The following is a 114,134-nucleotide window of genomic DNA, read 5'->3' on the forward strand; positions in this document are numbered from 1 at the left end:
TCGTCGCCGCATTTGAGATCTTCGGCGGCCCAGCTCGAAAATGCGCCGCCATCGACCTTCTTGACGGCGATACGGATCTCGCCGTCGTCAGGGCCGGAACAGATCGAATAGGAGCGGCGCACCTCTTCGCCGTCGAGCGTGGCGCGCAGCGTCAGATACTGGCCGGGCGTGAAGGCGTAATCGCCGGCGAGTTCGTTGGGGATGGCAAAGGTCATCGAGACGGCGTCCGTGGCCTCGCGGCGGAGGTCCCTGACGGCGAGGCGATGGAAGCGCGGTGCGGCTGCGGACATGGTCAATGGCACTTGAAATAGTCGAAGGGTTCGCGGCAGGCCTTACAGCGCCAGAGCGCCTTGCAGGAGGTCGAGCCGAATTCGGACAGCAGCTCGGTCTTGTCCGAGCCGCATTGCGGGCACGCCACCGTCTGCGCGCCGAACAGCGCGCGGCGCGAGCTCGCGGCTTGCGGCGGCGCGATGCCGTAGGCGCACAGCTTCTTGCGTCCGTCCTCGGTCAACCAGTCCGTGGTCCAGGCCGGCGACAGCACGGTCCGTACCCTTGCATGTCGAAAACCGGCGCGCTCCAGCGCAACCTCGATTTCGAGCGCGATCATGTTCATGGCCGGGCAACCCGAATAGGTCGGTGTGATCGCGACCTCGACATGATCGCCGTCGAGAACGACGTCGCGCAGCACGCCGAGATCGGCAATGCTCAGCACCGGAATTTCCGGATCGACCACGCTTGCGGCGGCGTCCCAGGCGCGCTGGCGCAGCGGAGCGTCGTCATCGGTCACCGTCACCATTTCAGCCCCGGAAAAGTCCGCTGCATCGATTGCAGCTCCGACAGGAGGTGGCCGAGATGCTCGCTGTGACGACCGGCGCGGCCGCCCTGCTGCATCCACTCGTTCTGCGGCAGCGCGAGCGTTGCTTCACGCGTGACATCGGTGAGCGTCGCCAGCCAGCGCCCACGCAAGCTTGCGGGATCGACGGCAATGCCGGCATGGATCAGCGCGCGTTCGCCGTCGTCGACGGCAAACATCTCGCCGGTAAAGGCCCAGAGATTTTCTATCGCAGCCTGCGCCCGGCGATGACTCTCCTCGGTGCCGTCGCCCAGCCGGATGATCCATTCCGAGGCATGACGCAGATGGTAGGCGCTCTCCTTCTCCGATTTCGCAGCAATCGCCGCCAGCGTCGCATCGCGCGAATTCATCATCGCGCGCCAGTAGATATCGGCGAAGGCGGAATAGAAGAATTGCCGCACCAGGGTCTGGGCAAAGTCGCCGTTGGGCTGCTCGACCAGCAGCAGGTTGCGGTACTGGCGCACGTCGCGCAAATAGGCCAGCTTGTCCTCGTCGTTGTCCCTGCCTTCGACCTTGGCGGCAAAGGTATAGAGCTCCCGCGCCTGGCCGATCAGATCGAGAGCGATGTTGGACAGCGCCATGTCCTCTTCCAGCATCGGCGCGTGTCCGCACCATTCCGACAGCCTGTGACCGAGGATCAGCGCATCGTCGGCGCGGCGCAGCGCGTAGATCACCAGCGGGGTTTCGGAGACCTGGATGTTGGCGACCACCATCACATGTGCCCCACTTCTTCCGGCACTTCGTAGAACGTCGGATGCCGGTAGATCTTGGATTCTGCCGGCTCGAACATCATGCCCTTCTCGGCGGGATCGCTCGCGGTGATCGCGCTGGAGGGCACGACCCAGATCGACAGGCCCTCGCCGCGCCGGGTGTAGATGTCGCGGGCGGCCTGCAGCGCCATGGTCGCATCGCTCGCATGCAGCGAACCAACATGCTTGTGCGCGAGCCCGTTACGGCTGCGAATGAAGACTTCCCACAGCGGCGTGTTCGGCGTGGCCATATCAGTCTCCTATTCGGCAGCCTGGGCGGTCTGACGCTGAGCGCGCTTGGCTGCATAGCTAGCTGCCGCCTCGCGCACCCAGGCGCCCTCCTCGTGCGCCTTGCGGCGCGCGGCCATCCGGTCGCGATTGCACGGGCCGTTGCCGGCCAGCACCTGCTTGAATTCGGTCCAGTCGATCTCGCTGTAGCGCCAGTGGCCGTCGGCGTCCTGAATCATGCCGGGATCGGGAATGGTGAGGCCGAGATATTGCGCCTGCGGCACGGTGGCATCGACGAATTTCTGGCGCAGCTCGTCATTGGAGAAGCGCTTGATCTTCCACTTCGTGGAGGTGTCGCTGTGCTGGCTCGTCGCGTCCGGCGGGCCGAACATCATCAGCACCGGCCACCACCAGCGGTTCAGCGCGTCCTGCGCCATCGCCTTCTGCTCCTCCGAGCCGCGGCACAGCGTCACCATGATCTCGTAACCCTGGCGCTGGTGGAAGGACTCCTCCTTGCAGACGCGGATCATCGCGCGCGCATAAGGCCCGTAGGAGCAGCGGCACAGCGGGATCTGGTTCATGATCGCAGCGCCGTCGACCAGCCAGCCGATCGTGCCGATGTCCGCCCAGGTCAGCGTCGGATAGTTGAAGATCGATGAATATTTGGCCTTGCCGGCGAGCATGGCGTCGACCAGCTCCTCGCGCGAGGAGCCGAGCGTCTCGGCGGCGGCATAGAGATAGAGCCCGTGGCCGCATTCATCCTGCACCTTGGCGAGCAGCGCGGCCTTGCGGCGCAAGGTCGGGGCGCGCGTGATCCAGTTGCCTTCTGGTAGCATGCCGACGATTTCAGAATGGGCGTGCTGGGAGATCTGGCGGGTCAGCGTCTTGCGATAGGCCGCGGGCATCCAGTCGTTCGGCTCGATGCGCTCCTCGGCATCGATGCGGGCCTGGAATTGCGCAGCCTTGCCTGCATCCTCGAGATCGCGATCAGCGGTCTCGGCCGTGTTCAGCGCCTGGGTGTACATGCGCGTCCTCCCGTTTATTAGGAGGGAATATATGACATAACTTAGGCCATGCAAGATATTTCTGTAACATAATAGTCAGGCGCCGAACCTCCGTTCCAGCAGCTTTCGCGCCGCCGGCAACCGCCCTTTTTCGTTGGTTCCATGGCTGTCGAGCCATTGTTCGGACGGGGCGAGCAGCGCGCGGTAGATCGCGCCGCAGAGTTCGCGGGCGGCCCTGCCCGGCCAATCCGGCGGCAGCAGGGTCTCAGGCAGCAACGGATCGCGCAGCACGACGCGGCGGTAATGGTGGATCAAGAGGATCCGCGCGGTGAAGGCGTCGGCCTCGGACAGATCCGTGCCGCGCGCGATCGCGGCGCGCAGCGGCTCGAACGTCTTCATGAATTTCAGATAGGCATCGGCGGTCCGATCGAGCGGCCAGCTCGCGCTGAGCAGACGGCGGCCGCTGTCGTCTTCCGCCGAGACTTCGAGGCGGATCGCGCCCGCGGCCTCATCCGGCACCGGAACGCCCGATGGCGCGACCCATACGCCCGGCAGCGGGCTGCCGAAGCCGGCATTGCGCAGCGCTTCGCGCGATGCGTCGCGATCCTCGCCATTGCCGATCAGCAGCAGCTCGAAACGTCCGGTCCAGTCGGACGGCGGCGGATCGTAGATGTGGCGCGTCGCGGCCTCGAACGTCTGGCGGCCCTTGTCGGCCAGGCGATAGAAACTGTTGCGGCCGACCTTCTCGCGCGTCAGCCAGCCGTCGGCAGCAAGCCGAGACATTGCGGTGCGCACCACGCCGCTGTCGATATCCAGGCTTTCGAAGAATTCCAGCAGGGTGCCGAGCCACACCGAGCCGCCGCGCGGCACGATGGCATCACCAAACACTGTGATGACGATGGAGCCGGTGCGCGAGGGCTCGCGCTTGAGCTGGTCGATGATACGAGAGAGCGGATGCGCCATGCGGCAGCCTTAGCGCGTTTGGTGCAGGCGCGACAGTGGAGCGGGACGACGGGTCTTCTCCTTCTCCCCGCTATCGCATCTCTGATGCAATCCGACCTCGCCCAGCTTGCAGGGAGAGGTGAAGAGGAGCGCTACCGATGCGGATCGGGATACACCACGCTGCGCCAGCCGCTGCGATCGAACGGGCGCCACTGGCCTTCCTTCTGCGCGAGGCGATCGGCTACGGCATAGACGGCGGCCGGATGATGGCCCATGCCGCAATGGCTGCTCTCGACCTCGATGCTCTCGGTCTGTGCGCCCGTCTTCTCCATGCAGCCTTGCCAGGCGCAGACGCCGTCGGTACGGCTGAAGATGGCGGTGGTCGGCACCGGCGGCGGAGCGGCAAGCTCGCCGCCGAAACGCGGATCAACCTCGTCGGCCTTGCGGCCGCTCGCCCATTCATAGACGCGCCAGGCGTTGGTCGAGCGTGGATCGCCGGCAAAGGGGCTACCAAGCGTGATCACTTGGCGCACGCTGTCCGGCACCATCTTGGCAAGCTGGCGCGCATAGATGCCACCGAGGCTCCAACCGACCAAGCTGATCTTGCGGCCGTGGGTGTCGTTGAGCTCTCGGATCTGACCGAGCATCGCATCCTGCACGCCGGGCCGCAGGCCGTAGTTGCGGCCTTGGCGCCAACCAGCCACTGCATAGCCCTTGCTGCTCAGAAACGTGCGCAGCGCGCCAGTGGAGGTGTCGGAGGCCACGAGGCCCGGCAGCACCAGCACCGGATGCCCATCGCCGCGCGGCGCAAGGCTCAGCAGCGGCAGCGCGCCGAGGAATGCGCCGAACTCGTGGATCGCGCGTCCTTCCAGAAACATCAAGGTACGGGAAGGCGGACGCAGCGTTTGGGCAGTAGCGGTCATCAATGGTCCCCTGGGAAGAATCGCTGAAAAGGAGGCCGGCGAGGCCGGCAAATGCGTAGACAGATTCCAACTCGCCGGCTTCTGGATCGTTCCGCAGCGCAACATGAATCAGCTAGGCGGCCGATTCCCGACATTCAAGCTGGAGAGACGCGGGGCGACAATAGGTCCGCGCGTTAATGCTAACGGCCGTGACGCAAAAGTCACAACAATCGAAGCAGGGATTCTACGGTGTAGAGCGCGAGCCCGGCGAGCCCGCCGATCAATGAGCCGTTGAAGCGGATGTATTGCAGGTCGCGGCCGATGTTGATCTCGATCAGCGAAATCAGCTGCGTCATATTCCACGCCTTGACCTGATCGGAGATGAAGGTGGAGACGCCGCTCTTCTGGTCCGCGACGAAGCTGCGCAGCACGGTCACGAGACCCTTGTTGATCTCGCCGCGCAACTCGGCATCGCTGGCGAGCGCCTCGCCCGCCGAGACGAACATCCCGGCGAGATGATGTTGCAGCACCTGCGTCTCGCCGCTCGCGCTGCGCTCGATGAAGGAGCGCGTGTTGGCCCAGACGGTGCGGGCAAGGTCAGCAAGCTCCGGCCGCGCCAGAAGATCGCGTTTCAGGCCGTCGATGCGGTCGATATAGGCCTGATCGGTGCCGAGCCTGTCGACGAAGTTCAGCACCATGCGGTCGAACTCGCCGCGGAACGGATGCTTGGGGTCGCTGCGCACTTCGTTGAAGAAGGCGGTGGCGGAGGCCACGATCTTGTTCACCAGAAACTTGTCGGCACGATAGAGCTTGAGCAGGGTCGGCAATTCCGCGCGCACCTTCTCGCGGATCATCGCCATCGTCTCTGTCTGGTTCAAGGTCTCGTGCATCACGCGCAGGAGATCGTCGAACAGGATCTGGTGCCGTCCCTCCGCGACGAAGCCGCGCAGCGTGCCCGCCGCGAGCGGCGCGAGGTCGATCGCCTGGAGCTGCGAGGACATGCGGCGGATGATGAAGGTCATCAAGCCGGAGCTTTCGGTCGCGGACACGGCTTCCGGCAACAGCCGCAGCGCAAAGCGCGCGAGGTCGTCGCTGCGCTTGCGGTCGCGCAACCAGTCGGCGACGAAGGAGCCGAAGTCGATCTCCTTCAGCTTGGCTTCGACGGGACCCGCCTCGAGGAAATGCACCTGGATGAATTCGCCGAGCTTGTCGGCGATGCGGGCCTGGTTGCTCTGGATGATCGCGGTGTGCGGGATCGGCAGGCCGAGCGGCCGCTTAAACAGCGCCACCACGGCATACCAATCGGCGAGCCCGCCGATGGTCGCGGCCTCGGCGAAGGCGGCAATGAAGCCGAACACGGGATGCACGGGCAGCAGCCATTTCGCGACGACGAACAGTGCCAGCGTCGCGGCCAGCACCAAAGTCGCCAGCGCCTTGACGCGGCGCAGCTCGGCCGCGCGTGCGGCATCGCCGGGGGCGTCGAAGGAAAAGGTGACAGACGAGTCCATGACTGCATCACAGTACTCGTCATTGCGAGCGAAGCGAAGCAATCCCGAATCTTTCAGAGGAAAGACTTTGGATTGTTCGTCGCATCAGCGCAAAATTGCTACGCAATTTTGTCGCGAGCTCCTCGCAATGACGGCGGCGCAAAAACAAAGGCCCGCCGAAGCGGGCCTCAAATTCAGTTTGTGCTCAGGCGCCAGATCAGGCGGTCTTGCTGTAGACCTTTGTGAAATTGTCCTGAGCGGACTTCGCACCGTTGGCGGCGAGCTTGCCGAGATAGTCGGCGGTCGCCTTGGCGCGCGAGACGAACACTTCGCCGCGGGAGCGGAGCAGGCTCGACTGGATCTCGACGGCTTCGCTGACCGACTTGGCGGACGCGAGCTTGTCGATGCCCGAGAAGAACGCCTCAGCGTCCTCGTAGATCGCCTGCTGGATGTTGCGGCTGATCTTGCCGGCCTCGGTGATGGACTCAGTCACCGCGTTCTCGACGGCGGCGGTCACGCGCTCGGAGCCAGCGAACACCTCAGCAGCACGGTCCTTGGCAGTGTTGGCAGTCTTCTTGACGAATTCGCGGGCGGCCTCGGGAACTTCCAGGTTCTGGATGTTCTTGAAAGCGTCCTTGAAGCCCTCGAAAGCGGTGTTGGTTTCAGTGGTCATGGGGTTCTCTCCATCCTCAATGGTTTGAGCTATGGGCTCACCCCGTCCGCATTGGCCCGGGGCACGACCTATATGGCACGGCTAATTGTGCATCGCAATATTGATATTGCAGTGCGATATCACGAAATCGTGAACAGCCCTCACGAGAGGCATCGTGATGCTTCCATAGCCATGGGGGCACGTGAATGGGTCCGATCCGGACCCAATGTCGGACGCCGCCTGCTTAGTGCTGCACGGCGCCAGGCAGGCCGTAGGCCTCCATCTGAGCCTGGACCTGCGCGATGTTATGGCCGAGCACGACGATGTCGTGGGTCTTGCCGTCGACGTCCCGGACATGGTCCCGCAGCAGGGCCTCGGCCTTGAAGCCGAGGCTCTCGAACAGGGCGATCGCCGCCTGCTGATCCACCGTCATCTGGACCGAGAGCTTTTCCAGGCCCGCTCCGAGCGCCAGCGCAAAAGTCTCCTGCGACAGCGCTTTGCCCACGCCCTTGCCGCGGACCTCGGGCGAAACCACCATCCGGATCTCACCGACATGAGGCGACCAGGAATGGGGATCGCGCACCAGCGTGCCGCAACCAACGACCCTGCCCTCTCTCACCGCGAGCAGGCTCTGAATAGCTCCGCGCTCGATTTCCTTGACCCAGGCCGACAGCACCTTCGGCTCGCTGATGTTGCGTGGCAGGAACAACAGGTCATGGGTCGGCAGGCCCTTGCCGAAGGCCAGCACCGCGGCCTCGTCCGCGGGCGACATCAGGCGGATCTCGATGGCGCCGGCGTCGGTTTTGACGTGGCGCGGATAGGAACGCTGCTCGCTCATATCGATCTCTTTCCCAGCCAGGAATCCAGTTTCGGCCACAGCCGCTTCACCGCGTTGGCGCCGGCAACGAGCGAAACGTGACCGCCCTTCAGGATCACCTCTTCCTTGTCGGTCGAGCCGACCTTTGGGATCAGGAGCTTGGCCGCCTCATAGGGCACGATGTGATCGTGCTCGGCGACGGCATGCAGGATCGGCACCGTGATGTTCTCGAGCTTGGCCGCACGGCCGCCGACCGACATAGTGCCGTCGAACAGCTTGTTGTCCCACATCAGGTCCTTGGTGATGGTGCGGAAATATTCGCCGGCGAGCGGTAGCGTGTCGGTCGCCCAGCGGTCGAACATGCGGTACGACTTCACGAACTCGTCGTTCCAGATGTTCTCCCAGAGCTGGATCTGGCTCACCGTACGCGAGGCCGGCCGCAGCATCTCGAATGAGGACAGGATCATCTCCGGCGGCACGTTGCCGACGCTGTCGACGAGGTGGTCGACGTCGAAATAGCGGCGGTCGGAGAAGTTCGAGAACAGCTTCATCTCCCGGAAGTCGATCGGCGTGGTGAAGCAGATCAGGTTCTTCATCGGCCCGTCCTTGTGGATCGAGCCGTAGAGCAGCGACAGCACGCCGCCAAAGCAATAGCCGATGACGGAGACGTCCTGCTCGCCGGAATCGGCTTGCACGCGGCGGACGCAGTCCGGAATGAAGTCGAGGACATAGTCCTCCATGCGCAGGCTCTTCTCCTCTGGCCTCGGCGCGCTCCAGTCCAGCATGTAGACGTCGTAGCCGCGTTTCAGCAGGAACTCGATGAAGCTCTGGCCGGGCACGAGGTCGAGGATGTAGCCGCGATTGGTGGTTGCCATTACGATCAGCACCGGCACGCGGTAGATCTCGTCCGACATCGGCCGGTAGTGATAGAGGCTCATGGTCCCGCGCGTGTGCAGCACGTCCTTTGGCGTCGAGCCGAGCGAGGGGCCCGAGGTCGAGAAATATTCGACGCCCTTGATGCTGCGCTGAATCGCGCGCTGCACCTCGGACTGGATGCGCTCCGGGATCGAGGCAAGATCAAGTCCCGCCGGCGCGTTCATTTTTGGTCTCCGCCTTCGGACGGCGGACGCTTGGTTCGCGGTGGCCGCGGCGCGGCGCCGGGTTGCGGCGCGCCCGAAGTGGCCGACATCTGGCTCAGCATCGACTTGATCTCGCCGAGCTGGCCTTCGATCGACTGGAGCCGTTCCGCGATGCCGGTCATCTGCTCGCGGGTCGGCAGGTTCATCGAGATCAGGTACCTCTCCATGAGATCGCCGAATTGCTTCTGAGCACCTGCAGCAACGCCGCCGGCGCGGTTCATGGCCTGCGAGAATTCGGGCGTCTCCATCGCCTTGGTCGCGAAGGAGTTGAAACCCTTCTCCATTTCGCCAACCATCTTCTGCCACAAGGCGACCGGATCGGTGATCTTGTCGGTCATCGGCGTCCTCCCAATGCGGAGGGCTTTGCACCCTTCTTGTCCCGCCATACCACACCGTTGCGCGGTGCCGGTCAACCGGCAAGCAACCGGCGCAACCTCGGAGACGCGGCTTCTTCGTGGAGCGAAACCGTGCGATACAGCATCGTCAGCAGGAGGGACCCGTGACCGTCCATCAGCCGCCCCAGACCGTCCGCGCCAACGGCATCGACATCTGCTACGAGATCTTCGGCAACGACAATGCCGAGCCGCTGCTGCTGATCATGGGTCTCGGTGCGCAGATGATCCATTGGGACGATGCGTTCTGCGAACAGCTCGCCGCGCGCGGCTTCCGCGTGATCCGTTTCGACAACCGTGACATCGGCAAGTCGAGCCATCTCACCGGCGGCAAGCGGCTGACGCCGTTCGAGCTGCTGAAGTTGCGCTTGTTGCGGATCCCGGTGGCCGCGACCTACAAGCTGATCGACATGGCCAAGGACACGGTCGGGCTGATGGATGCGCTCGGCATCAAGTCGGCGCATCTCGTCGGAGCGTCCATGGGCGGCATGATCGCGCAGGAGGTGACGCTGTCGTTTCCGCACCGCGTGCGCTCGCTGACCTCGATCATGTCGACGACGGGCAATCCGCGCGTGCCGCCCCCGACCCGCGAGGCCGCCGCGGTGCTGATGGCGCCGCCGCCGCGCAGCAAGGAGGAGTTCATCGACCGCTACGGCCAGACCTGGAAGGTGCTGCGCGCCGGGCATTTCCCGGAAGAGGAAGCGCTCGACCCTGGCCGCGCCGAGCGCGTGTTTGCACGCGGGCTCAATCCGGCCGGCGTCGGTCGCCAGCTCCGCGCCGTGCTTGCCTCCGGCAGCCGCAAGGAGCGGCTGCACGCCGTGAAGGCTCCGACGCTCGTGATCCACGGCACCGTCGATCCGTTGGTCCGCCCCGAAGGCGGCAAGGACACGGCCGCGTCGATCCCGAACGCAAAGCTGCTGATGATCGAGGGCATGGGCCACGCGCTGCCCATGCGCTTCTGGCCGGAGATCATCGACGCGATCGACAAGCACGCGCATGGCGCGGCGGCGGAGGCGGCCTAGCCCTTCCGCGCGATCCAGATCACGTGGCGCGCGCCGCCGCCTCTGCCGGTGGCGCGAACGTTGACTTCGTTGACGTTGAAGCCGGCGCGCTTGAGGCGCCCCGTGAATGCCGCATTGGGTCCAGACGACCAGACGGCCAGCACGCCTCCCGGCCGCAGCGCCGTCCTCGCCGACGAGAGCCCGCTCGCATCGTAGAGCGCGTCATTGCCCTTCCGGGTCAGCCCCTCCGGCCCGTTGTCGACGTCGAGCAGGATGGCGTCGAAGGCCGAACGCTTCGCCCGGATGATTTCACCGACATCGATCTCGCGAATGCTCACCCTGGCATCATCGAGGCTGGCGCCGAAGACCTCCGCCATCGGGCCTCGCGCCCAGGCGACCACCGACGGCACCAACTCGGAGACCACGATCTTCGCCTGGGCTCCGAGCACGGCCAGCGCCGCGCGTAGCGTAAAACCCATGCCGAGACCGCCGATGAGAACGACGGGCTTTGCGACTTTCGCGATCTGCTTCGCGGCAAGGGTTGCCAGCGCCGCTTCCGACCCCGACAGGCGGCTGTTCATCAGCTCGTTGGTGCCGAGCTTGATGGAGAACTCCTTGCCCCGGCGCATCAGGCGGAGCTCCTCGTCGGAACCGGGGATTTTGGCGGTGTCAATCTTTTCCCAGGGAATCATGGGAATGCTTTAGCACGAACAGGATCGTAGGGTGGTTAGCCGAAGGCGTAACCCACCCCACGATCTGCGGCTACGCTCCCGCCCAGACGTCCAGCACATAGCGGTTGTTCGCGCCCATCTCCTCGATCCAGCGCGCGCCTGCCGCGGCATCACTGCCGCTCTTCTCGCAGTGGATCGCGACGAGCGCCGCCTTCACGTCGGGCTCCATCTTGCCGCCATCGCCGCACACATAGACGATCGCGCCCCGCTCGATCAGCGGCCAGACCTTGTCCTTCTGCGCCGCGAGCACGTGCTGCACATAGGTCTTCGGCCCGTCCGCGCGCGAGAACGCCGTGAACAGCTCGGTGATGCCGCTCGCCGCCAGCGCCTTCAGCTCCTCCGCGTAAAGAAAATCCTGGTCGGGATGGCGGCAGCCGAAGAACAACATGGCCGGGCCGAGCGCGGCCCCTTTCGCCTTGCGCGCGGCGCGCTCCTGGAGGAAGCCGCGGAACGGCGCAAGTCCCGTGCCCGGACCGATCATGATAACAGGCACGGAAGGATCGTCCGGCAGGCAGAAGCCCGCCTTGGTCTCGCGCACGGTGGCATAGATCGTATCGCCCGCCCGCCGATTGGCGAGATAGTTCGAGCAGATGCCCTTGTAGGTGCCGCGGCCGGAGGCAGCCGGACCTTCGACCACGCCGACCGTGACGCTGCAACGCGCCGGGTCGACCGACGGCGAGGACGAGATCGAGTAATAGCGCGGCGCCAGCAGCGACAGCATTTCGAGATAGACGTGGAAAGGTAGTTCGCAAGCCGGATATTCGAGCAGCAGGTCGAACACCGATTTGCGCTTGGCGAGGATCTCACCGCGATAGCGCTCGAGCGGTTCCGCCTCCTCGCCGACGAAGGCCAGCAGCTTCGGCTTGGTGACGGGGCAGCGGGTGTGCTCGGCCATGATCTGGATCTGCTTGCGCGTCGCGAGCTGCTGCAGCTCGACGAACTCGCTGAGCAGACGGCCGACCGACACGGCCGCGCCGACCGGCAATTGCGCGCGCCGGCCTTCGGCCACCTGAAGCCTGATCTGATCGGCCGGCAAAAAGCCGAAGCGGCGGGCAACTGAATCAACCAGCGTAGGATCGTTGCGCGGAACGACGCTGAGGTGATCGCCGACGCGGTAGCTGAGGTTGGCCGGTAGCTGCACCTCGATGTGGCGCGTCGAGCGCTCGGAAGCATTCGCGCCGGACTTGTTCTGGAGCTCGTCATTGACCAGCACCTTCATCGCCACTGCGCCGCCCTGGGCGACGATGGTGTTGACAGCGGTCACCGCGACCGGCTCGATTGCATAGAGCGGATCGTCCTCGGCGGTGCGGGTGAAATTCCAGTCGATACCGAACTCCTTGGTCGCGACTTGCGCGGCGGCGGGGAACCATTTCTGGAACTGGCCGTCGAGATCGCTGCGGGCATCGCCCTCGCCGCGCGGATAGACCGCGCGCGCACCATGCTTCGACAATTGCTCGTCGATGAAGCGCGGCACCGATTGATAGGTCGCGGCCCAGTCGCTGTTGCCGCAGCCGAACACGGCGTAGCGCACACCGGCGAAGACATCCTTCGGCAGATCCTCACCGAGCCATTTGACGAACTGCGTCGCATTGTCCGGCGGCGCGCCGTTATAGGAGGCGCAGATGATCAGCACCCCGCCCTCCTGCGGCAGCTTGCCGACATAGTCGTCGAGCGGGCCGAGATGCACGGCAAAACCGTTGATCTCGGCAAGATCGGCCATGCGCGTTGCGAGCTCCTCGGCGGTACCGAGATTGGAGCCGTAGAGCACCAGCATCGGCGTGTTGTGGCCGGGCCGCGTGGTGGGCGGACGCTGCGCCTTTGGCGCCGAGGACGCAGCCGCAGCGGGCCCGCCATAAGCGCCGCGCTCGCGATCGGCGCGCGGCCGCACCTTGATCTTGAAGCCTTCCGGCTTGATGGTCAGCGTCTCCTTCAGGTGCATCTGGTAGCGCTGGTGGTCGATCAGCTTGAAGCGCTGCAGGATCATGCCGAGCGCGAGCGCTGCCTCGTGCATGGCGAAGCCGCGGCCGATGCAGGCGCGCTGGCCGTTGCCGAACGGCTTCCAGGCATTGATCGGCCGTTTTGCCTCCGCCTCGCGGCTGAAATTCTCGGGGTCGAACGTGTCGGGATTGGGACCCCACACGCTGGGATCACGATGCAGCGCCGTCACCAGGATGGTGACGAACGTTCCCTTCCTGAGCTTGTACTTGCTGCCGCCGATGGTCTCGTCGTTCAGCGGCGAGATGCCGTAGGCCGGCGCCGGCGGCCACAGCCGCAGCGACTCCTTCAGGATCTGCGTGATGTAGGTGAGCTGCGTCACCTGCTGATAGGTCGGCTTGGCGTTGACGTCGGGGCCGAAGACGCGGTCGACCTCGTCATAGGCCTTCTTGAGAATCTCCGGATGCTTGAGCAGCGCATAGAGCGTGTAGGACAACAGGCCGCTGGTCGTCTCGTGCCCCGCGATCAGGAAGGTGTTGATCTGGTAGCGGATATTGACGTCGTCGAGCTGCTCGCCGGTGGCACGGTCGACGCCGGTCATCATCGCGGCCAGCATGTCCTTCTTGTCGTCGATGCCTTCAGCGCTCTTGCGGCGTTCGGCGATGATCTCGTCGACCATCTTGTTCATGAAAGCGACGTCTTGGGCCAGCGTCTTGCGGCGCTTCTGCATCCAGAGCTGCTCGAACGGCAGGCCGCGCGTCATCATGATGGTTTCGAGCGATCGTACCAGTGACTCGACGAAAGGATGGTAGTCGCGCCGGTAGAACGAGTTGAAGCGGTACTCGAAGCCGCACAGGCCGATCGTATCCAGCGTCAGCGCGGTCATGTCGTGGACGACGTCGATCTCGTCATCGGCGTTGAGCCGCTCCCATTTCTGGACGAGCTGCTCGGCGATGTCGACCATGCTCGGGTGATAGGACTGCATGGCGCGATTGCCGAAGGGCTGCAGCAGGATGTTGTGCGCCTTGCTCCAGTTCGGCTCACGGGTGTCGGCCGTGAACAGGCCGTCGCCGCCGACCGCACGCACGCGCCGCAGCGCGCCGCGCACCGTCTTGTCGAACCGCTTCTCGTCGGAGAGCTCGTCGACGAGATCGTGACCGGAGACGACGACGATCGGCGAGCCCATCATGTCAAGCCAGAAGATCGGACCGAGCTCCTTGGCAAGCCGCGTCAGGTGCTGCACGGGAGCGGCCGCGTCCAGCGACAGCATATTGCCGACCACTGGCTTGGTCGGCGGCCGCGGAATCGGGTCCAGACGGTTCTTGGATGACATCGAAATGTAGTCCCCCTGCCTCAATGTCGTCGTTGCGAGCGAAGCGAAGCAATCCAGAAATGTATCCGTGGAGGCAGTCTGGATTGCTTCGTCGCTTCGCTCCTCGCAATGACGCGTTCCCAATGAGGAGCGCTAGCCAAACCGCCTTCTCCGCCATTCGATCAGCTTGGCGCTGACCTCCTCCGGCTTCTCCTGTTGCGTCCAATGGCCGCTGTCCTTCACCAGATACTTCTCGAGGTCATCGATCAGTTTCTCCATGCCGTCGGCCGCCGAGGGCGGCAGCACGGCATCATTCTCCGCCATGATCATCAACGAGGGCACGTGGATGTGGTGGTCCAGCCCCTCGGCGCGCTCCCAGTTGCGGGTGAAGTTGCGGTACCAGTTGATGCCGCCGGTGAAGCCGGTCTTCGTGAAGGTGTCGACGAACACCTTCTTCTCATCAGCCGACAGGATCGGCGTGCGCGGATCGACCTTGGCGTCGTACGCCGCAATCATCTGCGGGAAAGCCAGGTTGGTCTTCGACGAGGCGCCGACACCCGCGATCGGCGGCTCGTCCGGTTTCGCCGCCGGCTTTGCCAGCGGCTTGCGCATGAAGGCGTCGAAGGTCTGCTCGACGCGGCTGCCGAAGATCTTGTCCGGCTCGCGCGCGGGATCCTGGAACTGGACGATGTACATCTGGTCGCCGTAACGCTGGCGAAACAGCGCGATCGGGTCGATCGGCATGCGGTCCCAATGCGGGGTGTTGACGCCGACGACTCCGGCGACGCGCGTGGGATGCCGCAGCGGCATCTGCCAGACGACGAAGCCGCCCCAGTCGTGGCCGACGAAGATCGCCTTGTCGATCCCGAGATGATCGAGCAGACCGACGAGATCGCCGGTCAGGTGCTCCATGTCATAGGCTTCGACCGGCTCGGGCCGGTCGGTCGCGCCGTAGCCACGCTGGTCGGGCGCGACCACGCGGATGCCGGCCTCGCTTAGTGCCTTGATCTGGTGACGCCAGGAGAATGCGAGCTCCGGCCAGCCGTGGCACAGCACGACCGGCGGTTTGTCATCGGCCGGGCCCGCCTCGTAGAAGCCCATGCGGATTCCGTTCGTCGTCGCGAACTTGAGCGGCGGCATTTCAATCATTGCAAATTCCTTACTCCGCAGCGCCCTTGATATCGGTGGCCGGCGGCGTGTAGGCCGCCTCCAGCGCGGCGAACTCCTCGGGCAGCATGTCGCACATCACCTGCACATGCGGGATGATGTTGGCACCGACGATAAAGCCGAAATCGAGCTGGTCGCGATAGCTCTGCACGGTGATGTTGAGTGCCTGGCCGTGGGTCGAGATAGACACCGGGAAGATGTGCAAGAGCTCGGCACCGGCGGCATAAAGCGTCTGTCGCGGCCCGGGCACGTTGGACACGGTGATGTTGGCCGCGGGCGGCAGCACGTCGGAGAGGTTCGAGCGGCTGTAGAGCAGCGCCAGGATCTGCACCATGATCGGCGCGCCCAGCATCGAGATGTTGGAGACCTGCGGCATCAAGGCCCGCAAGGGATGCGACATCTCCTTGGACTTGGTCGATTGCGCGATGATCGCCTCCAGCCGCGCCTTGGGATCCTCGATGTTGGTGGCGATCGAGCAGATCATGCCGAACACCTGGTTGTTGGTCTCGGTGTTGCCCTCCTCCCGCAGCGAGATCGGCACCGCTGCGGTCAGGGATTTCGCCGGCAGCGTGCCATATCGCAGAAGATAGCGGCGGACGACGCCGGAGGCGAGCGCCAGCACCACGTCGTTGAGCTTGCCGCCGGCCTGCTTGGCCAGCGCCTTGGCCCGCGACAGCGGGATCGACACGCCGGCAAAGCTCCGCTCCGAGGAGATGGTCTTGTTGAGCATGGTCGGTGGCGACACCATGCTGGCGAGGCTCTCGCGCGATTTGGGATCGGCGACCTTGCCGAGCACGTCGGACACGCTCTTCAGCACGGTCGGGATGTTGCCGGCGAAGCGTACAGCGCTCTCGATCTGGTACATCGCGTTGTCGAACAGGATCGACCCGATGTCGCTCTTGCCGGTGCGCGGCAGCTGCAGGTTCTTCGCCGCTTGCGAAGCCTCCAGCGGCTGGCTGAACAGCTGCTGATAGGAATCCAGCAGGTTCGCCGCGATGTCGCGCGGCTCCTGCCCGGGCTTACTGCCCGCCGTCGGCGGATCGACCTTCCGCGGGATCGGCGAGATGTCGTAGATCATGTTGGTCAGCGCCGCCCCGGCGCCGCCATCGATCGCGGCATGGTGCATCTTGGAATAGAGCCCGACCTCGTTGTCCTTCATGCCCTCGAACACGTAGAACTCCCAGAGCGGGCGGGCGCGGTTGAGCAGCTTGGCATGCATCCAGCCGACGATGCGCTCGAGCGTGGCGCGGTCGCGCGGCTGCGGCAGGCTTGCCCGGAAGATATGGCGGTCGATGTCGAACTGGTCGTCCTCGACCCAGGAGGGATGATCGATGTCGAGCGGCGCCTTCTCCAGCCGCGCCTTGAGAATCGGCGCGATGTGCAGGCGCGAGACGATCATTGCCTTGAAGTCTTCGAAGAAATCGCCCTTGTAGTCGTCAGGCAGGCGGAAGATCGCCATGCTGCCGACATGCATCGGCATCTCCGGTGTTTCCAGATAGAGAAACGACGCGTCAAGCGACGACAGCTTCTTACCGTCAGCCATGGTTCCCTCCGAGTATTCGACGGGCGCCTTGGCGGCGCTTCTCGTCAGGCCGATACTGCCCGGTCCAGCGGGGCATATGCAATGGCAAACGGCCCCGCCCGGTCAAATGGCCGGAAGTCTCCCTCCGGTTGCGCCAGGCGGTCCGCCACGGCCCACAACACCGCCGGGTTCACGCCGAGCCCGATATGGCTCGCCAGATGCACCTCGATGTTCTCGGCACGGTCGGAGGGGCGCAGCAGACAGGTCCGCCAGTTCACGACGCCGTCAGCCCGCGAATAGATCGACGTTGTCGGCACCGGCAGATCGCCCGCAATCGCCTCGCGCGCTTCGGCAAAGTCCTCCACCTTCTCGCCTGATAGCGTCTCGTAAAGCCGCGTCGCGTTGGTCGCCCGCACGTCGTTAGCGAAAGGGCTGCCGAGCGTGACGACGTAGCGGACCTTGTCCGGCGCCCAAAGCGCGAGATCGCGGGCATAGACGCCGCCGAGACTCCACCCGACCAGGCTGACCTTGCGTCCCGTGGCGGCATGGATTTCGGCCAAGCGCATGCGCAGCGAATCCCGCATGCGCCCGAGCCCGCCGAGATTGCGGCCCATTCGCAAGGCATGCGCCGCATAACCGAGCTCGCTGAGATAGCGTCGTATCGGCACCATCGAAAGGTCGCTGGCGAGAAAGCCCGGCAGCGCCAGCACCGGATGGCCGTCGCCCCGCGGCGCCCGCATCAGGAGCGGCGACAGCAAGAGGCTCGCATTCAACTCGAATAGCCCACGGGCTTCGGCGAGCAGCAGGCCGAGACCCGGCGGACGAAGCCGGCCTTCTTGCAGCGCCCCGTCCGGCCCGGGCGACACTATTTTTTCTTGTCGCCGCTGCGCGTGCCGCCGAGGCCGGCCATCGCGACGAACATGTCCTGAAACCGCTCGGCGATCTTGGGATCGAAGGTGAACCAGCTCTGGATCAGCGATTCCGGCGAGACCTTCTCGATGTTGCTGAGCACCTGCTGCTGTAGCTTGTCCATCACCGCCGTCTGCATCGGCCCCACATCGGGCAGACCGAAGAACTGGCGGGCCTCAAGGGGGGTGCAGTCGATTTCGATGTTAACCTTCATGTCCCCTCCAGATGAGATTCGAGCGGCCCGTCGGAGTATCACCGCGAGAAGGTCTGCAAGGCAAGCGACCTGAGGGGAAGCCGCCGGGACCAGCTTCCCCAATCGACGGGTATGGTCAATCAAATTGTCGGCCCGCGCCCCGCAGAAGCTCGCCGGCCTGCCGGGGATTGCCGGGCAGCATTGCTGCACAGCGGCGCAACTTGGCGCGTTCCTTGCTGGAATGACGCTTGCACGGGTCGAGAACTCTGGGCAACATGGATCAGTCAGCCTCGCCGAACAATCAAAAATCACCGGCGCGGAAGTGTCGAGAGGGTCAAGAATGTCAGTCGGTCAAAGTCTGTTTGCGGCGACACTCGCCGGTACGCTCGCGTTGGCGGTCTCGCCAGCATCGAGCCAGACGCTACGTTATGCCAACCAGGGTGACCTGAAGTCGCTCGATCCCTATACCCTGAACGAGAGCACCACCCACGCTCATCTCGGCCACGTCTATCAGGGCCTCACGGCGCGCGACAAGGACCTCAAGATCATTCCGGCGCTGGCGGAAAGCTGGGAAACCCCAGAGCCGACGCGCTGGCGCTTCCATTTGCGCAAGGGCGTGAAATTCCACAACGGCAACCCCTTCACCGCCGACGACGTGGTGTTCTCGGCCGATCGCGTCCGCAAGAAGGGGTCGAACATGCAGACTCGCCTTGCGCCGGACGTCAAGGTGGTCAAGGTCGATGACTATACCGTCGACTTCGTCCTGCCCTCGCCAAATCCCATTCTGCATAACGCGTGGGATGTCTGGTACATCATGAACAAGAAATGGGCCGAGGAGAACAACGTCGTCGATCCGACGCCGGTGGCGGCGACCACGCCGAGCTATGCCTCACTGAACGAGAACGGCACCGGTCCCTTCATCATTGAAAGCCATCAGCCCGGCGTGAAGACGGTGTTCAAGGCCAATCCCAATTACTGGGGCAAGGTCGAGGGCAATCTCAAGGAGATCATCTTCACCCCGATCGCTTCCGACGCCACCCGCGTCGCCGCCCTGCTCTCGGGCGAAGTCGACGTCATCGAGCCGGTTCCGATCCAGGACATCTCCCGCGTCGATTCCAGCCCGAACGCCCAGGTGCTGAAGGGACCGGAGCTGCGTACCATCTTCCTCGGCTTTGACCAGATGCGTGACGAGCTGCTCTACTCCAACATCAAGGGCAAGAACCCGTTCAAGGACGTCCGCGTCCGCGAGGCCTTCTACAAGGCGATCGATATCGAGCTGATCAAGACGCGCGTGATGCGCGGGCTGTCGACGCCGTCGGCGCTGATGATCGCACCGGAACTGTTCGTGCTGTCCAAGGAGTTCACGCGGCCGAAATTCGATCCCGACGGCGCTAAGAAGCTCCTGACCGAAGCCGGTTACCCCGATGGCTTCGAGGTCACCATGGACTGCCCGAACGACCGCTACGTCAACGATGCCGCGATCTGCCAGGCCGTGGTCGGCATGCTCGCCCGCATCGGCGTCAAGATCAATCTTCTGGCGCAGCCGAAGGCGCAGTACTTCGCCAAGGTGTTGAAGCAGGGCGGCTACCAGACTTCGTTCTACCTGCTGGGCTGGACCCCGAGCACGATGGACTCCCACAACGTGCTCTATGACATCATGGGCTGCCGCGACGATGCGAAATCCTCGCGCGGCGAGGCCAATCTCGGCGGCTATTGCAACAAGGAGTTCGACGCCATCACCGACAAGGTGCTGGTCGAAGCCGACACCGCCAAGCGCAACCAGCTGATCAAACAGGCCTACGAAATCAGCATAAAGGACTGGGCCTACATTCCGCTGCACCAGCAGGCGCTGGCCTGGGGCGTATCGAAGAAGGTTAATCTGCCGCAGCGGGCCGACAATCTCGTCATGTTCCACTGGGCAACCAAGAAGGAATAGGATCGACTGAACGCGAGGTCCCGGCGGCATCCGCCTCCGGGACCTTTCCTTTTCCGGCCGACAAGGACGTCGACCGTACGCTCACCCAAGGACAGTGGAAGGCATGCTCGCTTTCACGCTTCGCCGCGCCGTTCAGGCCATCGGCGTCATGTTCGCCGTCGGCATCATCGCGTTCTCGATGTTCCGCTTCGCCGGCGACCCCGTCAACCAGATCGTCTCGATCGACACCTCGGCCGCCGAACGCGCGATCGTGCGCAAGTCGCTCGGCCTCGATGACCCCGTGCCGGTGCAGTTCGTGCGCTATTTCGCCGATGCGGCGCAGTTCAAGTTCGGCGTCTCCTACCAGTTCCGCCAGCCGGTCGCGACGCTGTTGATGGAGCGCATGCCCGCGACGCTGGAACTTGCGATCTGTGCGACCGTGTTTGCAATGGTGTTCGGCATCCTGATGGGCGTCTATTCGGCGCTCAAGCGCGATACCGCGCTGGCCAAACTATTCCAGGCGGTCTCGCTGATCGGCATCTCGCTGCCGACCTTCCTGATCGGCATTCTCCTGATCTACCTGTTCGCAGTGACATTGGGCTGGTTGCCCTCGTTCGGCCGCGGTGAGGTGGTCAAGCTCGGCTGGTGGACGACGGGCCTGCTCACGGTGTCGGGACTGAAGGCGCTGATCATGCCTTCGATCACGCTCGGTCTGTTCCAAATGACCCTGATCATGCGGCTGGTGCGCGCGGAGATGCTGGAAGTGTTGCGGACCGACTATATCCGCTTCGCCCGCGCGAGGGGGCTAACCACGCGTGCGATCCATTTCGGCCACGCGCTGAAAAACACGCTGATTCCGGTGATCACCGTGGCAGGGCTTCAGTTTGGCTCGGTTATTGCATTTTCGATCATCACCGAAACCGTGTTCCAATGGCCGGGCATGGGGCTTCTGTTCGTCCAGGCCGTGCAAAACGTCGACATTCCGATCATGGCCGCCTACCTGCTGATGGTTTCACTGATCTTCGTCACCATCAATCTGGTGGTCGACATTCTCTACACGGTGGTCGATCCGCGCCTGCGCTCGACCGTCGGTCGCGCCGCATAGGGCAGCCCGCATGTCCGACGCAGTCGTCTCTAATTCCGACAAGCAGAGCGCGCAGCCGGTGCAGGCCGCCCATGGCTGGTTCAGCCGCATGCTCGACAGCGACTTGTTCTATTCGTTCCGCCGTTCCAAGCTCACCATGGTGGCTGCGGCCATCACGGTCCTGTTCTTCCTGCTTGCGATCTTTGCATCCGTGCTCGCGGTGCAGAACCCGTTCGATCCGGCACAGCTGCAATTGATGAATTCGCGGATTTCACCGCTGTGGACTGCGGACGGCCAGAGCCCGTTCCTGCTCGGCACCGACGAGCAAGGCCGCGACGTGTTCTCCGCCATTCTCTACGGCATGCGCATCTCGCTCGCCGTGGGCGTCGCCGGCGTGATCTTCGCCGGCGCGCTCGGCATCGCCCTCGGCCTGATCGCCGGCTATTTCGGCGGGGCAGTCGACGGGGTGATCATGCGGATCGCCGACGTGCAGCTGACCTTCCCTGCGATCCTGATCGCGCTGCTGGTCAACGGCATCGCGAAGTCGATCCTCGGCAACCGACTGGACGCCACCAGCATGCTGGTGGTGCTGGTGATCTCGATCGGCCTGAGCTTCTGGGTCGGCTATGCCCGGACGGTGCGCAGCTCCGTGATGGTCGAGAAGAACAAGGACTACGTCGCCGCCGCACAGCTGATCGGCCTGCCGGCGCCGAAGATCATGCTGCGGCACGTTCTGCCGAACACGATGGGCCCGATTCTGGTCATCGCCACCATCAACCTCGCGCTCGCCATCATCACCGAGGCGACGCTGTCCTTCCTCGGCGTCGGTCTGCCCGACACCATGCCATCGCTCGGCACGCTGATCCGCATCGGCAACAATTATCTGTTCGCCGGCGAATGGTGGATCGTTGCCTTCCCGGGGCTCGCGCTCGCGGCGCTGATCCTGTCGATCAATCTGCTCGGCGACTGGCTGCGCGACGCGCTCAATCCGAAGCTTCGATGAATACGCCTCGTCCATGACCGAACCCGTCCTTTCCGTGCGCGATCTTCACGTGGAGTTTGCCTCCCGCCGCGGCACGCTGCGCGCCATCGACGGCGTCTCCTTCGACATCGCCAAGGGCGAGGTGCTCGGCGTCGTCGGCGAGTCCGGAGCCGGCAAGTCCGTCACCGGCCTCGCGGTGATCGGCCTGATCGATCCGCCCGGCCGTATTGCCGGCGGCGAGATTCGTCTCGCGGGCCTGCGCATCGACAATCTGCCGCCGGAGGAGATGCGCCGCATCAGGGGCAAGCGCATCGGCATGATCTTCCAGGATCCGCTGACATCGCTGAATCCGCTCTACAAGGTCGGCGACCAGATCGTGGAGACGATCCGCACCCACCTCAATCTGTCCGAGTCGGCCGCCCGCCGCCGCGCCATCGATCTGCTCGCCGAAGTCGGCATTCCCGCGCCGGAAAAGCGCATCGACGGCTATCCCCACGAGTTTTCCGGTGGCATGCGCCAGCGCGTCGTGATCGCGCTCGCAATCTGTGCCGAGCCCGAGCTGATCATCGCGGACGAGCCGACCACCGCGCTCGACGTCTCCGTGCAGGCGCAGATCATCTCGTTGATCAAGCGCCTCGGCCGCGACCACGGCACCGCGGTGATGCTGGTGACGCACGACATGGGCGTGATCGCGGAAACCTCCGACCGCGTCGCGGTGATGTATGCCGGCCGCGTCGCCGAGATCGGCCCGGTGCAGGACGTCGTGAAGAATCCGCTGCATCCTTATGCCAAGGGCCTGATGGGCGCGATCCCGACGCTTGCGGGCGAGGACAAGCGCCTGGTGCAGATCCCGGGCTCGATGCCGCGCCTGTCGGCGATCCCGCGCGGCTGCTCGTTCAATCCGCGCTGCGCCTTCGCCTTCGATCGTTGCCGTGTCGATCGGCCGGAGCCGCTGCCGCGCGGCGCGCAATCGGTGGCCTGCCACCTCTATGACGACGTGCCGGCGGAGAGCGTGGCATGAGTGCTCCCTTCGTCCAGGCCACAAACCTGCGCCGCGTCTTCGACGTCTCGAAACCCTGGCTCAACCGCGTGCTTGAAGGCGGACATCTCGAATATCTCAAGGCAGTCGATCACGTTACCTTCGACATCAGGAAGGGCGAGACGTTTGCCCTGGTCGGCGAGTCCGGCTCCGGCAAGACCACGGTGGCACGCATGGTCGTCGGCCTGCTGCCGCCAAGCGCCGGCGACGTGCTGATCGACGGCGTCTCCATGACCGACCCGCGGCAGGCGCCAGCGCGGCGGAAGCTGCGCCGGCGCATCCAGATGATCTTCCAGGATCCCTATGCGAGCCTGAACCCGCGCTTCCGGGTCGATGCCATCATCTCCGAGCCGATCCGTGCCTTCGACCTGATCCAGGGCGAGCGCGACATCCAGGCTCGCGTCGGCGAGCTGCTCAGCCTCGTCGGCCTGCATCCGGACGACCGGCTGAAATATCCGCACGAATTCTCCGGCGGCCAACGCCAACGCATCGCGATCGCGCGCGCGCTCGCGTCCGACGCCGAATTCATCGTCTGCGACGAGCCGACCTCGGCGCTCGACGTCTCCGTGCAGGCGCAGATCCTGAACCTGATGCGCGACCTCCAGGACAAGTTCGGCCTGACCTACATGTTCATCAGCCACAACCTCGCCGTGGTGCGCCACATGGCGAGCCGCGTCGGCGTGATGTATCTCGGCCGTATCGTCGAGATTGCGGACGGACGCGAGCTGTTCGCCAATCCGCGCATGCCTTACACCAAGATGCTGCTGGGCGCCGTGCCTGATCTTGACATGAGCGGCCGCCAGCGCATTCCGGTCAAGGGCGAGATTCCGAACCCGATCAATCCGCCCTCCGGCTGCGCCTTCAATCCGCGCTGTCCGCTGGCGTTCGATCTCTGCCGCAAGGAAACCCCGGAACTAATCGACGGCGTCGCCTGCCATGCGGTCAACACCGCGCCGGTCCCGGCGTGACGCGCGCGTGCCATGCAGCCTGCGCATTTGGAAGCGGGGTGGCCCTGTGATCAATTGCGCGCGCCGGAAATAAGGTGGTGAAGTCCCATGGGCAGTAATATCAATCCCGATCCGTTCACGACGAGGCCCGAGATCGAGGGCACGTTCGGGGTCGTCGCCTCGACGCACTGGATTGCGACTGCCGTGGGCATGGCCATCCTGGAAAAGGGCGGCAATGCCTTCGATGCCGGCGTTGCCACCGCCTTCACGCTCCAGGTGGTCGAGCCGCATCTGAACGGTCCCGGCGGCGACGTGCCCATCATCGTGCATGACGTCAAGCGCGGCCGCACCGAGGTAATCTGCGGCCAGGGCCCGGCGCCGGCGCGGGCCACCATCGCGCATTACAGAAGCGAAGGCCTCGACATGGTGCCGGGCACGGGTCTGCTCGCCGCCTGCGTTCCCGGCACCTTCGAATCCTGGATGATGCTGCTGCGCGACTACGGAACGATGCGCGTGCGCGACGTGCTGGAGCCCGCGATCTCCTACGCCCGCGACGGTTATCCCTTGGTCGAGCGCGCCTGCGCCACCATCCAGACCGTCGAGCAATTGTTCCGCAATCACTGGCCGACCTCGGCCGCCGTCTACCTTCCAAACGGCGAAGTGCCGAAGCCGGGCACGCTGTTCACCAACAAGACCCTGGCCGCGACCTATGCCCGGATCCTGAGCGAGGCGGAAAGCGGCGGCGGTGGCCGCGATGCCGAGATCGAGCGCGCCCGCAAAGCCTGGTCGCAAGGTTTCGTCGCGGAGGCGATCGACAAGTTCTGCCGCACCCAGGAGGTGATGGACGTCAGCGGCTCGCCGCATCGCGGCGTGCTCTCCGCAGACGACATGGCGCGCTGGCAGCCGACTGTCGAAGCGCCACTCACCTACGACTATGGCCGCTACACCGTCTGCAAGGCCGGCGTCTGGAGCCAGGGTCCGGTCACCTTGCAGCAGCTCGCGCTGCTGAAGGGCTTTGCACTCGACGGCCTCGATCCGACCGGGCCGGAGTTCATCCATCTCCAGATCGAATGCGCCAAGCTCGCCTTTGCCGACCGTGAAAAATTCTACGGCGATCCTAAATTCAGCGAGATCCCGATCGCGACGCTGCTCTCGGACGCCTATAACGACGAGCGCCGCAAGCTGGTCACCGAGAAGGCTTCGCTCGATCTCCGGCCCGGCGCGGTCGAGGGCTTCGGCGGCGTGGTCAAGCTCCGCCGCGCTGAGGGGCAGCGCGAGGCAGTTGGCGCACTCGGCGCCGGTGAACCAACCGTCGGGCGCTTTGGCGAGGTGCGCGGCGATACGGTGCACTTCGATATCATCGACAAGACTGGCAACATGGTGTCCTCGACGCCTTCAGGGGGCTGGCTGCAATCTTCGCCTGTCATTCCTGAGCTGGGCTTCTGCCTCGGCAGCCGCGCACAAATGTTCGATTTGGAGGAGAACCAACCGGGCTCGCTCGCGCCGGGGAAGCGACCGCGTACGACGCTCTCGCCAACCATGGCGCTGCGTGACGGCGAGCCCTACCTCGCCTGGGGCTCTCCCGGCGGCGACCAGCAGGACCAGTGGATCACGCAATTCTTCCTGCGCCATGTCCATTGCAACCTCAATCTCCAGGAAGCCATCGACGCGCCAGCCTGGCATTCCGAGCATTTCCCGATCTCGTTCTGGCCGCGCACCGCACGTCCCGGCGTGCTCGTGGTCGAGAACCGCGTGCCGAAGGCGACGATCGAGAACCTGCGCGAGCGCGGGCATATAGTCGAGGTCGGCCCCGACTGGTCCGAAGGCCGCCTCACCGCGGCCTCACGCGTAGGTCGCCGCCGCCGTGCCGCCGCCAATCCGCGCGGCATGCAGGGCTACGCGGCGGGGCGCTGAAGGCAGCACATGACCTGGTCGATCATCGCGCGCGACCCTGCCACCAACCAGTTCGGCATCGCGGTTGCGACCCGCTTCTTCGCCGTCGGCGCGCGCGTGCCCTACATCGCCGCCGGCCTCGGCGCGATCGCCACGCAGGCCTTCGTCAATCCCTATTACGGCATCGACGGCGTCAAGCTGTTGCGCGAGGGCCTCAACGCGCACGACGTGCTCGCCACGCTGCTGGCGACCGATGCCGGCCGCGAGAGCCGCCAGGTCCATATCATGGATGCCAGCGGCGCAATCGCCGCGTATACCGGGCGCGACTGCGTTGACTGGTGCGGCCACGTCGCGGGCAGCGGCTTCTCGATCGCCGGCAACATGCTCACCGGGGCCGACGTGCTCGACGAGACCGCGAAGACATATATCGCAAATGACAGTCTGCCCTTCCCTCGTCGACTAATCGCGGCGATGCGCGCCGGCGAAGCCGCCGGCGGCGACAAGCGCGGCAAGCAATCGGCCGCGCTCGTGATCCACGGCGAGGAGGAATGGCCGGCCCTCGACATTCGCGCCGACGACCATCCCGATCCGCTCGGTGAGCTCGAACGGCTCGAGCGCGTCAGCCACGAGCTCTGGGTGCATTTCCGCGCCTCCATGCCGACGCGGCAGAACCCGGCCGGCAACACCGATCGCAGCGTCATCGACGCCAGCATCGAAGCGGCGCGCGCGAGACGATCATGAGCGCCAGCCCCCTCATCGAGATCAAGGATCTACGTATCCGCTTTCATGGCGACGACGGCCGTATCACCCACGCGGTCGACAGCGTCGATCTCAGCGTCGCCAATGGCGCGACGCTCGGTCTCGTCGGGGAATCCGGCTGTGGCAAGAGCGTGACGTCGCTGGCGATCATGGGCCTGCTGCCGAAGCAGAGCGCGGAAATAAGTGGCGCGATCCGCTTCGACGGTTTCGACCTGCTGACCACGCCGGACCAGACGTTGCACGATCTGCGCGGCAACCGGCTGGCGATGATCTTCCAGGAGCCGATGACCTCGCTCAATCCGAGCTTTACGATCGGCGACCAGATCGTCGAGACGATCCTGCGTCACCGCGGCGGCTCGCGGAAGAGCGCGCGCGAGCGCGCGATCGAGCTGTTGCGCCGCGTCCATATCCCTTCGCCCGAGCGTCGGATCGACGACTATCCGCACAAGCTCTCCGGCGGCATGCGCCAGCGCGTCATGATCGCGATGGCACTCGCCTGCGACCCGCGGCTGCTGATCGCGGACGAGCCGACCACCGCACTCGACGTCACCCTGCAGGCGCAGATCCTGGAGCTGATGCGCGAGCTGAAGGCCGCGAGTGGCGCCGCGATCATCCTGATCACCCACGATCTCGGCGTCGTCGCCGAGGTCTGCGACGAGGTCGCGGTGATGTATGCCGGCGAGATCGTCGAGCGGGCGCCGGTCGACGAGTTGTTCTCCGCGCCGCAGCATCCCTACACGGTCGGCCTGCTCGGCTCGATCCCGCGGCTCGACCAGCGCGCCGAGCAGCTTGCGACGATCGAAGGCATGGTGCCGAACATGGCACAGCCGCCCGCCGGCTGCCGCTTCGCCGCGCGTTGCCCCTTCGTGCTCGACGCCTGCACCAAGGTGCCGCCGCCGCTGGTCGAAGTCAGCGACGGCCACCTCTCGCGCTGCATCCGCGCGCCGCTCGAATTGCTGGTATCGTGATGGCGCTCCTCGAAGTCGAAGGCCTGGTCAAGCATTTCGTCGCTCAGCGCTCGCTGCTCGGCCGCGCGCTGGCGCACGTCAAGGCGGTCGATGGCGTGTCCTTCTCGCTGGAGGCCGGCAAGACGCTGGCCCTGGTCGGCGAATCCGGCTGCGGCAAGTCCACCGTCAGCCGCCTGGTGCTGCGGCTGATCGAGCCGGATGCCGGCACGATCCGCTTCGACGGCCGCGACCTGCTCGCGCTCGACGCCGGGACCTTGCGCGCCTTCCGCCGCGAGGCGCAAATCATCTTCCAGGATCCCTACGCCTCGCTCAATCCGCGCATGACGGTCGGCCAGATCCTGACCGAGCCGCTGGCGCTGCACGATCTGGTGCCGCCGGTGCGGCGGGCCGAGCGCGTTGCCGAACTGCTGCGGCTGGTCGGGCTGGAGCCGCGCCTCGCCCGGCGCTATCCGCATGAATTCTCCGGCGGCCAGCGCCAACGCATCGCGATCGCCCGCGCGCTCGCGGTCGAGCCGAAGCTCATCATCTGCGATGAGCCGGTCTCGGCGCTCGACGTCTCGATCCGCTCGCAGATCCTCAATCTGCTGCGCGAGCTCCAGGACCGGCTCGGCCTCGCCTACATTTTCGTCTCGCACGACCTTGCCGTGGTCAAGCACATCGCAGACCACGTCGCGGTGATGAATCTTGGCCAGATCGTCGAGACCGCGGAAGCCGACGCGCTGTTCGCCGCGCCGCGCCACCCCTACAGCCGCGCACTGCTGTCGGCGATCCCGCTGCCGCAGCCGAAGGCGAAACGAACGACGGTGCTGCTGGAGGGCGAAATCCCGAGCGCGCTCAATCCGCCCGCCGGCTGCCGCTTTCACACCCGCTGCCCTTTCGTGATCGAGCGCTGCCGCAGCGAGGCACCTGCGCTTCTGGCCGACCGCACGGGCCACGCCACCGCCTGTCACCGCACCGCGGAGCTGCCGTCCGCCGACGCCATTCTACCCACCGCCGGCGGGTTTTCGCCGGCGCTTGCAAAACTGGTCGCGGCCTTCAGCCAAAAGACGGAAGGCAGCAGCCCCGCCGGGGTTGGTATACAGTGCGCCGCGTCCGCAACGAAATAGCCGAAGCAATGGGGATTGACCGATGAAGATGTTTCGCCTGGCCGCAACAGCCGCCGCTGTGCTGGTGTTGATCGGGGCCGCGCAGGCCCAGACCACGTTGCGCATCGGCCTCGCCGAGGACCCCGATATCCTCGACCCCACGATGGCGCGCACCTATGTCGGCCGCATCGTGTTCTCCTCCTTCTGCGACAAGCTGTTCGACATCGACGAGAAGCTCAACATCGTGCCGCAGCTGGCGCTCTCGAGCGAAACCGCCGACGACGGCAAGGCGCTGGTCATCAAGCTGCGGCCCGGCGTGAAATTCCACGACGGCGAGCCGTTCGATGCCGAGGCCGCGAAATTCTCGCTGGAACGGCATCTGACGTTCCCCGGCTCGTTCCGTAAGCCGGAGCTCGCCTCGGTCGATCACGTCGAAATCGTCGATCCCCTCACGATCAAGCTGGTGTTGAAGTCGCCGTTCTCGCCCCTGCTCGCTCAGCTCACCGACCGCGCCGGCATGATGATGTCGCCGAAGGCGGCCAAGGAGGCCGGCGACAAGTTCGGCCTCCGCCCGGTCTGCGCCGGCCCTTACAAGTTCGTCGAGCGCGTACAGCAGGACCGCATCGTGTTCGAGAAATTCGCCGACTACTGGAACAAGGACAACGTCTTCATCGACAAGATCGTGTTCCAGCCGATCGTCGATGCCACCGTGCGGCTCGCAAACCTGAAATCCGGCGGCCTCGATCTGATCGAGCGCGTGCTCGCCACCGATCTCAAGGAGGTGCGCGCCGACTCGCGGCTGAAGGTCGCGACCGCCATCGAACTCGGCTATCAGGGCATCACGCTCAACATCGGCAAGGACAAGGCCAAGGGCCCGCTCAGCCAATCGGCCAAGGTGCGGCAGGCGCTCGATCTTGCCATCGACCGCGAGGCGATCAATCAGGTCGTGTTCAACGGCGAGTTTCAGGTCGGCAATCAATGGGTCAATCCTAATCATCCCTATTATCAGAAATCGCTTCCGATCCGTCCCCGCAACGTCGAGAAGGCCAAGGCGCTGCTGAAGGAGGCCGGCGTGACTCCGCCGATCAACGTCGACTTCCTGGTGCCCAAGGGCGCGGAAACCGAAACACCGGCGCAGGTGATCCAGTCGATGGCAGCGGAAGCCGGATTCGACATGAAGATACGCCTCACCGAATTCGCAACCGGGTTGAAGCAGGCGGAGACGGGCGACTATCAGGCCTACATGCTCGCCTGGAGCGGCCGCGTCGATCCCGACGGCAACACTTTCGTGTTCCTGCACAACGGCGCACCCCAGAACTATGGTGGGTGGAACAATCCACAGGCCGACAAGGCGCTGGAGGAGGCGCGGCTGGTCACCGATCCCGCCAAGCGCAAGGCGAGCTACGAGGTGCTGGCCAAGCTGGTCCAGGAGGAAGAGCCGCTGCTCTACCTCTATCACCGCCGCATCATCATCGCGCACACGACCAAGCTCGAAGGCTACAGGCAAATGCCGGACGGCCTCGTGCGCGTTGTCGGCCTCAAGCTGAAGTGACGCTGCGAGGATGCTGAACTTCCTCGCTCGCCGCCTTGTGCAGATCGTGCCGACGCTGTTCTTCGTCTCGGTGCTGATCTTCTCGCTGCAGCAATTGCTGCCGGGTGACCCCGCGCTGGTGATGGCGGGCGAGGAGCGCGATCCCGCCGTGATCGAGCAGATCCGCCGCCAGTACCGGCTCGATCAGCCCGTCCCGGTGCAGTACGCCTACTGGATCAAGGGCGTGCTCTCGGGCGATTTCGGCGAGTCGCTGCGCAACAAGATGCCGGTGCGCGAGCTGATCGCGCAGAAGCTGCCGGTGACGCTGCAGCTCGGCTCGATGGCGATCCTGATTGCGCTGCTGATCGGCATCCCCGCGGGCATCGTCGCGGCCGTGAAGAAAGGTTCGGCCTGGGACTATGGCGCCAATTTCTTTGCGCTGTGGGGCATCTCGACGCCGAACTTCTGGCTCGGGATCATGCTGATCTTCCTGTTCTCGATCGAGCTTGGATGGCTGCCGGCTTCCGGCTACGTGCCGCTCACCGAGAACTGGCGCGCGAGCCTGGCCGTCACCATCATGCCCGCCTTTGTGCTCGGCAATGCGATCGCCGCGATCCTGATGCGGCATACGCGCAGCGCCATGCTTCAAGTGCTGGAAAGCGACTACGTGCGCACCGCGCGCGCCAAAGGACTGTTGGAGCGCACGGTGATCCTCAAGCACGCCATGCGCAATGCGCTGACGCCCGTCATCACGCTCGGCGCGCTCGAGCTCGGCACGCTGCTCTCCGGCGCGGTCCTGACCGAGCAGATCTTCTCCATTCCCGGCTTCGGCAAGCTGATCGTGGATGCCGTGTTCAACCGCGACTATGCCGTGGTTCAGGGCGTCGTCCTGGTCACGGCCACGGTCTACATCACGCTGAATCTGGTGGCCGACATCGCCTACATCCTCGTCAATCCGCGGCTCCGGGGCTGATCCATGACCGACGCCGCGCTGCCGAGCCCTCTCACGCGAGCCGACGAGCTGGATAGCCCGGCCCGCCGCGCGCGTCGGCGGCTGTTCAAGCGCAAGGCAGCGGTGTTCGGGCTCGTCGTGCTCACGATATTCATCGCCCTTGCCGTGCTCGCCCCGCTCATCGTGCCCTATGATCCCATCGCGACGAGCTGGAGCCTGGTGCGCAAACCGCCGACCTCGGCCCACTGGTTCGGCACCGACGAGCTCGGCCGCGACATCCTCAGCCGCGTCGTCTACGGCGCGCGCGCCTCGCTGCTCGCAGGCGTGATCTCGGTCGCGATCGCGCTCGGCATCGGCGTGCCGCTCGGTCTCCTCGCCGGCTACCGCGGCGGCTTCACCGACGCGCTGATCAGCCGCATCACCGATGCGATGCTGGCCTGCCCGTTCCTGATCCTGGCGATCGCGCTCGCCGCGTTCCTCGGCCCGAGCCTCGGCAATGCCATGATTGCGATCGGCATCTCGGCGACGCCGATCTTCATCCGCCTGACCCGCGGCCAGGTGCTCGTCGTCAAAGCCGAAGACTATGTCGAGGCCGCGCGCGCACTCGGCAATCCGCCGTGGCGGATCGCGCTCTTGCACATCCTGCCGAACATCCTCCCCTCGCTTCTGGTGCAGGCGACGCTCTCGATCGCTGCGGCCATCATCGCCGAGGCCGCCCTCTCCTTCCTCGGCCTCGGCCAGCAGCCGCCGGCGCCGTCCTGGGGCAGCATGCTCAACGCGGCACAGCGCTTCCTGACCCAGGCGCCCTGGATGGCAATCTGGCCGGGCCTTGCGATCTTCCTCGTCGTGCTGTCGTTGAACCTGCTCGGCGACGGGCTGCGCGACGCACTCGACCCAAGGCAGCGCTGATTATTCCTCTTGGTGAGGACCTCAAATCACCACTTCCCGCAGCACGCGGCGGCAATCCATCTCGAATTCCAGATCGACCACCGGCGGACGGGCGAAATGCCAGGTCAGCCCGGAGCGGAGCGCGCCGCGGCGGACCAGCTCGTCCACCAGCGCGTGGTGGAAGTCGTGCACGGAATAGGCCTGCACGCCGGTCGTGTCCTTCCAGCCGAAGCCGAAGGCCGCCAGCCGGTTTTCCATCTGCGATGTGGTGGTGAAGCGCACCTTCTCGCGCAGCCCCTCCGGGCTGAGATCGCGGTAGCGCACCGTGCGCTCGACATAGGAGCCGCTGCCCTCGCGCGCCTCGGCGCCGCCGGCGATGACGAAGCTCGGCAAATCTGACCGCGTCGGACGCGTGAAGGAGAACGCATAGAACGACGGTTCGGACGGCGGATCGATCTCGGGGCAGACATTGCTGCGCGCCACCGGATTGGTAGTGCCGTCGAAGATGCCCCATTCGGACAGCGTCTTCACATAGTGCAGGTTGAACGCGCGAAAGCCTTCCTCGCTGAAGGCCGCGGGCGAGCGCAGCTCGCAGGCGCAGAATGCCGTCAGCGGACGCCCCGCCTCCTGGATGAACTTTGCGGCCAGCGCAAACCCTTCCGCGAGCGGCACCAGGCGGTCGAACCGGACCCGCTCGATCTCGTAGCCCTCATCCGCGGCAGCACCGGCGGAATATTGGAACACGGACGGGATGAAACGATAGTTGCCGGCCGAGAATTCGCGCGTCATGACGGACTCCTATTCCAGTTGCATGCGAGTGCCCTTGGCGCCGTTGAGCAGGCGCTTCAGGTGAAATCCGGCCAGCGGATCGTCGGCGTGCATGCCGACCAGCGCGGCGAAGGCCGGCATGGCCGCGGCGTCGCCGGCCTCCATCTTGGCAAAAGCTTCGGCATATTGCGCCGTCGCCGGTGCCTCGAACCTCGCCAGCGGCAGCGGTTCGAACGCACGCAGTGGCTCGCTGCGTCCGCGCAGCATCAGGTCGCCCACGGGACGACCATGAAAGTTCTCGGCCCCCTTCGCAACGCTGGCGCTGACGCAAATGCGCGTTCCCAGGTGCTTGTTCGCCGCCTCCAGCCGGGCCGCCGTGTTGATGGTGTCGCCATAGGCCGTGTAGTCGAAGAAGCGGTTGCCGCCGAAATTTCCGACCAGCGCCGGACCGGCATGAGCACCGATGCGGGTAGCTCCGAAATTCACGCCTCTTGCCTTCCAGCGCGCCGAAAAGTCCTCCGCCCAGGCGTCGAGAGCATGGGCACAGGCGACCGCGCGCGTTGCATAGTCCGGCTGGTCGCCGGGGGCGTTGAACAGCACCTGGATCGCATCGCCGATGATCTTGGCGACCGTCCCCTCATGGGCGAAGACGATCTCGGTCATGCCGCCGACATATTCGTTGAGGAGCTCGCCCAGGGTCTGCGGAGGCGCGGTCTCGACCAGCGAGGTGAAGCCTGTAATATCGGTGAACAGGGTGGCGACATCGCGCCACTGCACCTCAATGCCGTCGCCATCGACGTTCGCGGCCAGCCGCCTTGCAATCTCCGGCGAGAAGAAGCGCGACAGCGAGGCATGGGCGCGCTCGGCTTCCATCTGGCGCCGCCGCACCTCGCGCAGCATCTCCACATGGCGGACGGTCTTCTCGATCGTGGCTTCGAGGTCGGCGAAGTCGATCGGCTTGGTCAGGAAGTCGAACGCACCGCGGTTCATGGCGGTGCGGATGTTGCTCATGTCGCCATAGGCCGAGACGATGATGGTCGACTTCTTCTCCTCGGTCTCCTGGAGCTTCGCGAGCAGCGAGAGGCCGTCCATCCGCGGCATGTTGATATCGGACACCACCATGTCGACGTGTGGATTCTGCTCCAGGGCTTCCAGCGCCTCCAGGCCGTCGCGCGCGAAGATCAGCGCGAGCTGCCCATCGCGGATCTGCCTGCGGAATTTCTGCAGGATCAGCGCCTCGAGGTCAGGCTCGTCGTCGACGAAGAGGATGGTCGCAGTCATGCGGCTTGCTCGAGCCTCGTATCGATCTCCTGCCGCAGCAGCGCAAAGTCGATCGGCTTGGTGAGGAGCCCGACGGCGCCCCGTTCGATCGCCTTGCGGCGCGTCTCCGCATCGCCATAGGCCGTGATCATGATGACGGGAACATCGGGATGCGCGGCACGCACCTTCGGCAGCATGTCGAGCCCGCTCATGCCGGGCATGTTGATGTCCGACAGGATCAGGATCAGCGAGGGATCACGGACTTCGGCGGCGCGCTCGAGCGCCTCGGGGGCCGAGAGGGCAAACTCCATCTGAAACCGGCCGGCGCGCAGGTCGCGCCGGAACCGCTGCCGAAACAGTGCCTCGACGTCGGGCTCGTCATCGACGACCAGGATGTAAACGTTCAAGACTTTCCTCCGGAAGTGTCGCCCGCTGCCATCGTCCGCGGCAGCGTGATGATGAACTCGGTGAATACACCTTGTGTGGTGTCCACGTCGATCGTGCCGCCGTGTTGTTTCACCACGATGTCGTGGCTCATTGAAAGGCCGAGTCCCGTGCCCTCGCCGGCCGGCTTGGTGGTGAAGAAGGGATTGAACATCTTTTCCTTCACCTCGGCTGGAATCCCGGTGCCGTTGTCGCGAATCCGGATCTGGACCCTGTCGCCGAGATTCTTCGTTGCCGCGCGCAAGGTGGGCTCGAATGCATCGCCCTCGCTCTCCTTGCGCTTGGTCGCGGCATAGAAGCCGTTCGAGATCAGGTTCAGCAAGACGCGCGTGATCTCCTGCGGATAGACGTCGATCATGCCGGCAGCCGGGTCGAAATCGCGCTGGAGCGTGACGTTGAAGGCAGGCCTTTCGGCGCGCGCGCCGTGATAGGCGAGATTGAGGCTCTCCTCGACCACCGCATTGATGTCGACGGCGCGATGCTCGCCGGAACCCTGACGCGAATGCAGCAGCATGTTCCTGACGATGGAATCGGCGCGCTTGCCGTGCTGCACCACCTTCTCGAGATTGGCCCTGAGCATGCCGGTCAGCTCATCGACCTCCTCCTTCGTCTTGCCGTCGAGCGCGGCCGATTGCAGGATCTCGTTGAGCTCGTCGATCAGCTCGGTCGAGACCGCGGAGAAGTTGTTGACGAAGTTGAGCGGGTTCTTAATCTCGTGGGCGATGCCGGCGGTGAGCTGGCCGAGGGAAGCGAGCTTCTCGGTCTGAATCAGGCGGTCCTGCGCGGTGCGCAGATTGTCGAGCGATTGCGATAGCTCGGTCGTACGCTCGCGCAATTGCTTCAGCAGGCGCGTATTCTCGATCGCGATGACGGCTTGCTTGGTAAAGTTCTCCACCAGCGCGACTTGTTTGTCCGTGAAGCCGCGAATCTCTTGTCGAAAAATCGTCATCGCGCCGATCAGATCATCCTCTTTCAGCATGGGTACGGAGAGAAGGGTTCGGGCGCCGGCAACGTCGGCCATTCCGACGACAAAGGGAACACCGGCCTTGTACCCAGGACTTTCCCTCAAGTCATTGATCTGCGCGGGCTGATGCGTCGCGATGATTGCAGCCAGCGTCGTTCCTGGATGTGGGAAGATCGGAGTCCGCTTACGGAAGGCGGAGAAATCGGGCGGAATGTTGTAGTCGGTGACGATGTTGAATTTCTGGCCGTCCCACAGATTCATCGTGCCGAAATTCGCACCGCAGACGCGGGTAGCATTCTCCAACATCTTCTGAAACACCGGCTCTAACTCTCCCGGAGAGGAGCTAATGACTTCGAGCACCTCCGACGTCGCCGTTTGTTGCTCGAGCGACTCCCGCAATTCGGCGGTCCGCTTCTCGACCTTGTTCTCGAGGTCCGCATAGGATTCCTGCAGGCGCGCGCCCATGTCGTTGAACTGGTCGGCGAGCCCTTCGAGCTCGTCGCCGGTCTTGATCGAGATGCGCTGGGAGAAATCACCACCGCCCATTCGTTCCGCGCCGCTCCGCAGCGCCTGAATCGGCCCGACCATGCGGCGCGCCAGGAAGATCCCGGCCAGCACCGCGAAGATGGATGCCGCGAGCAGCACGATTGCAAGGCGCTGCAGCGAAGCATAGAGCGCGGCATAGGCTTCCTCGACCGGCAGCTCGACGAACATGGTCCAGCGCAGCGGCTCGATCGGGGCCGATGCGGTCAGCACCTTCTGCCCCTGGATGTTGTGGGCCTCGGAAAGCACGTCAGGCATGGCGCCGCCGGCCTGCACGGCGCGTACCTGCGCAAGGCCGGACATGTCGGTGTTGCGCAGCACGAGACTGATGTCGGGATGCGCGATCAAGCGGCCCTCCGGGCCGACCACGTAGGCGTTGCCGTGCTCGCCGACCTTGATCTGGGACACGACGTCCCAGATCAGCTTGAGATTGACCTCGGCGATGCTGACGCCGGCATCCTTGCGTGCGCCCGCAAGCGCCAGCGTCATGTAGGGCTCGGACTCCCGGCGAAAATAGACCGGCCCGTAATAGACCTTGCGCGCGACCGCCTCGGTGAACTTCGGATCGCTCGACAGGTCGATCCCGCTGTCGAGCGCGTCCATCGCCAGCCGCGAGACCCGCAGCCGCTCCTTGCCGGTCGAATCCACCTGGGCCAGCTCGGTGATCGCAGGGACCTGGCGCAACAGGCGCAGCGCGTCAAACCGGCGCTGCTCGATCGAGCCGCCCGACCAGGGCAGCTGCGTGGTCCAGCCGAGCTGGCTCTCGATCTCCTTGACGAACCGGCCGATCTTGGCAGCGGCCGCCTCGGCCTGCTCGTGCTGGACCCGAATCAGAGAGGCCTTGTGCTCGCGATAGTAGAAGTAGACCTCGAACAGGCCATTGGCGAGCAGCGCAATGGCGACGACCGCCACGAAAAGCGCGACGTATTTGGCGAAGAGCCGGGTCCGGATTCCGCGCCCCGCAGTGTCGCCGGAGGCGACCTCGCCTGGGGCCGCGCTCGGCAATGTCCCGGCTCGAGGTGTATCGGGGTGGAGGGACAGGCTCATTCCACGGAACCTAGCAAGAAGACCGGACCTTGTCTCTCGCAAGCGCGGCAAGGAGCTCGCCCGAGACCCAACGAAAAGGGCGGCAGCGGATCACCGCTGCCGCCCTCTCCGGACTAGCCTGCCAGCGGCCTCAGGTCGGCCGCAGCACCTTTGAATCGAGGTCCAGCTCGTCGATCTGCTTGTTCCGCTCGGAATCGGCCGCCGCGCGATGGTCGGTCGCCAGCACCACATAGACGGCCGGCAGCACGAACAGCGTGAACAGCGTGCCGATCGACATGCCGGCGACGACGACCAGACCGATCGAGAAGCGGCTGGCCGCGCCCGCGCCGGTCGCGGTCAGGAGCGGGATCAGGCCGGTCACCATCGCGGCCGTGGTCATCAGGATCGGCCGCAGGCGGATGCGGGCCGACATCTCGATGGCCGAACGGCGGTCGAGCCGCTCGTTGACCTGGAGCTCGTTGGCGAACTCCACCATCAGGATGCCGTGCTTGGTGATCAGGCCGACCAGGGTGAGCAGACCGACCTGGGTGTAGATGTTAATCGTCGCCATGCCGAAGAAGAGCGGGATCAGCGCACCGACGATCGCCATCGGCACCGAGATCATGATGACCAGCGGGTCGCGCAGGCTTTCGAACTGCGCTGCCAGCACCAGGAAGATGATGATCAGCGCGAAGCCGAAGGTGATGGCAAGCTGATTGCCTTCCTGCACATATTGGCGGCTATCCGCCAGATAATCGTGGCTGAAGCCTGCCGGCAGCTTCTTGGCCTCGCCTTCGAGGAAGTCCACTGCAGCGCCGACCGTCACGCCCGGCATCGGAACGGCCGAGAACGTCGCCGAATTGAGCTGGTTGAAGTGGGTCAGCGAGTTCGGGTCGGTCTTTGTTCTGATCGAAACGACCGTGGACAGCGGAAGCTGCTGGCCGGTGTTGGTCGTAACATAGAAGCCGGCGAGCGATTCAGGTGACAGCCGCTTGGCGCGAGGGACCTGTGGGATCACCTGGTAAGACCGGCCCTCGAGGTTGAACCGATTAATGTAGTTACCGCCAAGCAGCACTGCGAGCGTACCGCCGAGATTCTGCATGTTGACGCCGAGATCCTGGGCCTTGACCCGATCGATTGTCACCTCGACGTTGGGCTGGTTGTAGGCCAGATCGCTGTCGGACACGATGAACATGCCGCTCTTGCGCGCGGCATCCTTCAGCTTCTCCATCTGCTCATAGACGGTCTGGAAGCCGGCGGTGGAGTTGATCACCATCTGGATCGGCAAGCCACCCGGTCCGCCCGGCAGCGGCGGGAGGTTGAATGCGAAGGCCTGCACGCCCTCGATCTTGGAGAGTTCGGCCTGCACCAGCGGCTTCAGCTGGATCGACGAGCGCGTGCGCTCGTCCCACGGCTTGAGCAGCATGCCCGCGATGCCGCCCTGCGGGCCGTTGATGCCGTTCAGCACGAAGCGCAGATCGGTCTCGGGGAACTTGGCGAATTCCTTGTCGAGCTTCTCGCCGTAGAAGTCGAGATAATCGATGTTGGCGTATTTCGGCGCCTTGGTAACCGCAAACACGATGCCCTGGTCCTCCTCGGGCGCCAGCTCCTTGGAGGTGTTCATGTAGAGGAAGCCGACAAGGCCGAGGATCGTGAGCGCGAACAGGCCGGTGACGGCCTTGTAGTCCAGCGAGCGATCGAGCTTGCGGCCGTACCAGCGCGTCATCGCACCGAACACCCGGTTCACGAGCTTGGCGAACCGGCCTTCTTCGGCGTTTTTCAGCAGCACCGAGCACATCATCGGCGACAGCGTCAGCGCGATCACGCCCGACACGATCACCGAGCCCGCAAGCGTGAAGGCGAACTCGCGGAACAACGAGCCGGTGAGGCCGCCGAGGAAGCCGATCGGCGCGTACACGGCCGCGAGCGTGATGGTCATCGAGATGACGGGGCCCACGATCTCGCGCGCGCCCTGCAGCGAGGCCTGGACCGGCGTCTTGCCCTCCTCCAGGTGGCGGTGGATGTTCTCCACCACGACGATGGCGTCGTCGACGACGAGGCCGATCGCCAGCACCATCGCGAGCAGCGTCAGGAGATTGAAACTGAAGCCCAGCGCCAGCATCAAGGTGCAGACGCCGATCATCGACAGCGGAATGGTGACGACTGGAATGATGACCGAACGCAGTGAGGCCAGGAACAGGAAGATCACCACGATCACGATGATCACGGCTTCGCCCAATGTATTCTGCACCTCGTCGATCGAAGATTGGATGAACTTGGTCGAGTCGTAGGCGACCTTCATCTTCATCGAGGGCGGGAGGTTGCGCTCGAGTTCGGGAAACAGCGCGCGCACGCCCTTCACTAGCGTCAGCGGATTACCCTGTGGCGTCGCCTGCACGCCAATGAAGATCGCGCGCTCGCCGCTGAAGGCGACGCTGGCGTCCGTACTTTGGGCGGCAAGCTCGACGGTAGCGATGTCCTCCATCCGCACGAAGCCACCGTCCTTGGCCCTGACGATCATCTTCTTGAACTGATCGACGTTGGTCAGGCCCGTATTGGTCGAGACGTTCGAGACGATCAGATAGCCCTTGGTCTGGCCCGCCGCGGACTGGAAGTTGTTGGCCTGGATCGCCGCCGCAACGTCCGCCGGCGATACGTTGCGGCCCGCCATTTTCACCGGATCGAGCCACAGCCGCATCGCAAAGGTCTGGCCGCCCAGAATGTCGGCCGAGGCCACGCCATCGACGGTCGACAGCACCGGCTGCACCACGCGCGTCAGATAGTCGGAGATCGCCGAGCCGGACAGCTCGTCCGAGGAGAAACCGAGATACATCACGGCCGTGGTCTGGCCCGTGGTCTTGGTGACGATCGGGTCGTTGGATTCCTTCGGGATCAGGTACTTCACCGAATTGGTCTTCGCCAACACCTCGGTGAGCGCCTGGTTCGGATCGAAATTCAGCTTGATGTAGACCTGGATCGTCGAGGTGCCGAGCACCGAGGACGAGGTGATGTAGTCGACGCCCTCGGCGGAGGCGACCGCCTGCTCGATCGGCGTGGTAATGAAGCCCTGGATCAAATCTGCGGACGCGCCGGGATAGACGGTCGTGATGTTGATGACCGTGTTCGACAGCTTCGGATATTGCCGGATCGGCAGCACCATTGCCGCGCGCAGGCCGATCAGCAGGATCAGCAGGCTGACGACGACCGACAGGACCGGTCGTTTGATGAAAATGTCGGTAAAGGCCATCGCGGGCGATCTCGATTCTATGTCTCAAGAGACGTCATCCGGCCGGGCCGGATCACGTGAGTGCATGCGTCAGTAGCGCGGCGGCTGCGCTGGGATCGGTGGGGTCGGGTCGGTCGAGATCGACACCGGCGCGCCCGATTGCAGCTTGAGCTGGCCGAGAGCGACGACCTTGTCGCCTGGCTTCAGGCCCTTTACGATTTCGACCCGACCTTCAACGCGAGTGCCGGTCTGCACGAAGGTGCGCACCGCCGACAGGCTGGTCTTGCCGTCCTCTTCCTTCTTCTCGGTGATCACGAACACCGAGTCGCCGTACAGGGTGTAATCGACCGCCGTTTCAGGCACCGTGATCACGGCCGGCTTTTCCGGCAGCACCACCGTCGTGGTCACGAACATGCCGGGCTTGAGGATCTTCTCCGGATTGGCGATCGTCGCCTGCACGCGGATGTTGCGGGTGTCGGTGGCGATCTGCGGCTCGATCGTGGTGATCTTGCCCTCGAAGGTGCGGCCGGGATAGGCATCGACCTTCAGCCGGACGGTCTGGCCGACCTTGAGGCTGCCGGAATCCTTTTCCGTCACCGTGAAGTTGGCCCACAGCTCCGACAGATCGGTCAGCGAAACGATCGCGGTGCCGGCGGTCAGATACTGACCGACCTCGACCTTGCGCATGCCGAGATCGCCGGCAAACGGCGCACGCACCAGCTTCTGCGAGATCAACGCTTCGGTCTTGGCGATGCCCGCCTGGGCCTGGTCGTAGGCAGCCTGCGCGGTATCGACCGTCGCCTGCGGACCGAACTGGCGCGAGGCCAGCTGCTTGGCGCGATCAAGCGACAGCTGCGCGACGGTCGCCTGCGCCTTGTAATTGGCGAGGTCGCCCTGCTCCGGCGCGTCGAACAGCTGCACCAGCGGCGTGCCGGCCTCGACGCGCGTGCCCGGCTGGAACTTGATCTCGGTGACGCGGCCGTTGACGTCGGCGCTGACGTCGACCTGGTGCACGGCGACGAGGCTGCCGACCGCGGTGAGCAGGTTCGGCACCACCTCGGACTTCGCCTCGGCTGCGCTGACCGGGGTCGGCGGCGGCTTGTTGTTGGCGAAGAACTGCTTGATCATCTGGCCGCGGAAAGAGTTGAACCAGACGAGCCCGCCGACGAGCACGGCCAGAAGCGTGCCGACGATGATGAACCAGCGCACCGGCCGGACGGGACGCTTGGGAGCCTTGTTGTCGATCGGTTGCCCCGAAATCTTGTTTTCGGCCACGATGTTCATGTCATGCACTTTCTGCAATCGCCGCCTGGTTCGCATCCGCGGCCTGATTGCGGCCCAGATGCGAAGCAATTGCGGCGTCGTTAAGTCCGATACCCCTCAGGAGAAACTCACAGAGCTGCCGCTCCAGGTCGGTCGCCCTGCCGTAAGCAAGACAGGGCGTGGCTGGCAGCCTGGTCAGCGCCGCGGTCATCACCGCATGATGCGCGAACCAGAACAGGTTGAGCGGATCGCCAGCGCAGGGCCGCGCGTCACCGCTCGCAACCGCACGCTCGAGCGAGGCGACGAAGACAGCGCCGATCAGCGTCTCGATCTTGGCATACAGCAATCGGGCGAATTCGCCGTCATCCAAATGGCTCGTGGCCATTAGCCGCAGGCGCTGGGCCTCTTCCTGATCGGGACCGTCGGCGATCTGGAGGAAGTGTTCGACCATGCCGCGGATCACCTCGACCAGCGTAGCCGTCGACGGCTCGCGCTCGAGCAGCTCCATCAGAGCGGGATCCGCCTCGCATTCGTCGCTGAGGATCTCGGCGTAGAGCGCCGCCTTGGACGGGAAATGCTTGAACAGCAGCGCTTCAGAAATGGCAGCGGCGGCCGCCACGCTCTTGGTCGTGGTGCCGTTATAGCCGTGTCGGGCAAAGCAGCGCTTTGCGGCGCCGAGGATCAATTGACGCCTCAGGTCGCTCGTCATACGCAATGAGCTCATGCTGGGTGAGTAAGCACTCACCCACGCAGGAGTCAAGCACTATGTTGCATCGCAACCTGCGTGCGACCTAGAATCAATGGAAATTGGTCGAGCCTGCACGGCCCGCGTGCAGGCGTTCGGGGATGGACGGACCGCCTAGATCGGCTGAAAGCCGAGGTCAGCACGGATCCGGTTGACGATGTAGGTCCCGTCCCGCGTCGGCAGAATCCGCTCAAGGCCGGCGCTGTCGATCTTCACATTGGCAAAGCGCGGACCCGCAGAGACGTCGTGGACGGCTTTGGCGAAGGCCTCGACCTCGGCCATGGTCGTGACAGCCCGGCTGTCGTTAATGCCGCAAGCCCTGGCGATGCCGACGAGGTCGGCGGCGGCGGAGGTGTGGCTGGTCTGGCCGCCGGTCTCGCCATAGGCCTCGTTGTCGAGCACTGCGATCGAGAGGTTGGCCGGCTTCTGCAGGCCGATGGTGGCAAGGCTGCCCATGCCCATCAGCATCTCGCCGTCGCCGGTGATGACCAATACCGGCAGCTTCGGCTGCGCCAGCGCCAGACCCAGCCCGATCATCGCGGCGCCGCCCATGCCGCCCCAGAGGTAGAAGTTGCGGGCGTGGTCGCCGGCGGCGCACATGTCGTTGGTGGAAGCGCCAAGGCCGCCGATCGCGACGACATTCTTGCGGTTCGCCAGCAACGTGGACACCACCTGCCGGCGGTCGAGGAGATTGGCCTTGCTCATTTGGTGAAAACCTTGGCGCCGATCAGGCGCTGCGACAGAAGGACGGCGGTTGGCGTCAGCGCGTTGTAGGCCTGCGCCGCGGCCGCTTCCAAGACGGCAGGCACCTCGGCAGCGTGCGAGGCGCGCAGCACCTTGACGCCGGAGAGCTCGAACACGCCTTGCGTGGTCGAGCCCATCGGCACCTGCCACGGATTGAACTCGCCCCACTCGCCGCGCATCGTCACGAGCGTGAGGAACGGAAAGCGCAGGATCGGGATCAGCGACAGCATGTTGATGCAATTGCCGACGCCGCTCGATTGCATCAGCAGCACGCCGCGCTGTCCGCCCGCCCAGGCGCCGGCGAGCAGCGCCACGCCTTCCTCCTCCGTCGTCAGCGCAATGCCGCGCATGGTGGAGGAGGCCAATACGCGCTGGATCAGCTTGGAATGACCGGCGTCCGGAACGTAAGGCACCTGCCGGACGTCAAAGCGCTGGAGGGTCGCGAAAATATCGTCGGGCCAGTTCGGCGCCGTGTCGGCAGCGTCAGCGCGTGCGTGCATTTTCCTGTCCGGTCGGCTAGCAAGGTAGAAAGACTGTAGACGCATGCATGCGCCGACCAGAACAACAAAAACGGCATATCGGCTTTAACCGGCGAGTATAACGGGATGAACGCAGATGCGAAGGCGCTAGCGGCAAGCTTCGATCTCGAGAAGCTGACGCCGGAGTTCTACGACAACCCCTATCCGACCTATCGTGCACTGCGGGAGAACGAGCCGGTCAAGCGCCTGCGGAGCGGCACCGTGTTCCTGACCCGCTACGACGATCTCGTCACCACCTACAAGAACACGAAGTCGTTCAGCTCGGACAAGAAGCGCGAGTTCGCGCCGAAATACGGGGACACCCCGCTCTACGAGCACCACACCACGAGCCTCGTGTTCAACGATCCACCGTCCCATACCCGCGTGCGCCGCCTGATCATGGGCGCGCTGTCGCCGCGCGCGATCGCCAGCATGGAGGGGGACCTGATCAAGCTGGTCGACGGCCTGCTCGATGCCATCGAAACCAAGGGCGCTTGCGAACTGATCGAGGATTTTGCCGCTTCGATTCCCATCGAGGTGATCGGCAATCTGCTCGACGTGCCTCACGAGGAGCGCGGGCCGCTGCGCGACTGGTCGCTGGCGATCCTGGGTGCTCTCGAACCTGTAGTGTCGCCCGAAGTAGCTGCGCGCGGCAACAAGGCGGTGGCGGACTTCCTCGCTTATCTGCAGACGCTGGTGTCGCGGCGGCGCGCGAAGCCGGGCAATCCCGAGCGCGACGTGCTGACGCGTTTGATCCAGGGGGAAGAGAACGGCGAGCGGCTGACCGAGAAGGAGCTGCTGCACAATTGCATCTTCCTGCTCAATGCCGGGCACGAGACCACCACGAACCTGATCGGCCACGGCCTCGTGGCGCTCGACCGCCATCCCGACCAGAAGCAGCGCCTGATCGAGAACCCGGACATGATCAAGACTGCGGTCGAGGAGATGTTGCGCTACGAGAGCTCCAACCAGCTCGGCAACCGCATGACCACCGAGAAGGTCGAGCTCGGCGGCGTCATGCTCGATGCCGGCACGTCGGTGACGCTGTGCATCGGGGCTGCCAATCGCGACCCCGCGCAGTTTCCCGACCCCGAGCGTTTCGACATCGCGCGCGCGCCGAACCGGCACCTCGCCTTCGCCACCGGCGCGCATCAATGCGCAGGCATGGCGCTGGCGCGGCTGGAGGGGGCGATTGCGATCTCGCGCTTCCTGGCGCGCTTTCCGAACTATGCCGTCAGCGGTCAGCCGGTGCGCGGCGGACGGGTGCGGTTCCGCGGCTTTTTGAGCGTGCCCTGCGCGCTTGGCTGAGGGGCGGCAACCAAACTGCGAAAACAACCCCATGCACAGTAGAGCCTGGGTCGCGGAACGGTGCCCTGTGGCCCGGCAGAACCACCTGACATTTCGGGACTATGAGGCCGCGCCGCGCCATCGGCGCATCAAGGCTTCCGAGCTGACAAACCGATACCCACATTCATTTGGGCGCGACCCGCCGGTGCAGTCGATTGACGCCCCCGCGCGCAGCAATGGAGTGACGGCAGATGAGCTCGTCGGTCATTGATTTCATCGCGACAGAAGCGCGCTTCGGGGCCCGAAATTACGAGCCGATCGGGGTCGTGCTGTCGCGCGGCGAAGGTGTCTGGGTCTGGGACACCCAAGGCAACCGCTATCTCGATTGCCTGTCCGCCTATTCGGCGGTCAGCCAGGGCCACTGCCACCCCAAGATCCTGGCGGCGATGGTCGAACAGGCGCACAGGCTGACGCTCACCTCGAGGGCTTTCCACAACGACCAGCTCGCCTTGTTCTACGAGGAGATCGCCGCGCTCACCGGTTCCCACAAAGTGCTGCCGATGAACAGCGGCGCCGAGGCGGTGGAAAGCGCGATCAAGTCGGTCCGCAAATGGGGCTACGAGGTAAAGGGCGTGCCGGACGGCCAAGCCGAGATCATCGTCTGTGCCAACAATTTCCACGGACGCACGCTGGGCGTCGTCGGCTTTTCAACCGACCCCGAGACACGCGGACACTTCGGGCCGTTCGCGCCGGGCTTCAAGATCATCCCGTTCGGCGACGCCGCGGCCCTTGCGGAAGCAATCAACCCAAACACGGTCGCCTTTCTGGTCGAGCCGATCCAGGGCGAAGCCGGTGTCGTCATTCCTCCGGCCGGCTATTTCACTGAGGTCCGGGAGCTCTGCACCGCCAACAACGTGATGCTGGTGCTCGACGAGATCCAGACCGGGCTCGGTCGCACCGGCAAGCTGCTCGCCGAACAGCACGAGGGAATTGAGGCGGACGTGACGCTGCTCGGCAAGGCCCTGTCCGGCGGCTTCTATCCGGTCTCGGCCGTGCTCTCGAACAACGCTGTGCTCGGGACATTGAGGCCCGGGCAGCACGGCTCGACCTTCGGCGGCAACCCGCTTGCCTGCGCCGTGGCCCGCGCGGCGATGCGCGTGCTGGTCGAGGAAGGCATGATCGAGAACGCGGCGAGGCAAGGCGCGCACTTTCTGGAGGGCTTGAAGGACATTCGCGCCAATACGATCCGCGAGGTGCGCGGGCGCGGCCTGATGCTGGCGGTCGAGCTGCATCCCGATGCCGGGCGGGCACGCCGCTACTGCGAGGCGCTCCAGGCCAAGGGCATCCTCGCCAAGGATACCCATGAGCATACGATCCGCATCGCCCCGCCGCTCGTGATCACAAGCGACCAGGTCGACTGGGCGCTGGAGCGGTTCGCCGCGATCCTGACGCAGGATTTCTCTTGAGACTGGCTGCGTCGGAAGATCGCAATGCCGGCCGTGGCCAAGGACGAACGATTCCACGGTCTGTGCGTTGAAAGTCGTGGGCGATTACGAGTTGGGAGCTAGGATCATGCTTCCGCGTGGCGTTTGCCTGACGGCTGTTTTGGTTGGCGTCTCAATGCTGACGACGAGCGCGTCGGCTCAGGGACCTCACGGACACGGACGGGGTGGAGGACCACCAGGACCAGCCGCAGCGCCGCCATCAGCACCACCGGCCATGGCACGCCCGGCAGCACCACCGGCTATGGCTCGTCCAGCCGCACCGCCAGCAGCACCGCCAGCCATGGCACGTCCGGCCGCTCCGCCAGCCATGGCCCGTCCGGCGGCTCCGCCAGCCATGGCGCGTCCCGCCGCGCCGCCAGCCATGCCGCAGCGACCGGCGATGGCGCCACGTCCGGCGCCGCACATCGCCTCACCGCCACCGCGTCCGACCCCACAAATCAGTGCCCCCCGAGCCGCCCCGCAGGTGGCAGCGCCCCGGCGCGAATTCCAGCGCCCGCCGGCAGCGCCGCAACGTCCGGCGATGGCGCCGCGGCCGGCGCCGCAGATCGCCGCCCCTTCGCGCCCAAGTGCACCCCCCGCCGTGAGCGAGCGTTCGGGACCGCCGCGTGAGATGCTTTCGCGCCAATCCGCGGAACGCCAAGACCGCATCGACCGCTTGCAGCAGCGCGTGCAGCAACTGCAATCGCAGAAACCGGAAGGCGCAAGGGCGCAGCAACAGCAGCAACGGTTGCTGCAGTCGCAGAGCCGTCTTCTGGAGCGCGAGCAACGCGTGCAACAGCGTTCGCAGCAGGTGGAGCAACGGCAGCGCGAAATGCTGTCGCGCCAGACAACGGAGCGCCAGGCCCGCATCGAACGCCTGCAGCAGCGGGTGCAGCAATTGCAATCGCAAAAGCCGGAAGGCGTGCAAGCGCTACGCGCACAGCAGCGACTGCTCCAGGCGCAGAATCGCTTGCTCGGCCGTGAGCAGCGCGCGCAGCAAATTGATCTGGCGCGCCAGCAGCGGCTTGGGCTGCAGGCTCCGGCGGAGCGCGCTCCGGCACTTGCAGCCGCTGCGCAGGCCGCCGAGCGCGGACGGTTTGCGGAACGCTTCCGCGAGCAGTCCACTGTGCTGACCCAAGCGGCTCTGGTCACGCGCCAAAGCGGCTGGGCACCCCGGCAGGCCTGGCGTCACCGTCATCCCGCGGTGTTCGTGGCTTGGCTTGGGCCCGTGTTCTGGCCTTACGCCTATTCCGACATCTTCAACTACACATTCTGGTCCTATGGCTACGAGCCCGGATATTGGGCCTACGCCTATGACGACTTCGTCGACACCGTGTTCTGGGGCGGTGACGGCCCTTACTCCGCTTATGCCAGCACCAACCCGTATGACTACCCTCAAGCCGGCGGCGGCTACCGCGCGCGCCAGCGTGCCAGCGTGAGCCCGCAGACGCTTCAGCAATTGTGTGCCACGCCGGACAAGGGCGTGACCGCCTGGCCGCTTGCCGATATCGCACAGGCGGTGCGGCCGACGCCGGAGCAACGCGCATTGTTGGATGAGCTGAAGACGGCAGCGGCCAACGCTGCCGGTGTGTTCAAGGATTCCTGCGCGGAGACTTATGCACTGACTCCCCCTGGCCGCTTGCGCGCGATGATGAACCGCATCAGCGCGACGCTTGAAGCCGTCAAGATCGTTCGACCGGCACTGGAGAATTTCTACAGCTCGCTCAGTGACGAGCAGCAGGCCCGCTTCAACGCGCTTGGCCCCAATGTCGGCGCGCGCTCGCCGCAGCAGCAGGAGGCGAGTAGCGAGGGCTGTGGCGATCCGAAATCCGGGCTGACGCAGTTGCCGATCCAGAGGATCGAGGCTGTGCTCCACCCGGCCGGCAAGCAGAAGGAGGCGCTCGACCGCCTCAGTGAAGCGACGGCGAAGGGCGTTGAAAGCCTACAGGCAGCCTGTCCGAACGATGCGCCGCTGACACCGGTAGGACGGCTGGAGACGATGCAGCATCGGCTCGAGGCCATGTTGACCGCCGCTAAGCTGGTCGAACCCGCTCTGGACGAGTTCTATGCCACGCTGAGCAGCGAGCAGAAGGCGCGCTTCAACAGGCTGCAACAGGTCGCAGGCCAATGAGGGCGTCGCGTTCCCTCGTTGCAATTTGCAGCGGTCGAACGACGTCAGGTGACGTAATCGTTCTCCAACGAAAGCAAGCCCGCGATTGAGGGAGGGATCATGACAGCCTTAGCTTCCTCCATAAAACACGACATTGCTGCGGCGTACGCCGCGTGGGATTCAGCATTCAACAAAGCAGATGCCAGGGCTATCGCGGCGACTTACGTGCCAGACGCCAAATTGTTGCCGCCGACGCATCAAGTGATATCCGGTCCGACAGAGATCGAGAGCTTCTTTGCTGGGCTGTTTTCAAGCGGATTCGCCGATCACAGGTTGGTCGTCATCGACGCCGGCGGAGATGAGAAGATCGTCTACGGCACGGCCCATTGGAGCGCCAACGGTAAGACAGCGGATGGCGCCAGCCAACCTGCAGGCGGGATCGCAACCCACGTGTTTGAGCGTCAGGCAGATGGTTCGCTGAAGCTGAAATTGCATACTTTCAATTGAGCTGACCGTTGCCTGCTGCGGCACGAGGAGGCTTACCGTGGATATCGCGCAATGGCTTCGCGGTCTCGGGCTTGAGCGCTACATAAAGACGTTTTGTGACGCTGAAATAACGTCCGAGGTTTTGCCAGAACTGACCGAAGCCGATCTGCGGGAGCTTGGCTTGCCACTCGGCCCGCGCAAGGCTGTGCTAAGGGCAATCCATGCACTCGCTCCGATCGCTCCCGTGGCTGTCGAGGCCAACGGACCTGCCGACTACGCAAGGCCATCGATCCCTTCGGACGCGGAGCGTCGGCAGCTCACAGTTATGTTCGTCGACCTGGTCGGCTCGACGGCACTTGCTTCAGGGCGCGATCCCGAGGAGCTGCGTGACCTCTTGCAGGCCTACCATAACACCGTGGTGGGCGAGATCGCCCGATTCGAAGGCCACATAGCCAAATTCTTGGGCGATGGCGTTCTCGCTTATTTCGGCTGGCCGCGGGCGCACGAAGACGAGGCGGAGCGCGCCGTTCGCGCTGGGCTTCGAGTGACCAAGGCGGTCGCATCCCTTACCGAACCGGGTGGTGCAGCGCTCGCCGCCCGCGTCGGCATCGCAACCGGTCTGGTCGTGGTCGGCGAGCTGATTGGCGAGGGAGAGGCTCGCGAGCGCGCAGTCATAGGCGAGACACCAAACCTAGCCGCCCGACTGCAGGGTCTGGCCAAGCCAAGTGATGTGGTCATTGCCGAGTCGACCCGCCGCCTACTCGGCGAAGCATTCACGTACCACGACCTCGGCACGGTGCCTCTCAAGGGTTTCCCGGAACTGGTGCAGGCGTGGCTTGTCATTGGTGAAGGCGCAGCAGAGAGCAGGTTCGAGGCCCAGCATGGCATGGCAACGACTGCACTGGTCGGACGGAATGAAGAACTTGCATTGCTCTTGGATCGCTGGGAGCAGGCAAAGGAGCGGGAAGGACAGATCGTCCTGCTCGGCGGCGAAGCCGGCATTGGCAAGTCGCGGCTCGTGCGAGCCTTACGCGACCAGGTCGCACGTGTGCCGCACACGCCGCTGAGCCATTTCTGTTCACCATTTCATACCAACACCGCCTTGTATCCCGTCGTTGGCCTCCTTGAACGGGCAGCGGCAATACGGCGGGAGGACGCTTTCGACGAACAGCTCGATAAACTCGAGGCCATGCTTGCTCTTGGCGCGGACGATGTGCATGAGAGCGCGCCGGTTCTCGCGGATCTCTTGGCAATCCCGACCGGGGAGAGATACCCGCCCCTTGCACTTAGTCCGCACCAGAAGAAGGAGCGAACCTTCCAGGCCCTTCTGGAACAAATACAAGGCTTGGCGGCAAGACACCCAGTGCTTGCCGTTTACGAGGACGTCCATTGGGCAGACCCTACTATGCTCGAATTCCTCGATCGGCTTGTCGACGAGGCGCAGCGACTTCCGATTTTGATGATCGTTACCTTCCGGCCCGAGTTCATTCCGCGCTGGACGGGTCATGGACATGTGACAGCGCTCTTTCTAAGCCGGCTGGGACGTAGGCAAGGGGCGGCAGTCATTGACCGGATCACGGGCGGCAAAATGCTCCCTCAGGAGGTGCTTGAGCAGATTTTGGCCAAGACCGACGGCGTGCCGTTGTTCGTCGAGGAGCTCACCAAGGCCGTCGTCGAATCCGGGCTGCTCAAAGATCAGGGCAGCCGCTATGAGTTGATCGGCCCACTACCGCCGCTGGCAATCCCGACGACGCTCCAGGACTCCTTGATGGCCCGCCTCGATCGATTGGCGCCGGTCAAGGAAGTTGCCCAGATTGCAGCTTGCATCGGACGCGAATTCGGACACGATCTTCTGCGCCTTGTAACGGCACTCGAAGAGCACGCGCTCCAGCATGCTCTCAATGATCTATTGGCCGCGGAACTGATATTCCGTCGTGGCGTACCTCCGAATGTTGCCTACAGCTTCAAACATGCGTTGGTGCAGGACATCGCGCACGAGAGCCTCCTGAAGAGCAAGCGGCAGCAGATCCATGCCCGCATAGCTGCAGCTCTCGAACAACATTACCCTGCCCGTGCGGAGGCGGAGCCGGAGACAATCGCTCTACATCTCACCGAGGGTGGACTGGCAGGAAAGGCGGTGGACTATTGGCTGCGGGCCGGCCGTATTGCGGCCGCGCGTTCCGCCAATCTCGAAGCGATCACTCATCTCACAAGGGGACTGGAGGCACTCAAGTCCAATCCACAAGGGCCGGAGCGCGATCGCCAGGAACTCGCTCTGCAAACAGCAATCGGAGGTCCACTGATCGCCATTCACGGATACACGGCTCCGCAGCTTGGCACAGCCTTCAGCAGGGCTCATGCGCTCTGCTATGAGCTGGACGACACGGTTGCCTTGTTTTCCACCCTTAGCGGCAAATTCATTTTCCACTTTGTGCGTGGCGACTTTGCTGCCATGCAGAGCCTCGTTGCCGAAGCGCAGCGCGCCGCCGAGCGCACCGGGCACACAGCACTGGAATTGGCTACACATCGTCTGGCCGCGCTCACCGCAATGCATGCCGGTGATTTTCTGACCGCACGCTCGGAGCTAGAAGCGATCTTGAGTCGCTATCAGCCAGAGGAGCATCGGCCGCCGCCTGTGCACTACGTACATGACCCGAAGGCCTCAGCGCTACCCTACTTGGCAATTGTGCTTTGGGTTCTTGGTTACCCCGAACAGGCTCAGCGGATTAGCCGTGACGCATCTCAATACGCAATGGAGTTGAATCAGACGAACCTTACCGCGCATGTGCAGGTCTATGGCGAGGCGGCTCTTGCGGAGCTAATTGGGAACGTGGCGGCCGTACATGCGCATGCCGACGCCATCATCCGTCTCGCCGATCAGAACAGCTTAAACTATTGGCGCGTGAGCGGCCTCGTCCTGCGGGGCTGGGCAATGGCGCAAGAGGACAACGTGGAGGCCGGCCTGGCGCTCATGCGCCTCAGTCTGAATGAGCGGAACAGGCTCGGGGCCAGTTGGTATCAGGTTCGGTACTTGTGGATGCTCGCGGCCACCTACCTCAACTTAGGTGACTACGACAACGGCGTCGCTACCCTTGCGGAAGCAAAGGCCCTTGCTGCGCGCAGCGACGAGCATATGTGGGAGGCAGAACTTGCATGCATCGACGGTGAACTGCACCGCTGTCGTGGTGCTCCAGCTGACGAGGTCGAGGGGTTTTTGCAAACTGCGCTCAAGATCGCCCAAAGCCAGAGCGCAAAGTCCTTTGAATTACGTGCCGCAATGAGTTTGGCTCGGCTTTGGCGCGACCAGGGAAGGACGGCCAACGCGCGGTGCCTTCTTGGCTCGGTTTACGGCTGGTTTACGGAAGGTTTCGAAACGCCGGACCTTCGTTCCGCCAAGGCGCTCATGGAGGAGCTTACCCGATCATGATCGCGCGTCTTTTCAAGCTTCAGACGTTGCCTTACAGCGAGCACACCGGTGATACGGCAACCCTCTACTTGCGTTATTGGATCTGAACACGAGCAATTCCGCTGTGGGTCACAAGCAGCGCTGCTCTGGACGATCAGCCCGACCTTCCTTTTATGAGTACACGGCCTTTCTGTCCTCGCGCGGCGGAACTCGTCTTCCGCTCAGCACTTCGCGTCTGTGATCGCTTGAGGCTGCTCTACCTCATTCAAGCCAATGGCGTTGCATTGTTGGAAATGGGAAGATAGCTCGAGGTCAGCCAGATGATCCCAGTATTCTGCCTCTGCGAGCAGCTTCCATTTGTTCATGCTGTTGTACGCGGCCTGTTGACGGCACAGTGAGCTCATCGCACGCAAGCGTCGCACTTTCTCCACTGCGAACCTCCCTCCGCGCCTGCTTGGTCGCAAGCGCATTTGTGTCGGCAGAGCTTCGCAGATCGAATTGACGAGTGATAGTCCGGGATTCGACGGTAAAATCAATGATAGCGCAATCGTCTGACTTTTCATGAGACACTCGAGGCAACTACACCACCGTCCGATGTCGCTGGATGCAGGTCTTCAGCACCTCGTCCATCGGCTTGCCCCACCATTCGTTGGAGAAGATCTCGATCTCGGAATAGCCGGCAAAGCCCTGCGCTTCGACCGCTGCACGCACCGATTTGATGTCGATGACGCCGTCGCCCATCATGCCGCGGTCGTTGAGGATGTCCCTGGTCGGCACCAGCCAGTCGCAGACATGGAACGCCAGCAGGCGGTCCCGGCCGGCGCGTGCGATCTGGTCCATCAGCTCCGGATCCCACCAGATGTGATAGACGTCGAGCGCGACGCCGAGCATGCCGGTGCGGCCGGGGTCGAGCCGGTCGCAGATATCGAGCGCCTGCTTGGTTGTGTTCACGCAGGCGCGGTCGGCCGCATAGGCCGGATGCAACGGCTCGATCGCCAACGGCAGCTTGGCTTGCCTCGCGTAGTCGAGCATGTCGGCGAGCGCTTCCTCGACCTGCCCGCGCGCTGCCACCAGATCCTTCGAAGCCTCACTGCCCGGCCGCGAATATTGCGGCAGGCCGCCGACGACGAGGACGATGCAGGGCGCGCCCAGTGCCTTGGCTTCATCGACACAGCGCCTGTTATCGTCGCGCACTTCGCCCCGGCGCGAGACATCCGAGGTGAACATGCCGCCGCGGCAATAGCCTGAGAGATCAAGGCCAGCCTCGCGCACCGCGCGCGCGACGCGGTCGAGACCGACGTTCGCGACCTGGTCGCGCCAGGGATCGATGGCTCGGATGCCGTGCTTCGCGCAGGCCTCGATGATGGCGACGAGGTCACCCTGCTTGCGGACGGTCGCCGTGTTCAGCGACAGCCAGCGGTGGTCGGACGAAAAATCGCGCATCAGGATTCGATACCGTGGGTGGCGAGCACGGTTTTCATCCGTTGCGTCGCGAGTTCAGGGTTGGCGAGCAGACCGGCTTGGTCGGCCAGACGGAACAGCTCGGCGAGATGCAACGTCGAACGCGTGCTCTGCTGTCCGCCGACCATGGTGAAGTGATCCTGGTGTCCGTTGAGATAGGCCATGAACACGACGCCGGTCTTGTAGAAGCGCGTCGGCGCCTTGAAGATGTGACGCGACAGCGGGACCGTCGGGCCAAGCACGTCGTGGAAGCCGGCTTCGTCGCCTGCCGCCAGCCGCGACAGCGCGTAGGACGCCGCCGGCGCGATAGCATCGAAGATGCCGAGCAGCGCATGCGAGAAGCCCTGCTCGTCGCCGGCGATCAGCTCCGCGTAGTTGAAATCGTCGCCGGTATACATCTTGATGCGGTTGTCGAGGCGGCGACGCATGTCGATCTCGCGCTGCTTGTCGAGCAGCGAGACCTTGACGCCGTCGACCTTGGCGGCGTTGCCGTTGATGATGGCGACCGCAATGTCCATGGCCTTGTCGAGATCCCCGGTGCCCCAATATCCCGCCAGTGCCGGATCGAACATGTCGCCGAGCCAATGGATGATAACGGGCTCACGGACCTGCGAAAGCACGCGGTCATAGACCTTGGCGTAATCGTCGGCATTGCGACCGAGTTTTGCCAGGGCCCGCGAGGCCATTAGGATGATGCGGCCGCCGACCTTCTCCACTGCCGAGATCTGCTCCTCATAGGCGCGGATGACGTCGTCGAGGTTTCTCGCGTCCTCCACTGCGAGATGATCCGTGCCTGCACCGGAGAACACCAGCGCGTTGCGGCGCTTGGCGGCGGCGACCGAGCGCGTGATCAGCTCCAGCGAGGTCGGCCAGTCCAGCCCCATGCCGCGCTGCGCGGTGTCCATGGCTTCGGCAACGCCGAGGCCGAGGTCCCAGACGTGCTCGCGGAAGGCGATGGTCTTGTCCCAGTCGACCGCAACCGACAGCCAGGGATCGTTGTCGGCGAAGGGATCGGCGACCGTGTGCACGGCCGAGAAGGCGATGCGGTTCAGCGGCCCTTCGAGCTTTGCGGGGAACGTGCGCGAGGCCGCGAGCCGATAGGTCTCGATCGAGCGATCGGCTTTGGGCAGCTTCAGCGACAGGGATGACATCGGTTGGACTGGCTTGTTCATTTTGGTCCTCTCTCCGTCATTGCGAGGAGCGAAGCGACGAAGCAATCCAGGGTCTTTCCGCGGAGGCAGTCTGGATTGCTTCGCTTCGCTCGCAATGACGAAATCATGAGCATCGGAATGTCACACCTTGATGGGCGCGACGTCGATCCAGCGCCGCTCCTTCCAGCTCTTCAGCGCGCATTCGGCGAGCTGCACGCCCTTGGCGCCTTCGAGCAGGGTGAACTTGTAAGGAGCGTCCTCGTAGACGTGGCGGATGAACATCTCCCATTGCTCCCTAAAGCCGTTGTCGTAGGTGACGTTGTCGGGCACCCTCTGCCAGTCGCCGTAGAAATCGTGCAGCCGCTTCTCGTCGGGATTCCACACCGGCCGAGGCGTCGCCTGCCGCGCCTGGATCATGCAGTCGGAGAGGCCCGCGACCGCCGAGCCGAGCGTGCCGTCGACCTGGAAGGTGACGAGGTCGTCGCGATAGACGCGCGTCACCCAGGACATGTTGATGTGGGCGATGATGCCGCCTTCGAGCTGGAAGGTGGCGTAGGCGGAATCGTCCGCGGTCGCCTTGTACTTCTGGCCCTGCTCGTCATAGCGCTCGGAAATGTCGGTGTTGCCGATGCAGCTGACGCTCTGGACGTTGCCGAAGAGGTTGTCGAGCACGTAGCGCCAATGGCAGACCATGTCGAGGATGATGCCGCCGCCATCTTCGCTGCGGTAGTTCCAGGACGGCCGCTGCGCTTCCTGCCAGCCGCCTTCGAACACCCAATAGCCGAATTCGCCGCGCACCGAGAGGATGCGGCCGAAGAAGCCGGAATCGCGCAGGAAGGCGATCTTCTTCAACCCCGGCAGGAACAGCTTGTCCTGCACCGTGCCGTGCTTGACGCCCTTGGCATTGGCGAGCTTCACGACCTCGACGGCTTCCTCAAAATTCGTCGCGATCGGCTTCTCGCAATAGACATGCTTGCCCGCGTTGATGGCCTGGGTCAGCAAGCCGGGGCGCGCCTGCGTCGTCGCGGCGTCGAAGAACATGGTGTCGTTCTTGTCGGCGAGCGCGGCATCGAGATCGGTGGTCCAGCGCGTGATGTTGTAGCGCTTGGCCAGCGCCTCGACCTTCTCGGCATTGCGGCCGACCAGGATCGGATCGGGCATGACGCGGTCACCGTTCTTCAGGCGGACGCCGCCCTGGTCGCGAATCGCGACGATCGAGCGGATCAGATGCTGGTTGAGCCCCATGCGGCCGGTGACGCCGTTCATGATGAGGCCGAGGCGTTGGGTGGTCATGCCAATTGCTCCTGAATTGGTGTTGGCTGTTCGAGCGGGCGCAGCGCCGACCAGTCCGGATGGACCGCGGTGGCAAAGCCTGCTGTGTGAAGCGATCCCGTCAGGAGATCGCCGTCGTGAATGGAGAGGCGGATGCCCTGCCCGGCATCGGCATAGAGATCGGGATGTGCGGCCGCGAAGGCCGCAGCTTCGGCGGCCGGCGCCTCGCCAAAGCCGTCGACATAGTGATGGCCGTTGCGCTCGGCATGGGTGATGCCGATGAAGGCGCCGAGCGCGAGGTCCTGCTGCACGGCGAGACCGGCCTGGCAGGTCAGGTCCTCGCCTGTCACGAACAAGGTCTCGCCTTCCACACTCCATTTCGCCGCGCGCGTGGCATTGACGATGGACTTGTAGAGGCCCTTGCAGGATTTCGAGGAGATGCCGCGATAGCCGAGCGCCCGCGCTGCCGGGAACGCATCGTAGGAATCGTCGGCCTCGTCGATGATGAAGCCGCGCGCGGCGAGCGAGCCGAGCGGCGATTGCCGCGTGATGTCGCGCGGCATCGGCTGTTCGACATAGAGCAGGCGCGTGGCGATCGGGCGCAGCGTCGCGTCATGATCGAGCCGGTCCATCAAGGCCTGCAACGCGGCGAGATCCGCATACTGCTCGTTGGCATCGAGCGTCACTCTGTAGTCGCGTCCGAGCGTGTCGAGCTCCTTGCCGATCCGCGCAAGCCGCGCTGCATCGGCAGCCGGATCGACGGACAGCTTGAGCTTGAAATAGCGTGCGCCGGTATTCTCACGCGGATCGGCAACGCCGCCCTCGCCTTCTACGAGGTCATCAAGGCCGACGGTATGCCTGATGGCAACACGCTCCAGCGGCACCCGGCCGGAGAGAAACGTCCTGATGTCCCGCTCGCTCAGGTCAGGACAAAGCCGCGCGTCGATACCAGCGATGTTCGCGGCCATTCCGTCAAAGAAACTGGTCTCAACGGCGCGGAGCAGCGCATCGAGGATGGCCTTGTCGATCTCCGCGGGGCCATAAGCCGCCGCAAGAGCCGGAATATTCTTCTTCGCGCAGGTCGCGACCTGGGCACCGATGCACGAGGCATGCAGATCGAACGCGGTCTGGTATCCGGTCCGCGCCAGATAGAGTCCGCGCGCGATCTCCAGCGAGCGACGCAAGCCGTCGACCGTCTGCGCCGGCGACAATTCCGGCCGCTTGTCGAACCACTTTGGCACCAGCAGCTCGGCGCTGGCACCGATGGCGGTGCCCCGGCCCTCGACCTCGATCTCGGCCCGCACGAACAGCTGCGGCGTCGCGTTGATCGTGATCGCACCGAAGCGGAATGGCCGCGCGAACTGCACGGGACGTTCGAAGAAGGCGATGTCTCGCAGCTTCAGGCGCACCGACATAGTCCTATGAAGGTCGTCATGCCCGGGCTTGTCCCGGGCATCCACGTTCTTTGCCGGGCGGAGCGAGACGTGGATGGCCGGGACAAGCCCGGCCATGACGGCCGAAAGTTCGGAGTTGACGCCATCGCCCTAATCCAGCGCACCTTGCGAGAAGAAATGCTTGCGGATGCGCTGCACGAGCTCGGTGAAAACCGGATCCGCCATCGCGTCGAGCGAGCGCGGGCGCGGCAGCGGCACGTCGTAGATCGCCGCGATCGCGCCGGGGCGCTCGGTCATGACCAGCACGCGGTCGGCGAGGAACACGGCTTCCGGAATCGAATGCGTGATCAGGAGCACGGTCTTCTTCGTCTCGCGCTGGATCCGCATCAATTCGACATTCATGCGCTCGCGCGTCAGCGCGTCGAGCGCGCCGAACGGCTCATCCATCAGCATGATCTTCGGATCATGCACCAGCGCGCGGCAGATCGAGGCGCGCTGCTGCATGCCACCGGAGAGCTGCCAGGGCAGCTTCTTCTCGAAGCCTTCGAGGCCGACCAGCTTCAGCAGCGACTTGGCGCGGTCGAGATATTCCTGGCGCGGCAGGCGCTTCATGTCGATCGGCAGCATCACGTTGGAGAGGATGTTGCGCCAGGGCAAGAGCAGCGCGTTCTGGAACACGATGCCGACATTGCCGTGCGGCGTCGTCACCTTCTGGCCCTCGACCAGGATCTCGCCCGTGGTCGGCGCCAGCAGGCCCGAGATCAATTTGAGCAGCGTGGACTTGCCGCAGCCGCTTGGCCCGACCACGACGAAGAACTCGCCGTCATTGATGTGGAAGTCGAGCGGCCGCAGCGACGGCACGTCGCCGTCGCGCGTCCGGTAGGTCTTCGACACGCCCGACAGCTTGATGCCCGACGCATCGCCGGCAGCCCGGTCGCTCACCAGTCTCAGACGAGCGGCCGGCTGCGCGGTTTCAGTCATGACAGTCGCAGGTTTCACGAGCCGCTCTTCGGCAGGTAATCGCTGGTGTAGAAAGCCTTCGGGTTCTCCTTGGCCTTGGCGTCAAGGCCGCCATATTCGACCAGCAGATTGACGGTCTCGGTCATGTTCTGGTCGGTGACCTGGAACGGCCGCTTGCCCTTGGTCTCCGCGGTCCGGTACAGCGGGATGGTCAGCTCAAAACCCTGCGTCAGCGTGTCGATCTTGCCGCCCTTGGGGTTGGCATCGAGGATCGATTGCGCCGCGGCCTTCGGCTCCTTCTCGGCGGCCTCGACCGCTTTCGTGGTCGCTGACATGAAGCGGCGGACGAGATCGGCATTGACCTTCACATAGTCGGTATTGGCGATGACGCCCGAGGACACCATGTTGATGCCGTAGTCGGCGAACTTGATCGGATAGACATCCTTGCCGGTGGCGTCCTTGATCTTCATCGACTGGTCCATGACGTAGCCGAGCAACAGATCGGCCTGGCCGTTGATGACGGCATTGAGCTTGGTCTGGCCGTCGCCGGCGACGGTCTTGAAGTCGCTCTCCTTCAGGCCGGTCTTCTTCAGGAACAGCGGCCAGATCTGCGTCATGGAGTCCGCCGGCGTGATCGCCACCGTCTTGCCCTTGATGTCTTCCGGTTTCCTGATGTTCTTGTCGGCGAAGCCCATGGCGGACATCGGGCTCGTTTGCAGCAGCACGCCGGTTGCGACCACGGGCGCGCCCTTGATCGCGGCGCGCATCATGGTGGGGACGTCGACATAGCCGAAATCGGCAGTCTTGGCGGCAACCGCCTGCGTGGTCGCAGCGGAGCCGCGGCCTTCCTGGATCTCGAGCTCGATGCCTTCAGCCGCATAGATGCCCTTAGCCTTGCCGTAATAGAACGGCGCGTGCTCGCCATAGACGTACCAGTTCAGCATCAGCACGACCTTGTCGGCGGCCTGCGCCGGCACGGCTGCGAACGCCATCAGTGCTAAGGATGCAGCTCCAATCCACTTCCTCATCGTCACTCTCCCTTGCCGTTGGTTGCGTCGACCGTTGGTGGCCGATCGTTGTTTAGTTACGAGGCGAAAATCACGTCTTCGCGCTGGCTGACATGCCAGGGAATGACCAGCTTCTCGATCCGGTCGACGATCCAGAACAGGACCACGCCGAGCAGCGCCAGGATCACCAGCGCCGCGAACATCGTCGGCAGGTCGAAAGTGCCGATCGAGCGCTGCATCACGTAGCCGATGCCGGAATTGGAGCCGACGAACTCGCCGACCACCGCGCCGACCACGGCGAGCGTCACCGACACTTTGAGGCCGGAGAAGATCGCCGGCAGCGCATGCGGCAGGTTCACCGCGCGAAACACCTGCAGGCGGCTGCCCTGCATGGCACGGGCGAGATCGACCATGTCGGGGTCGACCGACTTGAAGCCTTGCACCGCGGAGACCACCACAGGGAAAAAGCCGAGCAGGAACGCCGAGATCACCTTGGGAATGATGCCGAAACCGAACCAGACCACGAACAGCGGTGCGATCGCGATCTTCGGCACCGATTGCGAGAACACCAGCAGCGGATAGATATAGCTCTCCACCGTCTTCGAGCCCGCGATCAGCATCGCGACGGGAATGCCGAACAGCGCCGACAGCAGGAAGCCGCAGACGGTCGCATAGGTGGTCGGCCAGGACTGGCGCAGCAGCTCCGGCCATTCGGTGCGCAGCACAGCGACGACGTCGAGCGGCGCCGGGATCTGGTACGCGGGGATTCTGAACAGCCGGATCGCGAGATCCCAGGCGACGACGATGAAGACCAGGAACAAGAACGGCCGAACCCAGGCTGCATTCAGCAGCTTGGGAACAGCGTTTTGCGGCTTCGGCTCGGCCAATTTTCACTCCCGGCAGTCTTCTTCGTTATGGGAGAAATTAACCCGTTGGATAAATACTGTCCAGAGCTTTCCCTGTGACGTTTTGCGGCGGCAGCTCCCCGTCATGGCCGGGCTTGTCCCGGGCATCCACGTCTCCCCTACGCGCGGATGCACGTGGATGGCCGGGACAAGCCCGGCCATGACGGATACAGAAAGCTTTGAGAACTACACCGCTTGCACGACCGCGCCGTGCGACTTCGGCATCTTGCCGATCTCGAACAGCGCGGCGGACTTGCCTGTCAATGCCGCCAACACGAGGCCCACCATATGCGCCAACCGCTCCTCCTTGGCCTTCTTGTCCAGGAGATCGCGGCCGAAGATCACGCTGAGCGTTGCCGAATTGGAGAGATAGAAGAAGCTGAGCGCCGCAATGGAGATGTAGAGCTGCACCGGATCGACCGCGACCTGGAAATCGCCGTTCTCGACGCCGCGGCGCACCACGGTGCGGATCATCTCGACGAAGGGCGAGTGCATCGACTTGACCTTGGTCGATTTCTTCAGGTGCTTGGCGCGCGCGAGGTTCTCGGTCTGCAGCAGCGACAGGAATTCCGGGTTGCGCAGGAAGTAGTTCCAGGTGAACTCGATCAGGCGGCGGATCGCCTCGGGCGGATCGAGATGTTCGAGGTCGAGCCCCCGCTCCTCGCTGCGGATCTTGTCATAGGCGCCTTCGAGCACGGCGAGATAGAGCTCGTCCTTGTTGCCGACGTGATAGTACAGCATGCGCTTGTTGGCGCCGGCCTTGGCCGCGATGCGATCGACGCGCGCGCCGGCAAGGCCATGGGCGGAAAACTCCTGCTTGGCGGCTTCGAGAATGCGCAGCCGCATCCCCTCGGGGTCACGCTGCCATTTCAGAGTTCGCTTTGCCTTCGCCAAACCGGGTGCTCGCTGGGTGCCGACAAGACGCGTGTAGCACGCGAGCGTGAGTTTGAGAATGTTCGTCATTCCGGGGCGCGCCTCTTGGCGCGAGCCCGGAATCCATTGGGCGGCAGAGTCAGCCGCGAAATGGATTCCGGGTTCGATGCTACGCATCGCCCCGGAATGACAGAATCACTCCACCGGCTTCGGCGAACGCTCCAGCAGCACGGTCTGGATTCCGCAGGTGCCGTTGCGCACGGTCATGATGCGCGTCCCCGGCTTGCGGCCGGTGCGGACCTCTGAGACGTCGAGTCCGCTCGCGATCAGGCGGGCGCGGGTGGCGTCTATGTCGCCGACCCGCCAGCTCAGGCCCCAGAGCCGGTCATGCGCGGCATCGCCGCCGGCGACCGGGCGGCGCACCACCTCGACGATGAGGTCGCCGCAGCGGAAGAACATCAGCTGGCCCCAGTCCTGGTGCGAACGATCGAGCGCGAGATCGAGGCCCTGCCGGGCGCCGTAGAGCGCGGCGGCGCGCTCGGAATCCTCCGTGGTGACGACGACGTGGTCGAGCCCGTCGATCGGCGCGATGTCGGTCACGGCGGACTTCGGACGCTCGTCGGCCAGCTCCAGGAAGAACATGCGCACGCCGCGCGTCAGCTCCGTCGCGGCACGCGTGCGCTTCCAGTGCAGCACGGCGTCGGTGGCGGCGTCGCTGCTTTCGACCTCGGCGACCGTATCAGGCCTCAGGGCCACCCGCTCCAGCCGGCGGTGCATCTTGCCGATGTCGGCGACACGAAAGCACAGGCTGGCGAGGATGCCTTCCTGGTCGCCGAGCAGTCCGCGCATGCGGTCGGCGGTGACGCTGAAGCCGTGAGGGGCCATCAGCTCGATGGTCATGTTATCGAGGGTGAACAGCACCCGGTCGGCGCCATCGCCCGAGTTCTGCCAGGCCGGCGCGCGGGCGAGCAGCGTCTGATAGGCCGCCTTGGCCGCACCGATATCGCCTACGAGAACGACGATGTGATCGAGGCCGGTGATCATTCTGCACCCTTTTTGTGGACGGGGAACCCCGGGAGCGAAAGACGGCGTTTGTCCGGGCTTGGCATAGGCCAGTGATGGTCGTATTCCCGGACCATGCTGACCTCAAGCGCTTCGGGCGGCAGTTTTGCGAATAATTTCAGCGTCCCTCCGGAGCGGAACCGGTGCTAGAGTAATCTCGCCGGCCGGGACCACAAGCGCATCACGGACAAGCAATGCAGGCTCTCTTCATCGGACAGACCTATATCGACGTCGTCTTCATCACCGACCACATGCCGACCGGCGACGAGAAGCACGTGGCGCGTGACTACGCGGTCTCCTTCGGCGGCAATGCGGTGACGGCGGCGTTCTGCTGCGCCAAGCTCGGCATTGTGCCGGACCTGATCGCGACCGCAGCCAATGACTGGCTGGGGCGCATGTTCCAGGACATGTGCGCGAAGTACGGCATCTCGCTGCATGGGCGCAAGGTCAACCAGTCCTCGCTCTCCTTCATCATGCCCAAGGACGGCAAGCGCGCCATCGTCCGCTGCCGCGACGACGAGCACATCCACCCCTTTCCGATGCTTAATCTCGGCGGCTGCCGCGCGCTGCATGTCGACGGCCACCAGCCGGATGCCGCCATCCACTACGCCAAGGTGTGCCGCGAGGCCGGCATCCTGACCTCGCTCGACGGCGGCGGCCTGCGCACCAACACCCATGAGCTGCTCGAATTCATCGACGTCGCCATCGTCGCCGAGCGCCTGTGCGAGCAGATGGATCTGACGCCGGAGAAGATGCTCGACTATCTCAAGAGCCGCGGCTGCAAGATCGGCGGCGTCACCATGGGCGAGAAGGGCCTGTTCTGGTACGACGAAACCGGCACGGTGCAGGTGATGCCGGCGATGCCGATCCCGCGCGAGCGCGTGATCGACACCAACGGCGCCGGCGACGTCTTCCACGGCGCCTATGTCTATTCCTACCTCGCGCATCCCGGCAAAAGCTGGCGCGAGCATTTCGACTTTGCCCGCGCCGCTTCCACCTTCAAGATCCAGCGCCTCGGCAACGAGGCCGGCTTGCCGACGCTGGTCGATATCGCCAAGGTCAGGCACGAGTTCGAGATCAGGGTCTAGAAAAGATGGGGCGGGTTTACGTCGCCGGCAGCATCAACATGGATGTGGTGGCGACGGCCGATCGCCATCCACGAATCGGCGAGACCGTCGCCGGCCGCCAGGTGCTGTATTTCCCAGGCGGCAAGGGCGCGAACCAGGCTGTCGCGGCGGCACGGCTCGACGCGCCGACCACGCTAATCGGCCGGCTGGGCAGGGATTCGTTCGGCGCGGAGCTGAGGGCGTTCCTCAATGCACAGGGCGTCGATCTCGGCTCGGTGCGCGAGACGCCGGAGGTGCATACCGGCACCGCTATCATTACAGTCGCGGAGGCCGACAACACCATCATCGTTATTCCCGGCAGCAACGCGCTGGTCAGCGCGGAGGATGTGGCGGCCGCGCCGCTGGCAAAGGGTGATGTCGCCGTCAGCCAGTTCGAGATCCCGTTGCCGACCATTGCCGCGTTCTTTGCGCGGGCGCGTGAGGCCGGGGCCACGACCGTGCTGAACCCGGCGCCGGCACAAAAGATCTCGGGCGAGTTGCTGGCGCTCGTGGATATTCTCGTGCTGAACGAGACCGAGCTGGGTTTGCTGGCCGAGACCGAGCTTGCGGACAACGATCCCTATGATCGCATTGCCGATGCAGCGAGGCATATCCAGATGAACCGTGATCAGATCATTTGCGTCACGCTGGGCAAGCGGGGAGTGATTGCGCTGGTGGACGACCGACTTTTGACTATTGAAGGCCGCAATGTAACCCCGGTGGACACGACCGGCGCGGGTGATTGTTTTGTCGGCGCTGTCGCGGCGCTGCTCGCCGATGGTCAGCCGATCGAGAGCGCGCTGGGCTACGCCAATGTCGCCGCATCGGTCAGCGTGCAACGCATGGGTGCAGCACCGTCGATGCCGACGATTGCGGAAGTCTCGGCGGCGCTTCGCGCGGAGCGGCAGGGCTCGAGCTAGGCCAGCGCGCTCTTGAGGTCGAAGCTCTCGTCCGCGGCCTGCTCCGGCGTGATGGAGCGGTCCATAGCCTGCAATCTCCGGCCGAACATGTGATCGCCGGCGCGGTTGATGGATTCGATTCCGAGCAGCTTGTCGCCGTGATAGCAGAACGCCGAGAACGCCTTCCTGGCGGGATCGCCGCGCAGCACGACGCGGTCGTAGCCGGTCGTCAGCCCCGCGATCTGGAGCTTGTCGTCGCCCTGATCGCTCCAGAACCAGGGATGGCTGTCGTACGGTTTCTTATCCCCGGTCAGCTTTGCTGCGAGGCAGCGGGCCTGATCGGTGGCGTTCTGCACCGATTCCAGCCGCAGCGATCCGCCGAAGCGCGGGCTTGCGAACAGCGCGCAATCGCCAATGGCCGAAATGCTGGGATCAGCCGTCGACAGATATTCATCGACGATGATGCCGGCGGCGACCGGCAGCCTTGCCTCGGCCGCGAGTTCGATGTTCGGCAGCACGCCGACGCCGACCACGACGAGGTCGGCCGGCAGATGCCGCCCGTCGCTCAAGGACACGCCGGTGACCTTGCCGGCCTCGGCTTCGATCGAGGTCGCCTGCACACCGAGATGGATACGGATGCCGGCCTCGCGGTGGCGGTCCTGGAAATACTCCGAGACCTCCGCCGTCACCGCCCGCGCCATCACGCGCGGGGCGAGCTCAAGCACGTCGACCTCGAGGCCCTTGATGCGGGCGGTCGCGGCAAATTCGAGGCCGATGAAGCCGGCGCCGATGATCACGGCGCGCGTCTTCGACGGCATGATCGCGCGCAGCGCCTCGCTGTCATCGAGAATGCGCAGATATTTCACGTCGGGCAGATTGGCATTGGGCAGATCGAGCAGGCGATTGCGCGCGCCGGTCGCCAGCACGAGGTGCCAATAGTCCAGCGTCTCGCCGGATGCGAGATGCACCTTACGCGCGGCGCGGTCGATCGAGGCGGCGCGGCCGGCGATCAGCTCGATCCTCTGGTCCTGGTAAAACTTCTCAGGCCTGAACATCAGGCTCTCCGGGCCCGCGGAGCCCTTGATGTAGGCCTTGGACAGCGGCGGCCGCTGATAGGGCAGATGCGGCTCGTCATTGATCAGGCAGATGCGCTCGGCAAAGCCGGCCTGGCGCAGCGATGCCGCGATCTGGTAGCCGCCATGGCCGGCACCGACGATGATCACCGAGCCACTCATCGGACAGCCCATTTCCGGAAGACACGAGCGTGACCCATGCCGCCTCCTCTCTCGCTGATTTTGCTTGCTGGCCTTGCGAGGAGCCGGCGCTCGTGTCCGTCCCTTGGCGAAAGCGGCTCCATTTGAGCCTATCGTTCCGCCCGGCGCAAGAGCGGTGGTTCGGGGATTGTCACCCCTGCCCTTCTGCGATTTAGTTCGAGCCTCGACCTCCCGCCGGAGAATCCAGATGACCGCTCCCGTCTCAAAGCCCGACGATCCCGCCCTGCTCAAGGTCGACGGCCCGATCGCGACCATCACGCTGAACCGCCCTGCCGCATTCAACGCGATCGATCTTGCGATTGCCCAGAAGCTCGAGCAGCTCGCAACCTATATCGAAGGCGCCGACGACATCCGCGTCGTGGTGCTCGAAGGCGAAGGCCGCGCGTTCTGCGCCGGCGGCGATCTGCAGACGATCGGGGCCGCAGCCGAAGCCGGCACGGTGACACCCGTCGTCGGCGAGCTATTGAAGCACTATCACGCCTTCATCGAGATCATCAGGCGCATGCCGAAGATCTCGCTGTCGAGCGTGCACGGCTCGGCCGCCGGCGCCGGCATGGGCCTCGCCTTCGTCACCGATCTCTGCATCGCCGCTGACGATGCCAAGTTCACGCCGGCCTATGCCAAGATCGGGGTGTCGCCGGACGGCGGCTCGACGGTCGGCATCGTCGGCACGGTCGGCTCCCGCCGGGCGCTGCAGATCTTTCTCGCCGAGGATAATTTTACCGCGCAGCAGGCCTATGAATGGGGCTTGGTTGCCAAGACCGTCCCCGCGGCCGAGTTGAAGACCGCGACGCGAAAACTTGCCGAGCGTCTCGCGCAGAACCCGCCGGCTTCAATCGCCGGCACCAAGCAGCTGGTCTATCAAGCGGCGACCACGCCGGTGAAGCAGCAGCTCGATGCCGAGGAGCACAAGATCATCATGGCGATGAACACGGAAGCGTTCCGCACCGCCGTGAAGAAGTTCACGAGCAAGGGGAAGTAGCGAGGCGGTGGCTCAGCCCTTCGCGGGGCCCGTTCTCTGCATGAAGTCGAAATCGCAGCCCTCGTCGGCCTGCAGGATGGTCTCGTTGAACAGCCAGGCGTAGCCGCGCCGCGCCTCTTCCGGCGCGGCTACCGGCTTCAACGCAGCGCGGCGCCGCTCCAGCTCGGCGGCGTCAACCAAGAGCTCGATGCTGCGCTTGGCCACATCGAGGCGGATCATGTCGCCGTTCTCAACCAGCGCCAGCGGCCCGCCGACGGCGGATTCCGGGGTGATGTGCAGCACGATGGTGCCGAACGCGGTGCCGCTCATGCGCGCATCCGAGATGCGCACCATGTCCTTGATGCCGCCGCGCGCGAGCTTCTTCGGGATCGGCAGATAACCGGCTTCCGGCATGCCCGGCGCGCCCTTCGGGCCGGCGTTGCGCAGCACCAGCACGTCGTCGGCGTTGACGTCGAGATCGGGATCGTCGACCCGCAAGGTCATGTCCTCGACGGATTCGAACACGACGGCGCGCCCGGTGTGCTGCAGCAGCTTCGGGCTGGCGGCGGATTGCTTGATGACCGCGCCGCGCGGGGCGAGATTGCCGTGCAGGATGGCGAGGCCGCCCTCCTTCTTGATCGGATTATCACGCGGACGAATCGCATCCTGGCCCGGCACGTCCTCCGCATTCGCCGCGATCTCCCGCAACGTCTGGCCGCTGATGGTCTTGGCATCGAGGTCGACGAGATCACCGAGCTGCGCCAGCAGCTTCGGCACGCCACCAGCGTGGTGGAAGTGCTCCATATAATGCTCGCCGGACGGCTTGAGATCGACCAGCACCGGCACCTCGCGGCCGATCTGGTCGAACGCTGCGAGATCGAGCCGGTGCGGCGAGCGATGCGCCATCGCGGTCAGATGGATCAAGCCGTTGGTCGAGCCGCCGATCGCCTGCAGCACGACTTGCGCGTTCCTAAACGAGGCCGGCGTCAACACGTCGCTCGGCTTCGGCCCCTTGGTCTTGGCCATCTCGGCGGCAACCTTGCCGCTGGCCTCGGCGAGACGGAAGCGCTCGGCATGCGGCGCCGGAATCGTCGCGCTCATCGGCAGCGACAGGCCCATCGCCTCGATCATGCAGGCCATGGTCGAGGCCGTGCCCATCACCATGCAGGTGCCGACCGACGGCGCGAGGCGGCCATTCACCGCCTCGATCTCGGCATCGTCCATGTCGCCGGCGCGATATTTCGCCCAGAGACGGCGGCAATCGGTGCAGGCCCCCAGCACCTCACCCTTGTGATGACCGACCACCATCGGCCCGACGGGGATGACCACCGTCGGCAAATCGGCGCTGATCGCGGCCATCACCTGCGCCGGTAGCGTCTTGTCGCAGCCGCCGATCACGATCACCGCATCCATCGGCTGGGCGCGGATCATCTCCTCGGTGTCCATCGCCATCAGATTGCGCAGGTACATCGAGGTCGGATGCGCAAAGCTCTCCGCGATCGAGATGGTGGGGAACACGAACGGCATCGCGCCCGACAGCATCACGCCGCGCTTGGCGGCTTCGATGATCTGCGGGACGTTGCCGTGGCAGGGATTGTAGTCGCTATAGGTGTTGGTGATGCCGACGATCGGGCGCTCCAGCGCGTCATCGGAATAGCCCATGGCCTTGATGAACGCCTTGCGCAGGAACAGCGAAAAGCCGGCATCGCCATAGCTCGTCAGACCCTTGCGCAAGCCACTCGTCATCAGGGCGCTCCCTTCAGCTTTTGTCGTGGTGGTAAGGCCAACGCCCTGATTGTCAATAACTCGACTTGCAGGCCTGACGCTTGGTTTCTGGCGCTCCTGAGGACCGCACGGCATTGCCGCACGGGACGGCGCCCGACGCGCACGGGATCTCCCGCTTCCAGCCTCTCCGGCGCGGACGTCTCCGGCCCGCCAGCCCACCGCAGCTCCATTGAACGCAACTAAGAATGATTAGCAAATAGTTGCACGCCCGGCCATTCTGTGGAATGTTTGTTGCGAATGACTTGCAATCGCAGGGGCTTCGCGTGAACCAAGCTCCTTGCGTCGATCAGTGTCCTTGGTTCGCGCGGGTTGGTGGATGTCGTGCTGAGAAAGTTGAGCTTGCGGGCCGCAATAACGGCCGCAATTGTCGTCGCCGGTCATCTGGCGAGTTGCGTCTCCGCCTCTGCCGACGACGGTCCACGCGGCCTCGCCTATGCCTGGCCCGGCTCAGCACCGGCCCCCGGCGTCAGCAAGCTGGCGGGAGGTTTGCCGTCGGCTCATTCGGAGATCGACACCGAGCACATCTTCGGTTTCAGCATGGGCTCCGACATCGGCAAGCCCGGCGAAATGGAGATCGAGTTCGAGAATGTCGGCGCATTCGGCAAGCGCTCCGGCACTTACGCAGCCTGGGCCAATCTCAATCAGGTCAAATACACGGTCTCGGACAACTTCCGGATCGCGCCGGGATTCGCGCTGACCGGACATCACATCAATGGCGTTCCGGGACTGGCCGATCATCGCGACCTCGCTTTCGGCGGGGTGGCGCTCGAACTGCGCTACAAGCTGCTCGATCGCGCCGTCGCGCCCTTTGGGCTGACTCTCCATGCGCAGCCCGGCTGGAGCCGGATCGACGACGGCAGCGGCATGCACATCGCGCAATATGGCGCAGAGTTTGCCGCGCTGTTCGATCGCGAGCTGGTCAAGGACAGGCTGTTCGCCGCCTTCAACGTCTGGTACGGGACCGGCGGAACCCGCGAGATCTCGACCAATCTTTGGCGACACGATTCCGAGATGCAGCTCCAGGCCGCGATCTCGTATGCCGTGCATCCCGACCTTCTCTTCGGCCTCGGCGTACGCTACGCGCGGGCCTATGACGGCGGCGGCCTCGACCGCTTTTTGGGAGACGCAGTCTTTGCTGGCCCAACCTTCTCCTACAACATCTCGAAGGAGGTCGGCATCTCCGGCACCTGGCAGATGCAGGTTGCCGGCCAGGCGATCGGCGACGTTCGCAGCCTCAACCTCGATCAGTTCGAGCGGCACCAAGCGCTGTTGCGGCTCAACCTGCATTTCTGATGTGCGGGCCCACAGTTACGTCCGCGGCCTCCGCGGCGCAACGTTTCCGGGCATGTCGGCCAAGCGCGCCCTCAGGCGCGGCCCTGCGAAGTCGAGAAACGCTCGCAGCTTCGCCGGCATGAAGCGGTTGGGCGAGTAGACGAAGCTGACCGGCTGCGGCGGCGGCTGAAAGTCCTGCAGGAGCGCAACGAGCTCTCCAGACCTCAGCGCATCCGACGCCAGATAGGAGAACACGACGGTGATCCCGATGCCTGCGCGCGCGGCATCGATGGCCGATTCCAGATTGCTCGCAATGAAGCGCGACCGCACCGGCACTGCATACTCGGTCTGCCCTCGTTTGAATCTCCACGTGCCCGGCGATTGAAGCGGAGGATAGCTGATGCAGTCGTGGGCGGAGACATCATCGGGAGCCTTCGGCGTTCCCCGCAGCTTCAGATAGGATGGGCTGGCGCAGGCGACGCGGTGAATTTCCCCCACCCGCACGGCGATCAGGCCGCTGTCGGCGAGATCGCCGACACGAAGCGCGACGTCAATGTTCTCGTCCAGAAGGTTGAGCGTCCGGTCCTGCAAGATGAGCTGAACGTCCACTTCCGGAAATGCCGCAAGGAACTCGGCAAGGATCGGCTGCAAGCAGAGCCGACCGAGCGCGACCAGCGTCGTGATGCTGAGATCTCCACGCGGCGTGGTGTATTCGCCGGAGGCAACGCGCTCGGCTTCGGTGAGATCGGCGAGAATTCGCTTGGCCGCGGCGATGTAGGAGCGACCGGCGTCCGTTGGGACGAGCGCGCGGCTCGAGCGATGAAACAGCTTGGTCTGGAGGTGCTCCTCGAGCTCCGAAACCTTCCGGCTCACCGTTGCCAACGGCATTTTCTGACGGCGCGCGGCAGCAGACAGGCTGCCCGCCTCCGCCACCGCCAAGACCACCGACATGCTTTCGAGACGATCCATGGGACACTTCCATATTCTGGAAGGAAAGATCCCGATTTTGCCAGATACCCACCATTTCCGGAAGTGCCTATTCCTCTCCGCACCCAAACCGAAGGAGAGACGAAAATGACCCAGACCAGAACAGGCACTGCCCTCATCACCGGAGCTTCGACCGGAATCGGCGCGATCTACGCCGATCGCCTGGCGAAGCGCGGCCACGACCTCATCCTCGTTGCGCGCAACAGGCAGCGGCTCGCATCGCTCGCGCGCAGGCTCGGCAACGAAACTGGCCGCAAGGTGGAAACGGTGGAAGCCGATCTCACATCCCCTGCCGACCTCCGCCGCGTCGAGCAACTCATCAGAACCAACGGCGACATTTCGGTGCTGGTCAACAACGCCGGCGTCGGCGCCTCGGCCCCGCTGATCGATTCCGACATCGACAAGATGGAGGACATGATCCGTCTCAACGTCGGTGCACTGACGCGCCTGACCTACGCAGCGGTGCCCGGATTCATCGCCCGCGGCCACGGCACGATCATCAACATCGCTTCCATCGTCGCGATCGCGCCGGAGCTGCTCAATGGCGTCTACGGCGGATCGAAAGCTTTCGTGCTCGCATTCACCCAGTCACTCGTTCACGAGCTCGCCGGGAAGGGCATCCGCATTCAGGCCGTGCTGCCGGGCGCCACTGCGACGGAGTTTTGGGACATCGCGGGCACGCCGGTTCACCAGTTGCCGGCAGAGATCGTCATGTCGGCCGGCGACATGGTCGACGCGGCCCTCGCCGGTCTCGACCTCGGCGAAGTCGTGACGATCCCGGCGCTCGCCGACAAGTCGGAGTGGGATCGCCACGAGAGCGCGCGGCTTGCCATGACGAACAAGCTCTCGAGCGCCATTCCCGCCCCTCGCTACAACCTGCACACGCACGTGAGTGCGTGAGCGAACAACCGGCATCAAACGGAGATCACCATGTCACGCATCATCAGCCAATCGTCCACCTTATCGATCGCCCTGCGCCGCACGATCAGTTGGCGCGAACAGTCTGAACGCCTGCTCGCTTACGCCGAACCGATCAGCCGGATCGGTCTCTACGCGTCGCTCGCAATCATCTACGCCTGGTTCGGCGGAATGAAATTCACCGACTACGAAGCGCAGGGGCTGGTGCCCCTGGTCGAGAACAGCCCGCTGCTGCGGTGGTTCTACACGCTGTTCTCGGTGCGCGGCTTCTCGACCTTTCTCGGCTTCGTCGAACTCAGCATCGGGCTCCTGATCGCGCTCCGCCTGTCCAGCCCGATCTACTCCGCGGCCGGCGGCCTGTTGTCGGCCGGGCTGTTCGTCACCACGCTGAGCTTCATGATCTCGACGCCCGGCGTCGTCGTGCCGGAGCTCGGGGTCCCCGCGATCACGGTCGCTCCGGGTCAGTTCCTGCTGAAGGACGTCGGCCTGCTCGCCGCTTCCTTCTGGGTGTTCACGGACTCGCTGAAGGCCGTCATCCGCAGGTGAGAGCTCACACCACAGCGCAACAGACACGCATTTGAAAACAGGAGCCCCGCCATGAAAATACGATTCATCCTCGGCGGGGCTCGCGCTGCTCGCGGTGTTCGCCATCGATAGCAGCGAGAAGGATCCGACCACCGCCATCCAGCAGAATCACCGCCAAGGAGAGAAACATGAGTAAGCGTCTCGACTACAACCAGATCGCGCCGGCAGGCATCAAGGCGCTCGGGGGTGTCTACGGCTACGTCCTGCAGAGCCGGCTTTCCGCCACGCTGATCGAGCTGGTTTATCTGCGGATCTCGCAGATCAACAATTGCGCCTACTGCCTGGACATGCACACCCGCGACCTGCTCAACAAGGGAGAAAAGGTCGAGAAGGTCGCACTGCTGCAGGCATGGCGCGAGGCCGGCAATCTCTTCGGCGAACGCGAAAAGGCTGCCCTGGCCTGGGCGGAGACGGTGACGCGGGTTGCCGAGACCGGCGTGCCCGACGAGGCATACCAGGCCGCACGCGCCGTGTTCGAAGAGCGTGAGCTCGTGGACCTCACGATCGCGATCAGCCTGATGAACGCCTACAACCGCATGGCCATCAGCTTTCGCGCAACACCGGCGGCTGCCGCCGGTTGATGCGCTCACCGACAACATCCTGCACAATCCGAAAGGACATTCACATGACGAAACGTGGAATCGTGGTTGCGGCGGCGCTGATCGCCGCAATTAGCCTGGCTTCACTCTCGGCACGATCCGAAGAGCCACGACTGGGCGACATCAAGCGCACACATCTCATGAAGGAAGCGCTGAGTGCGCCCGGGCGCGAGGTCATCCAGGTTCGCGTCGACTTTCCTCCGGGCGTCGTTGCCGTCAGGCACAGCCACCCGGGCGAAGAACTCGTCTATCTGATCGAAGGCGAGCTGGAATATCGGCTCGACGGGAGGCCGCCCGTCATCCTGAAAGCCGGGGACGTGCTGCTCATTCCTCACGGAGTGCATCACGCCGTGAAGAATGTCGGCAGCGGCAACGCCGCGGAGCTTGCGACCTACATTGTCGAGACCGGCAAGCCGCTGTTGACGCTCGGCCGGTGAACGATCTCTACCGCTTATTCCAGTCGATCACACGATCCGGATCAGCGTCGAACTCCATGCTGCAGAACGTGCCGCCCTGGAAGTAATCGCCGACCGGATCCGGCTTCAGCTTGGCCTGCTCGGCCATGGCGTGCTCACGGAAATCTTCGGCGCGGCCGGTGGGGCGATAGCCGAATTCGTAGGCGCGGTGGTTGTCCCACCAGGCGCGCTCGTTGAAGGAGGCACCGTAGAAGATCTCGAAATGGATGTCGGGATGCTCGAGCCCGATGCGGCAGAGCTGCACGAGATCGTCCGGCTTGAGCCAGATCGAGAGCCGGCGCTTGTCGAGCGGCATGTCGCCGAAATTGCCGATGCGCAGGCAAGTCACCTTCAGCCCATGCTTGTCGGCGTAGAGCGCGCCGACGGCCTCGCCGAACACCTTGCTGATGCCATAGCGGCCGTCGGGGCGCGGGGTGACGTCGGTGCCGATCTTGTGATGGCGCGGGTAGAAGCCGACGGCGTGGTTCGACGAGGCGAACACCACGCGCTTGACGCCCTTGCGGTACGCCGCCTCGAACAGGTTGTAGCCGCCGATGATGTTGGCCTGGAGGATCTGATCCCAGGTGCCTTCGACCGAATAACCGCCGAAATGCAGGATGCCGTCGACGCCCTCGCAGATCGCCTCGCATTGCGCGAGGTCGGCGAGGTCCGCGGCCTTGAATTTTTCATCGGGGCCGAGATCAGCCGGCGGCTTGATATCGGACAGTAGGAGATCCGGGTAGATCGGCGGCAACAGCTTCCGCAGGCTCGTCCCGATCCCGCCCGAAGCTCCCGTCATCAGAATACGCGGCATGTCGTCCCTCGCCGTTGGTGACCGAATTTGCGATCACGTGTCTCTAATGATAGCAGGATTGTCCAGAGGGAACGAAACGAGAGAACCGGCATGAATGAGGCATCGTCCCACACGGAGGAACGGCCTGGTTGGCGGCCGGCGACCTATTATCCCGATCCCGCGATCAAAGCGCTCGATCCCCGCTTCGAAAAATACTGGCTGAAACTGTCGGCGGTGGAGCGGCTGGCGACCGGCCTGCGCTGGGCCGAGGGGCCGGTGTGGTTCGGCGACGGACGTTATCTGCTGTGCAGCGACATCCCGAACCAGCGCATCCTCAAGTGGGAGGAAGAGACCGGTGCGGTCAGCGTGTTCCGCAAGCCCTCGAATTTTGCCAACGGCAACACGCGAGACCGGCAGGGCCGGCTGATCACCTGCGAGCACGGCGGCCGGCGCGTGGTGCGCACCGAGTATGACGGCAGCATCACCGTGCTGATCGATCAATTCAACGGCAAGCGCTTGAACTCGCCGAACGATGTCGTTGTTAAATCGGACGGCTCGATCTGGTTCACCGACCCGACCTTCGGCCTGCTCGGCAATTACGAGGGCTACAAGGCCGAGCCCGAGATCGAGCCCAACGTCTATCGGCTCGATCCCGCGACCGGCAAGGCGACCATCGTCGCCGAAGGCGTGCTTGGACCGAACGGGCTGTGCTTCTCGCCGGACGAGAAGATTCTCTATGTCGTGGAATCGCGTGGGGTGCCGAACCGCAAGATCCTCGCCTATGACGTCTCGCCCGAGGGCAACACGATCGCAAACAAGCGCGTCCATATCGATGCCGGGCCGGGCACGCCCGACGGCATGCGCTGCGACATCGACGGCAATCTCTGGTGCGGCTGGGGCATGGGCGATCCCGAGCTCGATGGCGTCGTGGTGTTCGCGCCCGACGGCGTCATGATCGGCCGCATCGCCCTGCCGGAGCGCTGCGCCAACGTCTGCTTCGGCGGCGTCAAGCGCAACCGCCTGTTCATGGCCGCGAGCCAGTCGATCTACGCGCTGTATGTGAACACGCAGGGCGCGGTGGGGGGATAGACGCGCCGCGAGCACGGTCTCGTAGGGTGGGCAAAGCGAAGCGTGCCCACCATCTCTCGTTCGTCGCGCGATGGTGGGCACGTCGCGCAAAGAGCGCGCCTTTGCCCACCCTCCGAGATCTTTCCTCGGAATGCGAAACTCTCTGGCGTCATTCCGGGGCGCGCCTCTTCGGCGCGAACCACCGGAATCCATTGTGCGACGGAGTTTGTGGAGGAATGGATTCCGGGCTCGTCGCTTCGCGACGCCTCGCAATGACAGGACAGCGATAAAAAACGCCGGAGGGGTTGCCCGCTCCGGCGCTTCGTTTGTTCAGACGGAAGAACTTACGCCGCGTTGAAGCCGGCGACGGCCTTCACTTCGAGGAAGTCCTCGAGGCCGAACTTGCCCCATTCGCGGCCGTTGCCGGACTGCTTGTAGCCGCCGAACGGCGCAGTGCGGTCGTTGGGCACGCCCTGCAGGTTGACGTTGCCGGCGCGGATCTGGCGGCCGACGCGCTTGGCGTCCTCGACCGTCGCACCCGTGACGTAGCCGGCGAGGCCATACGGCGTATCATTGGCGATCTTGACCGCGTCGGCTTCGTCCTTGGCGCCGATGATGGTCAGCACCGGCCCGAAGATCTCCTCGCGCGCGATCGTCATGTCAGGGGTGACGTCGGCGAAGATGGTCGGACGGACATAGAAGCCCTTGTTGACGCCTTCGGGCAGGCCCGGGCCGCCGGCGACGAGCGTTGCGCCCTCGTCGATGCCCTTCTTGATCAGGCCCTGGATCTTGTCCCACTGGCCGCGGTTGACGACCGGGCCGATGGTGGTGCCTTCGGCGCGGGGATCGCCGGCCTTGGTCTTGTCGGCGACGGCCTTCGCGATCGCGGCGACTTCCTTCATCTTGGACAGCGGCACGATCATGCGCGATGGCGCGTTGCAGGACTGGCCGGAATTGTTGAACATGTGCATCACGCCGCCGGTCACCGCCTTCGTGAGGTCGGCGCCTTCGAGGATGACGTTCGGCGACTTGCCGCCGAGCTCCTGGCTGACGCGCTTCACGGTGGGCGCTGCGCGCTTCGCGACGTCGATGCCGGCGCGGGTCGAGCCGGTGAAGGAGATCATGTCGATGTCGGGGTGCTCGCTCATGGCGGCGCCGACCTCGGGGCCGAGGCCGTTGACGAGGTTGAACACGCCCTTGGGCACGCCGGCTTCATGGAGGATTTCCGCGAAGATCAGCGCCGAGGTCGGCGTGAACTCGCTGGGCTTCAGGATCATGGTGCAGCCGGCGGCGAGCGCGGGCGCGACTTTGCAGGCGATCTGGTTCAGCGGCCAGTTCCAGGGCGTGATCATGCCGACCACGCCGATCGGCTCGCGCAGCACCATGGCGGTGCCGACCGGCTCCTCGAAATGATAGTTCTTGAGCACGTCGAGCGTGGTCATGAGATGGCCGAGGCCGGCGCCGGCCTGCAGCTTCTCCGCCATCGGCAGCGGTGCGCCCATCTCGTCGGAGACGGCGGCGCCGATCTCCTTGAGGCGGCCCTTGTAGACCTCGATGACCTTGCTGAGCAGCGCGACGCGCTCTTCGCGGCTGGTCTGGGAGAAGGTCGCGAAGGCGCGCTTGGCGGCGGCAACCGCCTTGTCGACGTCGGCCTTGGAGCCGAGCGCAACCTCGTACATCGCCTCTTCCGTCGCCGGATTGATCACGGCGGTGGACTTCTTGACGGCGGGGTCGACCCAGGCGCCGTCGATGTAGAATTGCATGCGATTGACCATCGTTAACCTCTTCTTGGGGGCTTGGAGGGGGCGTTTCGGCAGGCATCCTTGCACGAAAGCGCCGGCAATTGAACCCGCCATATGCGGGCCAGCGTTGCGGCGAGCGGAGGTTATATGAGCCGATGGCGGGAACGTGGCAAGGTGGCCCCGCATTCATTCCGGGGCGCGGCAAGCCGCGAGCCCGGAATCCATTTCACCACCTGCCCTGGCGCCCGATGGATTCTCGGGTGCGCAAAATTGCGCACCATAGCTCGCGCTCCGCGCGCCCCGGAATGACGACGTAGCTACACCGCCATCTTCCGATGCAGCACCGGCGCGCCGGTGGTGAGGCTTTCGGCCGCATCGATGATGGCGTTGGCGTCGATGCCATAGTGCCGATAAAGGTCCGCGATGCTGCCGGTCTGGCCGAACTGCTCGACGCCGAGCGCCTCGACGCGATGGCCACGGACGCTGCCGAGCCAGCCGAGCGCAGACGGATGGCCGTCAATCACGGTCACGATGCCGCAGTCGCGCGGCAGCGGCGCGAGCAGCTTTTCGATGTGGCCGAGATGCTGCACGCCGCGGCGGTCGCGCCGCAATTTCCGCGCGGCGGTCCACCCCGAATGCAGACGGTCGGCCGAAGTGATCGCGAGCAGGCCGACGTCACGGCGGCTCTCGCCGATGAAGCCGGTCGCCTCGATCGCTTCGGGCGCGACCGCGCCGGTATAGGCGATCACGACCTCGGCATTCGGCCCCGGCTTGCGCAGCCAATAGGCGCCGTCGGTGATGCCCTGTCGCAGCTCCGGTGTCATGATCCGCTGCGCCTGCTCGATGGCGCGTGTGGAGAGGCGCAAATAGACCGAACCGCCCTCGCCCGGCTCGCGCTGCATGTGCTCGAAGCCGAAAGCCATGATCACGGCGAGCTCGTCGACGAAGGCCGGCTCGAACGAGGCGAGGCCGTCCTGCGCCATGCCGATCAAGGGCGTTGCGATCGACTGATGCGCGCCGCCTTCGGGCGCGAGCGTGATGCCGGACGGCGTCGCCGCCACCATGAAGCGCGCGTCCTGGTAGCAGGCGTAGTTCAGCGCATCGAGGCCGCGCTCGATGAAGGGATCGTAGAGCGTGCCGACCGGCAAGAGCCGCTCGCCGTTGATCTGGTGCGACAGGCCGAGCGCCGAGAGCATGATGAACAGGTTCATCTCGGCGATGCCGAGCTCCAGATGCTGGCCCTTTGGCGAAGCGTCCCAATTGTAGGTCGAGGGAATTTTCTCGCTGCGGAACAAGTCCGCCTTCTCGGCCCGCGCGAACAGGCCGCGGCGGTTGACCCAGGGGCCGAGATTGGTGGAGACGGTGACGTCCGGCGAGGTCGTGACGATGCGCCTGGCGAGCTCGCTGTCGCTGCGCGCGATCTCGTTCAGCACGAGGCCAAAGCCCTGCTGGGTCGACATCTGCGGCGACGGCTTGAAGGCGAGCTGTTGCGGCACCTCGACGACGGGCGCCGTGAGCCGGCGGCCATCCTCGTTGAACGGCACCCGCGCGAGGAAGGCCTCGAGTTCGGCCGCATCCTGCGACAGCCCTTCGAACTTGTCCCATTCGTGTCCGGGCCGGATGTTCTGGCTGTCGCGATATTTCTCCATCTGCGCAACCGTCATCAGGCCGGCGTGGTTGTCCTTGTGGCCCTGGAACGGCAGGCCGACGCCCTTGATCGTGTAGGCGATGAAGCAGACGGGGCGGTCGTGGTCGATGGAATCGAACGCCTCCAGCACGCTCGCCATGTCGTGGCCGCCAAGATTCGACATCAGCGCCAGCAGCTCCTCGTCGCTGCGCTTGTCGATCAGCTTTGTAATCGGGCCCTGGTCGCCGATCTCATCATGGAGGTGCTTGCGGAAGGCCGCGCCGCCCTGGAAGCACAGCGCCGCATAAAGCGCGTTCGGGCAATTGTCGATCCACGTCTTCAGCGCCTCGCCGCCGGGCTCGGCGAAGGCCTCGCGCATCAGGCGGCCGTATTTCACGATGACGACGTCCCAGCCGAAATTGCGGAACATGGTCTCGAACTTTTCCCAGAGACCTTCGCGTACGACGGCATCGAGCGACTGCCTGTTGTAGTCGACCACCCACCAGGTGTTGCGCAGGCCGTGCTTCCAGCCCTCTGCGAGCGCCTCGAAGATGTTGCCCTCGTCCATCTCGGCATCGCCGACGAGGGCGATCATCCGCCCCTCGCGGCGGTCCTTCATCCAGCCATGCGCCTTGACGTAGTCCTGCACAAGCGATGAGAACAGCGTCTGCGCGACGCCGAGGCCGACCGAGCCGGTGGAGAAGTCGACGTCGTCGACGTCCTTGGTGCGCGAGGGATAGGACTGCGCGCCCTTGAAGCCGCGAAAATTCTCCAGCTTCTCGCGGCTCTGCCGGCCGAACAAATACTGGATGGCGTGGAACACCGGGCTCGCATGCGGCTTCACCGCGACGCGGTCCTCAGGGCGCAGCACGTGGAAGTACAGCGCCGACATGATGGTGGCGAGCGAGGCGGACGAGGCTTGGTGGCCGCCGACCTTGAGGCCATCCGCATTGGAGCGGATGTGGTTGGCGTGGTGGATGGTCCAGGACGACAGCCACAGCGCCTTGCGGCTGAGGGCGGTCAGGATGTCGAGACGGGCGGGGTCAACGGGCATGGCGATGCTCCGGGAAATATGCACCGATCATACGCCTGCGCGGTGCGTCAAACTTCTCAATTTTTCGCGCCATACCCGCCGATATTGGGATACTTTACCAACGTACCGGACAAAATGCAGGTTTCATCCCAATGCCCGAGCTCGACGCCATCGACCGCAAGATCCTCAGCCACCTTCAGAACGACAGCCGCCTAACCATGCAGGAGCTCGCCGACAAGGTCGGGCTCTCGGTCTCGCCCTGCCATCGCCGCGTCAAGCTCCTGGAGGAGCGCGGCGTCATCTCGCGCTATGTCGCGACCGTCGACCAGAAGGCGCTGGGACTGCATGTCAGCGTGTTCATCTCGATCAAGCTGGCACGGCAGAAGGAGGAGGATCTCAACCGCTTTGCCCGCGCCATCTCGAAATGGGACGAGGTGCTGGAATGCTATCTGATGACCGGGAACCGCGATTATCTGCTCCGCGTCGTCGCCGCCGACCTCGCCTCCTACGAGACGTTCCTGAAGACCAAGCTGACCCGGCTCGACGGTATTGCCTCGATCGAATCGAGCTTTGCGCTGAGCCAAGTGAAATATTCGATCGCGCTGCCGGTGTGACCAAGCGTCCGCCGGATTGCATGTTGTCACATGGGCGCAACAAACCCCGCCGATGGTCGTTGTGCTGGTATCCGAGCCGAGAGAAGAGCCCATGACCGCAGCCGAACGCAAATCCGAGATCTCCAAGCGCGAGCGCATCATCCAGGAAATGGCCGACGATCTCGACGAGGAACTTGAGATGGAGCTGGATGATGCCCGTCTTGACGAGCTCCTCGACGAGACCGGAACGCTGAAACCGACGGTCGATCGCAGGCTCTATTTCCGGGAACTGCTTCGCCTCCAGGGCGAGTTGATCAAGCTCCAGGACTGGGTGCAGAGCGAGAGGAAGAAGGTCGTGGTGCTGTTCGAGGGCCGCGACGCCGCCGGCAAGGGCGGCGTGATCAAGCGCATCACGCAACGGCTCAATCCGCGTATCTGCCGCGTCGCGGCGCTCCCCGCGCCGAACGAGCGCGAGCGCACGCAATGGTATTTCCAGCGCTACGTCGCGCACCTGCCGGCCGGCGGCGAGATCGTGCTGTTCGACCGAAGCTGGTACAACCGCGCCGGCGTCGAGCGCGTGATGGGCTTCTGCTCGGAGGCGGAGTACCAGGAGTTCTTCAAGACCGTGCCGGAATTCGAGCGCATGCTGATCCGATCCGGCATCATCCTGGTCAAGTACTGGTTTTCGATTACCGACGACGAGCAGCAATTCCGCTTCACCATGCGCATCAAGGATCCCCTGAAGCAGTGGAAGCTGAGCCCGATGGACGTCGAGTCGCGCAGTCGCTGGGAGGCGTACACCAAGGCCAAGGAGACGATGCTGGAGCACACGCATCTGCCGGATAGCCCGTGGTGGATCGTCGATGCCGTGGACAAGAAGCGCGCCCGGCTCAACTGCATCGCACACCTATTGACTCAGATCCCGTACCAGGAGGTCGTGCGGGCTCCGGTGACGCTGCCGCCGCGCGTGCGACATCCCGACTATCAGCGAGGCCCGGTCCCGCCGGAGATGTACGTGCCAGCCAAATATTGACACTCCTAACGCCACGGCTGCACGATGATCTTGGTGTGGGCTTCGGGGTTGGCGAGATCGGCGAAGGCCTTGGCGACGCCGTCGAGGCCGACTTCGGCGGTGACCATCGCGGCCGCGTCCACCTGCCCTTCGGCGATCAGGCGCAGCGACGCAGCAAACTCCTCCGGGGTGTAGCCGAGCACGTATTGGACGTTGAGCTCCTTCATGATTCCGAGCATGGGCTCGCTTCTGTCGCTCTCCATGCAGACGCCGACCACGACGATGCGCGCATCGCGCGGGGCACCCTCGAATACCTGCTGCAACAGGCCGGGCACGCCGACGCATTCGAAGATGATCGCGGGCTTCAGCGCGGGCAGCATGGCCTGGAACGGCGGCCGCGCCGCCTTCTCGGCCTCCGACATCTGCGCGTGCTCGGCCCAGGTCGCGTAAGGCTGCGACGTGCGGGGATCGACGACGATGTCGGCACCGAGTTTTGCGGCGAGCGCACGCCGCGCCGGCGAATAGTCGGCCGCGACGATTGGATGCAGCCGTTTGAGCTTCAGCGCGGCGATCACCGCGAGTCCGACCGGGCCGCAGCCGATCACGAGCGGCACCTCGCCGCCACGGATATTGGCTTTGGCGACGGCATGAACGCCGACGGCGAGCGGCTCGGTGAGCGCGGCATGCTCCGGCGCGAGGCCATTGGGCACTTCGAGCAGCAGCGCTTCGCTCAGCAGCATCGCCTCGGCATAGCCGCCGATATTGTCGTTGGAATAGCCGATTCCTTCGATGCCCTGCGGCGTCACCAGCGCGGGAAGCGAGCAGACCTGGGTTCCCGGCTTCAGCTTGCGCGATGTGCCGGGGCCGTAGTCGACGATCTCGCAGCAGAACTCGTGGCCGAACACGACGTCGCGGCTGAGGTCCATCGGCTTGCGCCCGGTCTTCCGCGCCATCTCCACCATGCGGTGGGCGTGCTGGCGCGCGTGCAGGTCGGAGCCGCAGATGCCGCAGGCGAGCGTCTTGACCAGAACCTGACCTGGGCCCGGCGTCGGCTCGGCCATCCGGCCAACGACAATCTCACCGTTCCTGAAGATCGCAGCGCGCATCCGGCTCCTCCCCTTTGGAGCGAGTGATAGCACGAAGCAGGACGCGCAAACTTGCGTCAGGGGTTCGGGGACCGCTCTTCCAGCACCAGCAGCTGGGCGCGGCGCACCCGCTCGCGATGGGCGATATAAAGACCGCTGGCGACGATGAAGGCGGCGCCGACGACCGTCCAGATATCCGGGACCTCGCCGAAGATGAAGAAGCCCAGAATGCTGACCCAGAGCAACTGCGTATAGGAGAACGGCGCCAGCACTGAGGCATCGCCGTAGCGATAGGCCAGCACGATGATCCATTGGCCCACGGTCGAGGCAACGCCGATCACGATGCCCAGCCCGATCGCGGTCCAGCTCGGCGTGACCCACACGAACGGCACCATGACGCTGAGGATCGCAACGCCGGTCAGCGCGGAATAGGCCATGGTGGTGAGCACCGCTTCGCGACCGCTCATCATCCGCGTCAGGATCAGCGCGGCGGCCCAGCAGAACGCCGAGATGATCGGGAAGAATGCGGCGGCGTGGAACGCGCTCGTGCCCGGCCTCAGGATGATCAGAACGCCCGTCAAGCCGATCGCGGTCGCGATCCAGCGGCGCATGCCGACCTTCTCGCTCAGGAAGATGATCGACAGCGCGGTGACGAATAGGGGCGAGACGAAGCCGGTGGCGGAGGCTTCGGCGATGGGCAGAAATGCAAGGCCGGTGATGAAGAACAGCGACGAGCCGAGCAGTGCGGCGCCGCGCATCAATTGCAGACCGAGCCGCTCGGTGCGCATCGCATGCAGTGGCGAGCCCGGCAGCATCACGGGCGTGAATAGCAGCGCGAACGTGACGAAGCGGATCCAGGTGATCTCGATCGAAGGCAGGCTGGTCGACAGATATTTCGCGGTGACGTCGGAACATCCGAGGAAGATCGTCGAGAGCAACACCAGCGCAATGCCCTTGAAGGGATGATCGACGCGCGCAGGCGCGCGGCGAGCCTGCTGCTTCTTCTCCGGAACGGGCATGGGAATACTGTCGAGCCTTGCGGCTGCGGCGGGCGGCGGTGTCACGGCTGGAACCCGGGCAAAATGCGAATCGAGAACAGCCGTAAAAAACGACATCTGCTCCGCATTCACAACTTCCGAAAACAGGATGCCGATATGCGCGAGCCGCCGCGCGCGTCAACGCTCCGTTAATATTGCCCGTTGTGCACTACAGCATGGGCAGGCCGCGCGGCTTCGGCCCGCGCGGAAACACCGCGTCGAGCGCCGCAATCTCGTCCTTCGCCAGCACGAGGTCGCCTGCTGCCGCATTCTCGCCGGCATGTTCCGCAGACGAGGCCTTCGGAATGGCGAACACCGTAGTCGCACGGGTGAGGAAGCTCAGCGCGACCTGACGCGGCGCCGCACGATGCGCTTCCGCGATGCGCGCCAGCACGGCACCGCCCTTGCTGCTGCTTGCGGGGAAATCGTCGTGGCCGAACGGCGAGTAGGCCACGACGGCAACATGGTGCCGCTCGCACCACGGGATCACCGCATGCTCGATCGCGCGTTCTTTCAGGTGATAGAGCACCTGGTTGCAGGCGATCCGGCCCTCGCCTGAGATTTCGAGAATCTCGTCGAGATCGTCGGCATCGAAATTGGAGACGCCCCAGGACTTGATCTTGCCTGATTGCACCAGCTCCTCGAACGCAGCGACGGTGTCCTCCAGCGGATAGGAGCCGCGCCAGTGCAACAGATAACAATCGAGCCGGTCGGTCTTCAGCCGCTTCAGCGAGCGCTCGCAGGCGGTGATGGTGCCGCGGCGCGAGGCGTTGGTGGGCAGCACTTTCGAGACGAGGAACACTTCATCGCGCCGACCTGCGATCGCATCCGCAATGACGAGCTCGGCATCGCCATACATCTCGGCGGTGTCGATGTGGGTCATGCCGAGATCGAGCCCGCGCTGCAGCGCCGCGATCGCGCGCTTGCGGTCGCCGTGGTCGAGATACCAGGTGCCCTGCCCGATGACGGAGACGTTGGCGCCGGTCTTGCCGAAGGGATTTGTTTTCATGTTCGCTCCGATCTCCGCTGTTCCCTCTCCCTCTCCCCGTTCTTACGGGGAGAGGGTCGGGGTGAGGGGCTGCTTCCGCAAACTCGATAGCATAGGGACTCGCGGAGGCCCCCCTCACCCGCCGCGCTTTGCGCGTCGGCCTCTCCCCGCAAGCGGGGAGAGGCGAAGAGTCGCCGTCCAGCTCGCGATTTTCGCGCACTAGAGACCGCTGATATCCGCCACTAGCACACTGCCGGTCGCGGACTCCGTGATATAGAGCCGATCCTTGCTTTCGCCACCGATCGCGACATTGGTGCAGTTCGGTCCCGCGCACGATTTGATCCGCGCGATCAATTCGCCGTTCGGCGCGAACACGAAGACGTGGCCGAGCGAGGGGTGGCCGACGAACAGGCGGCCCTTGGCATCCATGGTCAAACCGTCAGGGCCGCTGGTGCCGAACAGCGAGCAGAAGCGGCCGACCTTGGACACGCTACCGTCCTTCATGAACGGCAGCCGCCACACCGCGTTGTCGCGCGTCATCGCGACGAACAGCACGGTTTCTGTTGGGTCGAGCACCAGGCCGTTCGGACTGATGCCGGTGTCGAGCAGGCAATCGAGGCGGCCGTTCGATGCCAGCCGATAAACCCGGCCACTCGGATCATGCAGCCCGGTCTGCCCCTGGTCGGTAAAATAGATATCGCCGTTGGAGGCGAGATGCAGGTCGTTGCAGCCGCGAAACGATTCCGAATTGCGCCCGGTCACGACCGGCTTGAGGCGGCCGGCTTCGGCATCGAGCTCCATGATGCCATGCCTGTAGTCGGCGACCAGGATGCGTCCGTCGGCTGCGATCTTCAGCCCGTTCGGCCAGCCCTCATATTCGATCACGAGCGACCATTCGCCGTCGGGCGCAATCCGGAAGATGCGGCCGAACGGAATGTCGACGATATAGAGATTACCGTCCTTGTCGAAGGACGGCCCCTCGATGAAGCTCTCGGTCGGTATGTTCGGCCGGTTGGCGTCGGCCCAATCGGTTCGCACGCCCTTGCGGCGAAACTTGTCGGGCATGGCGGTGAACAGCCTGGTTTCGATCAGGCGCGGCGGCGTTTCCAGGTACATCATGGTTGTTGTGGATGTTGAAAGGAGCGCGGCACCATACGGCACATTGGCCGGCGCGTCGATTGGGGTGGTCCACATTGCAATGGTGCGGGCGCTGCGTAGGGTGGGTTAGCCCCCCGGGCTGCGCGAAGCGCAGTCCCTTGGCGTAACCCACCTCTTTCGCTTCCGCATTGACGAAGAGTGGTGGGTTACGCTGCGCTAACCCACCCTACGAGACCTATCCCGCCGCGCTCGCGACCTTCGCCTGCTGTGCAGGCACTTCCGTCATCGCAATCAAGCGTTTCAGCTCGGGAATGCAGGAGCCGCAATTGGTGCCGGCCTTGAGCTTGGCGCCGATGTCGGCGGCGGTGCGCGCGCCGCTGGCGATGCTGTCGCAGATGGTGCCGCGACCGACGCCGAAGCAGGCACAGACGATGGGGCCGGTCGAGGCCGCGCCTTCGCTTGACCTGCCCGACAGCAGCATGCGGCGCTGCTCGTCGCTGACCTGATCGGCCGCGAACAGGCTCTTCACCACCTCCCAGTCGCCGGCATCATGCGCGGGACCGACGAACAGGCAGGTCTCGATGCGATCGCCTGCGAACGAAGCTGCGCGAAAAACCCCGCCGCCGAAATCGCGATATTCGGCAACATCCTCGCCGGCGACGCTCTCGAGCCAGGCCGGCCAGCGGGCGAGATCCGCATTGTCGGCGAACAGATAGCCGAAGCCGCCGCTGACAGTGACGCGCGTCCACAACAGGTTCTGCGGCAGATCGAGCGGCTTGCGCGACAGTGCAAAACCGCGGAAGACGAATTCGTACGGCGCGATCGCGGCCGGCGTCGCCTTGGCTTCCGGCTGTCCCGAGAACGGATCGGTGAAGGGTGCTACCATCGCGCCGACGCGGCCGTGCGAGGCGTTCATCGCGCTCCAATGGATCGGCACGAACAGGGTGCCGCGCTGCTGCCGCTCGCTGACGACGACTTTCAGGATGCACTGGCCGTAATCGGTGGTGATGCGGGCATAGCCGTCATGGACGATGCCGTATTTGCCGGCGTCGTCGGGATGGATCTCGACGAAAGGCTCAGGCAGATGCGCGCCCAGGCGCTGGCTCAGCCCCGTGCGCGTCATGGTGTGCCACTGGTCGCGGATGCGCCCGGTGTTGAGCCTCAAGGGGCGCAGCGGGCCGATCTCGCCGCGCAGCGCCGGCACCTCCGGTGCAATGAAGCGGCCCTTGCCGTCATTGGTGAAGAAGCCGCCTTGCGCGAAGAAGCGCTCGCCGGGCATCCCGCCTTCGCGCACTGGCCATTGCACCGGCTTCAAACCATCGAAGGCTTCGTCCGATAGCGAGGTCAGCGCGCCGATGTCGAAATCGCGGCTGCCATTGTTCTCGAAGGCCGAGAGCGCCGCATGCTCGCGGAAGATATCGGCCGCCGATTTGTAGTTGAAGCTGTCGCCGAAGCCGAGGCGCTTTGCAGTCTCGCTCAGGATCCACCAATCGGGACGCGCCTCGCCCGGCGCCGGCAGGAACGCGCGCTGGCGCGAGATTCGCCGCTCCGAATTGGTCACGGTGCCCGACTTCTCGCCCCAGGCCAGCGCCGGCAGCAGCACGTGCGGGCCGGCCGCGACGGTGTCGTTGGAGAGCACGTTCTCGGACACCACGAACAGCTCGAGCTTCTTCAGGGCATCGCGCACCATGTCGGCATCGGGCAGCGACACCGCGGGGTTGGTGCCCATCACCCAGAGCGCCTTGACCTCGCCGCGGTTGATGGCCTCGAACAGCTGCACCGCCTTCAAACCTTCATGGGTTGCGATGCGCGGCGCCTTCCAGAACCGTCTGACGCGGTCGATGTCGGGCGGCGTGAAGCCCATATGGGCGGCGAGCATGTTGGCGAGACCGCCGACCTCGCGGCCGCCCATCGCGTTGGGCTGGCCGGTCAGCGAGAACGGCGAGGCGCCCAGTTTGCCGATGCGCCCCGTGACGAGATGGCAGTTCAGGATGGCGTTGACCTTGTCGGTGCCCTGCGCCGACTGGTTGACCCCTTGCGAATAGAGCGTGACGACCTTCTCGGTGTCGCGGAACATCCTGAAGAAGGCGGCGACGTCCTGCTCGGAGACGCCCGTGGCGAGCGCGGTCGCAGTGACGCTGCCGGCGATGTTGCGCGCGCGCGCCAGCGCACCATCGAAGCCAGACGTGTTCTGCGCGATGTAATCCTGGTCCAGCACGCCACTGTCGGCGAGATGCACGAACAGGCCGGAGAACAGCGCGGTGTCGGTGCCGGGCTTGAGGCCGAGGAACAGGTCGACATCGCTGGCGGTATCGGTGCGGCGCGGATCGATCACGATCATGCGGGCGCCGCGCTCCTGCCTGTTCTTCAGCATGCGCTGGAACAGCACCGGATGACACCAGGCCGCGTTCGAGCCGACGAAGACGAGCAGATCGGCCTGGTCGAGATCCTCATAGCAGCCGGGCACGGTGTCGGCGCCGAAGGCGCGGCGATGGCCCGCGACCGAGGACGACATGCAGAGGCGGGAATTGGTGTCGACATTGGCGGTGCCGACAAACCCCTTCATCAGCTTGTTGGCGACGTAATAATCCTCGGTCAGCAGCTGGCCGGAGAGATAGAACGCGACTGCGTCCGCGCCATCGCGCGCCACGATGTGCTGCATGCGGTGGGCGACGTGGTCCAGCGCATCGCTCCAGGCGACGCGCTCCAGCACGCCCTTGCAGCGGATCATGGGATAGAGCAGCCGCCCTTCCAGCCCCACAGTCTCGCCCAGCGCCGAGCCCTTCGAGCACAGCCGGCCGAAATTGGCGGGATGATCGGGGTCGCCCGCGATCGCCGCGCCGCCCTTGCCGTCGGGCGTCGCCAGGACGCCGCAGCCGACGCCGCAATAGGGACAGGTGGTCTTGGTGGTGCGGAGATTTGGATCAATCGCCGTCATATCACGCCGCTTTCGAAGGCTGCGCCAGCGCGCGGCCGAACATCATGTCGGTGCGGATCGAAGCGACCTTGTCGCGATTGCGGATCAGCTCGAGGTACCAGAGCGCATCGATCGTATCGCCGATCAGCACCGCCCCGGTGAGCCGACCGTCGGCGATGACGAGCTTCTTGTAAGTACCGCGCCTGCGATCCGACAGCACGAGGCTCTCGCTGCCCTCCCCGCCCATGAAGTCGCCGGCGGAGAACACGCTGACGCCGGAGACCTTCAGATTGGTCGAGACCACGCTGCCCTGATAGGCGGCGGGCCGGCCGGCCAGATGCCGCGCCAGCACGCGCGCCTGCTCGTAGGCGGGCTCGACCAAGCCATAGCAGGTGCCGCGATGCTCGGCACATTCGCCGAGCGCAAAGATGTCGGACGCGGAGGTCTGCATCACGTCGTTGACGACGACGCCGCGGTTGACCGCGATCCCCGCCTCCTTCGCCAGCGCGACGTTCGGCTTGATGCCGGCGGCGAAGATCACCGCATCGGCCTCGATGCGGCTGCCATCGGCGAGCTCGACGGCCTGGACGTGGCCCTCGCCGTGGATGCGGGCCGTCGCGGCATTGAGCATGACGCGGATACCCTTGCGCTCGACCAGCGTCTTGAGCAGGTCGGCCGCGGGCGCGTCGAGCTGACGCTCCATCAGCCGGTCCATCAAATGCAGCAGCGTCACGGGCGCGCCGGCCTTGGCGAGACCGTAGGCCGCTTCCAGCCCGAGCAGGCCGCCGCCGACCACGACGACGCGCTTCCTGGCCGCGGCCAGCGTCAGCAGCAGGTCGACGTCGCGGGTGTCGCGAAACGTGTGCACGCCGGCAAGATCGGCGCCTGGCACGTTGAGCCGCAGCGGCGTCGATCCCGTGGCGAGCACGAGCTTGGAATATTCCATGCTCTCCTCGCACGCGATCTTGAGCTCACGGCGGCCGACATCGATCTCGCTAACGCGATAGCCGTAGCGCACCGTGACGCCGCGGTCTCGCCACCAACCGGCCGGCCGCAGCTCGATCTCGTGCGAGCCGGTCTCGCCCGCCAGCACGGAGGAGAGGAGCACGCGATTGTAAGCGAGCCGCGGCTCTTCGCCGATCACGGCGACCGCATAGCGGCCGAGCGCGGTCTTGGCGAGCTCGTCGACCAGACGCGCGGCCGCCATACCGTTGCCGACGATGACCAGCGGTTCACTCACAACGCATCTCCTATTCGGCGGCCTGCGCTTGCGCGCCGTAGGCCTCGGACATCATGTAGCCGGACAGCACGCCATAGGCGTCGGTCCAGGCTGCGGCGAGGTCGGGCGTCCAGGCTTCGCCAAGGCCCTTCTCGAGGGTCCACAGCAAGGTCGCGCCGACCACGGGGTAGTGCTCGGCCTTGGCGCCATAGTCGACGTGACGCTTGGCGAGCGCGGAGGCCGCGGGAAGAATCGATTCCAGGTTCGACAAGCCGCCGACTACGGCGGCGAGCATGCCCATCAGCTTCTTGCGCTGCTCGGTCATGTCCTCGGGAAACATCGCGCGCACGGACGGCGCCACCTCGAACAGGCGGTCGTAGAACAGCACCGCGGCGGCTTCCGAAATCGGGGCGACCTTGGCGAAGCTCTGCTGAACGAGGGTAATCTGCTCGGGCGTCATGATGTTCTCCTGTCTGTTTCGGTCTGCCTTCGTCCGCGCCATTGCGGACGAAGTTCATGGGTCAAACGTCATCAGAGAGATTTCTCCCCGCGTACGGGGAGAAGCGACATTCGTGCCAGTTCGTCGTGCTCACACACGCGCCTCGGCGAGGCTTGGCGCGCCTTCACCCTGCGGACTGCGACGCAGGTAGAACCACCAGGTCAGAGCGAGGCAGGAGGCGTAGAAGCCGAGATAGACCGCGAGCGCGAGCTGCGGCCCGCCGGTTGCGGCGATCGACTTGCCGAAGCCGCTCGGGATCAGATAGCCGCCGACGGCACCGACCGCGCCGATGAAGCCGACCGCCGCGCCGCTCTCGATGCTCGCGGTCTTCAGGGCAGCGCTACGTGCCGCATCGCCCTTGCCGCGCACCTTGAACAGGTTCTCCTCGCGGAAGATCGAGGGGATCATGCGGTAGGTCGAGCCGTTGCCGATGCCCGTCGTCACGAACAGGATCAGGAACATCGACAGGAAGCCGATGAAATCCTTGTGCCCCACGAAGTAGAGCGCGCCGACCGTGGCGCCCGCCATCACAATGAAGTTCCAGAAGGTGATGATGGAGCCGCCGACCCGGTCTGCGAGCCAGCCGCCGAGCGGACGCGACAGCGAGCCGACCAGCGGGCCGAGGAAGGCGATCGAGATCGTCACGGTGGGGAATTGCGTTTTCAGCAGCAGCGGAAACGCCGCCGAATAGCCGATGAAGGACCCGAACGTGCCGATATAAAGATACGCCATGATCCAGGTGTGCTTGCGCTTGACGATCGCGAGCTGGTTCTTCACCGACGATTTCGCCGTGGTCAGGTTGTTCATGAAGAACACCGCGCCAAACACCGCGATGCCGATCGGCAGCACCCACATCAGGCCGGCATTCTGCAGGAAGATGCCGTCGACGGGCGTCGCCTGATATAGGTTGAAGACGGCGAGCGTCATCAGGATCGGGGTCAGGAGCTGCACGCTGGAGACACCGATATTGCCGCCGGCCGCGTTGAGGCCGAGCGCCCATCCCTTCATCCGGTCGGGAAAGAAGAAGGAGATGTTGGTCATGCTGGAGGCGAAATTGCCGCCGCCGAGACCCGCGGTCGAGGCGACCAGCAGCATGAGCCAGAACGGCGTGTCGGGCTGGCTGACGAAATAGGCGAGCGACAAGGTCGGGATGAACAGGATCGCCGCGCTGAAGATGGTCCAGTTGCGGCCGCCGAACGTCGTCACCGCGAAAGTGTAGGGAAAGCGCATGAAGGCGCCGATCAGGCCCGGCACGGCGACGAGCTGGAACAGCTGGTCGGTGGTATAGTGGAAGCCGGCCTGCGGCAGCTTGGTGGTGACGATGCTCCAGATCAGCCAGACCGAGAAACCGATATGTTCGGCTACGATCGACCAGATCAGGTTGCGCCGCGCGATCGACTTGCCAGTCGTGTTCCAGAACGCCTCATCCTCGGGGCGCCAGTCTGAAATCCAGCTGGAGTTCAGGGTCGGATTCTTCGTCATTGCGTATCCCTTCCAGGCTCACCGCTGCGTCGTTGCAGGCTCTGCCTCCGGTCACGGAGGCGCGCTCCGAGGCTTCACCCCCGGTGGCGAGATCACGATGCTGATTGATGATGTTGAGGGACGTCGTCGTTGGCGTCGCGCAAAGACGTTTCAATTTCCGTGCCAGTTGCGCGCATACGGGAAACACAGGGATTTCAGGATGTTATTCGTATTGCCCGAATTGTTTGCAGGGCTTTTCCGCACGCAAAATTTGCGTTTCGCTCAATCCCTGTGCGACGCACAAGGATTGAGCTTGATGTCGATTAATTGGGCGCGGGCAGATCTCGCGTGAACGCGTGACTTACGCGGCTTCGACGAAGCGATGACGCTCGTAGAGGAATTCGAGCACGCGCTGGCGACATTTCAGATACGTGGCGTTGGTCGCGAGGTCGAGCCGCTTGCGCGGCCGCGCCAGCGGCACTTCCAGCACCTCGCCGATGCGCGCGCTCGGTCCGTTGGTCATCATCACGATGCGGTCGGACAACAGCACGGCCTCGTCGACGTCGTGGGTGATCATCAGGATGGTGTTGCCGAGCTTCTGATGCAGCGCCATCACCGAGTCCTGCAAGTGCGCGCGGGTCAGCGCGTCGAGCGCGCCGAACGGCTCGTCCAGCAGCAGCACCTTCGGCTCCATGGCCAGCGCCCGCGCGATGCCGACGCGCTGCTTCATGCCGCCGGAGATCTCCGATGGACGCTTGTCCCTGGCATGGGCCATCTGCACCAGGTTGAGATTGTGCATCACCCAGGCGTCGCGCTCGGCACGGGACTTGGTCTTGGCGAAGACCTTGTCGACGCCGAGCCTGACGTTCTCGTAGACGGTCAGCCACGGCAGGAGACTGTGGTTCTGGAACACCACGGCGCGATCCGGCCCCGGCGAGTTCACCTCGCGGTTTTCCAGCAGCACGCCCCCCATCGTGGCGCCGGTCAGCCCTGCGATGATGTTGAGCAGGGTCGACTTGCCGCAGCCGGAATGGCCGATGATCGAGACGTATTCGCCTTTCTCGATCGTCAGATTGATGTCCTTGAGCACCTCCGTGGTGGCGGTGCCGCGGGTGAAGACCTTGTCGATGTGGTCGAGCTTCAGATAGGCGGTCATGTCCCCTCTCCTCAGTTCTGCGCGGTGCCGCGGGTGACGACCTTGCCGAGCCCCGCGATCAGGCGGTCAAGCACGAAGCCGATGATGCCGACATAGAACAGCGCCAGGATGATCTCGCTGATATGCGAGGAGTTCCAGGCGTCCCAGATGAAGAAGCCGATGCCGACGCCGCCGATCAGCATTTCGGCGGCGACGATCGCGAGCCACGACAGGCCGATGCCGATGCGCAGGCCCGTGAAGATGTAGGGTGCCGCCGCCGGGATCATGATCTTTGCGAAGAATTCCAGCGGATTGAGCTGCACCACCGCGGCGACGTTGCGATAGTCCTGCGGGATGTTGCGGATGCCGACCGCGGTGTTGATGATGATCGGCCAGATCGACGTGATGAAGATGACGAAGATCGCGCTAGGCTGGCCGTCGCGGAAGGCCGCGAGCGAGAGCGGCAACCAAGCCAGCGGCGGAATCGTGCGCAGCACCTGGAAAAGCGGATCGAGCCCGCGCATCGCCCAGACCGACTGCCCGACCAGAACACCGAGCGCGATGCCGGCGATCGCCGAGAGCGAGTAGCCGAAGGCGACGCGCTGGAGACTGGCGGACAGATGCCAGAACAGGCCCTTGTCGATGCCGCCACGGTCGAAGAACGGATCGAAGATCAGCTCCTTAGTATCCGCAAACACTTTTGAGGGCGGCGGCAGCGCCGAGCCGGCTCTCCGGCAGACCAGCTCCCACACCAGCGTCAGCAGCGCGATCACGACCAGCGGCGGGATCACGCGCACGGCCGTCTCGCGCGCCATGCGTGCGTAAGCTTCAGCGCGCGGGGGACGCTTCGGCGTCAGCGCGACGACCGGCGCAACCGTCGCGGCAGGCTTCGCGGTCTCAACCTCGATCTTCGTGGCAGTCATGTTCATCGCTATCTCTCTCCGGCGTGGCAGGGACGATGCGGCCGCCCCTAAAGGCGGCCGCAGGGCTCCATCAGACTTCGACGCGCTTGATCGCGAGCGACTTCAGATAGGCGGCCGGATTTTCGGGGTCGAACACCTTGCCGTCGAAGAAGGTCTCCTTGCCGCGCGAGGTGGTGGCCGGAATGTCGGCGGCGGCGACGCCGAGGGTCTTGGCCGCATCGCGCCACATGTCCTCGCGGTTCACCTTGGCAATCAGCGCCTTGGTATCGAAGTTCGGCTCATACTTGCCCCAGCGGATGTCCTCGGTGAGGAACCAGAGATCGTGGCTCTGGAACGGATAGGAGGCATGATCGCGCCAGTACTTCATGACGTGCGGCGAGTTCTCGACCACCTTGCCGGGGATGCCATAGTCGAACTTGCCGGCGGTGCGATCGTAGACGTCCTCGACCGGGCAGTTGATCCACTGCCGCTTGGCCATGATGGCGGCCAGCTCCTGCTTGTTTTCCGCCTTGTCGGCCCATTGCTGGGCTTCCAGCACGGCCATCAGGATCGCCTTGCTGGCCTTCGGGTATTTGTCGACGAAGGCCGCGCGCATACCGAAGGACTTCTCCGGATGCTTATTCCAGATCTCGCCGGTGTTGACGGCGGTGTAGCCGATGCCCTGGTGGATGAGCTGGAGATTCCAGGGCTCGCCGACGCAGAAGCAGTCCATGGTGCCGACCTTCATGTTCGCCACCATCTGCGGCGGCGGCACCACGATGGTCTCGATGTCCTTGTCGGGATCGATGCCGCCGGCGGCGAGCCAGTAGCGGATCCACAGATCGTGGGTACCGCCGGGGAAGGTCATCGCAGCCTTCACGGCCTTGCCGGACGCCTTCTTCTTCTCAAGCGCCGCCTTGAACGGCGCCGCATCGGTGCCGAGCTTGAGGTCGGCATATTCCTTGGCGACCGAGATGCACTGCGCATCGAGATTGAGCCGCGCCAGGATGTACATCGGCGTCGGCTGGTTGTTCTGCGTCACCTTGCCGGCCGAGATCAGATACGGCATCGGGGTCAGGATGTGCGCGCCGTCGATGCCGTTGCCTTCGGAGCCGAGCACGAGGTTGTCGCGCGTGGTGCCCCAGGAGGCCTGCTTCTGCACGTCGGTGTCGGGCACGCCGTGCTTGGCGAAGAGGCCCTTGTCCTTGGCGACGAACAGCGGGCCGGCATCGCTGAGCGCGATGAAGCCGAGCTTGGCGCCCTTGACCTCGGGGCCTGCGTCCTGTGCGAAGGCGCCGGCGGGGAAATTCAGCTTTGCTGCGGCAAGGAGAGCGGCGGTCGAGCCCGTGGCTTTCAACAATTGACGGCGGCTGAGGCCAGTCTCGGAGGGCCGGCGAATGCGCTTGGTCATAGGTCGTGTCGTCCTTTTGCGTCGTTGCGGAATGATTGCGTCAGTGCGCACGAGCAGCCCGTCCGTCCGTGACGCCAGAAAAAGGCGCATGCGAACGCGCGACGGGGAGACCCCGTTTGGGTGCGTCAGCAATTCGGATGAGAAGTCTCGCGGGACGGCTTCAATGGCGTCGGCCCGGAACCATTCAAGCTTCATGCCAAGCCTGCCACCGCCAAAAATGATGGATAATCAGATGCTTGGTAATCACGCGTCTGACTAACGCAGCCCTGTTCCGCACGCGAGGTTTGCGATCTGCTCAATCCTTGTGCGCCGCACAAACGTTGTGCAGTCGCTCAAGCAAGAGGCGGCGCAGTTCTGCCAATCATCCCCTGCAGCTGACATCCAGCTGAATTTGCTCGCTTTTTCGATCGACGCACCACGGCACACAAATTGCTTCTAAGGTTGCGTCAACGACGACTGCGGCTTGGCCGCATTGATGCAGCCTCTGGCGGCTGCATCCCGGAAGCTCACCTGCTTCGCGGTCTCCGGCTTCAGAGTCCTCGTGACGCGATTCCCAAGGCTTCCAGACTTTCCATAGCCCTCGTGCGCGGCAGGCTGCCCGCAGGGCCGATGACGTTCAGCCGCGCCCTCGTCGGGGGCGTGTCGATCTCACTTACGAAGCAAAAGGAACCATTGATGTCGTATCTCGCGCCTTCGGAATTCGTCACCAAGATGGTGGATGCGGGTGAGTCCAAGATCTTCATGTCCACCCGGGATACCATCATCCGCGCCTACATGGCCGGCGCGATCCTGGCCCTTGCAGCCTGGTTTGCCGTCACGATCACCGTGAACACCGGCCAGCCGCTGGTCGGCGCGCTCTTGTTCCCGGTCGGCTTCGTCATGCTCTATCTCCTGGGCTTCGACCTCCTGACCGGCGTGTTCGTGCTCTCGCCGCTCGCGCTGATCGACAAGCGCCCGGGCGTTACGCTCAACGGCGTGCTGCGCAATTGGGGTCTCGTCTTCGTCGGCAATTTCGCCGGCGCCTTCACCGTCGCCTTCATGATGGCCTTCGTCACGACCTTCGGCTTCACGCAGGCGCCCGACAAGGTCGGCGCCGCCATCGGCAATATTGGCGAGGGCCGAACCCTTGGCTATGCCGCGCACGGCGCGGCCGGCATGGCGACGCTGTTCCTGCGCGGCATGCTCTGCAACTGGATGGTCTCGACCGGCGTCGTCGGCGCCATGATCTCGACTTCCGTCCCCGGCAAGGTCATCGCGATGTGGATGCCGATCCTGGTGTTCTTCTACATGGTGTTCGAGCATTCCGTCGTGAACATGTTCCTGTTCCCGTCGGGCCTGCTGCTCGGCGCGAAGTTCTCGATCATGGATTATCTGATCTGGAACGAGATCCCGACCGTGCTCGGCAACCTCGTCGGCGGCCTCGCCTTCACCGGCATGACCCTCTATGCCACCCACGTCATGACCCTGCCGAAGCGACAGGCGGAGAAGCCCGCGAAGCCCCGCGTCGCGGCCTGATCGAATAAGTATCGACAGGGGAGCCTCGCCCAAGCACGGTGAGGCTCCCCTCTCCCGGTGATGACGATGCCCCGCGGACTCCAGATCTCGGTCGGCCAGCATTCCGACAAGGGTCGCAAGCCCATCAACCAGGACTTTCACGGCGTCCTGATTCCGGAAGAGCCGCTGCTCAGCCTGAAGGGCATCGCGGCCGTTCTCGCCGACGGAATTTCCTCGAGCACGGTAAGCCAGATCGCCAGCGAGTCGGCGGTCAAGAGCTTCCTGATGGACTATTACTGCACGTCGGAGTCGTGGACGGTGAAGACCTCCGCCCGCCGCGTGCTGGAGGCGACCAATTCCTGGCTGCATGCGCAGACGCGCAAGAGCCAATATGCCTATGACCGCGACAAGGGCTATGTCTGCACGCTCAGCGCCATGGTCATCAAGGCAACCACCGCGCACATCTTCCATGTCGGCGATTGCCGCGTCTATCGCGTCGCCGGCAAGGCGCTGGAGCAACTGACCGACGATCACCGCATCATCGTCTCGTCCGAGCAGACCTATCTCGGCCGCGCGCTCGGTATTAATCCGCAGCTCGAGATCGACTATCAGGCGATCGAAATCGAGGCCGGCGACACCTTCCTGCTGGCGACCGATGGCGCCTATGAATTCGTCGACGCCCGTTTCATCACGAGCGCGCTAAGCGAGCATGCAGCCGAGCTGGACGGGGCGGCGAAGGCGATTGTGGAGGAAGCCTATCGGCGCGGCAGCGACGACAACATCACCGTGCAGATCCTGCGGATCGATGCGGTGCCGCAGCGCGATCCGGCCGGCATCTTCAATCAGAGCTCGGAATTGCCGCTGCCGACGCTGCCGGAGCCGCGGGCGATCTTCGACGGCTACCGGATCGTCCGCGAGATCCACGGCAGCAGCCGCAGCCATATCTACCTCGCCGTCGACACCGAGACCGAGCAGCCGGTCGCGCTCAAGCTGCCGTCGGTCGACCTACGCGACAACGCCGCCTATCTCAAGCGCTTCCTGATGGAAGAATGGATCGCGCGCCGGATCGACAGCCCGCATGTGCTCAAGCCGCTGTCGCAGTCGCGGCGACGCGGCTATCTCTACGTCGCGACCGAGTTCGTCGAGGGGCAGACCTTGAAGCAGTGGATGACCGACAATCCGCGGCCCGATCTCGAAACCGTGCGCGGCCTCATCGAGCAGATCGCCGCGGGCCTGCGCGCCTTCCATCGCATGGAGATGCTGCATCAAGACCTCAGGCCCGACAACATCCTGATCGACAAGACCGGCACCGCCAAGATCATCGACTTCGGATCGGTCAGGGTCGCCGGTGTGGCCGAGGCGGCGCCGCCAGGGGAGGCCGACGAAATCCTGGGCACCGTCCAGTACACGGCGCCGGAATATTTCCTGGGGCAAGGCGGCTCGCCGCGCTCCGACATGTTTTCACTGGCCGTGATCTGCTACCAGATGCTGACGGGAAAGCTGCCCTACGGCACCCAAATCGCCAAAATCCGGCGCAAGGCGGATGTGCGAAAGCTTAAATATCGCGCCGCCGACGATGACCGCAACGTCCCCGCCTGGGTCGACGGCGCGCTCCGGCGCGCGCTCCATCCCGATCCCTACAAGCGGCACGAGGATCTCTCGGAATTCATCTTCGAGCTTCGCACGCCCAACCCGGCCTATCTCGACACGCGCATCACACCGCTCCTGGAGCGCAGCCCGCTGATGTTCTGGAAGCTGACAACGGCGGCGCTCGCCTGCGCCGTCGTCGTGCTGCTGGCCTTGCTGCATGCGCGCTGATCAAGATTGCCGCTCGCTACATGATCGATAGCGAGCGGCGCAGCCAGCCCGCCTGCGCTTCTGCTCTGGCAAGCCTCAAACGGGGGCCGCGATCTCGGCGACGAAGTCGCGATAGGAGCGCAAGGGACGGCCCAGCATGCCGGTCAGACGCTCGACGTCGCCGGGCTCAGGGATCATTCCCTCGGTGAGGAAGCGCTCGCCCATCACCCGCATGTCGAAAGCCATCCAGGGCGGCATGAACTGCCTGAGGTTCTTCTCGAACCCCGCGGTGTCGTTTCCGCCGTAGGCGATCGCGCGGCCGAGCACCTCCGACCAGATCGCGGCGGCCTTCGCGCCAGTGAGTGTCTCAGGGCCAACAAGATTGATGCGTTCGAGCGGAAGCGGCGCTGCGGATGTCTCGCGGCGGATCAGTTCGATCGCAGCGATCTCGCCGATGTCGCGCGCGTCGATCATCGCAAGCCCCTTGCTGCCGATCGGCATCGGGTAGACGCCATATCCGGTCACGGCATCCTTGATCATGAGCTCGTTGTTCATGAAATAGGCGGGCCGCAGGATGGTCGCCTTGAAGCCCATCTGCTCGATCATGCGCTCGACCCCGAACTTGCCGGCGAAGTGCGGCACATTCACGTAGAGGTCGCTGTGAATGACCGACAGATAGACGAACCGCTCGATGCCGGCCTCGCGGGCAAGGTTGAGCGCGGTCAGCGCCTGAGTGAATTCGTCGGGCACCACGGCGTTGAGCAGGAACAGTGTCGAGACGCCCGAAAACGCAGCGCGCACGGAATCGACGTCCAGCAAGTCGCCCTGGGCGACGGCAACACCTGCCGGAAGGTTGGCCTTCTCGGGATTTCGGACGAGTGCGCGCACGTCGGCGCCGCGCTTGACGAGTTGCTCGACGACGTTGCGGCCGATGGTGCCGGTGGCGCCGGTAACGAGGATGGTCATGGGATCACTCCGGTTGGGTTTTGGAAGACACCCGGAAACTAATGATCCACATGCGAGCCGATAGACGTTATATTTGGACAGACCGTCTCATTGGTGGAACAAATGGATTTGCTTGCGCTTGCCGATTTCAATCTCGTCGCCCGTCACGGAGGGTTCGGAAAGGCCGCGCGGGCAGCGGGACGTCCGAAAGCGACCTTGTCTCGACGTGTGTCCGAACTGGAGAGCAGTCTTGATTTGCGTCTGTTCGAGCGCGGCGGGCGCACGCTCAAGCTCACCCAGGAAGGGCGCGCGCTCTATGAGCGGACGGGCGCACTCCTCACCGAGCTCGACGAGACCGCGGCCGCGATAGCCTCGGGCGGGGACAAGCCAAAGGGCAGGTTGCGGATCAGCGCACCCCTGCTCTTCTCGCAAACCGCGATGGGCCGTCTCGCGGCCGGCTTTGCCATTCGGCATCCGCAAGTCCGGCTCGAAGTTACGACCGATGACCGCTACGTTGACATGATCGAGGAAGGCTTTGATCTCGTGATCCGGGTCAATCCCGATCCGGATGAAAGCCTGGTCGGCCGCATCTTCTTGCGCGACCGAATGCTGGTCGTCGCCAGCCCCGCTCTGAAGCACCCGAGAGGAAACCTCGCCGTTCCGGCCATCGCGCGCGGCGATGACAAAGCTGCGGTTTGGGACATCAGACGGCCAAGCGGCCCATCGCGCATCGCGATCGATCCCGTGCTTCGACTGTCATCCCTGATGATGGTTCGCGATGCCGTGAGAGCCGGTATCGGTGCCGCAAGGCTGCCACTGTCGCTCGTCAGCCACGATCTTGCCGCCGGCACGCTCGTTCGCTGGGGCGACGTCGAGGGAGCCGACATCGCCCTGTGGACGCTCTATCCCTCGCGGCGATTGCTCAGTGCGCGCGTCTCCGCTTTCCTCGATTATCTGAAAGACGCCTTTCCAAAGGGTACGCCCGACGAGTTGGCAGCCTATATCGGGGGATGACTGAGATTTCGCATCCTCACGCCGGCTCGGTCGCCTTCACCCCGAGCGGCTTCGGCGCCATGCCGCCGCCCGGCTTGAGGTGGAATTCGTAAGTCATCAAATGCCACTGCCCGTTCGCCTTGGTGCCGTCGGGCATTGTGGGATCATTGCGCGGCTCGACCTTGGCGACGAGGTCGTCCTTCACGCCGAACACCACGTCGGAGTCGAGATATTTGTCACCGTCCATGAAGACGTGCGTGATCAGCGGCTCATAGCCTTTGGCATTGACCAGGAAGTGCACGTGCGCCGGGCGCATCGGGTGGCGGCCGGTCTGCACGATCATCTCGCCGACCGGACCATCGGTCGGGATCGGATAACTGCACGGCAGGATGGTGCGGAAGAAGAAGCGGCCATCGTCATCGGTGATGAAGCGCGCCCGCGCCGAGGCGCCGACCTCATCGTAGTTCGGCTTCTGGGAATCGTAGAAGCCGTCATCATCGGCGTGCCAGACGTCGACGGGAACGCCGGCGAGCGGCTTGCCCTCGAGATCGGTGACGCGGCTCTGCACGAACATCCGCTCGCCGGTCTGGTTGTTCGGCGAGATGTCGGTGCCGTGCGCAGTCACCTTGTGCTCGCCGACATAGAACGGGCCGAGCACCGTGGTCTCCGTGGCACCGTCGCGATCCCTGTGATTGACGGCGTCGACCAACATGGAGACGCCGAGCACGTCGGACAAGAGGATGAATTCCTGGCGGGTGTCGGTGCATTTCTGCCCGGTCCGGGTCAGGAAACCGATGGCATATTCCCATTCCGCGAAGGTGAGACCGGTCTTGCTCACGTAATCGTGCAGCGACCTCACCAATTCCTGCAGCAGAAATTTCGCGCGCGTATCGGGCGTGTGGTCGAAGCTCCTGACGACGGCTTCGGTGAGTTCGGTCTCGGTGAACTGAGTCATGGTGCGTTTGCCCTCGCGTTCTTCTCGTTGGCCCCCGGCGGGCTCCTTGCGTTCCGAGCCCGAGTCTACACCAGCCGGGCCGGCCTCGTTAAGCGCAACCGGCTTGGAATGCGGCCGTCATTTCGGTATCAACTTTCCGACAAAACGCCCCGGAGGAACTGATGCTCGCCCCCACCCCCGCCTCGCCCGAATCCGTCGGCATGTCCAAGGCCGCGCTCGACCGTGTCGATGCGCATCTCAAGCGCCGGTACATCGATGCCGGCCGTTTCCCGGGCACGCATCTTCTGGTCTACCGCCGCGGCAAGGTCGCGCACAGCTCGGTGCAGGGCTTTGCCGATGTCGAGCGCAAGGTGCCGGTGAAGGACGACACGATCTATCGCATCTATTCCATGACCAAGCCGCTCACCAGCGTCGCCTTCATGATGCTGGTCGAGGAAGGCCTCGTCGCCATCGACGAGCCCGTCGCCAAATACATTCCGGAGTGGAAGGACCTCGGCGTGTTCGTCGCCGGCACCTACCCGGCCTTCCTGACCCGGCCGCCGTCGCGGCCGATGCTGATCGTCGACCTCCTGCGCCACACCTCCGGCCTCACCTATGGCTTCCAGCAACGCTCCAACGTCGATGCCGCCTATCGCAGCGAGAAGATCGGCGAGGTCGAGAAGTCAGGCACACTCCAGACCATGGTCGAGGGCCTGGCCAAGATCCCGCTGGAGTTTTCGCCGGGCGAGTCCTGGAATTACTCCGTTGCGACCGACGTGATCGGCTATCTCATTGGCAAGATCTCCGGCATGCCGTTCGAGCAGTTCTTGAAACAGCGCATCCTCGATCCGCTTGGCATGACCGACACCGACTTCCACGTCCCGGCCTCGAAGGCGCATCGCTTCGCCGCCTGCTATTCCGCCGATCCCGGCGGCGGCATGACCTTCCATGCGGGCCAGCGACGCGAAGGCCTGACGCTTCAGGACGACCCGGCAACGAGCTCGTTCCTGTCGCCGCCCTCGTTCATCTCCGGCGGCGGCGGGCTGTGCTCGACCGTCGCCGACTATCTGACCTTCTGCCGTGCGCTGCTCAATGGCGGCGAGCTCGGCGGCGTCAGGCTGATCGGGCCGAAGACGCTGGCGCTGATGACGACCAACCACATTCCGGGCGGCCGTGCGCTGCCGGAAGTCTCGCGCTCGTTGTTCTCGGAAGCGACTTATAACGGCATCGGCTTCGGTCTCGGCTTCGCCGTCACCATGCGCCCGGCCGAGACATTGATCGCCGGCAGCCCCGGCGAATTTAATTGGGGCGGCGCCGCCACGACCTCGTTCTGGATCGATCCGGCCGAGGACCTGATCGCGATCTTCATGACGCAGGTGCTGCCGTCGAGCGCCTATCCAATCCGCCGCGAGCTGCGCAGCATGGTCTACGCCGCGATCACTGAAAGCAATCTGTAGCCCACCGCGACGACCCCGCGGCCGTCGGCCGCGGGATCACGCCATCGCCCCTCACTTGAGCATTTCCGGCACGATCAGGCGCGGCAGGAACAGCGACACGCTGGGCCAAATGATGACCGCCGCCAGCACGAGCAGCATTGGGATCAGCATGATCACCGTGTCCTTCAGGGCATAGCGCAGCCGCACGCCCGCGATCGAACAGGCGATCATCAGACAGAGGCCGTAGGGGGGCGTCACCAGTCCGAAGGCCAGCGAGACGATGGAGATGATCGCGAACTGGACCGGATGCAGATCGACGGACCTGGCGAGCGGCTCCAGCACGGTGCCGACGATGATGATCGCGGGGATGGCGTCGAGAAAGCAGCCCACCACCAGAAAGCAGAAGGCGATGAAGAAGCCCGCCGTAACCGTACCCATGCCCCAGGTCGAGACGTTGGCCAGCAGCTCCTGCGGGATCTTGTAATAGGCCAGCAACCAGCCGAACGCGCTCGCTGTGCCCACGCAGAACAAGGCAACTCCGGCGAGGCGCCCGGTGTCGAGCAAGGCCTTGTACAATTCCCGCAAGCCCGTCTCGCGGTAGAAGAACGCGGAGAGCACCACGGAATAGAGCACGGCGACGCAGGCGGACTCGGTCGCGGTGAACCAGCCGAGCAGAATGCCGCCGACGATGATGAACGGCGTCATCAGCGCCGGGATCGACCGCCAGATAGCGGATCCCATCTCGACCCAGGTCGATTTTGGATAGGTGGGGTAGCCGCGGCGCACGGCATAGATGTGCACCGTCACCATCTGCGCGCCCGCGATCAAAAGGCCCGGCACGATGCCGGCCAGATACATCGCCGCGATCGAGGTCGAGATCAGCCCACCCCACACGATCATCAGGATCGACGGCGGAATGATGACGGCAAGCACCGCCGACACCGCGGTGATGGCGATGGAGAACGAGAGGTCGTAGCCCTCCTTGTTCTGCGCATCGATGAAGATCTTGGACTGGCTGGCGGCATCGGCCGTCGAGGAGCCGGAGATGCCGGCAAAGAACACCGACAGCACGACGTTGATCTGCGCCAGAGATCCCGGCCAGTGCCCGACCATCGAGCGCGACAGCGCCACCAGGCGGTCGGTGATGCCGCCGATGCTCATCAGGTTCGCCGTCAGGAGGAAGAAAGGCACCGCGAGCAGGATGAAGGAATTGTAGGCGTTGAAGGTCTCTTGCGCGAGCGTCATCAGCGACAGGCGCGGCTCGATCAGAAGGATCGGCACGCAGGCAAGGCCGAGCGCGAAGGCGACCGGCACGCGCATGATGAGCAGGCCGATGAAGACCCCGAACAGCACCATGGCGGCCTGTCCGGCAGAAAGTACGCTGCCGCTCATCTCTGTGCCCCGACCAGAACGCGCATCTCATCAAGGATCTGTTCGCCCGCAAAAACGATCCAGGTCACGCCGGCCACCGGCCAGGCGATGTGGATCAGCCAGAGCGGCAGATCGGCCAGCTCCGACGTCCTGTTCCAGGCGAAGCGTGTGAATTCGATTCCGGCCAACACGAACACGAGGGCCAGTGCCAGCACGCCCAGCCGCGCGAGGATCCGCACCGCGGCCTCCGACCGCCGCGACAGATCGGGCCACACGTCGACCTCGAAATGCTGCGCTTCCCGGATGCCCACCATGGCGCCGATCATGATCGTCCAGACGAACAGGAACCGCGCCATCTCCTCCGTCCAGATGTAGGAAGGAATGAACGGCGTGTAGCGTGAGACGATCTGCAACGTGACGGGGATGACCAGGATGCCGACGCAGGCGGCGAGCAGGAATTCCAGCAATTTCGCATAGGCCGCGGTGACGCGACGCCACAGCGACGGTGTGGACGGGACGTGCATTTCGGACATTGGAGCTCCGTACGGCGCTCATCCGCCACGTCCGGGCAGGAAGCGGGGCCTGCCCGGAATGCTGTCGGCGGACAGGGCGGCCTCAGACGACGTTGATCTTCTCGAAAATGCCCTCCGCGCCAATCTCCTTGGCGTAGGTGGCCATCACGGGGTCGGCGAGCTTCTTCATGGCGTCCCGCTCCTCGAACGGAACGCGCTTGAGCTTGCCGGCCTTCTCCAGCGTGTCGAGTTTGACGACCTCTTCGCTGGACTCGAGCTGGCGGCCGTAATCGCCGGCCTCCTTGCCCGCCTTCATGATCGCGTCCTGCAGATCCTTCGGCAGGGTCTTGAGCGTCTTGACGGAAAAGCAGATCGGCCGGATCGACACGGCGTGCTGGGTCAGGTTGAGATGCGGCGCGACTTCGTAGAATTTCATCGCCTCGACGCCGGCCGCTTCGTTCTCGCCGGCTGATATCACCCCGTTCTGGATCGCGTTGTAGACTTCGTTATAGGCGATCACGGTCGGGCTCATGCCGACGGCCGCAAAGGTCTTCGACCAGATCGGCGCGCCCTGCACGCGCACCTTGAGGCCTTTGAGATCGGCGAGGTTCTTCAGCGGCTTGTTGGCGAAGATGTTGCGGATGCCGCCGCCGGCATAACCGATCAGAACCACGTCCGCCTTGGCCGCGACCTCGTCGGCGACCGGCGCCAGGATATTGGCCTCGACCACCTTGTTCATGTGCTCGATGCCCTTGAACACGAAGGGCGCATCGATGAACGGGGCGGCCTTGGCGAAGGTCGACATGTGAGCCGGCGAGACGATGCCGTAATCGACCGCCTTGCCCTGCGACATGTACTCGAAATACTGCTTCTCGAGACCGAGCGAGGAGTTCCTGTGCAGGGTGAAGTTCACGGGCTTGCCGTAATATTTCTTCACCAGCTCCTCGAACCGCAGCAGGGCCCGATTGAAGGCATGGTCGTCATTAAACTGCACGGCACCGTTCAGCGTGATCGGGGCTTGCGCCCTCAGGATCGACGGCATGCCGATGGCAGCTGCCGCAGTGGTTGCACCGATACCTGCGAGAAATGACCTTCGCTTCATCGTCTCCCCTCCCTTTGATGCTCCGGCCCTGTCGCCGGGCCGTGAGCGCAGCCGTTATGCGGCTTGCGAGAGGCAAGCGTATGAAAAACCTCGGCGGGACGGAAGTCATTTCGCGTGCGCTGGAGCTACCCCTTCGTCGCAGGACTGCACGTAAACGCCTGCTGCACTGCAACTCGCCACTTCGCTGTGCGGCGGAGGCGGGAGGTCTCCGGCGATCAGGAGCGCGCTGGACGGACGGCGAAAATTCGTGGCGCAGCACAATTCCTGCGCCTATGGTCTCTTCAAAATCATTGTCCGGTGCTGCCGCGCTGGAACCGGGACGCCTGCGTTTGCCAAAGCTTACCCTGCCCGTTCGGCTCGTCTCCGTGTCGCCGGAACGACGCTGCCGCTGATCGTTTCGCGGTGGGCCTTGTCTATTACAACTACCGTCAGGATCGCAGCGAGGCTGCGCGCCATGTGCTGGAAACGGTGCGTTGCATGCGCATGGTGCTCGATGCCGAGGTGCAGCGGATCACGGGGGCTTGCCCCTGCCGCGCGGCGTCGTCTGCACTGTGACCTGCACGCTGGAGGAGACGCCTTGATCCGCGGTCCACGCGTATATCGCAACGCAACACGGGGTGTGCTGCGACAATTGCGCTTGCCCTCATCCATTCATCCGATGTTAAACATCCGATGATTGCAGCTGCCGGGGCGTGGCAGCCAAATACAAACGAACCAGCCGCGACAGGCCGGACGGGAGAAACGTACGAGTGGCAAGAGCGCACCCGAGCCCCGTCGACAAGCCGATCAAGCCCGGCCGCATTCGCGCTGTGCTGACGACGCTCGGCCGGGAGATCGCGCAGGATCTCATTCCGGTCGGGACAGCCCTGCCGCCGGAGCCTGAGCTCGAAGCCCGCTTCGGAGTCGGGCGCGGCGTGGTGCGCGAAGCCATCAAGACGCTCGCCGCCAAAGGTCTGGTCAGCGTGCGGCCGCGCCACGGCACGCACGTGCTGCCGCGCCACGAATGGAGCCTGCTCGACCGCGACGTGCTAAGCTGGCTGGTCGGTCAGGACGAGCCGGATCGGGACCTTCTGCTGGCAATCCAGGAGGTGCGCTCGATCATCGAGCCCGCTGCCGCAGCACTTGCGGCCGAGCGTGCAACAAAGAACGACCGCTGGCGGATCGACACGGCCCTGGCGGCGATGCAGACTGCAAAGGATCAGGCCAGCGCCCTCGCTGCCGACAAGGCTTTCCATCTCGCCATCCTGGACGCGACCCACAATCCGGTCCTCCAGGGCTTTCGCGGCGCGATCGATACCATTCTGGGCACCGTCTTCACCGTTGCCGTCGGCGGCCCCGGCGGCTGGTTCAAGGACAATCTGCCGAACCACGTCATAGCGGCGCGGGCCATCGAGAGCGGCAACCCGGAGAAGGCGCGCGCCGCGATGGAACGGCTGCTGGGCTACACCCGATCGAAGCTGTCGAACCGAAAGACCATTATCGCCGCGGCGGCTCGCAAAGCGGACGGATCGACCCTGCGCGCCGTCAGGAAGCCGAGCCTCAACCGCAAGAGAAAGCGCCATGCACCGTGACATGAGGGGGCTCGGCCCGGATCCCCGCTCCGCGCGGATCGCGAGGAGGGTCGCAACCGATACAGATATGCGATTGCGCGAGACGCAGCTACGATACCAGCAATGATCAGTGGGAAATGCCGGTACAGGCATAGCTGAGCGTCAGGGAGGTCAAATGCAGCTGACGGGCAGTCTGAAAGGCCGATCGTCGCGGCTGATGCGCAGCGTCAACTCGCTGGCCGGCGCTGCAATGTTCGTCGCGCCGCTGCTTGCGCTGGTCGCGGTCTGGGCCGCCGTGATCCCGCTGTTCAACGTCAATCCGCGCGTGTTTCCCTCGGTCGGCGCGGTCGGCACCGCCGCGCTTGACTCGATCCGGGACGGCACGTTGTTCGCGCATGTCGGCGCCAGCCTTTTGCGCGTCGGCCTGGGGACACTGATGGGCATCGCCACGGCGGTGCCGCTCGGCATCGCCATGGGCGTCAGCCCGACGGTCGCGGCCTTTCTCACGCCGCTGTTCCGGTTCTTCTCGGTGCTCGCCGGCATTGCCTGGATCCCGATCGCGACGCTGTGGTTCGGTTACGGTTTCGGCGCGATCGTCTTCGTGATCTTCAACGCCGTATTCTTCGTCGTCGCCTACAACACGCTTCTCGGTGTCAGGACCATCCCGCACACGCTGCGCAACGCTGCCGCCTCGCTCGGCGCCGGCCGCTGGGCGCTGCTGACCGAAGTTCTGCTGCCGGGCGCGCTGCCCAATATCGTCACCGGCATTCGCACCGGCCTGGGCTTTGCCTGGCGCGGCCTGATCGCCGCGGAGATGATCGCGACCAATGTCGGGCTCGGCTACATGCTGTTCGTCGCGCGCGATTTCTACCGCACCGAGGTGATCGTGTTCGGCATGATCGTGATCGGCGTGCTCTGGCTTCTGATCGACCGTTTGCTGCTGGTCCCGCTCGAGCGCGCGACCATCGAGCGCTGGGGCATGGTGAGGCGCGCATGAACGTCCTGCTGCAAATCTGGGCCGGCTATGCCCGCCTGACCCGGCGCTGGCCGGGCATCGCCGCGATCATTCCCTTCATCCCGGTGCTGGCGCTGTGGACCGCGGTCAGCGAGGCCGGGCTGTTTCCACGCGCGTTCTTCCCCGGCCCGGCCGACGTCATCCGCGCATTCTTCACGCTGACCTACAAGGGCATCTTGCCCGACTATCTCCAGGACAGCCTGATCCGGCTCGCGACCGGCGCCGCGGTCGGCATGGCGCTCGGCATACCCTTGGGCATCCTGATCGGCACCAGCCGCTGGGCGCATCGCATCTGCTGGCCGGTGCTGCTGTTCTTCCAGGCCATCGGCGACATCGCCTGGCTGCCGATCCTTCTGATCTGGTTCGGCTTCGGTCTGACGACCATGACCTTCGTCATCGTCTACACCGTGCTGTTCCCCGTCGTGCTCAACACCGTGCTCGGCGTCGAATCGGTACCGCGCGATCTGTCACGCGCCGCCTTGAGCCTCGGGGCTTCGCGGGCGCGCGTGCTCTGGGAGGTGACGCTGCCGGGCGCGCTGCCCAACATCATCACCGGCCTTCGCAACGGACTCGGCTACGGCTGGCGCGCGCTGATCGCGGTCGAGATGATCGTCGGCACGTCGGGCATCGGCTTCATGATGTTCGATGCGCGCCGCGCCGGGTCGACCGTCGAGATCATCCTCGGCATGATCATTCTCGGACTGCTCTGGTACATCGTGGACGCCTGGATTCTCGCCCCGCTCGAGCGTGCGACCGGCCAGCGTTGGGGATTGGTGACATCATGAAGACACTCTCGCTGCGCAATCTCGGCAAGACCTATTTCGACCCTTATGCAGGCGCGCATGTCACCGCCGTCCACGACGTCTCACTCGACGTCGAGCCCGGCGAGTTCATCTCGGTGGTCGGCCCCTCCGGCTGCGGCAAGACGACGATCCTGAACATGATCGCCGGCTTCATTCCCTATTCGAAGGGGGACATCCTGCTCGACGGCAAGCCGGTGCACGGGCCCGGCCCCGAGCGCGGCGTCGTGTTCCAGTCGTTCGCGCTGTTTCCCTGGAAGACCGTGCTCGACAATGTCGGCTTCGGGCCGAAGATGCGCGGCGTGCCGAAGGCCGAGCGCGACCGCATCGCGCATGAATATCTCGCGCTTGCCGGGCTCTCGCATGCGGCGCACCGCTATCCCAACGAGCTCTCCGGGGGCATGCAGCAGCGCGTCGGCGTGGTGCGCGCACTCGCCAACAACCCCGACGTCCTCTTGATGGACGAGCCGTTCGCCAGCGTCGACGCGCAGACGCGCATGACGCTCCAGGAGGAACTGACCCGCATCTGGCAGGAGCGCAAGCCGACGGTGATCTTCATCACCCATGACGTGGCGGAAGCGGTATTTCTCGCCAACCGCGTCGTCGTGCTGTCGAAGGGACGCGTGCTCGACCAGGTCGCGGTCGACCTTCCGCGCCCCCGCATCTGGGACGATCTCGTCCGGGACGACCAGTTCAAGCAGCTTTCGGCGCGCGTGCTGCAGATGGTGCGCGCAGCATGAGCATCGCCGCCGACGTTCTTCGCTCGCCCAAGAGCCGTGTCGTTCTCGGCGCGGTGGCCGCATGGGCACTGTTTCAGCTCTGGCTGACGATCACAGCGCCCGGAAAGATCTCGCCGCAGCTCACGGGCACGTCGGAAAAGGTGAACGTGCAGATCGAGCTGCCGTTCACGCCGGAGCGTTTCCACGTGCTCGCCTTCCAGCAATACGGACGCGTCTCGGGCACGGACGAGCATTCGATCGAGCTGCGCGGTGTCAAAAGAACGGACCTCAATGCCGTGGCCCGGCCCTATTGGGTGACGGCGGTGGGGCCGATAAAAGAGGGAGGCTGAGACTATGAAACGACTCTTGCTGCTTGGATTGGCGCTTCTCGCCGGCATGGTGCCGGCAAGCGCCCAAACCCTGACGAAACTCAAGGCCGGCATGGTCACTGGCATCGACCAGATTGGCCTGCCCATCGCGCTCGAGCGCGGCTTCTTCGAGAAGTACGGGCTCGACGTCACGATCGCACGCCCCTACGCCACCGGTGTCGACGCGCTGAACGCGTTGCAGGCCGGCGAGAGCGAGATCGTGCAGGTCGGCGTACCCATGATCGGCGCGGTGCTGCGCGGCATGGACCTCGTCGCGCTGGGCAATTACAGCGGCAACGCCACCAAGGCCGGCTCCGATGCCACGATGGCGATCATCGCGCGCGAAGGCTCGGGCATCGTCAAGGGCGACCTGTCGACGTTGAAGGGCAAGAAGATCGCGGCGTCGTTCGGCACGATCAACCATCTCTACATCCTAGCGACGCTGGAGAAGGCCGGACTGAAACCCGACGACGTAACATTGGTCAACACCCCGCCCCCGGACATGACCGTCGCCCTGCTCGCCAAGGGCATCGACGCGTTCTCGGGCTGGGACCCCTGGCCAATCGTCGCGGGCAAGGACGTGCCGGGCGCCGTCGAGATCATCCGGGGCGGCGACGTGATCTCCTATATCGGCTTCAACGTCGCGCTGCGCCCATGGGTGCAGGCCAACGGCGAGACCATCGAGAAATTCCTCGCCGCCGTCTCCGAGGCCGACCAATGGATGCGCAAGAACCCGAAGCTGGCGGCACAAGTCGCGACGCGCTGGATTCCAGGCCTGAAGCAGGAGGTCGCGGAGGCCGCGATGCAGTTCAACATCCAGCAGGCGGACCGCCGGCTGTCGGCGAACAACTACCGCGCGCTGTGGAGCGCCCAGGACCGGCTCACCCGGCTCGGCATCCTCAAATCGACCTTCGACGTCAATGCGCATATTGAGCCGAAGCACATTCTCAAGGTCATGAAAGACCGTCCTGAGCTGTTCGCCGACTTGCCGCCCATCCCGGAGACGGCGGCGATCACGCCGGGCTACGTGTTCAAGCCCTGAGCATTGTTGCAAACGTCCAGACCGGCGCGCCATGCACGCCGGTCCGGCCCATCGTCTGCAACGCCGGCGGCGTCTGGTCTAGACGGTTGAGACGCCATCGATCGGGCTGATATCCCCGACGAAACGCAGCAGGTCGGCCATCGTGAATTCGCCCGGCACTTGCGACGGCAGCGTCGGCTTCCAGCTCTTGCCCTTGAGCCAGAGATACGACTGGTGGTCGCCATGGACGAGGCCGACGAAGACTTCGGCAAGCAGGGTCGCGCCGACCGGGCCGAGCCTTTCGCCGCCGCCCCGCTGCTCCGCCTCCTTGAGGATGTAGTACCAGAGCGGGGTGTTTTGGTGCAGGCCATGCTTTTTCGCCACGGCGCCGTCGCTCCCCTTCGAGATTTCTTCCGGCGTCAGCGGATTCTTGATCTTCATGGCCTTGGCGACGTCCTGCCCTGATGGCAATCCCAGCAACACGCCGCGCTTGAGGTTGCGGAACGGCAGGCTGCCGCCGTCACCAGGCAGGGTATGGAGTTGCGGCACGATGAACGGGTCGATCTTGCGGGAGGGATTGAAGCCCACGCCCGCAGGATTGTTCGGCAACAGCTTATAGTAGCGCCGCCAGTCGATGATCCAGTTGCTCGAAAGCACCGGAAGCGGGAGCGGTGGCTGAATCGGGTTTGGTGCCAGATCGCCGATGATGCCGCCCGACAGCCCGGTGAACCTGAACAGCAGGTCCAGGGTCGCTGGCGCGAGGCCACCGGGCGTGAAGATCCGGTTGTGGCTATAGACCTGGCGCACCATGCTGTGGCCGAGACGATAGACCGCCCCCGAAAACTCGACGGGCATGTAGGGGATCTTCTTGAACCGATAGAAGCGCCGACCCTGCTCGAGGATCTTTGCGACGATCCCCTTCTCGGTGATCCGCTCCACGAAATCGTGCAGGACCATCCATTGGTAGTGCCAGGTCACGATCCGGCGCGCTTCCTCGAAGATCTCGCCCGCCGGCTTGCCGGACGCCGCGAGCTGATCGCAGACCTTGTTGTGAAACTTCAGCATCGCAAGATGGGTTTGCGCGACGACAAGGTTCTCGTCGTTGCGGTGATCGCCGATCAGGGCGAACCCCTCGGGATTGCGCGGCAGGTCGTTGCGATGATCGCCCGTGATGTCATCGACGTTGACGGTCTTGCCGATCAGCAGCTTGGGGCCCGGTGTCTTGCCGCTGTCGCTGGCCGAATTGCGCGCGTACAGATGGCGGCTTCCGTCGGGACCGAGACCATAGATGCTGTCGAGATCGAGTGCGGGCGTGCGAAAATTCGTGACCGCCGTCGGATCGGCTTCCTTCTCGCCGAAGGAGGTCAGATCGAGCGTGATGTCATGATCGACGAATTGGCCGAGATAGGTGAAACCCGCCGGGACGTTGAGGTTGTTTCCCGCGGCGTCGCCGGGGGCGGGATCCTTCATCGCGTCGGCGAGCTCGCGCAGCGGACCGTCGTCGACAGCCAGCGGCTCCAGGGTCGGAAACATCCGGCCAAACATGCCCGGGTCGTCGTGTCCGGAAAGCGAATCCAGAAATTGTCGCGTCGGTTGACGTCCGGCCTTGCCATGACCGGGATGAACATTCACGTCGGTTCCCATCGCTTGCTCCTGCTTAAAATGCTGTAGGGGAGAGGGGCGCCGAAGATGTCGATTGGCCTAAAATACTCGTTTCAGTATACGTTCTGAAGAATTGCCCCTCAGGGTGCAGTACGAGAGAATATTACCACAGATTGCATTCTGTGGATGGGCCCTGCCGCGAGGCCTTTTGCCCCACCGACGACACAGGCTTTTGATCGTCCGGAGCACGAGCAGGAAAGACTAAGGCGCGATCGACGCGTTGGCTGAATCTCTCAGCGCGTCAGCGCTTGGCAGCGAACCGCGACCAGATTTCAGCGTCCGTGTAGAAGTCCACGCCGCCATCGAGATCTCTCACCAGCCACTCGCCAAGATAGACGATCTGTGTGCCGCTGCGCCGCTCGTGCCGAAGCTCGAATTTTCCGTCGGCATCCTTCTGCAGCGAGCAATTCGACTGAACCCAGCTCGGCCACTCCTGCAACGGCTGCCCCAGAAATTGCCAGGCAACCAACGCCGCGTTGTCCGACAGGGGTTCTAAGCGCAGTGTCTTGGTCACGTGATCTCCACCATGCGAGTTGTCCCCCGATGCAACGCCTCGGGACCGGAAAGGTTTGGAATCGTCGTTCCGTGACAGCATGCCTGACCGATTTCAACGGTTCCTCTACTTTTTCGTCCGTGAAAACCCGGTCACCGCGCGCCCTAACCGATCGTCTGCAGCACCGGAAACGTCTCCAGCAGCCAGATGCTCACATTCGAGACCGCGCCGGTGAGAAAGCCGATGCCGGTGAGCACCATCAGGACGCCCATGGCGCGCTCGACGTTGACGAGGTGGCCCTTCATGCGCGCGAACAGCGCGGAGAACTGTTCGATCATCAGCGCGGCAATCAGGAATGGGATGCCGAGGCCCGCGGAATAGACCGCGAGCAGGCCGGCGCCCCTCGTCACCGTGGCTTCCGCCGCGGCGACCGAGAGGATCGCGGCGAGGATCGGGCCGATGCAGGGTGTCCAGCCGAATGCGAATGCGAGGCCCATGATATAGGCGCCCCACAGGCCGACCGGTTTGGGGATCGGCAGGCGTCCTTCCCGCATCAGAAAGCCGATCCGCGTCAGGCCGAGGAAGTGCAGGCCCATGATGATGATGACGATGCCGGCGAGGATCGACAGCTCCGCTGACCAGGCACGGATCAGCCCGCCGATCAGCGAAGCGCTGGCGCCGAGCGCCACGAAGATGGTGGAGAAGCCGAGCACGAACAGGAGCGCCGACATCATGATCGCGCGCTTGGAGGCCGCGACCGGCTCGTCGCTCTCGACATGCTCGATCGTGGCGCCCGTGAGGTAAACCAGATAGGGCGGAACCAGAGGCAGGACGCAAGGCGAGAGGAAGCTGACGAGGCCGGCAATCAGTGCGGCCGGAATCGAAACATTTTGCATGATGCAATCGGAGCCATCTCAGGCCCCGTCAGGGCGCGCAGGGAACGCGCCCGGCCCGGAGCCGAACCGGCTCTGGTGTAGCCCATGCCGGAGAATGCGCAACAGAGGCGCACAAAGCCAGGGCTCCGCCCGATGCCCTCCGTGATCACAGATGCGGCATCGGGACGCGCACAAACCTCGCCGGAAAGCGAGATTGGGCGGCGCGGCTACTTCACCACGCGGAGCAGC

The 114,134-nt window shown here is 64.5% G+C and carries 104 protein-coding genes and 1 pseudogene (2 of these 105 running past the window's edge); 41 read left to right on the top strand and 64 right to left on the bottom strand.

What is annotated here, in order from left to right; translation table 11 throughout:
- From paaE to I6F17_RS00315, 12 genes are all read right to left on the bottom strand, one after another.
- Positions 1-290 carry the start of a 1,2-phenylacetyl-CoA epoxidase subunit PaaE gene (gene paaE / locus I6F17_RS00260; RefSeq protein ID WP_225129436.1) on the bottom strand. It extends 793 nt beyond the left edge of the window, so only the first 290 of its 1,083 coding nucleotides appear in the window; its start codon is at positions 288-290; its stop codon lies off the left edge, out of view.
- A 2-nt stretch (positions 291-292) separates the two neighbouring features.
- On the bottom strand, positions 293-796 hold the full coding sequence (gene paaD / locus I6F17_RS00265) for a 1,2-phenylacetyl-CoA epoxidase subunit PaaD (protein ID WP_225129434.1): 504 nt from the start codon (positions 794-796) through the stop codon (positions 293-295).
- A complete protein-coding gene (gene paaC, locus I6F17_RS00270) occupies positions 790-1,566 on the bottom strand; it encodes a 1,2-phenylacetyl-CoA epoxidase subunit PaaC (protein ID WP_225129432.1) in 777 nt (258 codons plus the stop codon). Before paaC ends, paaD begins: the two co-directional genes overlap by 7 nt.
- Entirely contained in the window at positions 1,566-1,853 is a 288-nt protein-coding gene (paaB, locus tag I6F17_RS00275; protein ID WP_015687593.1) for a 1,2-phenylacetyl-CoA epoxidase subunit PaaB, read from the bottom strand. The genes paaC and paaB overlap by 1 nt, the downstream gene beginning before the upstream one ends.
- Positions 1,854-1,862: 9 nt before the next feature.
- A complete protein-coding gene (gene paaA, locus I6F17_RS00280) occupies positions 1,863-2,855 on the bottom strand; it encodes a 1,2-phenylacetyl-CoA epoxidase subunit PaaA (protein ID WP_036004899.1) in 993 nt (330 codons plus the stop codon).
- 75 nt (positions 2,856-2,930) lie between these two features.
- The gene (paaX, locus tag I6F17_RS00285; protein WP_225129430.1) at positions 2,931-3,797 is read right to left on the bottom strand and encodes a phenylacetic acid degradation operon negative regulatory protein PaaX; all 867 of its coding nucleotides are present in this window, start codon (positions 3,795-3,797) and stop codon (positions 2,931-2,933) included.
- A gap of 131 nt (positions 3,798-3,928) precedes the next feature.
- The gene (locus I6F17_RS00290) at positions 3,929-4,699 is read right to left on the bottom strand and encodes an alpha/beta hydrolase (protein WP_036025751.1); all 771 of its coding nucleotides are present in this window, start codon (positions 4,697-4,699) and stop codon (positions 3,929-3,931) included.
- 200 nt (positions 4,700-4,899) lie between these two features.
- Positions 4,900-6,186 (bottom strand): DUF445 domain-containing protein, encoded by a 1,287-nt coding sequence (locus I6F17_RS00295; RefSeq protein ID WP_225129428.1) that lies wholly within the window; start codon positions 6,184-6,186, stop codon positions 4,900-4,902.
- A 196-nt stretch (positions 6,187-6,382) separates the two neighbouring features.
- Positions 6,383-6,838, bottom strand: coding sequence for a phasin (locus I6F17_RS00300; protein WP_225129426.1), 456 nt, complete (start codon positions 6,836-6,838; stop codon positions 6,383-6,385).
- Between the two features lie 223 nt (positions 6,839-7,061).
- Entirely contained in the window at positions 7,062-7,655 is a 594-nt protein-coding gene (locus I6F17_RS00305) for a GNAT family N-acetyltransferase (protein ID WP_193760391.1), read from the bottom strand.
- Entirely contained in the window at positions 7,652-8,734 is a 1,083-nt protein-coding gene (locus tag I6F17_RS00310; RefSeq protein WP_225129424.1) for an alpha/beta fold hydrolase, read from the bottom strand. The genes I6F17_RS00305 and I6F17_RS00310 overlap by 4 nt, the downstream gene beginning before the upstream one ends.
- A complete protein-coding gene (locus I6F17_RS00315) occupies positions 8,731-9,111 on the bottom strand; it encodes a hypothetical protein (protein WP_225129422.1) in 381 nt (126 codons plus the stop codon). Before I6F17_RS00315 ends, I6F17_RS00310 begins: the two co-directional genes overlap by 4 nt.
- Positions 9,112-9,272: 161 nt before the next feature.
- On the opposite strand from I6F17_RS00315, the gene I6F17_RS00320 reads away from it, so the two are divergent.
- Positions 9,273-10,187, top strand: a complete 915-nt coding sequence (locus I6F17_RS00320; protein WP_225129420.1) for an alpha/beta hydrolase — start codon at positions 9,273-9,275, stop codon at positions 10,185-10,187.
- Here I6F17_RS00320 and I6F17_RS00325 read toward each other — a convergent pair.
- The 6 genes from I6F17_RS00325 to I6F17_RS00350 all read right to left on the bottom strand — a co-directional run bounded on the left by I6F17_RS00325 (position 10,184) and on the right by I6F17_RS00350 (position 17,956).
- Positions 10,184-10,858 carry a spermidine synthase gene (locus I6F17_RS00325; protein WP_225129417.1) on the bottom strand — a complete coding sequence of 225 codons (675 nt, stop codon included), beginning with the start codon at positions 10,856-10,858 and terminating at the stop codon, positions 10,184-10,186. The two genes, I6F17_RS00320 and I6F17_RS00325, sit on opposite strands and share 4 nt — an antisense overlap.
- 70 nt (positions 10,859-10,928) lie before the next feature.
- Entirely contained in the window at positions 10,929-14,165 is a 3,237-nt protein-coding gene (locus tag I6F17_RS00330; RefSeq protein ID WP_225129415.1) for a cytochrome P450, read from the bottom strand.
- 132 nt (positions 14,166-14,297) lie between these two features.
- Complete coding sequence (locus I6F17_RS00335; RefSeq protein ID WP_036043129.1) at positions 14,298-15,293, bottom strand: alpha/beta hydrolase; 996 nt, start codon at positions 15,291-15,293, stop codon at positions 14,298-14,300.
- 10 nt (positions 15,294-15,303) lie between these two features.
- Positions 15,304-16,854 (bottom strand): wax ester/triacylglycerol synthase family O-acyltransferase, encoded by a 1,551-nt coding sequence (locus tag I6F17_RS00340; protein WP_225129414.1) that lies wholly within the window; start codon positions 16,852-16,854, stop codon positions 15,304-15,306.
- Positions 16,855-16,898: 44 nt separating this feature from the next.
- Positions 16,899-17,699: an alpha/beta hydrolase gene (locus I6F17_RS00345; RefSeq protein WP_225129411.1), complete on the bottom strand. Its 801-nt coding sequence runs from the start codon at positions 17,697-17,699 to the stop codon at positions 16,899-16,901.
- Complete coding sequence (locus I6F17_RS00350) at positions 17,699-17,956, bottom strand: DUF6489 family protein (protein ID WP_036004778.1); 258 nt, start codon at positions 17,954-17,956, stop codon at positions 17,699-17,701. The genes I6F17_RS00345 and I6F17_RS00350 overlap by 1 nt, the downstream gene beginning before the upstream one ends.
- Positions 17,957-18,275: 319 nt before the next feature.
- On the opposite strand from I6F17_RS00350, the gene I6F17_RS00355 reads away from it, so the two are divergent.
- From I6F17_RS00355 to I6F17_RS00410, 12 genes are all read left to right on the top strand, one after another.
- Positions 18,276-19,871, top strand: a complete 1,596-nt coding sequence (locus tag I6F17_RS00355) for an ABC transporter substrate-binding protein (RefSeq protein ID WP_225129409.1) — start codon at positions 18,276-18,278, stop codon at positions 19,869-19,871.
- Between the two features lie 103 nt (positions 19,872-19,974).
- Entirely contained in the window at positions 19,975-20,955 is a 981-nt protein-coding gene (locus I6F17_RS00360) for an ABC transporter permease (RefSeq protein WP_225129406.1), read from the top strand.
- Between the two features lie 10 nt (positions 20,956-20,965).
- Positions 20,966-21,937, top strand: coding sequence for an ABC transporter permease (locus I6F17_RS00365; protein ID WP_225129404.1), 972 nt, complete (start codon positions 20,966-20,968; stop codon positions 21,935-21,937).
- A gap of 13 nt (positions 21,938-21,950) precedes the next feature.
- On the top strand, positions 21,951-22,937 hold the full coding sequence (locus tag I6F17_RS00370) for an ABC transporter ATP-binding protein (RefSeq protein ID WP_225129402.1): 987 nt from the start codon (positions 21,951-21,953) through the stop codon (positions 22,935-22,937).
- Positions 22,934-23,923: an oligopeptide/dipeptide ABC transporter ATP-binding protein gene (locus I6F17_RS00375; protein WP_225129400.1), complete on the top strand. Its 990-nt coding sequence runs from the start codon at positions 22,934-22,936 to the stop codon at positions 23,921-23,923. Before I6F17_RS00370 ends, I6F17_RS00375 begins: the two co-directional genes overlap by 4 nt.
- An 87-nt stretch (positions 23,924-24,010) precedes the next feature.
- Entirely contained in the window at positions 24,011-25,816 is a 1,806-nt protein-coding gene (locus tag I6F17_RS00380) for a gamma-glutamyltransferase family protein (protein WP_225129398.1), read from the top strand.
- A gap of 9 nt (positions 25,817-25,825) precedes the next feature.
- Positions 25,826-26,536 (top strand): DUF1028 domain-containing protein, encoded by a 711-nt coding sequence (locus I6F17_RS00385; protein ID WP_225129396.1) that lies wholly within the window; start codon positions 25,826-25,828, stop codon positions 26,534-26,536.
- Entirely contained in the window at positions 26,533-27,522 is a 990-nt protein-coding gene (locus tag I6F17_RS00390; RefSeq protein WP_225129394.1) for an ABC transporter ATP-binding protein, read from the top strand. Before I6F17_RS00385 ends, I6F17_RS00390 begins: the two co-directional genes overlap by 4 nt.
- A complete protein-coding gene (locus tag I6F17_RS00395; protein WP_225129392.1) occupies positions 27,522-28,628 on the top strand; it encodes a dipeptide ABC transporter ATP-binding protein in 1,107 nt (368 codons plus the stop codon). Before I6F17_RS00390 ends, I6F17_RS00395 begins: the two co-directional genes overlap by 1 nt.
- A 22-nt stretch (positions 28,629-28,650) precedes the next feature.
- A complete protein-coding gene (locus I6F17_RS00400) occupies positions 28,651-30,159 on the top strand; it encodes an ABC transporter substrate-binding protein (RefSeq protein ID WP_225129390.1) in 1,509 nt (502 codons plus the stop codon).
- A 10-nt stretch (positions 30,160-30,169) separates the two neighbouring features.
- The gene (locus I6F17_RS00405) at positions 30,170-31,111 is read left to right on the top strand and encodes an ABC transporter permease (RefSeq protein WP_036004743.1); all 942 of its coding nucleotides are present in this window, start codon (positions 30,170-30,172) and stop codon (positions 31,109-31,111) included.
- A 3-nt stretch (positions 31,112-31,114) separates the two neighbouring features.
- Positions 31,115-31,999 (top strand): ABC transporter permease, encoded by an 885-nt coding sequence (locus I6F17_RS00410; protein ID WP_225129388.1) that lies wholly within the window; start codon positions 31,115-31,117, stop codon positions 31,997-31,999.
- Between the two features lie 21 nt (positions 32,000-32,020).
- Here I6F17_RS00410 and I6F17_RS00415 read toward each other — a convergent pair whose 3' ends face one another.
- From I6F17_RS00415 to I6F17_RS00455, 9 genes are all read right to left on the bottom strand, one after another.
- Complete coding sequence (locus I6F17_RS00415; protein ID WP_225129387.1) at positions 32,021-32,767, bottom strand: hypothetical protein; 747 nt, start codon at positions 32,765-32,767, stop codon at positions 32,021-32,023.
- A gap of 9 nt (positions 32,768-32,776) precedes the next feature.
- Positions 32,777-34,027 (bottom strand): adenylate/guanylate cyclase domain-containing protein, encoded by a 1,251-nt coding sequence (locus tag I6F17_RS00420; RefSeq protein WP_036043113.1) that lies wholly within the window; start codon positions 34,025-34,027, stop codon positions 32,777-32,779.
- The gene (locus tag I6F17_RS00425) at positions 34,024-34,413 is read right to left on the bottom strand and encodes a response regulator (RefSeq protein WP_225129385.1); all 390 of its coding nucleotides are present in this window, start codon (positions 34,411-34,413) and stop codon (positions 34,024-34,026) included. Before I6F17_RS00425 ends, I6F17_RS00420 begins: the two co-directional genes overlap by 4 nt.
- Complete coding sequence (locus tag I6F17_RS00430; protein ID WP_225129383.1) at positions 34,410-37,004, bottom strand: ATP-binding protein; 2,595 nt, start codon at positions 37,002-37,004, stop codon at positions 34,410-34,412. The genes I6F17_RS00425 and I6F17_RS00430 overlap by 4 nt, the downstream gene beginning before the upstream one ends.
- Before the next feature lie 130 nt (positions 37,005-37,134).
- Positions 37,135-40,230 carry a MexW/MexI family multidrug efflux RND transporter permease subunit gene (locus I6F17_RS00435; protein WP_225129381.1) on the bottom strand — a complete coding sequence of 1,032 codons (3,096 nt, stop codon included), beginning with the start codon at positions 40,228-40,230 and terminating at the stop codon, positions 37,135-37,137.
- Between the two features lie 69 nt (positions 40,231-40,299).
- A complete protein-coding gene (locus I6F17_RS00440; RefSeq protein ID WP_225129379.1) occupies positions 40,300-41,493 on the bottom strand; it encodes an efflux RND transporter periplasmic adaptor subunit in 1,194 nt (397 codons plus the stop codon).
- Between the two features lies 1 nt (position 41,494).
- Entirely contained in the window at positions 41,495-42,196 is a 702-nt protein-coding gene (locus I6F17_RS00445) for a TetR/AcrR family transcriptional regulator (RefSeq protein ID WP_225129377.1), read from the bottom strand.
- Between the two features lie 135 nt (positions 42,197-42,331).
- Positions 42,332-42,922, bottom strand: coding sequence for a thiamine pyrophosphate-dependent enzyme (locus I6F17_RS00450; protein ID WP_036043107.1), 591 nt, complete (start codon positions 42,920-42,922; stop codon positions 42,332-42,334).
- Entirely contained in the window at positions 42,919-43,461 is a 543-nt protein-coding gene (locus tag I6F17_RS00455) for a phosphonopyruvate decarboxylase (protein ID WP_036004713.1), read from the bottom strand. The genes I6F17_RS00450 and I6F17_RS00455 overlap by 4 nt, the downstream gene beginning before the upstream one ends.
- A gap of 105 nt (positions 43,462-43,566) precedes the next feature.
- Between I6F17_RS00455 and I6F17_RS00460 the strand changes: the two genes are divergently transcribed.
- Together I6F17_RS00460 and rocD are read left to right on the top strand one after the other, a co-directional pair.
- The gene (locus tag I6F17_RS00460) at positions 43,567-44,787 is read left to right on the top strand and encodes a cytochrome P450 (protein WP_225129374.1); all 1,221 of its coding nucleotides are present in this window, start codon (positions 43,567-43,569) and stop codon (positions 44,785-44,787) included.
- Between the two features lie 230 nt (positions 44,788-45,017).
- Positions 45,018-46,232, top strand: coding sequence for an ornithine--oxo-acid transaminase (rocD, locus tag I6F17_RS00465; RefSeq protein WP_225129372.1), 1,215 nt, complete (start codon positions 45,018-45,020; stop codon positions 46,230-46,232).
- Positions 46,233-46,510: 278 nt separating this feature from the next.
- On the opposite strand, the gene I6F17_RS00470 is transcribed toward rocD, so the two are convergent.
- The gene (locus I6F17_RS00470) at positions 46,511-46,684 is read right to left on the bottom strand and encodes a hypothetical protein (protein WP_225190398.1); all 174 of its coding nucleotides are present in this window, start codon (positions 46,682-46,684) and stop codon (positions 46,511-46,513) included.
- A 197-nt stretch (positions 46,685-46,881) separates the two neighbouring features.
- On the opposite strand from I6F17_RS00470, the gene I6F17_RS00475 reads away from it, so the two are divergent.
- The 3 genes from I6F17_RS00475 to I6F17_RS00485 all read left to right on the top strand — a co-directional run bounded on the left by I6F17_RS00475 (position 46,882) and on the right by I6F17_RS00485 (position 52,273).
- Positions 46,882-48,381, top strand: a complete 1,500-nt coding sequence (locus tag I6F17_RS00475; RefSeq protein WP_225190399.1) for a Spy/CpxP family protein refolding chaperone — start codon at positions 46,882-46,884, stop codon at positions 48,379-48,381.
- A gap of 99 nt (positions 48,382-48,480) precedes the next feature.
- Positions 48,481-48,867: a DUF4440 domain-containing protein gene (locus tag I6F17_RS00480; protein WP_225123668.1), complete on the top strand. Its 387-nt coding sequence runs from the start codon at positions 48,481-48,483 to the stop codon at positions 48,865-48,867.
- A gap of 37 nt (positions 48,868-48,904) precedes the next feature.
- Complete coding sequence (locus tag I6F17_RS00485; RefSeq protein ID WP_225123669.1) at positions 48,905-52,273, top strand: adenylate/guanylate cyclase domain-containing protein; 3,369 nt, start codon at positions 48,905-48,907, stop codon at positions 52,271-52,273.
- Between the two features lie 200 nt (positions 52,274-52,473).
- Here I6F17_RS00485 and I6F17_RS00490 read toward each other — a convergent pair whose 3' ends face one another.
- The 10 genes from I6F17_RS00490 to I6F17_RS00535 all read right to left on the bottom strand — a co-directional run bounded on the left by I6F17_RS00490 (position 52,474) and on the right by I6F17_RS00535 (position 62,319).
- The gene (locus I6F17_RS00490) at positions 52,474-52,683 is read right to left on the bottom strand and encodes a hypothetical protein (RefSeq protein WP_225123842.1); all 210 of its coding nucleotides are present in this window, start codon (positions 52,681-52,683) and stop codon (positions 52,474-52,476) included.
- A 148-nt stretch (positions 52,684-52,831) separates the two neighbouring features.
- The gene (locus I6F17_RS00495) at positions 52,832-53,695 is read right to left on the bottom strand and encodes a sugar phosphate isomerase/epimerase family protein (protein WP_225123670.1); all 864 of its coding nucleotides are present in this window, start codon (positions 53,693-53,695) and stop codon (positions 52,832-52,834) included.
- Positions 53,695-54,885, bottom strand: coding sequence for a dihydrodipicolinate synthase family protein (locus I6F17_RS00500; RefSeq protein WP_225123671.1), 1,191 nt, complete (start codon positions 54,883-54,885; stop codon positions 53,695-53,697). Before I6F17_RS00500 ends, I6F17_RS00495 begins: the two co-directional genes overlap by 1 nt.
- Before the next feature lie 120 nt (positions 54,886-55,005).
- A complete protein-coding gene (locus tag I6F17_RS00505; protein WP_225123672.1) occupies positions 55,006-56,157 on the bottom strand; it encodes a Gfo/Idh/MocA family oxidoreductase in 1,152 nt (383 codons plus the stop codon).
- Positions 56,154-57,551 (bottom strand): hypothetical protein, encoded by a 1,398-nt coding sequence (locus tag I6F17_RS00510; RefSeq protein ID WP_225123843.1) that lies wholly within the window; start codon positions 57,549-57,551, stop codon positions 56,154-56,156. Before I6F17_RS00510 ends, I6F17_RS00505 begins: the two co-directional genes overlap by 4 nt.
- A 129-nt stretch (positions 57,552-57,680) precedes the next feature.
- Positions 57,681-58,511 (bottom strand): ABC transporter ATP-binding protein, encoded by an 831-nt coding sequence (locus I6F17_RS00515; protein ID WP_225123844.1) that lies wholly within the window; start codon positions 58,509-58,511, stop codon positions 57,681-57,683.
- 14 nt (positions 58,512-58,525) lie between these two features.
- Positions 58,526-59,518, bottom strand: a complete 993-nt coding sequence (locus I6F17_RS00520) for an ABC transporter substrate-binding protein (protein WP_225123673.1) — start codon at positions 59,516-59,518, stop codon at positions 58,526-58,528.
- Positions 59,519-59,574: 56 nt separating this feature from the next.
- Positions 59,575-60,384, bottom strand: coding sequence for an ABC transporter permease (locus I6F17_RS00525; RefSeq protein ID WP_225123674.1), 810 nt, complete (start codon positions 60,382-60,384; stop codon positions 59,575-59,577).
- Positions 60,385-60,588: 204 nt separating this feature from the next.
- Positions 60,589-61,296, bottom strand: coding sequence for a TetR/AcrR family transcriptional regulator (locus tag I6F17_RS00530; protein WP_225123845.1), 708 nt, complete (start codon positions 61,294-61,296; stop codon positions 60,589-60,591).
- A gap of 174 nt (positions 61,297-61,470) precedes the next feature.
- Positions 61,471-62,319, bottom strand: a complete 849-nt coding sequence (locus I6F17_RS00535) for a VOC family protein (RefSeq protein ID WP_225123675.1) — start codon at positions 62,317-62,319, stop codon at positions 61,471-61,473.
- 212 nt (positions 62,320-62,531) lie between these two features.
- Here I6F17_RS00535 and I6F17_RS00540 point away from each other — a divergent pair, with 212 nt between their 5' ends.
- Both I6F17_RS00540 and I6F17_RS00545 read left to right on the top strand, forming a co-directional pair.
- Positions 62,532-63,425, top strand: a complete 894-nt coding sequence (locus tag I6F17_RS00540) for a sugar kinase (RefSeq protein ID WP_225123676.1) — start codon at positions 62,532-62,534, stop codon at positions 63,423-63,425.
- Between the two features lie 5 nt (positions 63,426-63,430).
- Positions 63,431-64,363 carry a ribokinase gene (locus tag I6F17_RS00545; RefSeq protein WP_225123677.1) on the top strand — a complete coding sequence of 311 codons (933 nt, stop codon included), beginning with the start codon at positions 63,431-63,433 and terminating at the stop codon, positions 64,361-64,363.
- Here the strand turns inward: I6F17_RS00545 and I6F17_RS00550 are convergent.
- On the bottom strand, positions 64,360-65,577 hold the full coding sequence (locus I6F17_RS00550) for an FAD-dependent oxidoreductase (RefSeq protein WP_225123678.1): 1,218 nt from the start codon (positions 65,575-65,577) through the stop codon (positions 64,360-64,362). The genes I6F17_RS00545 and I6F17_RS00550 overlap by 4 nt on opposite strands.
- A 226-nt stretch (positions 65,578-65,803) precedes the next feature.
- On the opposite strand from I6F17_RS00550, the gene I6F17_RS00555 reads away from it, so the two are divergent.
- Positions 65,804-66,598, top strand: a complete 795-nt coding sequence (locus I6F17_RS00555) for an enoyl-CoA hydratase/isomerase family protein (protein ID WP_057027029.1) — start codon at positions 65,804-65,806, stop codon at positions 66,596-66,598.
- A 12-nt stretch (positions 66,599-66,610) separates the two neighbouring features.
- Here the strand turns inward: I6F17_RS00555 and I6F17_RS00560 are convergent, their stop codons facing one another.
- Complete coding sequence (locus tag I6F17_RS00560) at positions 66,611-68,323, bottom strand: IlvD/Edd family dehydratase (RefSeq protein ID WP_225123679.1); 1,713 nt, start codon at positions 68,321-68,323, stop codon at positions 66,611-66,613.
- A gap of 360 nt (positions 68,324-68,683) precedes the next feature.
- Between I6F17_RS00560 and I6F17_RS00565 the strand changes: the two genes are divergently transcribed.
- Positions 68,684-69,655, top strand: a complete 972-nt coding sequence (locus I6F17_RS00565) for a hypothetical protein (RefSeq protein WP_225123680.1) — start codon at positions 68,684-68,686, stop codon at positions 69,653-69,655.
- A gap of 15 nt (positions 69,656-69,670) precedes the next feature.
- On the opposite strand, the gene I6F17_RS00570 is transcribed toward I6F17_RS00565, so the two are convergent.
- Complete coding sequence (locus I6F17_RS00570) at positions 69,671-70,603, bottom strand: LysR family transcriptional regulator (RefSeq protein WP_225123681.1); 933 nt, start codon at positions 70,601-70,603, stop codon at positions 69,671-69,673.
- 105 nt (positions 70,604-70,708) lie between these two features.
- Between I6F17_RS00570 and I6F17_RS00575 the strand changes: the two genes are divergently transcribed.
- The 4 genes from I6F17_RS00575 to I6F17_RS00590 all read left to right on the top strand — a co-directional run bounded on the left by I6F17_RS00575 (position 70,709) and on the right by I6F17_RS00590 (position 73,160).
- A complete protein-coding gene (locus tag I6F17_RS00575) occupies positions 70,709-71,521 on the top strand; it encodes an SDR family oxidoreductase (protein ID WP_225123682.1) in 813 nt (270 codons plus the stop codon).
- Positions 71,522-71,551: 30 nt separating this feature from the next.
- Entirely contained in the window at positions 71,552-72,085 is a 534-nt protein-coding gene (locus tag I6F17_RS00580) for a DUF417 family protein (RefSeq protein ID WP_082641336.1), read from the top strand.
- 167 nt (positions 72,086-72,252) lie between these two features.
- The gene (locus I6F17_RS00585; protein ID WP_225123683.1) at positions 72,253-72,705 is read left to right on the top strand and encodes a carboxymuconolactone decarboxylase family protein; all 453 of its coding nucleotides are present in this window, start codon (positions 72,253-72,255) and stop codon (positions 72,703-72,705) included.
- 44 nt (positions 72,706-72,749) lie between these two features.
- A complete protein-coding gene (locus tag I6F17_RS00590) occupies positions 72,750-73,160 on the top strand; it encodes a cupin domain-containing protein (RefSeq protein WP_057027025.1) in 411 nt (136 codons plus the stop codon).
- 7 nt (positions 73,161-73,167) lie between these two features.
- Here the strand turns inward: I6F17_RS00590 and I6F17_RS00595 are convergent, their stop codons facing one another.
- Positions 73,168-73,992, bottom strand: a complete 825-nt coding sequence (locus I6F17_RS00595) for an NAD(P)-dependent oxidoreductase (protein WP_225123684.1) — start codon at positions 73,990-73,992, stop codon at positions 73,168-73,170.
- Positions 73,993-74,082: 90 nt separating this feature from the next.
- On the opposite strand from I6F17_RS00595, the gene I6F17_RS00600 reads away from it, so the two are divergent.
- The gene (locus tag I6F17_RS00600; RefSeq protein WP_225123685.1) at positions 74,083-75,060 is read left to right on the top strand and encodes an SMP-30/gluconolactonase/LRE family protein; all 978 of its coding nucleotides are present in this window, start codon (positions 74,083-74,085) and stop codon (positions 75,058-75,060) included.
- 323 nt (positions 75,061-75,383) lie between these two features.
- Here I6F17_RS00600 and I6F17_RS00605 read toward each other — a convergent pair whose 3' ends face one another.
- A complete protein-coding gene (locus tag I6F17_RS00605; RefSeq protein ID WP_036025855.1) occupies positions 75,384-76,814 on the bottom strand; it encodes an aldehyde dehydrogenase family protein in 1,431 nt (476 codons plus the stop codon).
- Positions 76,815-77,098: 284 nt separating this feature from the next.
- Positions 77,099-79,462, bottom strand: coding sequence for a transketolase (locus tag I6F17_RS00610; protein ID WP_225123686.1), 2,364 nt, complete (start codon positions 79,460-79,462; stop codon positions 77,099-77,101).
- 131 nt (positions 79,463-79,593) lie between these two features.
- Between I6F17_RS00610 and I6F17_RS00615 the strand changes: the two genes are divergently transcribed.
- Together I6F17_RS00615 and ppk2 are read left to right on the top strand one after the other, a co-directional pair.
- A complete protein-coding gene (locus tag I6F17_RS00615) occupies positions 79,594-80,055 on the top strand; it encodes an Lrp/AsnC family transcriptional regulator (RefSeq protein WP_027571162.1) in 462 nt (153 codons plus the stop codon).
- Between the two features lie 91 nt (positions 80,056-80,146).
- Positions 80,147-81,067, top strand: a complete 921-nt coding sequence (ppk2, locus tag I6F17_RS00620) for a polyphosphate kinase 2 (RefSeq protein WP_225123687.1) — start codon at positions 80,147-80,149, stop codon at positions 81,065-81,067.
- Between the two features lie 5 nt (positions 81,068-81,072).
- Here ppk2 and I6F17_RS00625 read toward each other — a convergent pair whose 3' ends face one another.
- From I6F17_RS00625 to I6F17_RS00660, 8 genes are all read right to left on the bottom strand, one after another.
- Positions 81,073-82,152, bottom strand: coding sequence for a zinc-binding dehydrogenase (locus I6F17_RS00625; RefSeq protein WP_225123688.1), 1,080 nt, complete (start codon positions 82,150-82,152; stop codon positions 81,073-81,075).
- A gap of 56 nt (positions 82,153-82,208) precedes the next feature.
- On the bottom strand, positions 82,209-83,150 hold the full coding sequence (locus I6F17_RS00630) for a DMT family transporter (RefSeq protein WP_057027221.1): 942 nt from the start codon (positions 83,148-83,150) through the stop codon (positions 82,209-82,211).
- Positions 83,151-83,337: 187 nt separating this feature from the next.
- The gene (locus I6F17_RS00635; RefSeq protein ID WP_225123689.1) at positions 83,338-84,177 is read right to left on the bottom strand and encodes an aldo/keto reductase; all 840 of its coding nucleotides are present in this window, start codon (positions 84,175-84,177) and stop codon (positions 83,338-83,340) included.
- A gap of 198 nt (positions 84,178-84,375) precedes the next feature.
- Complete coding sequence (locus tag I6F17_RS00640) at positions 84,376-85,272, bottom strand: SMP-30/gluconolactonase/LRE family protein (RefSeq protein WP_225123846.1); 897 nt, start codon at positions 85,270-85,272, stop codon at positions 84,376-84,378.
- Positions 85,273-85,489: 217 nt separating this feature from the next.
- Positions 85,490-88,192 (bottom strand): nitrate reductase, encoded by a 2,703-nt coding sequence (locus I6F17_RS00645; RefSeq protein ID WP_225123690.1) that lies wholly within the window; start codon positions 88,190-88,192, stop codon positions 85,490-85,492.
- Position 88,193: 1 nt separating this feature from the next.
- A complete protein-coding gene (locus I6F17_RS00650) occupies positions 88,194-89,411 on the bottom strand; it encodes an FAD-dependent oxidoreductase (RefSeq protein WP_225123691.1) in 1,218 nt (405 codons plus the stop codon).
- A 10-nt stretch (positions 89,412-89,421) separates the two neighbouring features.
- Complete coding sequence (locus tag I6F17_RS00655) at positions 89,422-89,850, bottom strand: globin family protein (RefSeq protein WP_036037719.1); 429 nt, start codon at positions 89,848-89,850, stop codon at positions 89,422-89,424.
- A 129-nt stretch (positions 89,851-89,979) separates the two neighbouring features.
- On the bottom strand, positions 89,980-91,371 hold the full coding sequence (locus tag I6F17_RS00660) for an MFS transporter (protein ID WP_225123692.1): 1,392 nt from the start codon (positions 91,369-91,371) through the stop codon (positions 89,980-89,982).
- 97 nt (positions 91,372-91,468) lie between these two features.
- Between I6F17_RS00660 and I6F17_RS00665 the strand changes: the two genes are divergently transcribed.
- Entirely contained in the window at positions 91,469-91,702 is a 234-nt protein-coding gene (locus tag I6F17_RS00665) for a hypothetical protein (protein WP_141697547.1), read from the top strand.
- Positions 91,703-91,711: 9 nt separating this feature from the next.
- On the opposite strand, the gene I6F17_RS00670 is transcribed toward I6F17_RS00665, so the two are convergent.
- The 3 genes from I6F17_RS00670 to I6F17_RS00680 form a co-directional block, all read right to left on the bottom strand.
- Complete coding sequence (locus I6F17_RS00670; RefSeq protein ID WP_036004558.1) at positions 91,712-92,506, bottom strand: ABC transporter ATP-binding protein; 795 nt, start codon at positions 92,504-92,506, stop codon at positions 91,712-91,714.
- Between the two features lie 11 nt (positions 92,507-92,517).
- Positions 92,518-93,414: a nitrate ABC transporter permease gene (ntrB, locus tag I6F17_RS00675; RefSeq protein ID WP_225123693.1), complete on the bottom strand. Its 897-nt coding sequence runs from the start codon at positions 93,412-93,414 to the stop codon at positions 92,518-92,520.
- 64 nt (positions 93,415-93,478) lie between these two features.
- Complete coding sequence (locus I6F17_RS00680; RefSeq protein ID WP_036004553.1) at positions 93,479-94,798, bottom strand: CmpA/NrtA family ABC transporter substrate-binding protein; 1,320 nt, start codon at positions 94,796-94,798, stop codon at positions 93,479-93,481.
- A 675-nt stretch (positions 94,799-95,473) separates the two neighbouring features.
- Between I6F17_RS00680 and I6F17_RS00685 the strand changes: the two genes are divergently transcribed.
- Together I6F17_RS00685 and I6F17_RS00690 are read left to right on the top strand one after the other, a co-directional pair.
- Complete coding sequence (locus I6F17_RS00685) at positions 95,474-96,313, top strand: formate/nitrite transporter family protein (protein WP_036004575.1); 840 nt, start codon at positions 95,474-95,476, stop codon at positions 96,311-96,313.
- A gap of 60 nt (positions 96,314-96,373) precedes the next feature.
- Entirely contained in the window at positions 96,374-98,110 is a 1,737-nt protein-coding gene (locus I6F17_RS00690; protein WP_192893280.1) for a bifunctional protein-serine/threonine kinase/phosphatase, read from the top strand.
- A 75-nt stretch (positions 98,111-98,185) separates the two neighbouring features.
- Here I6F17_RS00690 and I6F17_RS00695 read toward each other — a convergent pair whose 3' ends face one another.
- Positions 98,186-99,055 carry an NmrA/HSCARG family protein gene (locus tag I6F17_RS00695; protein ID WP_225123694.1) on the bottom strand — a complete coding sequence of 290 codons (870 nt, stop codon included), beginning with the start codon at positions 99,053-99,055 and terminating at the stop codon, positions 98,186-98,188.
- A 102-nt stretch (positions 99,056-99,157) separates the two neighbouring features.
- Between I6F17_RS00695 and I6F17_RS00700 the strand changes: the two genes are divergently transcribed.
- Positions 99,158-100,048: a LysR family transcriptional regulator gene (locus I6F17_RS00700; RefSeq protein ID WP_225123695.1), complete on the top strand. Its 891-nt coding sequence runs from the start codon at positions 99,158-99,160 to the stop codon at positions 100,046-100,048.
- Positions 100,049-100,064: 16 nt separating this feature from the next.
- On the opposite strand, the gene I6F17_RS00705 is transcribed toward I6F17_RS00700, so the two are convergent.
- The gene (locus tag I6F17_RS00705; RefSeq protein WP_225123696.1) at positions 100,065-100,982 is read right to left on the bottom strand and encodes an intradiol ring-cleavage dioxygenase; all 918 of its coding nucleotides are present in this window, start codon (positions 100,980-100,982) and stop codon (positions 100,065-100,067) included.
- Positions 100,983-101,143: 161 nt separating this feature from the next.
- Here I6F17_RS00705 and I6F17_RS00710 point away from each other — a divergent pair, with 161 nt between their 5' ends.
- Entirely contained in the window at positions 101,144-102,418 is a 1,275-nt protein-coding gene (locus I6F17_RS00710; protein WP_036037736.1) for a serine hydrolase domain-containing protein, read from the top strand.
- Between the two features lie 51 nt (positions 102,419-102,469).
- Here I6F17_RS00710 and I6F17_RS00715 read toward each other — a convergent pair whose 3' ends face one another.
- The 3 genes from I6F17_RS00715 to I6F17_RS00725 all read right to left on the bottom strand — a co-directional run bounded on the left by I6F17_RS00715 (position 102,470) and on the right by I6F17_RS00725 (position 105,382).
- Entirely contained in the window at positions 102,470-103,789 is a 1,320-nt protein-coding gene (locus tag I6F17_RS00715; RefSeq protein WP_128263523.1) for a TRAP transporter large permease, read from the bottom strand.
- Entirely contained in the window at positions 103,786-104,301 is a 516-nt protein-coding gene (locus I6F17_RS00720; RefSeq protein ID WP_128263524.1) for a TRAP transporter small permease, read from the bottom strand. The genes I6F17_RS00715 and I6F17_RS00720 overlap by 4 nt, the downstream gene beginning before the upstream one ends.
- Before the next feature lie 82 nt (positions 104,302-104,383).
- Positions 104,384-105,382, bottom strand: coding sequence for a TRAP transporter substrate-binding protein (locus I6F17_RS00725; protein WP_036004529.1), 999 nt, complete (start codon positions 105,380-105,382; stop codon positions 104,384-104,386).
- Positions 105,383-105,711: 329 nt separating this feature from the next.
- Between I6F17_RS00725 and I6F17_RS00730 the strand changes: the two are divergent.
- The 7 genes and pseudogenes from I6F17_RS00730 to I6F17_RS00760 form a co-directional block, all read left to right on the top strand.
- A pseudogene (locus tag I6F17_RS00730) lies at positions 105,712-105,901 on the top strand (sensor histidine kinase); the annotation flags it as partial.
- Positions 105,902-106,131: 230 nt separating this feature from the next.
- Entirely contained in the window at positions 106,132-106,953 is an 822-nt protein-coding gene (locus I6F17_RS00735; RefSeq protein ID WP_036037741.1) for a FadR/GntR family transcriptional regulator, read from the top strand.
- A gap of 154 nt (positions 106,954-107,107) precedes the next feature.
- Positions 107,108-107,929: an ABC transporter permease gene (locus I6F17_RS00740; protein WP_225123697.1), complete on the top strand. Its 822-nt coding sequence runs from the start codon at positions 107,108-107,110 to the stop codon at positions 107,927-107,929.
- On the top strand, positions 107,926-108,732 hold the full coding sequence (locus I6F17_RS00745; RefSeq protein ID WP_036004520.1) for an ABC transporter permease: 807 nt from the start codon (positions 107,926-107,928) through the stop codon (positions 108,730-108,732). The genes I6F17_RS00740 and I6F17_RS00745 overlap by 4 nt, the downstream gene beginning before the upstream one ends.
- Positions 108,729-109,487, top strand: a complete 759-nt coding sequence (locus I6F17_RS00750) for an ABC transporter ATP-binding protein (protein WP_225123698.1) — start codon at positions 108,729-108,731, stop codon at positions 109,485-109,487. Before I6F17_RS00745 ends, I6F17_RS00750 begins: the two co-directional genes overlap by 4 nt.
- Positions 109,484-109,816: a hypothetical protein gene (locus tag I6F17_RS00755; RefSeq protein ID WP_225123699.1), complete on the top strand. Its 333-nt coding sequence runs from the start codon at positions 109,484-109,486 to the stop codon at positions 109,814-109,816. The genes I6F17_RS00750 and I6F17_RS00755 overlap by 4 nt, the downstream gene beginning before the upstream one ends.
- 4 nt (positions 109,817-109,820) lie before the next feature.
- Positions 109,821-110,876, top strand: a complete 1,056-nt coding sequence (locus tag I6F17_RS00760) for an ABC transporter substrate-binding protein (RefSeq protein WP_036037747.1) — start codon at positions 109,821-109,823, stop codon at positions 110,874-110,876.
- 78 nt (positions 110,877-110,954) lie between these two features.
- On the opposite strand, the gene I6F17_RS00765 is transcribed toward I6F17_RS00760, so the two are convergent.
- From I6F17_RS00765 to I6F17_RS00780, 4 genes are all read right to left on the bottom strand, one after another.
- Complete coding sequence (locus I6F17_RS00765) at positions 110,955-112,499, bottom strand: heme peroxidase family protein (protein ID WP_225123700.1); 1,545 nt, start codon at positions 112,497-112,499, stop codon at positions 110,955-110,957.
- 259 nt (positions 112,500-112,758) lie between these two features.
- The gene (locus tag I6F17_RS00770) at positions 112,759-113,031 is read right to left on the bottom strand and encodes a hypothetical protein (RefSeq protein WP_036025895.1); all 273 of its coding nucleotides are present in this window, start codon (positions 113,029-113,031) and stop codon (positions 112,759-112,761) included.
- Positions 113,032-113,174: 143 nt separating this feature from the next.
- Entirely contained in the window at positions 113,175-113,906 is a 732-nt protein-coding gene (locus I6F17_RS00775; protein WP_036004503.1) for a cytochrome c biogenesis protein CcdA, read from the bottom strand.
- Positions 113,907-114,112: 206 nt separating this feature from the next.
- Positions 114,113-114,134, bottom strand: partial view of a hypothetical protein gene (locus I6F17_RS00780; protein WP_225112735.1) — the 3' portion only. Its footprint extends 215 nt past the window's final position; the window shows 22 of its 237 coding nt (coding positions 216-237); its start codon lies off the right edge, out of view — the gene reads right to left on this strand; its stop codon occupies positions 114,113-114,115.

This window comes from Bradyrhizobium sp. NBAIM18 (assembly GCF_020193825.1).
In the GTDB taxonomy this organism is placed as follows: domain Bacteria; phylum Pseudomonadota; class Alphaproteobacteria; order Rhizobiales; family Xanthobacteraceae; genus Bradyrhizobium; species Bradyrhizobium yuanmingense.

Coding starts and splice junctions, on each gene's coding strand:
- I6F17_RS00300 (WP_225129426.1), bottom strand. CDS start 6,838: ATGACCACTGAAACCAACACCGCTTTCGAGGGCTTCAAGGACGCTTTC.
- paaC (WP_225129432.1), bottom strand. CDS start 1,566: ATGGTGGTCGCCAACATCCAGGTCTCCGAAACCCCGCTGGTGATCTAC.
- I6F17_RS00390 (WP_225129394.1), top strand. CDS start 26,533: ATGAGCGCCAGCCCCCTCATCGAGATCAAGGATCTACGTATCCGCTTT.
- I6F17_RS00480 (WP_225123668.1), top strand. CDS start 48,481: ATGACAGCCTTAGCTTCCTCCATAAAACACGACATTGCTGCGGCGTAC.
- I6F17_RS00560 (WP_225123679.1), bottom strand. CDS start 68,323: ATGACGAGTGGCTTGCGCAAGGGTCTGACGAGCTATGGCGATGCCGGC.
- I6F17_RS00450 (WP_036043107.1), bottom strand. CDS start 42,922: ATGAGCAAGGCCAATCTCCTCGACCGCCGGCAGGTGGTGTCCACGTTG.
- I6F17_RS00590 (WP_057027025.1), top strand. CDS start 72,750: ATGACGAAACGTGGAATCGTGGTTGCGGCGGCGCTGATCGCCGCAATT.
- I6F17_RS00555 (WP_057027029.1), top strand. CDS start 65,804: ATGACCGCTCCCGTCTCAAAGCCCGACGATCCCGCCCTGCTCAAGGTC.
- I6F17_RS00385 (WP_225129396.1), top strand. CDS start 25,826: ATGACCTGGTCGATCATCGCGCGCGACCCTGCCACCAACCAGTTCGGC.
- I6F17_RS00505 (WP_225123672.1), bottom strand. CDS start 56,157: ATGACCACCCAACGCCTCGGCCTCATCATGAACGGCGTCACCGGCCGC.
- I6F17_RS00605 (WP_036025855.1), bottom strand. CDS start 76,814: ATGGTCAATCGCATGCAATTCTACATCGACGGCGCCTGGGTCGACCCC.
- I6F17_RS00420 (WP_036043113.1), bottom strand. CDS start 34,027: ATGACTGCGACCATCCTCTTCGTCGACGACGAGCCTGACCTCGAGGCG.
- I6F17_RS00430 (WP_225129383.1), bottom strand. CDS start 37,004: ATGAGCCTGTCCCTCCACCCCGATACACCTCGAGCCGGGACATTGCCG.
- I6F17_RS00600 (WP_225123685.1), top strand. CDS start 74,083: ATGAATGAGGCATCGTCCCACACGGAGGAACGGCCTGGTTGGCGGCCG.
- rocD (WP_225129372.1), top strand. CDS start 45,018: ATGAGCTCGTCGGTCATTGATTTCATCGCGACAGAAGCGCGCTTCGGG.
- I6F17_RS00715 (WP_128263523.1), bottom strand. CDS start 103,789: ATGAGCGGCAGCGTACTTTCTGCCGGACAGGCCGCCATGGTGCTGTTC.
- I6F17_RS00335 (WP_036043129.1), bottom strand. CDS start 15,293: ATGATTGAAATGCCGCCGCTCAAGTTCGCGACGACGAACGGAATCCGC.
- I6F17_RS00725 (WP_036004529.1), bottom strand. CDS start 105,382: ATGAAGCGAAGGTCATTTCTCGCAGGTATCGGTGCAACCACTGCGGCA.
- ntrB (WP_225123693.1), bottom strand. CDS start 93,414: ATGAACATGACTGCCACGAAGATCGAGGTTGAGACCGCGAAGCCTGCC.
- I6F17_RS00655 (WP_036037719.1), bottom strand. CDS start 89,850: ATGACGCCCGAGCAGATTACCCTCGTTCAGCAGAGCTTCGCCAAGGTC.
- I6F17_RS00365 (WP_225129404.1), top strand. CDS start 20,966: ATGTCCGACGCAGTCGTCTCTAATTCCGACAAGCAGAGCGCGCAGCCG.
- I6F17_RS00405 (WP_036004743.1), top strand. CDS start 30,170: ATGCTGAACTTCCTCGCTCGCCGCCTTGTGCAGATCGTGCCGACGCTG.
- I6F17_RS00740 (WP_225123697.1), top strand. CDS start 107,108: ATGCAGCTGACGGGCAGTCTGAAAGGCCGATCGTCGCGGCTGATGCGC.
- I6F17_RS00685 (WP_036004575.1), top strand. CDS start 95,474: ATGTCGTATCTCGCGCCTTCGGAATTCGTCACCAAGATGGTGGATGCG.
- I6F17_RS00570 (WP_225123681.1), bottom strand. CDS start 70,603: ATGGATCGTCTCGAAAGCATGTCGGTGGTCTTGGCGGTGGCGGAGGCG.
- I6F17_RS00500 (WP_225123671.1), bottom strand. CDS start 54,885: ATGAACAAGCCAGTCCAACCGATGTCATCCCTGTCGCTGAAGCTGCCC.
- I6F17_RS00395 (WP_225129392.1), top strand. CDS start 27,522: ATGGCGCTCCTCGAAGTCGAAGGCCTGGTCAAGCATTTCGTCGCTCAG.
- paaD (WP_225129434.1), bottom strand. CDS start 796: ATGGTGACGGTGACCGATGACGACGCTCCGCTGCGCCAGCGCGCCTGG.
- I6F17_RS00660 (WP_225123692.1), bottom strand. CDS start 91,371: ATGACGAAGAATCCGACCCTGAACTCCAGCTGGATTTCAGACTGGCGC.
- I6F17_RS00665 (WP_141697547.1), top strand. CDS start 91,469: ATGCTGATTGATGATGTTGAGGGACGTCGTCGTTGGCGTCGCGCAAAG.
- I6F17_RS00710 (WP_036037736.1), top strand. CDS start 101,144: ATGCTCGCCCCCACCCCCGCCTCGCCCGAATCCGTCGGCATGTCCAAG.
- I6F17_RS00380 (WP_225129398.1), top strand. CDS start 24,011: ATGGGCAGTAATATCAATCCCGATCCGTTCACGACGAGGCCCGAGATC.
- I6F17_RS00290 (WP_036025751.1), bottom strand. CDS start 4,699: ATGACCGCTACTGCCCAAACGCTGCGTCCGCCTTCCCGTACCTTGATG.
- I6F17_RS00625 (WP_225123688.1), bottom strand. CDS start 82,152: ATGCGCGCTGCGATCTTCAGGAACGGTGAGATTGTCGTTGGCCGGATG.
- I6F17_RS00340 (WP_225129414.1), bottom strand. CDS start 16,854: ATGGCTGACGGTAAGAAGCTGTCGTCGCTTGACGCGTCGTTTCTCTAT.
- I6F17_RS00520 (WP_225123673.1), bottom strand. CDS start 59,518: ATGAGGAAGTGGATTGGAGCTGCATCCTTAGCACTGATGGCGTTCGCA.
- I6F17_RS00775 (WP_036004503.1), bottom strand. CDS start 113,906: ATGCAAAATGTTTCGATTCCGGCCGCACTGATTGCCGGCCTCGTCAGC.
- I6F17_RS00700 (WP_225123695.1), top strand. CDS start 99,158: ATGGATTTGCTTGCGCTTGCCGATTTCAATCTCGTCGCCCGTCACGGA.
- I6F17_RS00370 (WP_225129402.1), top strand. CDS start 21,951: ATGACCGAACCCGTCCTTTCCGTGCGCGATCTTCACGTGGAGTTTGCC.
- I6F17_RS00765 (WP_225123700.1), bottom strand. CDS start 112,499: ATGGGAACCGACGTGAATGTTCATCCCGGTCATGGCAAGGCCGGACGT.
- paaX (WP_225129430.1), bottom strand. CDS start 3,797: ATGGCGCATCCGCTCTCTCGTATCATCGACCAGCTCAAGCGCGAGCCC.
- I6F17_RS00350 (WP_036004778.1), bottom strand. CDS start 17,956: ATGAAGGTTAACATCGAAATCGACTGCACCCCCCTTGAGGCCCGCCAG.
- paaB (WP_015687593.1), bottom strand. CDS start 1,853: ATGGCCACGCCGAACACGCCGCTGTGGGAAGTCTTCATTCGCAGCCGT.
- I6F17_RS00295 (WP_225129428.1), bottom strand. CDS start 6,186: ATGGACTCGTCTGTCACCTTTTCCTTCGACGCCCCCGGCGATGCCGCA.
- I6F17_RS00635 (WP_225123689.1), bottom strand. CDS start 84,177: ATGAAAACAAATCCCTTCGGCAAGACCGGCGCCAACGTCTCCGTCATC.
- I6F17_RS00645 (WP_225123690.1), bottom strand. CDS start 88,192: ATGACGGCGATTGATCCAAATCTCCGCACCACCAAGACCACCTGTCCC.
- I6F17_RS00545 (WP_225123677.1), top strand. CDS start 63,431: ATGGGGCGGGTTTACGTCGCCGGCAGCATCAACATGGATGTGGTGGCG.
- I6F17_RS00535 (WP_225123675.1), bottom strand. CDS start 62,319: ATGATCACCGGCCTCGATCACATCGTCGTTCTCGTAGGCGATATCGGT.
- I6F17_RS00745 (WP_036004520.1), top strand. CDS start 107,926: ATGAACGTCCTGCTGCAAATCTGGGCCGGCTATGCCCGCCTGACCCGG.
- I6F17_RS00610 (WP_225123686.1), bottom strand. CDS start 79,462: ATGCCCGTTGACCCCGCCCGTCTCGACATCCTGACCGCCCTCAGCCGC.
- I6F17_RS00510 (WP_225123843.1), bottom strand. CDS start 57,551: ATGTCGGTGCGCCTGAAGCTGCGAGACATCGCCTTCTTCGAACGTCCC.
- I6F17_RS00585 (WP_225123683.1), top strand. CDS start 72,253: ATGAGTAAGCGTCTCGACTACAACCAGATCGCGCCGGCAGGCATCAAG.
- I6F17_RS00690 (WP_192893280.1), top strand. CDS start 96,374: ATGACGATGCCCCGCGGACTCCAGATCTCGGTCGGCCAGCATTCCGAC.
- I6F17_RS00435 (WP_225129381.1), bottom strand. CDS start 40,230: ATGGCCTTTACCGACATTTTCATCAAACGACCGGTCCTGTCGGTCGTC.
- I6F17_RS00640 (WP_225123846.1), bottom strand. CDS start 85,272: ATGTACCTGGAAACGCCGCCGCGCCTGATCGAAACCAGGCTGTTCACC.
- I6F17_RS00515 (WP_225123844.1), bottom strand. CDS start 58,511: ATGACTGAAACCGCGCAGCCGGCCGCTCGTCTGAGACTGGTGAGCGAC.
- I6F17_RS00580 (WP_082641336.1), top strand. CDS start 71,552: ATGTCACGCATCATCAGCCAATCGTCCACCTTATCGATCGCCCTGCGC.
- I6F17_RS00705 (WP_225123696.1), bottom strand. CDS start 100,982: ATGACTCAGTTCACCGAGACCGAACTCACCGAAGCCGTCGTCAGGAGC.
- I6F17_RS00495 (WP_225123670.1), bottom strand. CDS start 53,695: ATGCGCGATTTTTCGTCCGACCACCGCTGGCTGTCGCTGAACACGGCG.
- I6F17_RS00440 (WP_225129379.1), bottom strand. CDS start 41,493: ATGAACATCGTGGCCGAAAACAAGATTTCGGGGCAACCGATCGACAAC.
- I6F17_RS00330 (WP_225129415.1), bottom strand. CDS start 14,165: ATGTCATCCAAGAACCGTCTGGACCCGATTCCGCGGCCGCCGACCAAG.
- I6F17_RS00355 (WP_225129409.1), top strand. CDS start 18,276: ATGTCAGTCGGTCAAAGTCTGTTTGCGGCGACACTCGCCGGTACGCTC.
- I6F17_RS00695 (WP_225123694.1), bottom strand. CDS start 99,055: ATGACCATCCTCGTTACCGGCGCCACCGGCACCATCGGCCGCAACGTC.
- I6F17_RS00360 (WP_225129406.1), top strand. CDS start 19,975: ATGCTCGCTTTCACGCTTCGCCGCGCCGTTCAGGCCATCGGCGTCATG.
- I6F17_RS00410 (WP_225129388.1), top strand. CDS start 31,115: ATGACCGACGCCGCGCTGCCGAGCCCTCTCACGCGAGCCGACGAGCTG.
- I6F17_RS00400 (WP_225129390.1), top strand. CDS start 28,651: ATGAAGATGTTTCGCCTGGCCGCAACAGCCGCCGCTGTGCTGGTGTTG.
- I6F17_RS00315 (WP_225129422.1), bottom strand. CDS start 9,111: ATGACCGACAAGATCACCGATCCGGTCGCCTTGTGGCAGAAGATGGTT.
- I6F17_RS00670 (WP_036004558.1), bottom strand. CDS start 92,506: ATGACCGCCTATCTGAAGCTCGACCACATCGACAAGGTCTTCACCCGC.
- I6F17_RS00550 (WP_225123678.1), bottom strand. CDS start 65,577: ATGAGTGGCTCGGTGATCATCGTCGGTGCCGGCCATGGCGGCTACCAG.
- I6F17_RS00615 (WP_027571162.1), top strand. CDS start 79,594: ATGCCCGAGCTCGACGCCATCGACCGCAAGATCCTCAGCCACCTTCAG.
- I6F17_RS00680 (WP_036004553.1), bottom strand. CDS start 94,798: ATGACCAAGCGCATTCGCCGGCCCTCCGAGACTGGCCTCAGCCGCCGT.
- I6F17_RS00375 (WP_225129400.1), top strand. CDS start 22,934: ATGAGTGCTCCCTTCGTCCAGGCCACAAACCTGCGCCGCGTCTTCGAC.
- I6F17_RS00460 (WP_225129374.1), top strand. CDS start 43,567: ATGAACGCAGATGCGAAGGCGCTAGCGGCAAGCTTCGATCTCGAGAAG.
- I6F17_RS00720 (WP_128263524.1), bottom strand. CDS start 104,301: ATGTCCGAAATGCACGTCCCGTCCACACCGTCGCTGTGGCGTCGCGTC.
- ppk2 (WP_225123687.1), top strand. CDS start 80,147: ATGACCGCAGCCGAACGCAAATCCGAGATCTCCAAGCGCGAGCGCATC.
- I6F17_RS00755 (WP_225123699.1), top strand. CDS start 109,484: ATGAGCATCGCCGCCGACGTTCTTCGCTCGCCCAAGAGCCGTGTCGTT.
- I6F17_RS00415 (WP_225129387.1), bottom strand. CDS start 32,767: ATGACGCGCGAATTCTCGGCCGGCAACTATCGTTTCATCCCGTCCGTG.
- I6F17_RS00325 (WP_225129417.1), bottom strand. CDS start 10,858: ATGATTCCCTGGGAAAAGATTGACACCGCCAAAATCCCCGGTTCCGAC.
- I6F17_RS00760 (WP_036037747.1), top strand. CDS start 109,821: ATGAAACGACTCTTGCTGCTTGGATTGGCGCTTCTCGCCGGCATGGTG.
- I6F17_RS00475 (WP_225190399.1), top strand. CDS start 46,882: ATGCTTTCGCGCCAATCCGCGGAACGCCAAGACCGCATCGACCGCTTG.
- I6F17_RS00455 (WP_036004713.1), bottom strand. CDS start 43,461: ATGCACGCACGCGCTGACGCTGCCGACACGGCGCCGAACTGGCCCGAC.
- I6F17_RS00630 (WP_057027221.1), bottom strand. CDS start 83,150: ATGCCCGTTCCGGAGAAGAAGCAGCAGGCTCGCCGCGCGCCTGCGCGC.
- I6F17_RS00595 (WP_225123684.1), bottom strand. CDS start 73,992: ATGCCGCGTATTCTGATGACGGGAGCTTCGGGCGGGATCGGGACGAGC.
- I6F17_RS00445 (WP_225129377.1), bottom strand. CDS start 42,196: ATGAGCTCATTGCGTATGACGAGCGACCTGAGGCGTCAATTGATCCTC.
- I6F17_RS00310 (WP_225129424.1), bottom strand. CDS start 8,734: ATGAACGCGCCGGCGGGACTTGATCTTGCCTCGATCCCGGAGCGCATC.
- I6F17_RS00750 (WP_225123698.1), top strand. CDS start 108,729: ATGAAGACACTCTCGCTGCGCAATCTCGGCAAGACCTATTTCGACCCT.
- I6F17_RS00575 (WP_225123682.1), top strand. CDS start 70,709: ATGACCCAGACCAGAACAGGCACTGCCCTCATCACCGGAGCTTCGACC.
- I6F17_RS00305 (WP_193760391.1), bottom strand. CDS start 7,655: ATGAGCGAGCAGCGTTCCTATCCGCGCCACGTCAAAACCGACGCCGGC.
- I6F17_RS00540 (WP_225123676.1), top strand. CDS start 62,532: ATGCAGGCTCTCTTCATCGGACAGACCTATATCGACGTCGTCTTCATC.
- paaA (WP_036004899.1), bottom strand. CDS start 2,855: ATGTACACCCAGGCGCTGAACACGGCCGAGACCGCTGATCGCGATCTC.